This window comes from Pseudonocardia cypriaca (assembly GCF_006717045.1).
Taxonomy (GTDB): Bacteria; Actinomycetota; Actinomycetes; order Mycobacteriales; family Pseudonocardiaceae; genus Pseudonocardia; species Pseudonocardia cypriaca.
This window is the reverse complement of record NZ_VFPH01000001.1, coordinates 966,930-1,082,272: the sequence shown is the minus strand read 5'-3', so window position 1 is coordinate 1,082,272 and position 115,343 is coordinate 966,930. Positions and strand designations below refer to the sequence as shown.

The 115,343-nt window shown below is 72.6% G+C and carries 102 protein-coding genes and 1 pseudogene (2 of these 103 cut by a window edge); 49 read left to right on the top strand and 54 right to left on the bottom strand.

Annotated elements, in window-relative coordinates:
* The 8 genes from FB388_RS05045 to FB388_RS05010 all read right to left on the bottom strand — a co-directional run.
* Window positions 1-874: the 5' portion of an NAD(P)-dependent oxidoreductase gene (locus FB388_RS05045; protein WP_142097533.1), read on the bottom strand. 29 nt of this gene lie to the left of the window's left edge; the window shows 874 of its 903 coding nt (coding positions 1-874); its start codon is at window positions 872-874; its stop codon lies beyond the left edge, outside the window.
* Window positions 871-1,707 (bottom strand): SDR family NAD(P)-dependent oxidoreductase, encoded by an 837-nt coding sequence (locus FB388_RS05040; RefSeq protein ID WP_142097530.1) that lies wholly within the window; start codon window positions 1,705-1,707, stop codon window positions 871-873. The genes FB388_RS05045 and FB388_RS05040 overlap by 4 nt, the downstream gene beginning before the upstream one ends.
* On the bottom strand, window positions 1,704-2,531 hold the full coding sequence (locus FB388_RS05035; protein ID WP_142097528.1) for an N-acyl homoserine lactonase family protein: 828 nt from the start codon (window positions 2,529-2,531) through the stop codon (window positions 1,704-1,706). Before FB388_RS05035 ends, FB388_RS05040 begins: the two co-directional genes overlap by 4 nt.
* Window positions 2,528-3,847 (bottom strand): MFS transporter, encoded by a 1,320-nt coding sequence (locus FB388_RS05030; RefSeq protein WP_142097525.1) that lies wholly within the window; start codon window positions 3,845-3,847, stop codon window positions 2,528-2,530. Before FB388_RS05030 ends, FB388_RS05035 begins: the two co-directional genes overlap by 4 nt.
* Before the next feature lie 134 nt (window positions 3,848-3,981).
* Window positions 3,982-6,240: a catalase/peroxidase HPI gene (gene katG, locus FB388_RS05025; RefSeq protein WP_142097523.1), complete on the bottom strand. Its 2,259-nt coding sequence runs from the start codon at window positions 6,238-6,240 to the stop codon at window positions 3,982-3,984.
* A 53-nt stretch (window positions 6,241-6,293) separates the two neighbouring features.
* Window positions 6,294-6,728: a Fur family transcriptional regulator gene (locus FB388_RS05020; RefSeq protein ID WP_281290378.1), complete on the bottom strand. Its 435-nt coding sequence runs from the start codon at window positions 6,726-6,728 to the stop codon at window positions 6,294-6,296.
* Window positions 6,729-6,817: 89 nt separating this feature from the next.
* Entirely contained in the window at window positions 6,818-8,269 is a 1,452-nt protein-coding gene (locus tag FB388_RS05015; protein WP_246121621.1) for an MFS transporter, read from the bottom strand.
* A 158-nt stretch (window positions 8,270-8,427) separates the two neighbouring features.
* A complete protein-coding gene (locus FB388_RS05010) occupies window positions 8,428-9,540 on the bottom strand; it encodes an FAD-dependent monooxygenase (RefSeq protein ID WP_142097520.1) in 1,113 nt (370 codons plus the stop codon).
* A 131-nt stretch (window positions 9,541-9,671) separates the two neighbouring features.
* Here FB388_RS05010 and FB388_RS05005 point away from each other — a divergent pair, with 131 nt between their 5' ends.
* Window positions 9,672-10,277 carry a TetR/AcrR family transcriptional regulator gene (locus FB388_RS05005; protein WP_142097517.1) on the top strand — a complete coding sequence of 202 codons (606 nt, stop codon included), beginning with the start codon at window positions 9,672-9,674 and terminating at the stop codon, window positions 10,275-10,277.
* Window positions 10,278-10,568: 291 nt separating this feature from the next.
* Here the strand turns inward: FB388_RS05005 and FB388_RS05000 are convergent, their stop codons facing one another.
* Entirely contained in the window at window positions 10,569-11,177 is a 609-nt protein-coding gene (locus tag FB388_RS05000; RefSeq protein WP_142097514.1) for a TetR/AcrR family transcriptional regulator, read from the bottom strand.
* A 92-nt stretch (window positions 11,178-11,269) separates the two neighbouring features.
* Between FB388_RS05000 and FB388_RS04995 the strand changes: the two genes are divergently transcribed.
* From FB388_RS04995 to FB388_RS04955, 9 genes are all read left to right on the top strand, one after another.
* On the top strand, window positions 11,270-12,007 hold the full coding sequence (locus tag FB388_RS04995) for an SDR family NAD(P)-dependent oxidoreductase (protein WP_142097512.1): 738 nt from the start codon (window positions 11,270-11,272) through the stop codon (window positions 12,005-12,007).
* Between the two features lie 58 nt (window positions 12,008-12,065).
* On the top strand, window positions 12,066-12,815 hold the full coding sequence (locus FB388_RS04990) for an SDR family NAD(P)-dependent oxidoreductase (RefSeq protein ID WP_142097509.1): 750 nt from the start codon (window positions 12,066-12,068) through the stop codon (window positions 12,813-12,815).
* A gap of 153 nt (window positions 12,816-12,968) precedes the next feature.
* Window positions 12,969-13,415, top strand: a complete 447-nt coding sequence (locus FB388_RS04985) for a VOC family protein (protein ID WP_142102589.1) — start codon at window positions 12,969-12,971, stop codon at window positions 13,413-13,415.
* Window positions 13,416-13,425: 10 nt separating this feature from the next.
* Window positions 13,426-13,614 (top strand): bleomycin resistance protein, encoded by a 189-nt coding sequence (locus FB388_RS04980; protein WP_142097506.1) that lies wholly within the window; start codon window positions 13,426-13,428, stop codon window positions 13,612-13,614.
* Window positions 13,611-14,987, top strand: coding sequence for a dihydrolipoyl dehydrogenase family protein (locus FB388_RS04975; RefSeq protein WP_142097504.1), 1,377 nt, complete (start codon window positions 13,611-13,613; stop codon window positions 14,985-14,987). Before FB388_RS04980 ends, FB388_RS04975 begins: the two co-directional genes overlap by 4 nt.
* Window positions 14,988-15,120: 133 nt before the next feature.
* Window positions 15,121-15,876 carry an SDR family oxidoreductase gene (locus tag FB388_RS04970; RefSeq protein ID WP_142097501.1) on the top strand — a complete coding sequence of 252 codons (756 nt, stop codon included), beginning with the start codon at window positions 15,121-15,123 and terminating at the stop codon, window positions 15,874-15,876.
* 55 nt (window positions 15,877-15,931) lie between these two features.
* Window positions 15,932-16,906 (top strand): enoyl-CoA hydratase/isomerase family protein, encoded by a 975-nt coding sequence (locus FB388_RS04965; RefSeq protein WP_142097499.1) that lies wholly within the window; start codon window positions 15,932-15,934, stop codon window positions 16,904-16,906.
* A 177-nt stretch (window positions 16,907-17,083) separates the two neighbouring features.
* Window positions 17,084-19,873, top strand: coding sequence for a helix-turn-helix transcriptional regulator (locus tag FB388_RS04960; protein ID WP_142097496.1), 2,790 nt, complete (start codon window positions 17,084-17,086; stop codon window positions 19,871-19,873).
* Between the two features lie 155 nt (window positions 19,874-20,028).
* On the top strand, window positions 20,029-20,691 hold the full coding sequence (locus tag FB388_RS04955; protein WP_142097493.1) for a DUF3159 domain-containing protein: 663 nt from the start codon (window positions 20,029-20,031) through the stop codon (window positions 20,689-20,691).
* 21 nt (window positions 20,692-20,712) lie between these two features.
* Here FB388_RS04955 and FB388_RS04950 read toward each other — a convergent pair whose 3' ends face one another.
* Window positions 20,713-21,723 carry an LLM class flavin-dependent oxidoreductase gene (locus FB388_RS04950; RefSeq protein ID WP_142097491.1) on the bottom strand — a complete coding sequence of 337 codons (1,011 nt, stop codon included), beginning with the start codon at window positions 21,721-21,723 and terminating at the stop codon, window positions 20,713-20,715.
* 51 nt (window positions 21,724-21,774) lie between these two features.
* Here FB388_RS04950 and FB388_RS04945 point away from each other — a divergent pair, with 51 nt between their 5' ends.
* The 6 genes from FB388_RS04945 (at window position 21,775) to FB388_RS04920 (ending at window position 29,820) form a co-directional block, all read left to right on the top strand.
* Window positions 21,775-22,467 (top strand): TetR/AcrR family transcriptional regulator, encoded by a 693-nt coding sequence (locus FB388_RS04945; RefSeq protein ID WP_142097486.1) that lies wholly within the window; start codon window positions 21,775-21,777, stop codon window positions 22,465-22,467.
* Window positions 22,468-22,591: 124 nt separating this feature from the next.
* The gene (locus FB388_RS04940; protein ID WP_142097483.1) at window positions 22,592-23,908 is read left to right on the top strand and encodes an MFS transporter; all 1,317 of its coding nucleotides are present in this window, start codon (window positions 22,592-22,594) and stop codon (window positions 23,906-23,908) included.
* Window positions 23,905-24,387 carry a (2Fe-2S)-binding protein gene (locus FB388_RS04935; RefSeq protein ID WP_142097480.1) on the top strand — a complete coding sequence of 161 codons (483 nt, stop codon included), beginning with the start codon at window positions 23,905-23,907 and terminating at the stop codon, window positions 24,385-24,387. The genes FB388_RS04940 and FB388_RS04935 overlap by 4 nt, the downstream gene beginning before the upstream one ends.
* Entirely contained in the window at window positions 24,384-27,869 is a 3,486-nt protein-coding gene (locus FB388_RS04930) for a molybdopterin cofactor-binding domain-containing protein (RefSeq protein WP_142097477.1), read from the top strand. The genes FB388_RS04935 and FB388_RS04930 overlap by 4 nt, the downstream gene beginning before the upstream one ends.
* On the top strand, window positions 27,866-29,008 hold the full coding sequence (locus FB388_RS04925) for an acyl-CoA dehydrogenase family protein (RefSeq protein WP_211361770.1): 1,143 nt from the start codon (window positions 27,866-27,868) through the stop codon (window positions 29,006-29,008). Before FB388_RS04930 ends, FB388_RS04925 begins: the two co-directional genes overlap by 4 nt.
* Window positions 29,005-29,820 (top strand): alpha/beta fold hydrolase, encoded by an 816-nt coding sequence (locus tag FB388_RS04920; protein WP_142097474.1) that lies wholly within the window; start codon window positions 29,005-29,007, stop codon window positions 29,818-29,820. The genes FB388_RS04925 and FB388_RS04920 overlap by 4 nt, the downstream gene beginning before the upstream one ends.
* Window positions 29,821-29,836: 16 nt before the next feature.
* Here the strand turns inward: FB388_RS04920 and FB388_RS04915 are convergent, their stop codons facing one another.
* The 7 genes from FB388_RS04915 to FB388_RS04885 all read right to left on the bottom strand — a co-directional run bounded on the left by FB388_RS04915 (window position 29,837) and on the right by FB388_RS04885 (window position 37,009).
* Complete coding sequence (locus FB388_RS04915; protein WP_142097472.1) at window positions 29,837-30,613, bottom strand: IclR family transcriptional regulator; 777 nt, start codon at window positions 30,611-30,613, stop codon at window positions 29,837-29,839.
* Window positions 30,614-30,677: 64 nt separating this feature from the next.
* On the bottom strand, window positions 30,678-31,625 hold the full coding sequence (locus FB388_RS04910) for an alcohol dehydrogenase catalytic domain-containing protein (protein WP_142097469.1): 948 nt from the start codon (window positions 31,623-31,625) through the stop codon (window positions 30,678-30,680).
* Window positions 31,625-32,479 carry an alpha/beta fold hydrolase gene (locus FB388_RS04905; protein WP_142097466.1) on the bottom strand — a complete coding sequence of 285 codons (855 nt, stop codon included), beginning with the start codon at window positions 32,477-32,479 and terminating at the stop codon, window positions 31,625-31,627. The genes FB388_RS04910 and FB388_RS04905 overlap by 1 nt, the downstream gene beginning before the upstream one ends.
* 116 nt (window positions 32,480-32,595) lie before the next feature.
* Window positions 32,596-33,489, bottom strand: coding sequence for an alpha/beta fold hydrolase (locus FB388_RS04900; protein WP_142097464.1), 894 nt, complete (start codon window positions 33,487-33,489; stop codon window positions 32,596-32,598).
* Window positions 33,489-34,817, bottom strand: a complete 1,329-nt coding sequence (locus FB388_RS04895) for a M20 family metallopeptidase (protein WP_142097461.1) — start codon at window positions 34,815-34,817, stop codon at window positions 33,489-33,491. The genes FB388_RS04900 and FB388_RS04895 overlap by 1 nt, the downstream gene beginning before the upstream one ends.
* Window positions 34,814-35,764 (bottom strand): DODA-type extradiol aromatic ring-opening family dioxygenase, encoded by a 951-nt coding sequence (locus FB388_RS04890; protein WP_142097458.1) that lies wholly within the window; start codon window positions 35,762-35,764, stop codon window positions 34,814-34,816. The genes FB388_RS04895 and FB388_RS04890 overlap by 4 nt, the downstream gene beginning before the upstream one ends.
* 6 nt (window positions 35,765-35,770) lie before the next feature.
* Window positions 35,771-37,009 (bottom strand): Rieske 2Fe-2S domain-containing protein, encoded by a 1,239-nt coding sequence (locus tag FB388_RS04885; RefSeq protein WP_142097455.1) that lies wholly within the window; start codon window positions 37,007-37,009, stop codon window positions 35,771-35,773.
* Between the two features lie 201 nt (window positions 37,010-37,210).
* Here FB388_RS04885 and FB388_RS04880 point away from each other — a divergent pair, with 201 nt between their 5' ends.
* The 5 genes from FB388_RS04880 to FB388_RS04860 all read left to right on the top strand — a co-directional run bounded on the left by FB388_RS04880 (window position 37,211) and on the right by FB388_RS04860 (window position 42,929).
* On the top strand, window positions 37,211-38,158 hold the full coding sequence (locus FB388_RS04880) for an NAD(P)/FAD-dependent oxidoreductase (RefSeq protein ID WP_342787878.1): 948 nt from the start codon (window positions 37,211-37,213) through the stop codon (window positions 38,156-38,158).
* A gap of 39 nt (window positions 38,159-38,197) precedes the next feature.
* A complete protein-coding gene (gene fdxA, locus FB388_RS04875; protein WP_142097452.1) occupies window positions 38,198-38,533 on the top strand; it encodes a ferredoxin in 336 nt (111 codons plus the stop codon).
* Between the two features lie 41 nt (window positions 38,534-38,574).
* Window positions 38,575-41,472 (top strand): ATP-binding protein, encoded by a 2,898-nt coding sequence (locus FB388_RS04870; RefSeq protein WP_142097449.1) that lies wholly within the window; start codon window positions 38,575-38,577, stop codon window positions 41,470-41,472.
* Between the two features lie 230 nt (window positions 41,473-41,702).
* Complete coding sequence (locus tag FB388_RS04865) at window positions 41,703-42,434, top strand: MBL fold metallo-hydrolase (RefSeq protein WP_170225470.1); 732 nt, start codon at window positions 41,703-41,705, stop codon at window positions 42,432-42,434.
* A 36-nt stretch (window positions 42,435-42,470) separates the two neighbouring features.
* On the top strand, window positions 42,471-42,929 hold the full coding sequence (locus FB388_RS04860) for a VOC family protein (RefSeq protein ID WP_142097444.1): 459 nt from the start codon (window positions 42,471-42,473) through the stop codon (window positions 42,927-42,929).
* A gap of 121 nt (window positions 42,930-43,050) precedes the next feature.
* Here FB388_RS04860 and FB388_RS04855 read toward each other — a convergent pair whose 3' ends face one another.
* The 3 genes from FB388_RS04855 to FB388_RS40200 all read right to left on the bottom strand — a co-directional run bounded on the left by FB388_RS04855 (window position 43,051) and on the right by FB388_RS40200 (window position 46,770).
* The gene (locus tag FB388_RS04855; RefSeq protein ID WP_142097441.1) at window positions 43,051-43,818 is read right to left on the bottom strand and encodes an enoyl-CoA hydratase/isomerase family protein; all 768 of its coding nucleotides are present in this window, start codon (window positions 43,816-43,818) and stop codon (window positions 43,051-43,053) included.
* Window positions 43,819-43,825: 7 nt separating this feature from the next.
* Entirely contained in the window at window positions 43,826-46,147 is a 2,322-nt protein-coding gene (locus tag FB388_RS04850; RefSeq protein ID WP_142097438.1) for a CaiB/BaiF CoA-transferase family protein, read from the bottom strand.
* A 74-nt stretch (window positions 46,148-46,221) separates the two neighbouring features.
* Window positions 46,222-46,770, bottom strand: a complete 549-nt coding sequence (locus FB388_RS40200) for an MBL fold metallo-hydrolase (protein WP_425468525.1) — start codon at window positions 46,768-46,770, stop codon at window positions 46,222-46,224.
* 134 nt (window positions 46,771-46,904) lie between these two features.
* Between FB388_RS40200 and FB388_RS40195 the strand changes: the two genes are divergently transcribed.
* Window positions 46,905-48,464 carry a carboxylesterase/lipase family protein gene (locus tag FB388_RS40195; RefSeq protein ID WP_142097432.1) on the top strand — a complete coding sequence of 520 codons (1,560 nt, stop codon included), beginning with the start codon at window positions 46,905-46,907 and terminating at the stop codon, window positions 48,462-48,464.
* A 79-nt stretch (window positions 48,465-48,543) separates the two neighbouring features.
* Window positions 48,544-49,791: a cytochrome P450 gene (locus FB388_RS04835; RefSeq protein WP_246121619.1), complete on the top strand. Its 1,248-nt coding sequence runs from the start codon at window positions 48,544-48,546 to the stop codon at window positions 49,789-49,791.
* Here FB388_RS04835 and FB388_RS04830 read toward each other — a convergent pair.
* The gene (locus FB388_RS04830) at window positions 49,788-50,570 is read right to left on the bottom strand and encodes an SDR family NAD(P)-dependent oxidoreductase (RefSeq protein ID WP_142097426.1); all 783 of its coding nucleotides are present in this window, start codon (window positions 50,568-50,570) and stop codon (window positions 49,788-49,790) included. The two genes, FB388_RS04835 and FB388_RS04830, sit on opposite strands and share 4 nt — an antisense overlap.
* Window positions 50,571-50,678: 108 nt before the next feature.
* Here FB388_RS04830 and FB388_RS04825 point away from each other — a divergent pair, with 108 nt between their 5' ends.
* From FB388_RS04825 to FB388_RS04815, 3 genes are all read left to right on the top strand, one after another.
* Window positions 50,679-51,269 carry a TetR/AcrR family transcriptional regulator gene (locus tag FB388_RS04825; protein ID WP_142097424.1) on the top strand — a complete coding sequence of 197 codons (591 nt, stop codon included), beginning with the start codon at window positions 50,679-50,681 and terminating at the stop codon, window positions 51,267-51,269.
* A gap of 226 nt (window positions 51,270-51,495) precedes the next feature.
* Window positions 51,496-52,263, top strand: coding sequence for an oxidoreductase (locus FB388_RS04820; protein WP_142097421.1), 768 nt, complete (start codon window positions 51,496-51,498; stop codon window positions 52,261-52,263).
* Window positions 52,264-52,270: 7 nt separating this feature from the next.
* The gene (locus FB388_RS04815; RefSeq protein WP_142097419.1) at window positions 52,271-53,011 is read left to right on the top strand and encodes an SDR family oxidoreductase; all 741 of its coding nucleotides are present in this window, start codon (window positions 52,271-52,273) and stop codon (window positions 53,009-53,011) included.
* A gap of 15 nt (window positions 53,012-53,026) precedes the next feature.
* On the opposite strand, the gene FB388_RS04810 is transcribed toward FB388_RS04815, so the two are convergent.
* On the bottom strand, window positions 53,027-53,923 hold the full coding sequence (locus FB388_RS04810; protein ID WP_142097416.1) for a LysR family transcriptional regulator: 897 nt from the start codon (window positions 53,921-53,923) through the stop codon (window positions 53,027-53,029).
* 76 nt (window positions 53,924-53,999) lie between these two features.
* Between FB388_RS04810 and FB388_RS04805 the strand changes: the two genes are divergently transcribed.
* Complete coding sequence (locus FB388_RS04805; protein ID WP_246121617.1) at window positions 54,000-54,773, top strand: phosphotransferase; 774 nt, start codon at window positions 54,000-54,002, stop codon at window positions 54,771-54,773.
* A 46-nt stretch (window positions 54,774-54,819) separates the two neighbouring features.
* Here FB388_RS04805 and FB388_RS04800 read toward each other — a convergent pair whose 3' ends face one another.
* The 7 genes from FB388_RS04800 to FB388_RS04770 all read right to left on the bottom strand — a co-directional run bounded on the left by FB388_RS04800 (window position 54,820) and on the right by FB388_RS04770 (window position 63,092).
* A complete protein-coding gene (locus tag FB388_RS04800) occupies window positions 54,820-55,662 on the bottom strand; it encodes a TIGR03621 family F420-dependent LLM class oxidoreductase (protein ID WP_142097413.1) in 843 nt (280 codons plus the stop codon).
* A gap of 81 nt (window positions 55,663-55,743) precedes the next feature.
* Window positions 55,744-58,428 carry an AAA family ATPase gene (locus tag FB388_RS04795; protein ID WP_142097410.1) on the bottom strand — a complete coding sequence of 895 codons (2,685 nt, stop codon included), beginning with the start codon at window positions 58,426-58,428 and terminating at the stop codon, window positions 55,744-55,746.
* Window positions 58,429-58,452: 24 nt separating this feature from the next.
* Window positions 58,453-60,270 carry a multicopper oxidase family protein gene (locus tag FB388_RS04790; protein WP_142097408.1) on the bottom strand — a complete coding sequence of 606 codons (1,818 nt, stop codon included), beginning with the start codon at window positions 60,268-60,270 and terminating at the stop codon, window positions 58,453-58,455.
* A 99-nt stretch (window positions 60,271-60,369) separates the two neighbouring features.
* The gene (locus tag FB388_RS04785; protein ID WP_142097405.1) at window positions 60,370-60,651 is read right to left on the bottom strand and encodes an Atu4866 domain-containing protein; all 282 of its coding nucleotides are present in this window, start codon (window positions 60,649-60,651) and stop codon (window positions 60,370-60,372) included.
* 120 nt (window positions 60,652-60,771) lie between these two features.
* Window positions 60,772-61,389 (bottom strand): ABC transporter permease, encoded by a 618-nt coding sequence (locus FB388_RS04780; protein WP_142097401.1) that lies wholly within the window; start codon window positions 61,387-61,389, stop codon window positions 60,772-60,774.
* Between the two features lie 36 nt (window positions 61,390-61,425).
* Window positions 61,426-62,046 carry a TetR/AcrR family transcriptional regulator gene (locus FB388_RS04775; RefSeq protein ID WP_211361768.1) on the bottom strand — a complete coding sequence of 207 codons (621 nt, stop codon included), beginning with the start codon at window positions 62,044-62,046 and terminating at the stop codon, window positions 61,426-61,428.
* The gene (locus FB388_RS04770) at window positions 62,043-63,092 is read right to left on the bottom strand and encodes a medium chain dehydrogenase/reductase family protein (protein ID WP_142097398.1); all 1,050 of its coding nucleotides are present in this window, start codon (window positions 63,090-63,092) and stop codon (window positions 62,043-62,045) included. The genes FB388_RS04775 and FB388_RS04770 overlap by 4 nt, the downstream gene beginning before the upstream one ends.
* 553 nt (window positions 63,093-63,645) lie before the next feature.
* Between FB388_RS04770 and FB388_RS40190 the strand changes: the two genes are divergently transcribed.
* Together FB388_RS40190 and FB388_RS40185 are read left to right on the top strand one after the other, a co-directional pair.
* Complete coding sequence (locus FB388_RS40190) at window positions 63,646-64,041, top strand: alpha/beta hydrolase family protein (RefSeq protein ID WP_246121615.1); 396 nt, start codon at window positions 63,646-63,648, stop codon at window positions 64,039-64,041.
* Window positions 63,996-64,658, top strand: coding sequence for an alpha/beta hydrolase family protein (locus FB388_RS40185; protein WP_246121613.1), 663 nt, complete (start codon window positions 63,996-63,998; stop codon window positions 64,656-64,658). Before FB388_RS40190 ends, FB388_RS40185 begins: the two co-directional genes overlap by 46 nt.
* A 74-nt stretch (window positions 64,659-64,732) precedes the next feature.
* Here FB388_RS40185 and dmpG read toward each other — a convergent pair whose 3' ends face one another.
* From dmpG to FB388_RS04750, 3 genes are read right to left on the bottom strand one after another with little or no spacing between them, the layout of a single operon-like run.
* Entirely contained in the window at window positions 64,733-65,764 is a 1,032-nt protein-coding gene (dmpG, locus tag FB388_RS04760) for a 4-hydroxy-2-oxovalerate aldolase (protein WP_246121611.1), read from the bottom strand.
* Window positions 65,761-66,702, bottom strand: coding sequence for an acetaldehyde dehydrogenase (acetylating) (locus FB388_RS04755; protein ID WP_170225469.1), 942 nt, complete (start codon window positions 66,700-66,702; stop codon window positions 65,761-65,763). Before FB388_RS04755 ends, dmpG begins: the two co-directional genes overlap by 4 nt.
* Window positions 66,699-67,496 (bottom strand): 2-keto-4-pentenoate hydratase, encoded by a 798-nt coding sequence (locus tag FB388_RS04750; protein WP_142097395.1) that lies wholly within the window; start codon window positions 67,494-67,496, stop codon window positions 66,699-66,701. Before FB388_RS04750 ends, FB388_RS04755 begins: the two co-directional genes overlap by 4 nt.
* A 75-nt stretch (window positions 67,497-67,571) precedes the next feature.
* Here FB388_RS04750 and FB388_RS04745 point away from each other — a divergent pair, with 75 nt between their 5' ends.
* The gene (locus FB388_RS04745) at window positions 67,572-68,306 is read left to right on the top strand and encodes an IclR family transcriptional regulator (RefSeq protein WP_142102583.1); all 735 of its coding nucleotides are present in this window, start codon (window positions 67,572-67,574) and stop codon (window positions 68,304-68,306) included.
* A gap of 26 nt (window positions 68,307-68,332) precedes the next feature.
* Here the strand turns inward: FB388_RS04745 and FB388_RS04740 are convergent, their stop codons facing one another.
* From FB388_RS04740 to FB388_RS04730, 3 genes are all read right to left on the bottom strand, one after another.
* A complete protein-coding gene (locus tag FB388_RS04740) occupies window positions 68,333-69,478 on the bottom strand; it encodes an RNA polymerase sigma factor (RefSeq protein ID WP_142102582.1) in 1,146 nt (381 codons plus the stop codon).
* 8 nt (window positions 69,479-69,486) lie between these two features.
* Window positions 69,487-69,894 (bottom strand): YciI family protein, encoded by a 408-nt coding sequence (locus tag FB388_RS04735; protein ID WP_142097392.1) that lies wholly within the window; start codon window positions 69,892-69,894, stop codon window positions 69,487-69,489.
* Between the two features lie 89 nt (window positions 69,895-69,983).
* On the bottom strand, window positions 69,984-70,604 hold the full coding sequence (locus FB388_RS04730; RefSeq protein WP_142097390.1) for a TetR/AcrR family transcriptional regulator: 621 nt from the start codon (window positions 70,602-70,604) through the stop codon (window positions 69,984-69,986).
* 95 nt (window positions 70,605-70,699) lie between these two features.
* Here FB388_RS04730 and FB388_RS04725 point away from each other — a divergent pair, with 95 nt between their 5' ends.
* The 3 genes from FB388_RS04725 (at window position 70,700) to FB388_RS04715 (ending at window position 74,554) form a co-directional block, all read left to right on the top strand.
* On the top strand, window positions 70,700-72,847 hold the full coding sequence (locus FB388_RS04725) for a 2Fe-2S iron-sulfur cluster-binding protein (protein ID WP_211361767.1): 2,148 nt from the start codon (window positions 70,700-70,702) through the stop codon (window positions 72,845-72,847).
* Between the two features lie 68 nt (window positions 72,848-72,915).
* Window positions 72,916-73,740, top strand: coding sequence for a helix-turn-helix domain-containing protein (locus tag FB388_RS04720; protein WP_142097387.1), 825 nt, complete (start codon window positions 72,916-72,918; stop codon window positions 73,738-73,740).
* A 91-nt stretch (window positions 73,741-73,831) separates the two neighbouring features.
* On the top strand, window positions 73,832-74,554 hold the full coding sequence (locus FB388_RS04715; protein WP_142097384.1) for an SDR family oxidoreductase: 723 nt from the start codon (window positions 73,832-73,834) through the stop codon (window positions 74,552-74,554).
* Window positions 74,555-74,589: 35 nt separating this feature from the next.
* Here the strand turns inward: FB388_RS04715 and FB388_RS04710 are convergent, their stop codons facing one another.
* Window positions 74,590-75,297 carry a TetR/AcrR family transcriptional regulator gene (locus tag FB388_RS04710; RefSeq protein WP_142102580.1) on the bottom strand — a complete coding sequence of 236 codons (708 nt, stop codon included), beginning with the start codon at window positions 75,295-75,297 and terminating at the stop codon, window positions 74,590-74,592.
* Window positions 75,298-75,409: 112 nt separating this feature from the next.
* On the opposite strand from FB388_RS04710, the gene FB388_RS04705 reads away from it, so the two are divergent.
* Both FB388_RS04705 and FB388_RS04700 read left to right on the top strand, forming a co-directional pair.
* On the top strand, window positions 75,410-76,411 hold the full coding sequence (locus FB388_RS04705; protein ID WP_142097381.1) for an aldo/keto reductase: 1,002 nt from the start codon (window positions 75,410-75,412) through the stop codon (window positions 76,409-76,411).
* Between the two features lie 4 nt (window positions 76,412-76,415).
* Window positions 76,416-77,624 carry a PQQ-dependent sugar dehydrogenase gene (locus FB388_RS04700; RefSeq protein WP_142097379.1) on the top strand — a complete coding sequence of 403 codons (1,209 nt, stop codon included), beginning with the start codon at window positions 76,416-76,418 and terminating at the stop codon, window positions 77,622-77,624.
* A gap of 21 nt (window positions 77,625-77,645) precedes the next feature.
* Here FB388_RS04700 and FB388_RS04695 read toward each other — a convergent pair whose 3' ends face one another.
* Window positions 77,646-78,218, bottom strand: a complete 573-nt coding sequence (locus FB388_RS04695; RefSeq protein ID WP_142097376.1) for a TetR/AcrR family transcriptional regulator — start codon at window positions 78,216-78,218, stop codon at window positions 77,646-77,648.
* Window positions 78,219-78,316: 98 nt separating this feature from the next.
* On the opposite strand from FB388_RS04695, the gene FB388_RS04690 reads away from it, so the two are divergent.
* A complete protein-coding gene (locus FB388_RS04690; RefSeq protein ID WP_142097373.1) occupies window positions 78,317-79,552 on the top strand; it encodes an MFS transporter in 1,236 nt (411 codons plus the stop codon).
* Entirely contained in the window at window positions 79,549-80,388 is an 840-nt protein-coding gene (locus FB388_RS04685; protein WP_142097371.1) for an alpha/beta fold hydrolase, read from the top strand. Before FB388_RS04690 ends, FB388_RS04685 begins: the two co-directional genes overlap by 4 nt.
* 4 nt (window positions 80,389-80,392) lie before the next feature.
* Here the strand turns inward: FB388_RS04685 and FB388_RS04680 are convergent, their stop codons facing one another.
* From FB388_RS04680 to FB388_RS04670, 3 genes are read right to left on the bottom strand one after another with little or no spacing between them, the layout of a single operon-like run.
* Complete coding sequence (locus tag FB388_RS04680; protein WP_170225468.1) at window positions 80,393-82,036, bottom strand: extracellular solute-binding protein; 1,644 nt, start codon at window positions 82,034-82,036, stop codon at window positions 80,393-80,395.
* A 53-nt stretch (window positions 82,037-82,089) separates the two neighbouring features.
* Complete coding sequence (locus tag FB388_RS04675; RefSeq protein WP_142097365.1) at window positions 82,090-83,061, bottom strand: carbohydrate ABC transporter permease; 972 nt, start codon at window positions 83,059-83,061, stop codon at window positions 82,090-82,092.
* Window positions 83,062-83,083: 22 nt separating this feature from the next.
* The gene (locus FB388_RS04670; RefSeq protein WP_142097363.1) at window positions 83,084-84,073 is read right to left on the bottom strand and encodes an ABC transporter permease; all 990 of its coding nucleotides are present in this window, start codon (window positions 84,071-84,073) and stop codon (window positions 83,084-83,086) included.
* Between the two features lie 297 nt (window positions 84,074-84,370).
* On the opposite strand from FB388_RS04670, the gene FB388_RS04665 reads away from it, so the two are divergent.
* Both FB388_RS04665 and FB388_RS04660 read left to right on the top strand, forming a co-directional pair.
* Window positions 84,371-85,051: a FadR/GntR family transcriptional regulator gene (locus FB388_RS04665; protein ID WP_142097360.1), complete on the top strand. Its 681-nt coding sequence runs from the start codon at window positions 84,371-84,373 to the stop codon at window positions 85,049-85,051.
* A 142-nt stretch (window positions 85,052-85,193) separates the two neighbouring features.
* Window positions 85,194-86,636 (top strand): alpha-L-fucosidase, encoded by a 1,443-nt coding sequence (locus FB388_RS04660; RefSeq protein ID WP_142097357.1) that lies wholly within the window; start codon window positions 85,194-85,196, stop codon window positions 86,634-86,636.
* A 1,202-nt stretch (window positions 86,637-87,838) separates the two neighbouring features.
* Here the strand turns inward: FB388_RS04660 and FB388_RS04655 are convergent.
* The 6 genes and pseudogenes from FB388_RS04655 to FB388_RS41135 all read right to left on the bottom strand — a co-directional run.
* Window positions 87,839-88,738 (bottom strand): sugar phosphate isomerase/epimerase family protein, encoded by a 900-nt coding sequence (locus tag FB388_RS04655; RefSeq protein WP_142097354.1) that lies wholly within the window; start codon window positions 88,736-88,738, stop codon window positions 87,839-87,841.
* Window positions 88,735-89,928 (bottom strand): substrate-binding domain-containing protein, encoded by a 1,194-nt coding sequence (locus tag FB388_RS04650; protein WP_142097352.1) that lies wholly within the window; start codon window positions 89,926-89,928, stop codon window positions 88,735-88,737. The genes FB388_RS04655 and FB388_RS04650 overlap by 4 nt, the downstream gene beginning before the upstream one ends.
* Window positions 89,929-89,943: 15 nt before the next feature.
* Window positions 89,944-90,936: an ABC transporter permease gene (locus tag FB388_RS04645; protein ID WP_142097349.1), complete on the bottom strand. Its 993-nt coding sequence runs from the start codon at window positions 90,934-90,936 to the stop codon at window positions 89,944-89,946.
* The gene (locus tag FB388_RS04640) at window positions 90,933-91,943 is read right to left on the bottom strand and encodes an ABC transporter permease (protein ID WP_425468524.1); all 1,011 of its coding nucleotides are present in this window, start codon (window positions 91,941-91,943) and stop codon (window positions 90,933-90,935) included. Before FB388_RS04640 ends, FB388_RS04645 begins: the two co-directional genes overlap by 4 nt.
* Complete coding sequence (locus FB388_RS04635; protein WP_425468553.1) at window positions 91,940-92,938, bottom strand: sugar ABC transporter ATP-binding protein; 999 nt, start codon at window positions 92,936-92,938, stop codon at window positions 91,940-91,942. Before FB388_RS04635 ends, FB388_RS04640 begins: the two co-directional genes overlap by 4 nt.
* 42 nt (window positions 92,939-92,980) lie before the next feature.
* Window positions 92,981-93,358 (bottom strand): annotated as a pseudogene (locus FB388_RS41135) (ATP-binding cassette domain-containing protein); the annotation flags it as partial.
* Window positions 93,359-93,555: 197 nt separating this feature from the next.
* Here FB388_RS41135 and FB388_RS04630 point away from each other — a divergent pair.
* Both FB388_RS04630 and FB388_RS04625 read left to right on the top strand, forming a co-directional pair.
* A complete protein-coding gene (locus tag FB388_RS04630) occupies window positions 93,556-94,755 on the top strand; it encodes an ROK family transcriptional regulator (protein WP_142097346.1) in 1,200 nt (399 codons plus the stop codon).
* 124 nt (window positions 94,756-94,879) lie between these two features.
* Window positions 94,880-96,076: a hypothetical protein gene (locus tag FB388_RS04625; protein ID WP_142097343.1), complete on the top strand. Its 1,197-nt coding sequence runs from the start codon at window positions 94,880-94,882 to the stop codon at window positions 96,074-96,076.
* A gap of 111 nt (window positions 96,077-96,187) precedes the next feature.
* On the opposite strand, the gene FB388_RS04620 is transcribed toward FB388_RS04625, so the two are convergent.
* The gene (locus FB388_RS04620; protein ID WP_142097340.1) at window positions 96,188-97,216 is read right to left on the bottom strand and encodes a LacI family DNA-binding transcriptional regulator; all 1,029 of its coding nucleotides are present in this window, start codon (window positions 97,214-97,216) and stop codon (window positions 96,188-96,190) included.
* A gap of 78 nt (window positions 97,217-97,294) precedes the next feature.
* On the opposite strand from FB388_RS04620, the gene FB388_RS04615 reads away from it, so the two are divergent.
* From FB388_RS04615 to FB388_RS04580, 8 genes are all read left to right on the top strand, one after another.
* On the top strand, window positions 97,295-98,296 hold the full coding sequence (locus tag FB388_RS04615; protein WP_142097332.1) for a Gfo/Idh/MocA family oxidoreductase: 1,002 nt from the start codon (window positions 97,295-97,297) through the stop codon (window positions 98,294-98,296).
* Window positions 98,293-99,108 carry a TIM barrel protein gene (locus FB388_RS04610; RefSeq protein WP_142097329.1) on the top strand — a complete coding sequence of 272 codons (816 nt, stop codon included), beginning with the start codon at window positions 98,293-98,295 and terminating at the stop codon, window positions 99,106-99,108. Before FB388_RS04615 ends, FB388_RS04610 begins: the two co-directional genes overlap by 4 nt.
* 219 nt (window positions 99,109-99,327) lie before the next feature.
* A complete protein-coding gene (locus FB388_RS04605) occupies window positions 99,328-103,185 on the top strand; it encodes a Pls/PosA family non-ribosomal peptide synthetase (RefSeq protein ID WP_246121607.1) in 3,858 nt (1,285 codons plus the stop codon).
* Window positions 103,176-104,507 carry a M1 family metallopeptidase gene (locus FB388_RS04600; RefSeq protein WP_142097326.1) on the top strand — a complete coding sequence of 444 codons (1,332 nt, stop codon included), beginning with the start codon at window positions 103,176-103,178 and terminating at the stop codon, window positions 104,505-104,507. Before FB388_RS04605 ends, FB388_RS04600 begins: the two co-directional genes overlap by 10 nt.
* A 109-nt stretch (window positions 104,508-104,616) precedes the next feature.
* On the top strand, window positions 104,617-104,976 hold the full coding sequence (locus tag FB388_RS04595; RefSeq protein WP_142097323.1) for a PadR family transcriptional regulator: 360 nt from the start codon (window positions 104,617-104,619) through the stop codon (window positions 104,974-104,976).
* Between the two features lie 3 nt (window positions 104,977-104,979).
* Entirely contained in the window at window positions 104,980-106,320 is a 1,341-nt protein-coding gene (locus FB388_RS04590) for a permease prefix domain 1-containing protein (RefSeq protein WP_142097321.1), read from the top strand.
* Between the two features lie 260 nt (window positions 106,321-106,580).
* On the top strand, window positions 106,581-106,808 hold the full coding sequence (locus tag FB388_RS04585; protein ID WP_425468523.1) for a DUF397 domain-containing protein: 228 nt from the start codon (window positions 106,581-106,583) through the stop codon (window positions 106,806-106,808).
* A 199-nt stretch (window positions 106,809-107,007) separates the two neighbouring features.
* Window positions 107,008-107,907, top strand: coding sequence for a helix-turn-helix domain-containing protein (locus FB388_RS04580; RefSeq protein WP_211361996.1), 900 nt, complete (start codon window positions 107,008-107,010; stop codon window positions 107,905-107,907).
* Between the two features lie 159 nt (window positions 107,908-108,066).
* Here FB388_RS04580 and FB388_RS04575 read toward each other — a convergent pair whose 3' ends face one another.
* From FB388_RS04575 to FB388_RS04545, 7 genes are all read right to left on the bottom strand, one after another.
* The gene (locus FB388_RS04575; protein ID WP_142097315.1) at window positions 108,067-108,870 is read right to left on the bottom strand and encodes an SAM-dependent methyltransferase; all 804 of its coding nucleotides are present in this window, start codon (window positions 108,868-108,870) and stop codon (window positions 108,067-108,069) included.
* Window positions 108,871-109,336: 466 nt separating this feature from the next.
* Window positions 109,337-109,795 (bottom strand): hypothetical protein, encoded by a 459-nt coding sequence (locus FB388_RS04570; RefSeq protein WP_142102569.1) that lies wholly within the window; start codon window positions 109,793-109,795, stop codon window positions 109,337-109,339.
* 104 nt (window positions 109,796-109,899) lie between these two features.
* On the bottom strand, window positions 109,900-111,243 hold the full coding sequence (locus tag FB388_RS04565) for an APC family permease (RefSeq protein ID WP_246121605.1): 1,344 nt from the start codon (window positions 111,241-111,243) through the stop codon (window positions 109,900-109,902).
* A 358-nt stretch (window positions 111,244-111,601) separates the two neighbouring features.
* Entirely contained in the window at window positions 111,602-112,558 is a 957-nt protein-coding gene (locus tag FB388_RS04560; protein ID WP_246121603.1) for a helix-turn-helix domain-containing protein, read from the bottom strand.
* A gap of 34 nt (window positions 112,559-112,592) precedes the next feature.
* The gene (locus tag FB388_RS04555; protein ID WP_142097310.1) at window positions 112,593-113,318 is read right to left on the bottom strand and encodes an SDR family NAD(P)-dependent oxidoreductase; all 726 of its coding nucleotides are present in this window, start codon (window positions 113,316-113,318) and stop codon (window positions 112,593-112,595) included.
* Window positions 113,315-114,379 (bottom strand): alcohol dehydrogenase catalytic domain-containing protein, encoded by a 1,065-nt coding sequence (locus FB388_RS04550; RefSeq protein ID WP_246121601.1) that lies wholly within the window; start codon window positions 114,377-114,379, stop codon window positions 113,315-113,317. The genes FB388_RS04555 and FB388_RS04550 overlap by 4 nt, the downstream gene beginning before the upstream one ends.
* Window positions 114,376-115,343 carry the 3' portion of an MFS transporter gene (locus FB388_RS04545; protein WP_142097306.1) on the bottom strand. 301 nt of this gene lie beyond the right edge of the window, so the window shows 968 of its 1,269 coding nt (coding positions 302-1,269); its start codon lies beyond the right edge, outside the window — the gene reads right to left on this strand; the stop codon is at window positions 114,376-114,378. Before FB388_RS04545 ends, FB388_RS04550 begins: the two co-directional genes overlap by 4 nt.

The window sequence follows — 115,343 nt, the reverse complement described above, 5'->3', positions numbered from 1 at the left end:
CGCCGCCGGCCACGTCGCCGAACGCGTCGACCACGCGGTTGCTGATCTGGTCGCCGTAGCCGAGGTTCTCGGCGAGCCCGAAGCTCGCCAGCGGTCCCGCCGCGTTGAGGCTCGGCACCCCGAGCCGCCCGACGAGCTCGACGTAGAGCGCCACGTCCTTGGTCATGAGCCGGCCGGTGAGCCCGCCCTCCAGGTAGTCCCCGCGGACGATGTGCGGGAACCGGCTGCGGGTCGCGAAGCTCGCGCCGCTGCTGGAGTTGAGGACGTCGAGCAGCTGCGGCAGGTCGAGCCCGGCCAACCGGGCGGCCACCATCACCTCGGCGGTGGCCGCGAGGGTCACCGCGTTGAGGAAGTTGTTGAGCAGCTTCGCGGTGTGGCCCGCCCCGGGTCCGCCCATGTGGTGCACGTGCGCCGCGATCGGCGCGAACACCCAGTCGAGCTCGGCGAGCGCGTCCGCGTCGCCGCCCGCCATGATCGTCAGGCTGCCCTGCTCGGCGGCTGCCGCCCCGCCGGAGATCCCGGCGTCGAGGTAGCGGACGCCGGCGGCGGCCGCCTCGGCGTGCAGCGCCGTGGTCGACGCCGGTGAGGCGGTGGAGAGGTCGACGATCGTCGCACCCGGTCGCGCCGCGGCCAGCAGCCCGTCCGGGCCGCGGACCACCGGCTCGACCACGTGGCTGTCCGGTAGGGACATCAGCACCACCGGCGCCGCCGCGGCGACCTCCGCCGGTGAGCCGGCCGCCCGCGCGCCGACCGCCTCGGCCGCGTCCGGTCGCGGGTCGAACCCGACCACCTCGATCCCGGCGCCCACCAACCGCCGCGTCATCCGCCCGCCCATGTTCCCGAGGCCGACGAAGCCCACCGTCCGCCCGGTCACGCGAACCACCCCGGGTGCATCCGCTCGTCGCCGGGCCGTGGGTCCCACGCGCCCGCGCCGCCGGAGGGCCGCACGGTGCTCACCGCCGCCGCCCCACCGTCGACGGACACCACTTCACCGGTCATGTACGCCGCCCCGTCGCCCAGCAGGAACGCGACCACGGAGGCGATCTCCTCGCCGGTGCCCGCCCGCCGCAGCGGGGTGGTCGACGCGCGCCGCACCATGTCGTCCCCGCCGCCGGGCCCGTTGCCAGCCGCCGCGAACAGCGCGGTGGGCACGATGCCCGGCGCCACCGCGTTGACGCGCACGCCGATCGGCCCCCCGTAGAGCGCAGCCCCCTTGAGCACCCCGAGCACGCCGTGCTTGGAGGCCTGGTAGGCGAGCAGGTCGTCGCTGCCGCGAAGGGATGCGATGGACGCGGTGAGCACGATCGCCCCGCCGCTGCGCTGCTCCTCGTACCGGCGGAACGCCGCCCGCACCCCGAGGAACACCCCGCGCAGGTTGATCCCGACGACCCGGTCCCAGTCGGCGACCGACAGCTCGGTCAGCCGGGTCAACGGGCCCGGCACCCCGGCGTTGAGGTGGTGCAGGTCGATGCGGCCGAACGCCGCGAGGCCCGCCGCCACCGCCGCGTCGACGTCGGCCTCCTGCGACACGTCCCCGGTGCACACCACGGTCTCGACCGGCAGGTCGGCGGCCAGTGCCTTCAGCCGGTCGCCGTCGACGTCCTGCAGGACGAGCCGCACCCCCTCCGCCGCGAGCCGCCGCGCGCTCGCCGAGCCGATGCCGCCCGCGGCCCCGGTGACGAGGCAGACCTTCCCGTCCAGGCTCACGCCGCTCCCTCCGTCGTTCCCGCCACCCGGACGACCAGCTCGCCGAGCCCGGAGGGCAGCCCGCCCACCCGCTCGGGGAAGCGCCGGCCGACATCGGCATCGTGCCCGGCCACGAGCAGCCGCCCGCTGTCCTCGCACATCTCGCGCAGCACGTCGAAGCCCCGGTACATGTCCGCCAGGTCGGCCACGACGAAGAACGGGCGGTCGCGCTCCAGCTCCTCGTAGAAGTGCAGGGCGTCGGCGGCCAGCACCACCGCCTCCCGCTCCCCGGTCGCGACCTGCGCCACGAGCTGGCCGGGCGTGTGCCCGCCGACCACCACCAGCTGGATGCCGGGCGCGAGGTCGCAGGTGCCCTCGACGAGCCGCAGCCTGCCCTGCTCCCCCGCCGCGGCGAGGTGCGCCAGCTCGTCGGGCTCCGTCGAGTGGGCGAACTGCATGCGCCGCGCGTAGGGACCGGTCCAGAACTCGTACTCGCGCCGGGCCAGCACGATCTCCGCGTTGGGGAACCGGTGCAGGTTGCCGATGTGGTCGTAGTGCGCGTGGCTGACCACGAGCCGGTCGACCGCCGCCGCGTCCACGCCGAGCGCGGCCAGCGCCTCGACGGGGTCGGCCAGCAGGCTGCGCCGCCTGCGCGCCCCCGCCTCCGCGCCGAACCCGCAGTCGACCACCACCGTGCGGCCGGCGTTGCGCACGACCCAGAAGAAGTAGTCCATGGCGATCTCGGCATCGGGCTCGCCGTAGAGGTGGTAGTTGAGGTAGCTCTGCGCCTTGGTGGCGGTGCGGGTGCCGTAGCGGACGGCGAGGACCTCGTAGGCGGCTGTCACGGACGCACCTCGGCCGGCGCCACCGCGGCCGCACCGTCGATGCGGCGCCCGCGCACCTCGGGCAGCCACCGGGCGAGCGCGAGCGTGGCGATCGCGGCCACCACCACCATGTACAGGGCCGGCAGCGTGCTGCTGCCCGTGCTGCTCGCGATGGCAGCGGCGATCAGCGGACCGGGTCCGCCGATGAGGGCGAGGCCCAGGTTGAAGCCGATCGCGCTGGACGTCGAGCGCGTCTCGGCCGGGAACAGCTCCACGAGCATGCACACCGTCGTCACGCTCACCATCGACTGGAACACCGCGAACAGCACCATCCCGCCGACGACCCCGGCCGCGGTGCCCGTTCCCATCAGCACGAACGCGGGGATGCTGACGACCGCGAGCCCGAACCCGCCGACGAGGTTGACCCGGCGCCTGCCGAACCGGTCGGAGACCGCGCCCGCGATCGGGCACAGCAGCGCGTAGCAGACGAGGCCGGTGGCGACGAGCACCAGTGCGCGCGGCCGGGACAGCTCCACGGTCGCGGTCAGGTAGGTGACGACGTACGTGGCGAGGTAGTAGAAGCCGAGCCCCTGGACGCTGGAGAACGCGAACGTCAGCGCGATCGCCCGGACGTCACGGCCCGACTGGCGCAGCGGCGCCTCCGCACGGGCCCCGGCCTCGACGAGCCGCTGGAACACCGGCGTCTCGTCGATCCGCAGCCGCACCCAGGTTCCGACGGCGGTCAGCGGCACGGCGACGAGGAACGGGATGCGCCAGCCCCACGCCGACATCTGCTCCGTCGTGAGCGAGAGCTCGAGGGTGAGCACGAGCAGGCCGCCTGCGCACGTCGCGAGCGCGGCGGTCGCCGAGATCACGCTCGCGAACCGCCCACGCCGCTCCACCGGCGTGTGCTCGATCAGGAACGCGGCCGAACCGGTCCACTCCGCTCCGGCCGAGAAGCCCTGCACGCAGCGCAGCAGCACCAGCAGCACCGGGGCGAGCAGCCCGGCGCTCTCGAACGTGGGCAGCACCCCGATCAGCGTGGTCGCGAGCCCCATGAGGCCGATCGAGAGCGTCAGCAGGGCCCGGCGTCCCAACCGGTCCCCGACCGCCCCGAGCACGAACCCGCCCAGCGGGCGCATGAAGAACGCGACCCCGAACACCGCCAGCGACGCCAGCAGCGACGCGGCCGGGCTCGCCCCGGGGAAGAACAGCCGTCCCAGCGTGGCCGCCAGGAAGCCGTAGATCGCGAAGTCGAACCACTCCGTGAAGTTGCCGACCGCCGTCGCCAGTGCAGCCACCCGCCGGGCCGCACCGTCCTCTGCACCGTGCTTCATCGCACTCCCTCGTCGACGAGTTGGACGGACTGTCAGGCTGTCAGACAATCCTGCGTCGCGGAAGGTGTTCCGGGTCACACGAAGACGCCCCGGCCCGCCGCGGATGCGGCGGACCGGGGCGTCGGATCGAACGGTTACCGCAGGTCGAACCGGTCCAGGTTCATGACCTTGTCCCAGGCCTTGACGAAGTCGCGCACGAACTTCTCCTTCGCGTCGTCGGCCGAGTACACCTCGACGATGCCGCGCAGGATCGAGTTCGAGCCGAAGACCAGGTCCACCGCGGTGGCGGTGCGCACCACGGCGCCCTGGGCGTCACGGGCCTCGTAGACGCCCTCCTCGTCCTTCGACGTGCTCCACTCGACCCCGAGGTCGAGCAGGTTGCGGAAGAAGTCCTGCGACAGGATCCCCGGCCGGTCGGTGAAGACGCCGTGCGCCGTGCCGCCGGTGTTCGCGCCCAGCACGCGCAGGCCGCCGACCAGCAGGGTCAGCTCCTTCGCCGTGAGCTCGAGCATGTAGGCGCGGTCGACGAGCAGCGTCTCCGGAGACAGCTTCAGGTCCGGGGCGATCCAGTTGCGGAAACCGTCGGCGCGGGGCTCCAGGTACTGGAACGTGTCGACGTCGGTCTGCTCCTGCGAGGCGTCGGTGCGCCCGGGCGCGAACGGCACGGTGACCTCCACACCTGCGTCGGCGGCGGCCTTCTCCACGGCGGCGGCACCGGCCAGCACGATCGTGTCGGCGAGCGAGACGGGCTTGCCGAACGCCTGGCGGACCTCGTCGAGCTTGGCGATGACCTCCTGCGTGCCGGCGTTGACCGGCCAGCTCGCCTGCGGCTCGAGGCGGATGCGGGCGCCGTTCGCGCCGCCGCGCTTGTCGGTGCCGCGGTAGGACGCGGCCGACGACCAGGCGGTGTGCACGAGCTGCGAGACCGTGAGGCCGGAGGCGAGGATCTGCTTCTTGAGGTCGGCGGCGTCGGACTCCGACAGCAGCTCGTGCTCGACCGGCGGGAGCGGGTCCTGCCAGAGCTGGACCTCCTGCGGCACCCACGGGCCGACGTAGCGCGAGACCGGGCCCATGTCGCGGTGCAGCAGCTTGAACCAGGCCCGCCGGTAGGCGTCGGCGAAGTACTCGGGGTCGTCGCGGAACCGCTCGGCGATCTTGCGGTACTCCGGGTCGGTGATCAGCGCGAGGTCGCTCGTCAGCATCATGGGCGGGTTCTTCTTGCCCTCGATGTGCGCGTCGGCCACGAGCTCCTGGCCCTCGGGCTGCTTCGGCTTCCACTGCTTGGCGCCTGCCGGGCTCTCGGTGAGCTCCCACTCGAAGCCGAGCAGCGTCTCCCAGTAGCTGTTGTCCCACTGGGTGGGCGTCGGGGTCCAGGCGCCCTCGAGGCCGCTGGTGATCGTGTCGGCGCCCTTGCCGGTGCCGAACTGGTTCTTCCAGCCGAGCCCGCCGGAGTGCACCGGGCAGCCCTCCGGCTCCGGGCCGACGAGGTTCGGGTCGCCGGCGCCGTGCGCCTTCCCGAACGTGTGCCCACCGCCGATGAGGGCGACGGTCTCCTCGTCGTTCATCGCCATCCGGCCGAACGTCACGCGGATGTCGTGGGCCGACGCGAGCGGGTCCGGCTGACCCTTCGGGCCCTCCGGGTTGACGTAGATCAGACCCATGGTGACGGCGCCGAGGGCACCCTCGAGCTCGAGCGGAGCGTCGCCGCTGTAGCGCTCGTCGCCGAGCCAGGTGTCCTCCGGCCCCCAGAAGACCTCCTCCGGCTGCCACACGTCCTCGCGGCCGAAGGCGAAGCCGAGGGTCTCGAAGCCCATGTCCTCGTGGGCCACGTTGCCGGCGAGCACGAGCAGGTCGGCCCAGGACAGGCTGCGGCCGTACTTCTGCTTGACCGGCAGCAGCAGGCGGCGGGCCTTGTCGAGGCTGGCGTTGTCCGGCCAGCTGTTGAGCGGGGCGAAGCGCTGGGCGCCGTCACCGGCACCGCCGCGGCCGTCGACCTGGCGGTAGGTGCCCGCGGAGTGCCACGACATGCGGATGAACAGCGGGCCGTAGTGGCCCCAGTCGGCGGGCCACCAGTCCTGCGACGTGCGCATGACCTGGACGATGTCGGCCTTGACCGCGTCGAAGTCCAGCTGGGAGACGGCCTGCTTGTAGTCGAAGTCCTCGCCGAGCGGGTCGGAGTCGCGCGAGGGCTTGTTGAGGACGGTCAGGTCGACCTGGTTCGGCCACCAGTCGCGGTTGGACCGCGGGCGGGCGTCCTGGTGGAAGGTGGGACCGGGGATGGCCGGGTTCTCGCTCTCGCTCCGGCTCGCGGTGTCGTCGGTACCCTGCGGGCTCGCGGACTCGTCACGGGGCTTCGGGTCGGTCACGGCGGGGTTCTCGCTCTCGGGGGGCACGAAGGTCCTTTCAGGGGCCTGTGGTGGGTGCGTCTGGTCGGGCGGGCGCGCGGTCAACGGCCCGCGGGTGCGGACTGGCAGGCGGGGCAGAGGCCCCAGTACACGACCTCGGCCTCGTCGATCACGAAGCCGCCGTCGTCGGCCGCGGTCAGGCAGGGAGGCTCCCCGACCGCGCAGTCGACGTCGCGCACGGTCCCGCACGAGCGGCACACGAGGTGGTGGTGGTTGTCGCCCACGCGGGCCTCGTAGCGGGCGACCGAGCCGGCCGGCTGGATGCGGCGGACCAGACCGGCGTCGGTCAGGGCACGCAGGACGTCGTACACGGCCTGGTGCGACACCGACCCGAGCCGCGCCCGGGTCGCCGCGAGCAGCGTCTCGGTGTCGGCGTGCGGGTGCTCCTGCACCGCCATCAGCACCGCCTTGCGTGGCGCGGTGACCCGCAACGCGGCGTCTCGAAGGAGACGCTCGGCCTGCTGGGGGTTCTCCACAACACCGATCTCAACACAAAGAACGGACTGGATCAAGTCCAGAAGAGGCCGTGTCGGAACTCCCACCACATCCGCTCAGAGGAGTTCGCTCACCCCGTCACCCGGGCATGACGCCCCCGACTCCCCGGCGCCCGCCCCGCGGCGAACCGCTTCCGCACCAGCACCCACGCGGTCACCGTGGCGAGGGCGAACAGCACCCCCGCGATGAGGACGTAGAGGTACACGCCGGTCGCCGAGTTCTGCGGGGCGCCGTCCACCACGGTGGCGGTGGCGTTGAGCACCGCCGTCGAGGCGACGGTGACGACGACACCTCCGAGGGAGAGCATGACCGACACCAGACCGGAGACCACGCCGTGCCGCTCGGGCGGCGCGAGGGCGGTCGCCAGGTTGAACCCGGAGGTGCCGACCGCGCCTGCGGCCATCCCGAGCAGCCCGACCGAGGCGATCGCGATCGGGAACGACGACACCCCCGCCAGCATCCCGAAGGTTGCGACCGTCCCGATCGCGATACCGCCGAGGAGGGTCCGTGCGGGGCCGATCCGGCCGGCGAGCCACCCGGCGAACGTGCCACCGAGCACGATGCCCGGTGCCGGTGCCGCGAACAGCAGCGCGACCGGACCGGCGTCGCCCAGCCCGTACCCGAGCCCCAGTCGTGGCGACACCTCGGCGATGAGGCCCGTCAGCTGCAGCACGCTCTGGAACGAGCCCGCGGCGAGCACCACGGCCAGCAGGGTCAGCACGAGCGGCCTGCTCAGCGCCCGGAGGTCGACGATGGGCTCCTCGACCCGCAGGGCCAGGACCACCCAAGCGGCGAGGGCGGCGACACCGGCCACGAGCAGGACGATCATGCCCCCGGTCAGCCACCCGAGCTCCTGCCCGAGGCTGATGTAGCCGAGCACCGCCGCGAGGCCACCCCCGAGCAGCAGCGCCCCGACCACGTCGACGCTGCCGCTGCTGCGGATCGGCGACTCCGGGACGAACAGGCGAACGCACAGCCCGGCAGCCGCGGCCAGGGCGACCGACACGACGAACACGCTCTGGAAGCCGAACCGATCGATGAGCGGGGTCATCAGGAACGGCTCGACGATCCCGATGACCGCGGAGGCGGACGTCACGATCCCGATGGCGGTCATCGCCACCCGCGGGGCGCTGATCTGGCGCGTGAGCGCCACCGTGAGGAACACCACGGCCATCGCAGAACCCTGGAGGAGCCGCCCCACCAGGAAGACCCCGAGGTCGGTCGCGACGAGGCAGATCACCGAGCCCGCGCCCGAGACGAATATCGTCGCCAGTAGCACCCGGCGCTTGCCGAAGATGTCGGCGCTCTTCGCGAGCAACGGTGACCAGATGGCTCCCGCCAGCAGCGCGCTCGCGTTCAGCCACGCGGCCTGGTCCGTCTCGAAGTGCTCGAGCATCTGCGGCAGGACCATCAAGGGAGTGGTGACGGCCGTGTCGGCCATGCGGTTGGCGAGGGTGAGAACGGCCAGCCAGCAGATGAGGCGCCCGCTCCACCGGCGCTCCTCGACCACCCGAGGCAGCACGACCGTCGCGTCATCCGCCGACGGGTTCTCCCCTGCTGCGGGGCGGGTGGAGGTGGTCCGTGCGGGCGGCGTGTTCCATTCACGGCGAGCGTCGCGTGCGCCGCGGCCCGCAGCCTGCGTTCCGCCGGGGAACAGGTGCCTGCCGCGCTGCGGGTGGCTCACCGTGCTGCGGCGTTCGACGCTCGAAGGCGCTCGTTGCGCGCGGCGATGGCCTCCCAGGTGAGCGGCGTCTGGCGCTCGCGGCCCTGCTCGACCCGCTCCTGGGCCGCGGTGACGTACGGACGCTGCCGGGCCTCGTACCGTTCGAACGCGGCGGCGTGGTCCGCTCCGCACCGTTCCAGCTCCTCGGCGAGGAACCAGGCGCCGGTGAGCGCGAGCGAGGTGCCCCGGCCGGAGAGGAAGGCCGCGCAGTGCCCGGCGTCCCCGACGAGGGCGACGCGGCCGTGGTGCCAGGACGGCATGTGGATCTGGCTCGCGGAGTCGAAGAAGAGCTCGGGGTCGGCGCGGGCCGCGTCGAGCAGCTGGGGGATCTTCCACGACGTGTGGCCCGCGAAGGCGTCGACGAGGATCTTCTTCTGGGCGTCCAGGTCGCGGTGGTCGAAGTCGAGCCACTCAGAGCGGAAGGTGAACGACGCCAGCGCCATGCCCTTGAACCGGGCGATGCCCACCATCCGGCCGGGGACGTTGTACAGGGTGACGCCGTCCGGCCCGGTCTCGCCGGGGAGGTTGGCGAGTGCGATGTAGACACCGAGGTGGCGCAGGTAGTCCTGCTCGGGCCCGAACACCAGCCCGCGTACCGCGGAGTGCTGGCCGTCGGCACCGAGCACCAGGTCGTACCGTTCGGCGCGACCGGACCTGAAATGCACGTCGACGCCGTCGCCGTCGTCGGTCAGCGCCTCCATCGAGTCGCCGAAGCGGATCGTCGCCGTGTCCGGGAGCGCGTCGGCGAGGATGTGCACCAGGTCCCCGCGGGCGATCTCGATGTCGTCGTCGGAGTCGCTCACCACCGCCATCGGGATGCTGGCCACCGGCCGACCGTCGGCGTCGACGAACTGGTTGGCCTCGCTCATCCGGATCCGCTGTTCTCGGACCTTCGCGAGCAGGCCCATCCGGTCGACGATCTCGATGGCGTCGCCCCGGATGTCGATGGGTGTGCCCTTCACCCGCAGCCTGCGGGCGTACTCGACGACGGTGACGTCGTGGCCGCGGGCGCCGAGGTCGAGTGCGCCGGCGAGCCCGGCGACGCCGGCTCCGGACACGAGGATCTTCACGGTAGGGCCTCCGTCGGCTACTAAAACAACAATCTGTTGCTTTAACCGACCGTACGCGCCACCCTCGTACACCCGCAACGCGGGCTCGACGACAATCAGCGCCCGAGCCGACGGCAGGAGGTGAGCCACTGATGGCCAGCACCGTGGACCGGCCGTCAGCGCGTCGTCCCGGTGGTCGCACCGCGCGGGTGCGAGCGCAGATCCTCGCCGCGACCGCCGAGCTCGTCGCGCGCGACGGCATCGCGGGCTTCCGCTACGAGGAGGTCGCCGAGCTCGCCGGCGTGCACAAGACCAGCGTGTACCGCAACTGGCCCGACCGCGAGGAGCTGGTCGTCGAGGCCCTGCTGGCGTACGCCGACGACCTCGGGTCGGTCGCCGACACCGGCGATCTCCGCAGGGACCTGGTCGACTTCCTGATGGCACTCGCGGAGAGCCTGGGCAGGCCGACCGCTCGGGCGCTCCTGCTGGCCACCCAGGCCACCCACGAGAGCCCGGCCGTCCGCCGGGCGGCGACCAGGATCCTCGAAGTGCGCGCCGCGGGCATGGGGCGCCGGGTGGACCTGGCCGTCGACCGCGGCGAGCTGCCGCCGGTCGACCGCTCCCTGTTCGGCGAGATGCTCTCCGGGCCGGTGCACCTCATCGTGAACCGCGGCATACGCCCGTTCACCCGCGCGGACGCGGAGCGCATCGTCGACGTGGTGCTCGCAGGCATCCGGGCCACGACACCCCACACCTGAACGCCCACCTGCGCCCCACCGCGGGATATGTGGCTGTGGCATGGCGCGATGCCCTGGGGGTCTTGGCCCGTTCGCCGCAGTTCGGATCTTCTGGAGGAGGTCGCGGTAGCGGGCCAGACGATCCGCAACGCGCTGTTCGAGAGGCCGATCACCGGCACGACGCTGATCCCGGCGATCAGCGGCTCCGGCAGGTGCGGGCGGGCGAGGAAGCCGATGCCCTGACCCGCCGACCGCGGGGAGCTATCCGCCACGTGGCGGGTGGGACCGGGCGAGGCCGGAGCGGAGCTCCCGTCAGGCGGGCGGCCAGTTCACCAGGGCAGCGTCGGCGACCCGGCGCAGCTCGTCGCGGCCTACGCCGCTCGCGGCCTGGACGGCGATCCCGCCCGACACGGTCATGACGAACCGGGCGAGCAGTCGCGGGTCGGACGTCGGCGGCAGGTCCCCCTCGTCCCGGGCTCGCCGGAACCTGTCCTCCAGGCGCGAGCACCCGTCGTTGCGCCAGTCGGCCAGGAAGTCCCGGACGGCCCGGTCCGCGGGCGCGGCGGCCAGCGCCCCCTGGACGGTGAGGCACCCGGCCGGCAGGCCGGGGCCGGTGGTGGTGTCGACCGTGCCGTACAGGAACGCGGTGGCCACCGCCCTTGCGGTCGGCTCCTCGAGCGCGCGCGTCGCGTAGACGGCCGGCCCTGCCGAGTAGCGCTGCAGCGCCTTGCGGAACAGGTCCTCCTTGTTGCCGAAGGCCGCGTACATGCTCGTGCGGGTGATGCCCATCGCCGCGGTCAGGTCGGTGAGGCTGGCCCCCTCGTAGCCCTGCTCCCAGAACACCCGCATCGCGCGCTCGAGGGCCTCGTCCACGTCGAACTCCCGCGGCCGGCCGATCGTCGCCCTCCGGGCACCCGTCATGACGCCGAGCATAGTCCCGGCAGCGTCGGACCTCCGCCGTGCTACGTTCCTTCTGTACCGATCGGTGCTTAAATTTTGGGAGGTCACAGGCCATGGGTCAGTTCGAGGGCAAGACAGCGGTTGTGACCGGTGGCAGCAGCGGGATCGGCCTGGCGACCGCGGAGCGACTCGCGGCGGAGGGCGCGCACGTGTTCGTCACCGGGCGGCGCGAGACCGAGCTGCAGAAGGCCGTCGCCGCGATCGGCAACGCCACCGCGGTGGCAGGGGACGTCAGCGTCGCGGCCGACGTCGACCGCCTGTACGAGCGCGTGCGCGAGCGCGGGAACGGCCTGGACGTGCTGTTCGCCAACGCGGGTATCAACCACCTCGCGAGGTTGGACGAGCTCACCGAGGAGGACCACGACCGGATCTTCGACATCAACGTCAAGGGCACCTTCCTCACCGTGCAGAAGGCACTCCCCCTGCTCAACGACGGCGCATCGGTGATCCTCACCGCCTCCACCAGCGCCGAGAGCGGCACAGAGCGCTTCGGCGCCTACGGGGCGTCGAAGGCGGCCGTGCGGGCCTACGGGCGCACCTGGGCCAACGAGCTCGTCGGTCGAGGCATCCGGATCAACGTGATCTCACCGGGCCCGGCCGACACCCCGCTGTTCGATCTCTTCGGCGAGCGCGCCGAGGAGATGAAGGCGGCGATCGGGGCCGCACTGCCCGCCAAGCGGATCGCCGACCCGGGCGAGATCGCCGCCGCGGTGCTCTTCCTCGCCTCGCAGGAGAGCAGCTTCGTCTACGGCGCCAACCTCTACGTCGACGGCGGGATGAACCAGATCTGACCCGGACCGTCCGTCCCCAACCTCGCAGCACACGCCGAACATCGGAACCGAGGAACGAATGAGTGAGCAACTGGCGGGCAAGGTAGCCGTGATCACCGGCGGCACGAGCGGGATCGGGCTGGCCATCGCCCGTCGCTTCGTAGCGGAGGGCGCGCAGGTGTTCGTCACAGGGCGCCGTCGGAGGCAGCTCGACACGACTGCAGCCGAGCTCGGATCGCAGGCCGTCGCCGTGCAGTGCGACGTGGGTGACCTGGCCGACCTCGACCGGCTCTACGACGTCGTGAAGGAGCGGGCGGGCCGGATCGACGTCCTGGTGGCCAATGCCGCCGGCGCCACCACCGCCGCTCTCGGCGACATCACGGAGGAGCAGTTCGACGCCATGTTCGCCACCAACGTGAAGGGGGCCGTCTTCGGCGTGCAGAAGGCGATGCCGCTGTTGTCGCCGGGAGCATCCGTGGTCCTGATCGGATCGACCACGTCCGTGCGTCCGGATCCGGGTCTGGAGGTCTACGGCGCCACCAAGGCAGCGCTGCGCAACTTCGCGCGCAGCTGGACGCTCAACACGAAGGCGAACGGCTTCCGGGTGAACGTGCTGAGCCCGGGGCCGACCAGGACACCCGCGCTGCTCGGTCTCGTGCCCGAGGACGAGCAGACCGCGTTCGTGGACCGGTTCGCCGACGCAGTGCCGCTCGGGCGCATCGGTGATCCAGACGAGATCGCCGAGGCCGCGACACTCCTGGCGTCGGACGCCGCCACCTACGTCAACGGCGCCGAGTGGTTCATCGACGGTGGGTACGCACAGGTCTGAGTCCCCGACACCTCACTCCGACGCCCTTGCCTGGTAGCGGGCGGTCCAGGGAGTTTCCCTGGGTCGGAGTAGCCCGGGCCGCGGCAGTGTGAGCGGGGCAGGCACGGACTCCCGTGCCGGTGCTCACGAAGACGAGGAGCTCTGGCTGTGGACATGAAACTCGAGGTCGTCGTCGTGCCCGTCTCGGACGTCGACCGGGCCAAGCAGTTCTACAAGGCGCTGGGCTGGCGGGAGGACGCCGACTTCGTCGCCGACGAGGACTTCCGCATCGTGCAGCTGACGCCGCCGGGTTCGGCGGGTTCGATCCAGTTCGGCGTCGGCGTCACCTCCGCGCAGCCCGGCTCCCTACGAGGCATGTACCTCGTGGTCGACGACATCGAGGCGGCCAGGGCCGAGCTCGCGGAGCGCGGCGCCCGGGTCAGCGAGGTCTTCCACGAAGCGGGGCTGGGGGCGCGGTTCCGGCCCGCGGGGGCGGCCGGGCGGGTACCGGGACCGAGCCCGGAGCGACAGACCTACGGGTCGTTCGTGACGTTCGACGACCCGGACGGCAACGGCTGGATCGTGCAGGAGATCACCACCCGCCTGCCGGGCCGGGACTGAGGACGCCGCGATGGACGTGACGAGCCTGGCCGAGCTCCTGCGCGAGGCCGAGGAGCAGCACGGGCGCTACGAACCGTCGGCTCCGAAGCACCACTGGGCCGACTGGTACGCGGCCTTCATCGTGGCCCGCCGGCGGGGCCGAGCTCCGGACGAGGCGTACGCCGACGCGTCCGCGGTCCTGGAGGCGGCGCGCCGATGAGCGACTACGACGTGATCGTCCTCGGTGGTGGAGCGCCCGGGGAGCACTGTGCCGCGGCACTGGCCGCTGGCGGCCTGCGCGTCGCCGTCGTCGAGCGCGAGCTGCTCGGCGGCGAGTGCTCCTACTGGGGCTGCATCCCGTCCAAGACCCTGCTGCGCCCGGGCGAGGTGCTCGCGGCGGCGCGCACCGCGCCGGGCGCCCGGGAAGCGATCACCGGGGCCATTGACGTCCCGGCGGCTTTGGCCTGGCGCGACTTCATGGTGTCGAACTACGACGACGCCGGACAGGTCGCGTGGGCGCGCGGCGCCGGGATCGACGTCGTGCGCGGGCACGGCCGCCTCGACGGCCCGGGCACGGTCGTCGTCGACGGCACGACCCACACCGCCGAGCACGTCGTCGTCGCCACCGGCTCCGACGCGGCGATCCCGCCCGTGCCCGGCCTCCGCGAGCTGCCGGGTGTGTGGACCGACCGCGAAGTCACCGGGCTGACCGAGGTGCCACCCCGGCTCCTCGTGCTCGGAGGCGGACCCATCGGCGTCGAGATGGCACAAGCGATCTCTCGGCTGGGTGCGTCGGTCACGCTCGTCGAGCGCGGTGATCACCTGCTGCCGCGGGAACCGCGACGTCTCGGGGAGGGCGTCGCCGAGGCACTCCGGGGCGACGGCGTCGAGCTCCGGTTCGGCCGCGCGCCGACGGCGGCCCGCCGGGACGGCACGGAGTACGTCCTGGAGTTCGCGGACGGGTCAGAGGCCCGCGGCGACCGCCTCCTCGTCGCGACCGGGCGGCGTCCCCGGGTCGTGGACATCGGTCTCGAGACGGTCGGCATCGCGGCCGACCCACGCGGGATCGCCGTGGACGCCCGGATGGCTGCCGGACCGCGGCTGTGGGCGATCGGTGACGTCACCGGGCTGTGGCAGCTGACCCACGTCGGCGAGTACCAGGGGCGCGTGGCGGCCTCGAACATCCTCGGCCGACCCCGCGAGGCGCACTACGAGGCGGTCCCCCGCGTGATCTTCTGCGATCCCCAGGCCGCGTCGGTGGGCGAGGCCGACGGACCGTTCGTGGTGACCGTCGCGCTCGCGGGGATCCCCCGGACGTCGACCTACACGCGGGCCTACGACACGCAGCCCGGCTTCCTGACCCTGGTCTCGGACGGCGCCCGGCTCACCGGCGCCCACGCACTGGGTCCGGAGGCGGGCGAATGGCTCCAGCAGGTGACCCTGGCCATCCGCGCCCGTACCCCGCTGCCGGTCCTGCTCGACGTCATCCAGCCGTTCCCGACGTTCTCCGAGGCGGTCTTCCAGGCGCTGCGCGAGCTCGACGCCCTGGTCGACCGCGCCGGGAGCGCGGTCGGCGCCGCATCGGCCGGTTGAGAAGACGGAGGCGGCCGTGGAGTGGCTCTACCCGTGCTACTGGTCCGCCCCCGTCGATCCGGCGGCCTGGTGGGGCGCCCGCCACCGGACGCTGGATCCGAAGACCTCGACGTCCCCGACATCGGAAGGCACCATGACCACTCTCACCGGTAGTGCGACCGCCGTGCGAAAGCCGAGCCTGCTCGGGCAGACCGTCGTCGTCATCGGCGGTAGCTCCGGGATCGGGCTCGAGACGGCCCGGTCCGCCCGCGCCGAAGGCGCCCAGATCGTCCTCACGGGCCGGGACCCGGAACGCCTCCGACACGCCGCAGCCGATCTCGGCGCGCAGCGGCACGCGGCGTTCGACGCCCACGACCCCGACCACCTCGACGCCTTCTTCCGGTCCCTTCCGGCGCCCGTCGACCACGTCCTGGTCACCGCGGGCGGCCCGTACTACGCGCCGCTGGCCGACATGGACGTGGCGGACGCCACCCGCTACGTCGCCGACCACGTCCGGCTCACCCTCGAGGTCGCCCGGCACGCGGCCCGGACGGTGCGGCCCGGCGGCGCGCTCCTGCTCATGAGCGGAACCGGTGGCAGGCGGCCGGCTGTCGGGATCAGCCTCACCGCACTCCTCACCGCGGGGCTGCCGGCGCTCACGGCCAACCTGGCGCTCGAGCTCGCGCCGGTCCGCGTCAACCTCGTCGCAGCCGGCTTCGTGGACACGCCCCTCTCGGCGTCCTTGCTCGGCGATGACCTCGACGAGCGCCGCGCGCACCTCCGCGCCACCCTTCCGATCCGCCGCGTCGTCGTGCCGGAGGACGTCGCCGCGCTCGCCGTGCACATCATGGCCAACACGGCCCTGACCGGCGCGACCTTCGACGTGGACGGCGGCCAGCAGGTCATCTGAGCCGGCGACGCGGAAACACCCCTCCTCCACCACCGCACTTGCAGGGAAGGCCCGCATGAGCACCATGCCGATCAGTGGCGTGCCGATCAGTGGCGTGCCGATCAGTGGCCCGACGCCGACCGCCACCTCCGGAGCGTGGTCACGCTCCTGGAGCCACCTGCGCGTCACCCGCCGGAGCCCGGGCTACTGGCACGTCACCTTCGACCACCCTCCGATCAACACGATCACCGCGACCACGGTCGCCGAGCTCGCCGAGCTCGTCGGCCTGATCGAGCGGGATCCCGACCTCAAGGTCGTCGTCTTCACCAGCGCCGACGCCGAGTTCTTCCTCGCCCACTACGACGTGGAGAACGACCCCGGTAGAACCGCGGCGCTGGGAGTCGGGCCGACCGGGCTGCCAGCGTGGTCGGATCTCCTCCTCCGCCTGTCCCGCGCCCCGGTGGTCAGCATCGCCGCGATCCGGGGGCGCGCCCGCGGTGCGGGGAGCGAGTTCGTGCTGGCCGCCGACCTGCGGTTCGCCTCCCGCGAGAACACGGTGCTCGGCCAGTTCGAGGTCGCGATCGGCGTGGTCCCCGGGGGCGCCCCGATGGCCCGGCTCGCCCGCCTCGTGGGTCGCGGCCGTGCACTCGAGATCCTGCTCGTCGCCGACGACGTCGACGGACCGCGCGCCGAGCAGTACGGGTACGTCAACCGCGCGATCGACGACGACCGGCTCGACGCCGAGGTCGACGCGATGGCTTCCCGGCTGGCTCGCTTCGACCACGAAGCGATCGCGCGTACCAAGTCCTACGTCGACCGGGTGACCCTGCCCGCCGAGAGCGAGCTGGCAGGTCCCGTGGCCGACTTCCGCGAGCTGTTCGGGCGCCCCGCACAACAGGCGCAGTGGGCGCGGCTGCAGGCTCTCGGGCTCAACTCCGACAGCGACGTCGAACGATCTCTCGGCCGGCGCGTGGTCGACTCGATCCCGACGGATCGGCCGGTCGTCACCGATGGCTCGAGCCATCGCGTTCCCGGAGACGGCCCCGCATAGGACGTCGCGCTCCCGCTCGGCCCCCGATGCTCGCCCCTCGAAGCGGTCTTTCGGATCGCACTCCGTAGGCACCCCGCCCGCTCGCCCCTAGGCTGGCAGTCCCCCCGCGCGACCTGCGGCCCGACCGGGTCGGCGGATCGCCCGGGGGATGTCACCGCTTGCGGCAGAAGGCGGAGGATGGGGCAGCAACGGGGGAAGGGCTTCCGGGGAGACGGCACCGGGCTGCTCGGGCGACGGGCGGAGACCGCCGCCCTCGACCAGATGATCGCGGCCGTGCGGGACGGCGAGAGCCGCGTGCTCGTGGTGCGCGGCGACGCCGGTGTCGGGAAGTCCGCGCTCCTCGACCACGTGGCGAGCTCGACGACGAACGTTCGCGTCCTGCGCGCCGCCGGCGTGGAGTCCGAGATGGAGTTGGCGTTCGCCACCTTGCACCAGTTGTGCATGCCGCTGCTCGATCGCCTGTCGCACCTCCCGGATCCGCAGCGCGAGGCGCTCCAGACGGTGTTCGGGGTCCGAGCGGGAACCCCACCGGATCGCTTCCTGGTGGGCCTGGCCGTGTTGAGCCTGATGTCGGACGTCTCGGAGGACCGCCCGCTGCTGTGCGTGATCGACGACGCCCAGTGGCTGGATCGGGCATCGGCGCAGGTGCTCGGCTTCGTCGCACGCCGGCTGCTGGCGGAGTCGATCGCCCTCGTGTTCGGCACCCGGCAGCCCGGCCCCGAGCTGCGCGGTCTGCCGGAGCTCGAGGTCACCGGGCTACCCGTCGCCGACGCTCGTGCGCTGTTGGAATCCGCCACCCCCTCCAGGCTCGACCAGCACATACGGGACCGGATCGTGGCCGAGAGCCGGGGCAACCCACTCGCCTTGCTCGAGCTGCCGCGCGGGCTGACCGTGACCCAGATGGCGGGCGGGTTCGGCCTGCTGCAGGCCGGCACGCTGCCCGGGCACATCGAGCAGAGCTTCCTGACGCGGATCGAGGCACTGCCGGCGGACTCCCGGCTGTTGCTGCTGGTCGCGGCAGCCGAGCCGGTCGGCGACCCCGCCCTGGTGTGGCGCGCGGCGGAGCGGCTCGGGGTGACGCCGGCCGAGGCCGTGGCGGGCGGGACCGACGGCCTGCTGTCGGTGGATGCACGGATGAGCTTCCGCCACCCGCTCGTGCGGTCGGCCGTGTACCGGGCTGCGGACTCGGCGGATCGGCGAGCAGTGCACTCGGCGCTGGCAGCGGTGACCGACGCACGGGCGGATCCCGATCGTCGCGCGTGGCACCTCGCCGCGGCCGCGGTGGAACCCGACGATGCGGTCGCGGCGGAGCTCGAGCAGTCCGCCGACCGGGCCGAGGCACGTGGCGGGCTCGCAGCCGCGGCCGCATTCCTGCAGCGCTCGGCCGAGCTGACGCCCGACCCGGCGCAGCGCACCGATCGTGCCCTGTCCGCGGCCCAAGCCGGTCTGGCGGCCGGTTCGTTCGGGACCGCGCTCGAACTGCTCGACAGAGCAGAGGCCGGTGCGCTCGACGAGTTCGGGCGGGCGCGCATCGACCTGCTGCGTGCGGGAGCCGCGTTCGCGCAGCGGCGCGGCAGCGACGCACCGCCGCTGCTGTTGCGCGCTGCGCAGACCTTGGAGCCGCTAGACGCCAGGCTCGCCCGGGACACCTACCTCGACGCGTGGAGCGCAGCGCTGTTCGCGGGGCGGTTGGCCACGACGGGCGACATGCGAGAGGTGTCCCGAGCGGCCAGGGCCGCACCGCGGCCGGCGGGCTCGACACGTGCCTCCGACCTGCTGCTCGACGGTTTCGCGGTGCTGTTCACCGAAGGGCGCGGCAGGGGGGTTCCGTTGCTGAAGCAGGCCGCGAGCACGTTCGCCGGCGACGACGTCTCGATCGCGGAGGTGCTCCGCTGGGGCTGGCTCGCGACGGCGGCGGCCGCTGCCGCATGGGACTTCGATACCTGCATGGCAACCGCCACCCGCCAGGTCGAGGTGGCCCGCGACGCAGGCGCACTCGCGGTTCTCGCCGTCGGCGTCAACGTGTTCGGCCAGGTTGCGGCGCTGGCCGGTGACTTCGCCCGAGCGTCGTCGCTCAAGGCGGAGGCCGATGCGGTCCGGGATGCCACCGGCACGCAGGTCGCGCACTACGGCGCGTTGGTGCTGGCCGCGCTGCGCGGTCGGGCGAGCGAGGCGTTCCCGCTCGTCGACGCCACGGTCGCGAACGCGACGGCGGAGGGCCAGGGCACCGCCGTCCAGTACGCGCACTGGGCCAGATCGGTCGTCCTGAACGCCGTCGGCCGCTACGACGAGGCTTTCGTGGCGGCCGAACTCGCCGCCGACGACACCCCGGAGCTGTTCGTGTCGGCGTGGGCGCTGACCGAGCAGGTCGAAGCGGCTGCCAGGAGCGGCAACGACCGTGGCGCGGCCGAGGCGCTGGAGCGGCTGCAGGACAGCACCCGCGGTACGGACGAGCTGTGGGGCCTCGGCATCGAGGCGCGCTCCCGGGGCCTGGTGAGCGATGGCGCGGGTGCCGAGGCCGCTTTCGTCGAGGCCGTCGAGCACCTGAGCCGTACCCGGCTGCGGCCGGACCTCGCTCGCACCCACCTCCTGTACGGCGAGTGGCTGCGCCGCCAGGTCCGCCGATCCGATGCCCGGACCCAGTTGCGCACCGCATACGACATGTTCGTCTCCACCGGGATGGAGGCGTTCGCGGAACGTGCCCGCCGTGAGTTGCGCGCGGCCGGGGAGACGGTCCGCAAGCGCTCCGAGTCCGCGGCGAGCGACGAGCTGACCGCGCAGGAGCGGCAGATCGCGCTGATGGTGCGGGACGGCATGACGAACCCGGAGATCGGCGCCCGGCTGTTCCTCAGCCCGCGCACCGTCGAGTGGCACCTGCGCAGGGTCTTCACCAAGCTCTCGATCAGCTCACGACGACAGCTCCGCGATGTGCTGCCGACCAATGGGATGGAGACGGCTTCCGCCTAGCGCTCGTGCTCCACGCGACCGATCGCGTGGCACAGCGTCGGTCCCCCATCGGCGCTCCGGTGGCTCGCCCATCCACGGATCGGGAGGTCGTGGATGTCCCTCCGGCGACGCGGAACCGTGGGCGGCACACGCACCACCCGACGGAGGAGCACCACATGACGAACGAAGCGGCCACCTCGGACTCGCGCGAGCTCCCGGTCGAGAACGAGCCGGTGAGCCTCGCGGTGGCCGTCCGCCAGGCCGTGGTGCGCTCGGGCGGCTGGACCGGGATCGCCGTCGCCGCCGCTCCCACCGCTGCGTTCGTCATCGCCAACGCCGTCGGCGGGATGACCTGGGCGTTCATCGCCCTGGCGGTGTCCGCTCCGGTGGCGTTCGGGGTGCGCCTCGTGCGCCGGGAGTCCCCGAGAGCGGCGCTGGTCGGCCTCGTCATCGCAGCCGTGTGCGCGCTGGTCGCCGCCCTCACCGGGGAAGCCAGGGGCTTCTTCCTCGTCCCCACGCTGCTCCCAGCAGCCACGGGGCTGCTCTTCCTCGGCTCGGTGCTCATCGGCCGGCCAGTGACGGGGCTCGCGCTCAACCGACTGGCCGGTGGGCCCCGCGACTGGCGCCGGCACGCCCCGCTGCGGCGCGTCTACGCCGCCACCTCCTGGGTCGGGGCCGGCATCTGCTTCGCCAACTTCGTCGTCCGCACGGTGCTCTACGTCACCGACCAGCTGGCGGCACTGGCCGCCGTCGAGATCGGCACCGTGCCGGTGCCCTTCGCCATGGCCGCCTTCACCGTCGCCGCCGCCCGCCGCGCGATCCGCGCGACGGCGGTTTGATCCGCGGCGCCTTCCGAGGGGTCACCGGGAGACGCGAAGCAGCGGGAGCACGTTCTCGGAGACCTCCGTCAGCAGAGCACGCGGCAGATCGTAGGACCCGACGTGCTGCAGGAACACCGCGTCGACCCCGGCCGCGCGCACGCTCGCGAGCCGGTCGACGATCTCGGCCGGTGTGCCGTAGAGGCAGAACTCCCGGGCGAAGGCGGTGGCAGCTGCGTCCGGGACGTACGGGTCGCACACCCGCACCGCTGCCTCCCAGTCCTCGGCGTGCACCAGGTCGGGGTAGACGCCGGGCAGGTGCTCCGGCACGTCCACGTGGACGCCTGCCAGCGCGAGGAAGGGCGCCCCGCCGTTCTGGGCGATCCGCGCGCAGATCGGCTTGAGCTCCCGGGCGACGCGCGGCACGTCGTCCGTCACCCGGCAGAACGCGGACACCGTCATCGGCACCCCCCATCGCCCGGCGGCGTGCGCTCCGTCCTGGACGCGGGCGGTGGCGGCGGCCAGCGGGCCGGCGGCCACCCCGGAGAGCAGGATCGCGCCGTCGGCGATCTCGCCCGCGAGCCGCAGGTTGCGCGGCCCGCTGGCCGCGAGGTGGATCGGCACGTCAACGGGGTCGCGTAGCCGAGCCGATGCCCCACCGAAGTCGACAGCGGCGCCCGCGAGCAGGCTCCGCACGATCGCGAGCCGCTCGCGCAGCTCGGCGCCGGTGGACGCCCGCAGTCCCACCGGAGCGACGGCGCTGTCCCCGACTCCGACCCCGAGCACGAACCGGCCGGGGGCGAGCTCGCCGACGGTGCGCGCCGCCGATGCGAGGACCGCGGGGTGCCGGGTGACGACGTTCGTGACCGCCGTGCCGAGCCTGATCCGCGAGGTCGCGGCCGCCGCGGCGGCGGCGACGGCGAACACGTCGCGCCACAGCAGCTGCGAGTCGGGGAACCAGACCTCGTCGAACCCCGCCCGCTCCGCGTCCAGCGCGAGCGCGGCGATCTCCGGCACCGGGGCGCAGGGCGGGATGCGCAGGCCGACCCTCATGTCAGCACCTCCTCGTACGACGTACGGTACGGTTTAGCACAAGGGGGTTCGATGGTGAGGGAGTCGAAGCGATCGGGGCGCGAGACCGCGCTCTCGGCCGACCGGATCATCGAAGCCGCGCTGCGCATCTCCGATGCGGAGGGCGACATCGATCGGCTCACGGTGCGCCGGCTCGCGGCCGACCTGGGCGTCGGCACGATGTCGCTCTACAGCTACTTTCGCAGCAAGGACGAGATCCTCGACGGGATGGCCGACCACGTCCTCGGCCGGATGCAGCTGCCACCCGAGCCGGACGCCGGGCCCGCCGGCGCGCTGCGGACCGTCGGTCACGCCTTCCTGGCGCTGATGCGCGAGCACCCGTCCGTCATGCGGCTCTTCGCGACCCGCGTCACCAGCAGCCGCGTTGCACTGCGCGGAGCGATGGAAGCCGCTCTGGCGCGCCTCGTCGACGCCGGGATCCCGGGCCAGCAGGCGGCGCGGTGCTACGGCTTCCTCCTGACGTACGCGATCGGCTTCGCCAGCTACCAAAAGCCCCGCCCGTGGGGCCGCGGCGACCGGGCGGCGAGCGCCGAGGAACGCCGCCAGCGCACGCACTTCTACGCGTCCCTGCCCATCGACGAGTTCCCGCACGTCGTCGAGCTCGCCGGGGACATCGCCGGCCTGCCGTCCGACGAGCAGTTCGACGCGGGCCTCGAGGCCTACATCGACGCCACCCTCCGGACCCTGCAGCACGCCCGGGCCTGAGGTCGTTCCGGCCACCGGACCGGACTCCTTGACCCCGTGCGGCGGACCGTACACGGTACGGCAACTCTCCCGATGCCGGGTGAACACCCGTCGTCGGTCTCGGACCGCGGTTCCGGAGGAACCAATGACCACCACGCCCCCGCAACGCACCCCCGTCAAGGCAGTGCTGGCCAGCTGGCTCGGCACGGTCATCGAGTTCTACGACTTCTTCATCTACGGGCTGGCATCGTCACTGATCTTCGCCCGGCTCTTCTTCCCCTCCTTCGACCCGCTGGTCGGCACCCTCATCTCGCTCTCGACGTTCGGCGTCGGCTACGTCGCCCGCCCGCTCGGAGCGATCGTCTTCGGGCACTTCGGCGACCGGCTCGGCCGCAAGTCGATGCTGGTCGTGACGCTCACGATGATGGGCGCCTCGACGTTCGCGATCGGCCTGCTTCCCACCTACGCGACCGTCGGGGTGCTCGCGCCCGTCCTGCTGGTCACCCTGCGGATCGTGCAAGGCCTCTCGCTCGGCGGCGAGTACGGCGGGGCCGTGCTGATGACCGTGGAGCACACCCCGGAGCGGCGCCGCGGTCTCGTCGGCTCGTTGCTCAACACCGGCGCAGGCGTCGGCACGCTGACCTCGAACCTCGCGTTCCTCGCGGTGCTGCAGCTGCCCGAGGAGGCGCTGCTGAGCTGGGGCTGGCGGATCCCGTTCCTGATCAGCGCGGTGCTGGTCGTCGTCGGCGTCGCCGCGCGAGTCACGCTCGCCGAGAGCCCGGCGTTCGTCGCCGTGCAGGACAGCGGCGAGGTGCGCCGCCTGCCGATCCTCGACGTGCTCCGCTCGGACTGGCAGCGGGTGATCCTGGTGGCGCTCGGCACGGTCGGCGCGGGTGTCGTCGTCACGATGACGACCGTCTTCTCGCTGGCCTACGGCCGGGAGGCGCTGGGGCTGACCAACAGCGCCATGCTCGGGGTGCTGCTCCCCGCGGTCGTGGCGACCCTCGTGTTCCCGCCGCTCTTCGGGCCGATCGCCGACCGGATCGGGGTCCGCACGGTGTTCCTCGCCGGCGCGGCCGGCATGGTGGTCCTCCCCTTCGCGTGGTTCGCGCTGCTCGACACCCGCCAGTACGGGCTCATGCTGCTCGGCTTCGTGCTGCTGTTCCTGCCGTACTCGGCCAACTACGCCATGTTCCCGGCCTACTTCTCGCAGGTCTTCCCGCCCGCCCTGCGGTACAGCGGCATGTCACTCGGGTTCACGATCGGCACGATCGCCGGCAACGCCTTCGCCCCCGCGATCGCCACCTCGATCCTGGGCCGCACGGGTAGCTGGGTGGGCATCGCCTGGTACATGGCCGGGATGGCGGCCGTGTCGTTCATCGCGGCCGTCCTCATGCCCATCCGGGACACCGCGGGTGAACCCGCCCAGCCGACCACGGCGCTCGGCACGGCGACCGCGTGACCCACCGGCTCGAGGTCAACGGTGCGCCGTTCGACGTTCGGGCGTCCGGGCTCGAGCCGCTCTCGCGGGTTCTGCGCGAGCAGCTCGGGCTGACCGGCACGAAGGTCGCGTGCGGCCGCGGCGAGTGCGGTGCCTGCACCGTGCTCGTCGGCGGCCGCCCGCGGCTGTCGTGCACCGTGCCCGCGGTGCTCGTCCGCGAGCCGGTGCGCACGGTCGAGGACCTCGCCGACGAGACGGCGCAGCTGCGCGCGGAGTTCGCCGACCGCGGCGCCTTCCAGTGCGGGTTCTGCACGCCCGGCCAGGTGGTGACCGCTTGGGCCGTGCTGCGGGACGAGGCCGACCGGCCGGCCGACGGGCGGCGGGAACGCGTCGCACACGCCATGTCCGGCGTCCTCTGCCGGTGCACCGGGTACCAGGCGATCACCGCCGCGATCTGTCACGTGGCGGAGACGCCGGACGAGCCCACGGGCTCGCCATGAGGCACGTCGAGCGAGCTTGCGAGCTCACCACGAGGCGGGGCATCGGCGACCGCGTCCGGCCCATCGACTGGGACGTCCGCAGCACGGGGCGGGTGCCCTACACGGCGGACCTCGTGGCTTCCGCGACCGCAACCGGCCGGCCCCCGCTGCACGGCGCCGTCCTGCGCTCCCCGCACCCCTTCGCCGAGATCCGCGGCATCGACACCGCTGCCGCTCGCGCGCTCCCCGGGGTGCACGCCGTCCTCACCATGGCCGACTTCGCCCCCGGTATCCGCTACGTCCACCGCGGCGGGCCGCTGTCGGACCGGCCGCCGCTCGCGGACGGGGTGGTCCGGCACGTCGGTCAGGAGGTCGCGGCCGTCGCGGCCGAGACCCCGGAGATCGCGCGTGCCGCGCTGCGCGCGATCCGGGTGCGCTACCGACCCCGTCGGGCGCCGCTCACGGTGCAGGCCTCCCGCCTGCCGAGCGCCCGCCGGCTCCACCCGCGAACATCCCCGGAGCCGAACGTGTCGATGCTCCTCGAAGGGCGCTGGGGCGATCCGGGAGCAGCAGACGCGGCGGTGACCGTCACCGGCCGCTTCACCTACCCGAGCGTCGCGCACGCGTGCATGGAGCCGAACACGACGTTGGCGTCCTGGGACGCCGAGCGCGAGGTCGTCGAGCTGTGGACGTCGACGCAGGCGCCGTGGTTCATCGCCAAGGAGGTCGCGCACCTCATGGGCCTGCGCCATGATCAGGTCGTGTGCCGGGAGGTCGCCGTCGGCGGCGGGTTCGGGTCGAAGTCGAAGGCGTCCGAGCACGAGGTGCTCGCGGCGGCGCTCGCCCGCGCCGCCGGGCGACCGGTGCTGGTCGAGCTGGACCGGGCCGAGGAGTTCGGGGCGAACAAGCCGCGCCACCGCTTCGAGACCGTGCTGCGCACCTCGGCCGACGCCGACGGGGTGCTGCGGGAGTTCGACGCGGACGTCCTGGTGGACAACGGCTCCTACAACCACATGGGCACCTCCGTCCTGCGGGTCGGTCTGATCACCCTCGGCTCGATGTACCGGCCGGACGGGGTCCGCTTCACCGCACGGCTCGTCGACACCGCCACCCAGCCGGGCGGGCAGTTCCGCGGCTACGGCACGCCGCAGGTGTCGCTCGCGATGGAGAGCCAGGTCGACGAGATCGCCGAGCGGCTCGGGATCGACCCCGTCGAGCTGCGCCTGCGCAACCTCCCGCCCGAACACGCGACGACGCTCTGCGGGTACCGGGTCACCACCAACCGACTCGGCGACTGCCTGGTCGCGGTCCGCGACGCGCTCGACTGGGATCGCGCGCGGGCCGGACGGCGCGCCGATCGCGGCTGGGGCGTCGCCGCGGGCGCCCACGGGTCCGGCGCCTACGCCTACGAGATGGCGAACCGCAGCGACGCGGCGGTCGACCTCTTCGCCGACGGCCGGGTCCGCGTGCGCCACGGCAGCGCCGACGCCGGCACCGGGCAGAACACCATCCTCGCCCAGATCGCGGCGTTCGAGCTCGGCGTCGACCTCGCCGACGTCTCGGTGCTGTCGACCGACGGCGAGCAGACGCCGTTCGAGCTGGGCGCCTGGTCGTCGCGGGGCACGCACATGACCGGCTCGTCCGTCGGGCAGGCGGCCCGGGAGCTCGCCGACCGGCTGCGCGGGCTCGCGGCGGCGAAGCTCGGCACCGACGACGTCCGGCTGCGCGGCGGCTCGGCCGTGGCACCCGACGGCACGTCGGTGGCGCTCGGCGACCTCGTCCCGCTGGCCGAGGACAGCAGGCCCGACCCGGACGGCGCGCTCGTGCTCCCCCACGAGACGTCCTACCGGCTCGAGGGCACCGAGATGCTCTCTCCCGAGAAGAGCACGGCGAACCTCTCCCCCACCTACGCCTTCGCCGCCCACGGCGCCGTCGTCGACGTCGACCGGCTGACCGGGCAGATCCGGGTGGTCGACTACGTCGCCGCGCATGACGTCGGCACCGCGATCAACCCGACGGCCGTCGAGGGCCAGATCGTCGGTGGCGCGGCGATGGGAATCGGGGCGGCGCTGGGCGAGGAGCTCGTCCGCGAGGGCGGGCGGGTGGTGAACGCCGGCTTCCTGCACTACGCGCTGCCGCGCAACGCCGACCTGCCCTCGATCCGGCCGATCATCGTCCCGGGCCACGACGAGGCCGGCCCGTACGGGGCCAAGAGCGTCGGCGAGATGTCGATCATCCCGCCGGGCGCGGCGATCGCCAACGCGGTGCACGATGCGGTCGGCGTGCGGCTGCGGGAGCTGCCGCTGACGCCCGACAAGGTGCTTTGCGCCCTGCGCCGGCACGAGGGATGGCCGGCGCGCAGGCACCGGATCTGGCGCCGCCCCGCCCGCTGGTGGATCGCGGCGATCCGGGCTGCCTACCCGCTGGGCCTGCACCGGCTGCTGCACGCGCTGGGCAGCCGGTTCGGTCCGGCGGCCCGCGCCCGTCGCCGCATCGCGGACCCGCCCGAGCCGGAGATCCACGTGCCGAAGACCCTGGCCGAGGCAACCGCGCTGCTGGCGGCCCCGGGCGCCGCTCCGCTCGGCGGGGCGACCGACGCCCTCGTCGAACGCAGGGCCGAACCCCGTCCGGCGCCCGTGCTCGTCTCCGTCGCGTCGGTGACCGAGATGCGGCGCATCACCCGCGACGACGCCGGCCTGCGCATCGGCGCGGCCGTCCCGCTCGCCGACCTGGCCGCCCACCCGGACGTCCCGCCGGTCGTGGCCGAGGCGATCGCCACCATCGCGTCCCCACAGGTGCGCAACGCCGCGACGGTGGGCGGGAACCTCGTGCAGGCCAAGCGCTGCTGGTTCTTCCGCAACGGCTTCGACTGCTACAAGCGGAACGGACCGCTGAGCCCCTGCTACGCGGTCACCGGCGACCACCGGTTCCAGCACGCCGTGGTCGACGGGCACCGCTGCCAGGCGGTGACCCCGTCGGACCTCTCGACCGTGTTCCTCGCGCTCGATGCCGCGGTGGAAATCGACTCTGGGGAGATCGACTCTGGGGAGACCGACCGCGGCCGGACCGTGCCGGTCTCCGCGTTCTACACGGGGCCCGGAGAGACCGTCCTTCGCCGCGGAGAACTGGTCACCGCGGTCACGGTTCCCACCTCCGCGCTCGTGCGAGCGTCGGCCTTCACGAAGCTCGCCCTGTACACGGGTGACTTCGCCACCGCGTCCGCGGCGCTGTCGGTCGACCGGGCACCCGGCGGCACGTGGCGCGACGTCCGCCTCGTCCTCGGCGCGATCGCACCCGTCCCGTGGCGGCTCACCGCCGTCGAGGACGCACTGCGCGGCACCGCACCGGACGCGGCGAGCGTGCGCCGCCACGTCGACGCCGTCCTCGACGCGCACGCCCACCCGCTCGCGCACAACGCGTGGAAGCTCGATGCCGCCACCGGCCTGGTCGTGCGCGCCGTTGAGGCGCTCGCGGCCCAGCAACGGATGAAGGAGCAGCGATGACACGGACGCAGGACGGGATCGGCTCGGTCACGCTCGACGAGGTCCTCGCCGAGCTGGCCGAGCGCCGGGACGAGTTCCGCGAGCAGCGCTACGTCTCCCCGGACTTCGTCGCGCGGCTCAAACAGCTCGGCATCTACCGCTCCGCGACGCCGCAGCGGTTCGGCGGGGAGACGATGCCACCGGCGCGGTTCCTGGACCTGATCGAGCGGATCTCGGCCGTCGACGGCTCCACCGGCTGGGTCGCGAGCTTCGGCTCGCAGCTGGTCTACCTCGGATCCCTGCCACTCGAAGCGCAGGCGGAGCTGTACGCCGACGGTCCCGACGTCGTCTTCGCGGGCGCGCTGTTCCCGGTCCACCACGCCACCCCCACCGACCGCGGGTTCCTCGTCAACGGCCGCTGGAAGTTCGCCAGCGGCTGCATGGCGGCGGACATCGTCTGCGTCGGCATCCAGGGTGACGACACGACCTCCGGCAAGCCGCGCGGAGCGCTGGTGCGCCCGGATCGTCTGGAGATCGTGCAGGACTGGGACGTCATCGGCATGCAGGGCACCGGCTCCTTCGACCTCGTCGCCGTGGACGTCGAGGTCGACCGGGAGTGGACGTTCATCCGGGGTGGGGAGCCGGTGATCGACGAGCCGCTCTACCGGTATCCCGCGATCACGTACGCCGCGCAGGTGCTCTCCGTGGTCTCCGCCGGGGTCGCCAGGGCCGCGCTCGACTTCGCGGAGGAGGTCGGCAGCGGCCGGGCGAGCATCACCGGCGCCCCGAAGCTCGCCGACCGCGCCTACTACCGCGCCGGTATCGCCGAGGCCGAGGCCACGCTGCGGTCGGCGCGGGCCTACTTCTACGAGGTCACCGGCGAGGCCTGGCAGGCGCTCGTCGACGGCGGCGAGGTGAGCGACGTGCAGAACGCCCACCTGCGGCTCTCCGCGGCCCACCTCGCCCGGACGGCCGCGCAGGTGGTCCACCAGGTCGTCTCGCTCTCCGGCACGGCCGCCATCCGCCGGGACCACCTGTTGCCCGCCCTGCTGAACGACGCTCTCGTCCCGCAGGAGCACGCGTTCCTCAGCCCGGCGATCTACGACGCCGCGGGCGCCGTTCTCATGGGCCAGGCGCCCACCGTCCCGGCCTTCAGGTGAGCAGCCTCGTGCGGCACGGGTTCGCCGACACCCGGCACGGCCAGGTCCACTACGTCGAGCACGGCACCGGTGATCCGGTGGTGCTGCTGCACCAGACGCCGCGGTCGTGGGACGAGTACCGCGACGTCCTGCCGCTGCTCGGGGCGAACCACCGGGCGATCGCGATGGACACCCTCGGCTTCGGCGCGTCCGCCCGGCCGGCCGACCCGTGGACGATCGAGCTGTTCGCCGCTGGGGTCCTCGACCTGTGCGACGCGGTGGGCCTCGACCGCGTCTCCGTCGTGGGGCACCACACCGGCGGCGTGATCGCGGTCGAGGTCGCCGCCGCGGCGCCGGAGCGGGTGCACGGCCTCGTGCTCTCCGCGACCCCGTTCGTCGACGCAGCACGCCGGCACCGGGTCGCCACGTCCCGGCCGCCGATCGACCACGTGGTGCCCGCAGCGGACGGCTCGCACCTCGGGCAGCTGTGGGCCAACCGCGCCGGCTTCTACCCGCCCGACCGGCCCGACCTGCTCGACCGCCTCGTGCGCGACGCCCTCGCCGTGCTCGACCGGGCCGAGGAGGGCCACGTCGCGGTGAACCGCTACCGCATGGAGGACCGCATCGGCCTCGTGCGGGCCCCGACGCTCGCGATCTGCGGCGAGCTCGACACCTTCTCCCTGCCCGACCTGCCCCGGATCGCGGCGGCGATTCCCGGCGCCCGCACCGCGGTGCTGCCGGGCACCGGGGTGCCGGCGGTGGACCATCGGCCGGAACAGTTCGCCGCCGTCGTCGGCGAGTTCCTCGCTTCGCTACAGCTGACCGAGGGGTGATCCAAGCTCCGGATCCCTACCCCTGGCTCAGCGCCGCCACCGACTTCATGATCCGTCGCCCGACCATGTTCAGCAGCCCCGCGAACTTCTGGACGTCGGCGCGGTGCACCGGCGCCGTCACGGACAGGGCCCCGGTGACCGCCCCGGTCGTGCCGATCAGCGGGATCGCGACGCTCACGAAGCCGGCCCGCGTCTGCTCGTTCTCCACTGCGTAGCCGAGCTCGCGGGCCTTGACCAGCTCCTGCAGGAGAAGCCCTGGCACCGCGACTGTGTACGGGGTGAGCCGCCGCAGCGGGCTCGCCAGCACCTCGTCGACGAGCCGCCGCGGCCCGAAGGCGAGCAGCACCTTGCCGGTGGCGGTGCAGTGCAGCGGCATCCTGCCCGCGACGCGGGACGGCACCCGCCCGTGTCCGGAGACCTTCTCGAGGTACAGCACCTCGAGCCCGTCGAGCACGGCGAGGTGGACGGTCTCGTTGGTGGCGTGGTGGAGGTCCTCCATGTACGGGCGGGCGGCGTCGGAGAGGATCCGCTGGCGCGGCACCCGCTGGCCGATCTCGAACAGGCGCATGCCGAGCCAGTAGCTGGAACCGCGCCGTTCGAGCAGGCCCCACTGCAGGAGCTCCTGCGCGAGCCGGTGGACCGACGCCTTCGCGAGCCCCGTCCGGCGGGCGATCTCGGTCAGGCTGAGGTGCTCGTCGTCCGGCCCGAACGCCTCGAGGATGCGCTGCACCTTCGCCAGGACGCTGTTCGCAGCTTCGGGCTGGTCCGGGCGGGTTGCAGACATCGTCGTCATCGGACAAGGGTCGCTCAGCCGGGCGGCCCGGGGAACGGGCACGTTCCACTCAGCGGACTGCAACTCAGGGGAGCACGACGGCGCGGCCCGCCACCCGGCCGGCCCGCAGGTCCTCGACCGCCGCCGCCGCGTCGGCGAGGTCGTAGGGCTGGACCGCGACGCCCAGCTCCCCGGCCGCCAGCCGGCGCACCAGCTCGTCGGACACCTCACGGGCGCGGCGCTCCTGCCGGATCATGTTGACGGGCAGCAGGGCGACGTCGTCGAGGAGCCACGAGGGCAGGTCGATCGTCACGCTGGTGCCGGTGACGTAGCCGATGACGACGGCGCGCCCGCCTCGGCGCACCCACCGGCTGCGCCCGACCAGGCCCTGCCCTCCCAGCGTGTCGACGAGCAGCGTCGCCGTGCGCGACTCGGCGAGCCGCGCGACCGACTCGTCCGAGGAACCGTCGACCGCTTCGACGCCGTCGGGGACCAGGTCCAGCTGGTCGCTGCGCCCGACCACCCCGATCACGGTCGCCCCGGCGGCGAGGGCCTGCTGCACCACCATCGCCCCGACCGCGCCGGCAGCGCCGACGACGACGACCTCCTCCCCCGGTTGCAGCCGCGCGACGTCGTGGAGGGCCACGTAGGCGGTGGTGGCGGGGACGAAGAAGGTCGCGGCGACCTCGGGGGGAAGCGGCCGGGCGAGCGGGGTCGCCGCCTTCGCGGGCACGCTCACCTGCTCGGTCCACGTCCCGTCGCGCAGCATGCCGAGCCCACCGCCGCGGAGCATGACCTGCGTACCCGGTTCCAGACCGGCGGCGGCTTCCGCGACGACCCCGGCCCCCTCGACGCCGCCCACGTAGGGCAGCCGGGGCCTCATCCCGAAGTCCCCGCCCGCGATGGTCAGGTCGAGGTGGGCGACGGCGGCGGCCTCGACCGTCACCAGTACCTCGCCGTCGGCGCGGGTCGGGCGCGGAACCTCGTCGAGGACCGGCGCCGCGCCCCACGCGTGGAAGCGCGCGGCCCGCATCAACCGGCTGCCTTGCGCAGGAACTCCAGGCTGATCGGGTTGTAGAGCTCGGCCTGCTCGTGCTGCGGCCAGTGCCCGCACCGCTCGAACAGCTCCAGCTGCGAGCCGGGGATGTTCTCGTGCATCGCGGACGCCTCCGGCACCTCGCCGAACGGGTTCTCCCGACCCCAGACGATCAGCGTCGGCTGGGTGATCCGGCCGAGCTCCTCCGGGGTGAGCAGGTTGCGCGTGCGGCGCTCCATGTCCTGCAGCGACAGCAGGTTGTCGACATTGGCCACGAAGTCCGGGGCGTGGTAGATCGCGTGCCGGACCTCGACCAGCTCCTCGGTGGCGTCCGCCGGGTCGGCCATCAGCAGCCGCAGCCGCTTGCGGGTCAGCTCGACATCATCGGTGGTGACGGCGTCGCGGGTGCTGGTCTTGATCCGCTCCATGACGGCCGGGTTGGCCACGGTCCCGCCCGCGCACAGCAGCTGCAGGCTCTGCACGCGCTCCGGGTGCGTGGTGGCGGTCCGGGCGCCGACCCAGCCGCCGAGCGACTCGCCGACGATGTGCGCCCTGCTGATCCCGACGGCGTCGAAGTAGTCGAGCAGGTGCCGGACGTAGTCCGCGATCTCGTACGGGCGGTCCGGCTTGCCGGTGTAGCCGTGGCCGAGCATGTCGATCGCGTGGACGTCGTACTCCGCGTGCGCGACGACGTTGCGCGCGAAGGCCTCCAGGTGCCCGCTCGTGCCGTGCAGGAACACCACCGGCTCCGCATCGGGGTTGCCGGCGCGCAGGGTCCGGGTGGGGACGCCGGCCGCGTCGACGTACTCGACGCGGAAGGCGATGGGGCTCAGTTCGGTCCAGATGCTCATGGGAGTCCCTTACTTCTGGTTGATGCGGTGGACCTGGGTGTTGCTCCGCGCGGCGAGCTTGCGGACCGCGAGCACGGCGCCCGCCAGGGCCAGCAGGAACAGGGGCTTGCGAAGCTTCACCGGACACCGACCTCTGCGAGCGAGCCCGACGGCACCCCTGCGGACGGGAGCGAGTCCAGGAAGCCGGAGACCACCGAGTGGTAGGCCTGCGGGCGCTCCTCCTGCAGGTGGTGCGAGGCGTGGTCCATCACGTACAGGTTTCCGCGCGGGACCATCCGGGCCAGCATGAGCGGGTAGTCGGGCGTCAGGAACGCGTCCTGCATGCCCCAGATGAACAGGACCGGGGCCTCGATCCGTCCGAGCTCGGCGGTCAGGTCCTGCCACTCCCCGCGCGGCGAGTCGGACATCGCGGCCAGCGCGCGCTCACCCGGGTCGAGGCTCTGCTCGTAGCGCAGGTCCAGGGTCTCCTCGGGCAGCGCGTCCGCGTCGTACCACTCCAGGCGCGTGATCAGCGCGCGCATCTTCTCCCGGGTGGGGCCCTCGCCGCCGTAGTAGGCGTCGCGGGCGTTGCGGCCGCGGCGACCGCCCTCGGGCAGCGGGGCGAGCGGGCCGTAGAAGACCGGCATGCTCCCCGTGACGACGAGCGAGCGCGCGCGGTCCGGGTACTTCGCCGCCAGGTTGAGGGCGATCGTTCCGCCCCAGGAGTTGCAGACGAAGTCCGCCCGCTCCACGCCGAGGGTGTCCATCAGGGCGACGGTCTTGGCGGCGTGGTGGTCCCACATCGGGCCGCTGATCCTGGACTTCTCGGACCTGCCGTACTGGTGGATGTCCACCAGCAGGCAGCGGCGGTCGGCCGCGAAGAGCGGGGCGACGGGCCCGAAGTCGCTCCACGCGGTGCAGCCCGGTCCACCGCCGTGCAGGAACACGGTGTCGGGGCCACTGCCGAGATCGTGGTAGTGGTAGCGGACGCCGCCGCCGTCCGCGTAGCGGCTCTCCGGTGGGGGCGCCATCAGGAGTCCTTCCGTGTGGTGGTGGCGATCGTCGTGCGGGCCAGCACTTCGCAGAGGCGCCTCATCGCCCGGACGTCGACGGTGTTCATCCCGCGGGAGAAGTCGACGGCCGGATCGACGTCGAGGTCCTCCGAGCTGACCTTCGGCATCCCGACCCGGGCGGTCGGGATGCCCCTGGCGCGCAGGATGTTCGCGTCGGTCGCGCCGCTCATGTCCGGGACGGGCTCGTGCGGACGGCCGGTGGTCCGTTCCCACGCCGCCACGGTCCGCCGCACGATCGGCGCGTCGGGCGAGGTGTGCGTCGCCGGGACGGCGAGCACCATCTCGACGCCGAGATCGACGTCCAGGTCCCGGCCCAGCTCCTCGACGAAGCAGCGGAGCTCGCGCTTGACCTGCAGCGGTGTCGTCCCGGGCGCGATGCGGATGTCCAGCCGCAGCCGGCAGAGTGCCGGTGTCACCGCGAGCATCCGCTCCCAGCCGCCCGCGATCGACCCGATCACACCCTGGGGGGCGGCCGTGGCCGTGCGGTGCCGGACCGGGTAGTCGGCCAGCCAGCGCTCGAGCCGGGTGACGACCTCCGCGGCCGTGACGATCGGGTTGCGGTAGGGCATCCGGTGCCGGCTGCCGACGTAGGTGTGGACGCCGGGCACGGTCACCTCGAACCAGGCCAGCCCGACCTCCTCGTGCGCCACGAGATCGCCGGGCTTCGCGATCACGGCGTGGTCGGTGTACCAGCCCCGCTCCAGCAGGAACGAGCAGCCGACGCCCTGGCCCGTGTTGGCCCGCTGCGGGTAGCCGGGGGCGTCGACGGCGTTGGTCGGCATCCCGCCGGCCCCGAACGCGACGACGACGTCGCCCGCGAGCTCCGGCCGGACCTCGCCGAGCGCCTCCGCGAGCACCAGGATGCAGGCCGCGTGCCCCTTCGGGTTGCTCGCGCCGAGCCCGGAGACGAACGGGCCCTCGTCGCGCGCGATCGGCAGCATGTCGGGACGGAGGCGCTCCCCGATCCACGGCACGTCGATCGCCTCCTCACCGGTGGTGAGGGTGTCGATCGGCGCGTAGAGCATCAGGTCCTCGCCGCCACCGCTGCCGCGCAGCCTGCCAACGGCGTTGGCCTGGAACTCGTCGATGTGCTGCGCGGTCGCCGCGAACCCGGCCGCGGCGAGCCGGTCGGCCAGGAAGCGCGCGAGTGGCGCCTCACGTCCGGTGGGGCTCGGGATCCCGGTGACGGCGCGGGCCGCGGCGCGCAGCCGGTCCTCGGTGATCGCGGCGAGCAGCCGGTCGACGACGGCGTCCTCGGCGACGGCCGTGGCGGTCGGCGCGATCACGGCTCGCGCTCCGCAGCGGGTTCGATCAACCCGACGCCCATGCCGGTCAGCCACTCCGGCATCGCCGCGTACGCCAGGCGGCGCCCGGGCGCGAAGCCCATGGCCGCGGCCATGGTCAGCCAGGTCCGCAGCTCCTGGCCGCCGTTGCCGGCGAGCCCCTCGATGTCGTCGGAGGAGTAGGTCGCGTAGCGCTCCAGCTTTCCCGCTTCGAGATCGGCCAGGAACGCCTCGTCGAAGTCCTCGAAGATCGTCGGCCGGGCCGCGGTGATGATCTCCCGGCGGCGCTCGTCGTAACGCTCCCACTCGCCGCGGCCGTTCAGCCAGGCCTCGACGAGGAACTCCTCGTCCGTGTTCTGCGGGTCCCGCCAGTCGGCGGGCCACGGCAGCTGGTGCGACAGCCCGCCCGACGCGATCACGACCACCCGGAGGTCATCCGGGATCGCCTCGACGGCCTCGGCGAGGTTGCGGCCCAGCTGCACGCACCGGTCGACCCGGGGCAGCGGGGCGGCGAACACGTTGATCACCAGCGGGACGACGGGAACGTCGAGCTCGCGCAGGAGGTACTGGATCGCGTGGGTCTGCCCGTGGTCGATCTGCAGCCGGGCCGAGATGGCCACCTCGGTGCCGCGCTCGACCAGCTCACCCGCGAGCGCCTGTGCGAAGGCGGGGGCGCTGCGTTGCGGACCTTTCGGGGTGCCCGCCTCACCCGCCCCGATCACCTCGCCGACGCCGAGCGTGTACGCCGGGATCATGTCCAGCCAGAACCCGCGGAAGTGGTTGGAGCCGACGATGATCGCGACGTCCGGCCGGGCAGCGGCCACGGCGTCGCGGGCTTCGGCCAGCGCGTCCCGGAACCGCTCGGCGCGGTCGGTGTGCACGACCTGGTCCCAGTGCGTGTTCATCAGGGTGGAGTGGGAGGCACCCGCTCCGAGCACGATGCGCGCCATGTGTCCTCAGCTCTCGACGGGCGGGCCGGCGGGCTCGAACCCGTCGGCCTTGAGCCGTTCGGTCCGTTCCTCGGTGACGTCCTCGGCGAGCTTGCGCCACTTGAGCAGCGACTCGTCCGGCCGGTACAGCCGCTCCGGCGGGGCGTCGGTCACCTCGACCATCCACTTGTCCTGCGCGGAGAACTGGCCGTGGAACAGCCACCGGACGAACCCGAGGTACTTCAGGTAGAAGGGCAGGGTCCGCCACCCCTTCCGGAAGTCCGCCATCACACCCACGTACAGGTGGTTCTCGGCGTCCACCGGGACGTAGAACTCGTAGTGGATGAACGTCGGGTACGCGATCCGCAGAACCCCCGGCATGCTCACCGACGCGAACCCGGGGAACTCCTGGGCCGCGATCACCGGGTTGACCTCGCGGTGGCTGCCGGTGTTGCCGATGTTGCTGGTCTGCTTCGGCGGCTTGAGCTTGAACCAGGACTGGTTGTCCCACTTGCCGAGGCCGGGGAAGTCGGCGGTCCAGTACTGCTTGTCCTGCACGCGGTAGATCCAGCGCCCGCGCTGCACGATGCGGGTCTCGTTCCACACCGGCATGGCCTTGAACAGCCGCCAGAGCGACGTGCGGTGCAGGTACTTGGCGTGGCCCTCGTCGTAGCCGTTCTCGCAGGCGAAGCGCCAGTTCCCGATGCGGGGCTGGATCCGCGAGCCGACCACCGCGGCGTTTCCGACCAGCTCCTCCGGCAGCTGCTCGTCGATGGGCGGCGCATCCTCGCCGTCGCCGACGAAGACCCACACCATGCCCAGCCGCTCCGCGACCTCGTAGGTGGGCTGGGTGACCTTCCCGCAGATCGGGCTCTCGGGGCCGTCGGTGATGACCGCCTTCAGCTCGCCCGTCGCGAGGTCGAACGTCCAGCCGTGGTACGGGCACGAGATCGTGCCGGGGAACTGCTGGTTGCCCTCGCTCAACGGCACCCCGCGATGCGGGCACCGGTCCTTCAACGCATACGCCGTGCCGTCGTCGCGGATCAGCACGATCTTCTCACCGAGCAGCGTGATCTGCTTCGGCTTCCCGGTGAGCTGTGACGAGTAGCAGACCGGGTACCAGTAGCCGCGGAAACCCGCGGCCGCGGCCTGGTAATGGGGCCAGCTCGACCAGTCCTGGCGTCCGGGGAGCTTGCCGGCGCGCCGCGGCCGGCGGCGTGGGGCGCCCGCTGCCTTCGTGACGGTAGCTCCGCCATTCGCATCCATGGAAGGCAGTCCAGCACCGGGCGGCGGGCCGTCCAAGGTCACGGTTCCGCTGACCGAACCGCGCACGGGAATCCGGGCCCGGTTTCGCTGAGCGGTCCGGCGGGCGGGACACACCCCGCAGGCGCACTTACCGTCCGGAAACGCCCCCGGCGCCGGGGAGCTCGTCTTCTTCCCTTCCCAACCATCCACAGGAGGTCGCCCGTGCCCGCGAGCATGAACACGGACATCCTGATCGTCGGCGCCGGCCCCACCGGTCTCTACGGCGCCTACTGCGCGGGGTTCCGCGGCCTGCGCACCGTGGTCGTCGACGCCCTGCCGCAGGCGGGCGGGCAGATCGCCGCGCTCTACCCGGAGAAGGAGATCCGGGACATCGCCGGCATCCCCGGGTCGCGCGGCCGGGACGTCGTCGCCGCGCTGAAGGAGCAGGCCGACGCGTTCGGTCCGCAGTACCTGCTGGGCCGCCAGGCCACCGCGCTCGCGCACTCCCCCGACGGTCGCCCGCAGGTGTCGCTGGCGGACGGCACCGTCGTCGACGCGGGCGCGGTCGTCCTGACCGCGGGCATCGGCACCTTCACGCCGCGCCAGCTCCCCGCGGGCGAGGAGTTCCTCGGGCGAGGCCTGTCCTACTTCGTGCCGGACCCGTCCGCCCACGACGACCGGGACGTGCTCGTGGTTGGCGGCGGCGACAGCGCCGTCGACTGGGCGCTCGCCCTGCACCCGATCGCCCGCTCGGTCACCCTCGTGCACCGCCGCGGCGGCTTCCGCGCGCACGCGGCGAGCGTCCGGGCCGTTCACGAGTGCGGCGCCACCGTCATCACCGACGCCGAGGTCGAGGCACTGCTCGGCGACGAGCTGCTCCGCGAGGCGCACGTCCGCGTGCGCGGCGAGGCCGAGCACCGCGTGCTGAAGGTCGACAGCGTGGTGGCGGCGCTCGGCTTCGTCAGCAACCTCGGACCGCTGGCGGAGTGGGGCCTGGAGCTGCACCGCCGCTCAATCGTCGTCGACACCCGGATGCGCACGACGGTGGACCGGGTCTTCGCCGCGGGCGACGTCACCGACTACCCGGGAAAGGTCCGGCTGATGTCCGTCGGGTTCGGCGAGGTCGCGACCGCCTCAACAACGCCGCAGTGGAGCTGGACCCGGAGCTGACGCTCTTCCCCGGCCACTCCACGGAGAGGAGCTGACACCATGGCCTACGTCATCGGGGCCAACTGCATCGACGTCACCGACCGCGCCTGCCTCGACGTCTGCCCCGTCGACTGCATCTACGTCGGCGAGCGCAAGAGCTACATCAACGCCAACGAGTGCATCGACTGCGGAGCCTGCGAACCGGAGTGCCCGGTCGACGCGATCTTCGTCGACCGCGCCGGACGCAAGGACGAGGAGAAGGCGGTCTTCATCGCCGACTCGATCGACTTCTTCGCCGCGCCGCTGCCGGGGCGGGACGCGCCGCTCGGCGATCCGGGTGGAGCGGCGTCCGTCGGCGACCTGGGCGTCGACACGCCGCTGGTCACCGCACTCTGATCCGTCGCGATGCGCTCTACACCTGGTGGCATGCTGGTCTGATGCGGGAGCTGCTGTGCCCCGTACTCGTCGGCCGCGACCAGGAGTGGCAGGAGCTACGACGCGCCCTCGATCGCCTGGCCGACGGACTCGGCGCGACACGGGTGGTCGCGGGCGAGGCCGGGGTCGGGAAGTCGCGGCTGTTGCGGGAGGTTGCCGAGGAGGCCGGTCGCCGGGGAGCGCGCGTGCTGACCGGCCGGGCTGTCGAGCGCGACAGCCCGCTCCCGTTCCGGCCCGTCGCGGAGGCGTTGTTCTCGCACCTTCGCAGGTCCGGGCCGCCACGGGTTCGGGAGCTCGCACCGTTCCTGCCCATCCTCGGCCGACTCGTCCCGGAATGGCGTCTCCCCGGCGAGTCAGCCGGGGAGGAGTCGCTCGTGGTGCTGGGCGAAGCGGTGCTCAGGCTGCTCGCCGCTCTGGGCCGAGATGGTGGCTGCGTGCTCGTGCTCGAGGATCTCCACTGGGCGGACGCCGAGACCGTCGAGGTCGTCGAGTACCTCGCCGACAACATCGCGGGGGAGCCGGTCCTCTGCGTGGTCTCGCTCCGCAGCGATGAACCCAGTAGGGCTCGGTCGCGCGTCCACGACCTCGCTTCCCGGCGATCCGCGACCGTGGTGGAGCTCCGGAGCCTCACCGACGATGAGGTCGTGTCGGTGGCTGCGGGCTGCCTGCATGCTCCGGTCGTCCCCCGCGAGGTTGCCGAGGTGGTGGTGGCGCGGGCCGATGGGCTGCCGTTCCTCGTCGAGGAGCTGTTGGCGGCGATGGTCCAGGCCCACGAGTTGTACGAGACGGCCGACGGCTGGGTCCTCGACCGCTCACCAGGGCTGGCCATCCCTGCCACGTTCGCCGAGACCGTGCGGCGACGTCTCGGAGCATCGCTGGACACACGGGACCTTCTCGTGGCGGCGGCGCTGCTCGGCCGGAGCTTCGACTGGCGCCTGCTGGCGGGCATGAGCGGGCAGGACGAAGCCGCGGTGGTCGACCGCCTCCACCGGGCTGTCGACGCCCAGCTGCTGTCCGTGGAGGCCGCCGATCCCGGGCACCGCTTCCGGTTCCGCCATGCGCTGACCCGCGACGCCATCCTCGCGGAGCTCCTTCCGCCGGAGCGGGCAACCATCGCCGCGCGCGGTCTTCGTGCTGTCGAGGCCGCTCATCCGGGCCTGCCCGGGGAGTGGTGCGAGCTGGCGGCCGAGCTCGCCGACCAGGCCGAGGAACCGTCCCGGGCGGCCGGGTTGCACCTCGAGTCCGGGCGGCGGGCGTTCGGGCGCGGAGCGCTGGCCAGCGCCGAGGCGAACCTGGAGCGGGCCCGGCGGCTGGTCGGCGACAACCGGCAACTGGCCGTCGAGATCGACGAGGCGCTCTGCGAGGTGCTCGTCAAGGCCGGCAACGCCGAGCGGGTGGGCGAGGTCGGCCAGTGCCTGCTTTCCCGGCTGGCCGCACTGGCGGCCCCGCCGGCGCGCCGGGCGCAGGTGCACCTGTGGCTGGCTCGCACGGCCATCGTGTCGGCCGATTGGGCACGTGCTCTCGATCGGCTCCACCACGCCCGGGAGCTCGCGGTAAGCGGTGACGTCGGCGCCGGCGAGTTCGAGGTCCTGGCCGCTCAGGTGGCGCTCGGCGAGGGCCGCCTCGACGATGCCGTGGCCCTCGCCGAGAGGGCGTTGACCACGTCCGAGTCCGGTCGGCGCCACGAGCTGGCCTGCGAGGCCCTTGCGGTCCTCGGCCAACGGGAACGCCTGCGTGACCTCACCTCAGCAGCCCGGGCATTCTCGGCTGCCTTGGCACTGGCCGAGCAGCACGGCCTGACGCTGTGGCGCGTCCGGGCCCTCCACGAGCTGGGCACCATCGACCTGCTCGGCGGCGGCCCGCTCGATCGGCTCGCCGAAGCTCGCAAGGCAGCGCTCGACGTGGGTGCTCTGGCCACCGCGGCCACGCTCAGCCTCCAGATGGCCGCGTGGTTCACCAACCATGCCGATCCGGAGAGGGCCCTTGACGCCGGGCGGTCCTGTGCCGTGGAGGCAGGGCGACTGCGGCTTCCCGTCGTCGAGGGAGTGGGGTTCGTACTGCAAGCGGTGGCTCACGCCCTGCTGGATCAGCGGGCCGAGATGGAGGCGGCCATCGACCGGGCCGTCGCCGCCTCGGGCGGCCACCCCGAGGTCCGAGGGGTGGCTCGGCTCATGGCCCGGGCGCTGCTGTGGCTCGTCCGCGAGGACCGCGCCCGGGCGCTGGGCGAGCTGGACGCCGGCATGGAGCTGTTGCGGGGCACGCCGGTCACCGCGCCGAACCGGGGTCTGTGGGCCCTCGTCCACGCCCTGGATGCCCGCGACGGGGAGGCGGCGGTGGCCGAGGTCGAGGGGTCGGGGCTGACGACGTACTGGCTAACCCGGGGCTGGGTGGGACATGCCCGGGCCGTCACCCTCGGCCGACGGGGTCAGACGGCCGAGGCCGAGGACGCCTTCATCGGGGCGGACGCCGACCTCGCCCCGTGCGACTGGTACCGCCACCACGCCCGCCGATTGGTGGCCGAGGCGGCCATCGCCGACGGCTGGGGAGACCCGACGCGATGGCTGGCCGAGGCGCTGGCCTTCTTCGATCCGTCCGGGCCGCCCGCGGTGGCCTCGGCGTGCCGATCGCTGCTCCGCCAGGCCGGTGCGCCAGTGCCGCGGCGCCGCCGGCCGGCCCCGGACCTGCCGGCGACGATGGCGACCGTGGGGGTGACCCCGAGGGAGGCGGAGGTGCTGGCATTCCTCGCCGAGGGCCGCTCCACCAGAGAAATCGCGGCTCGCCTCTATCTCTCTCCGAAGACCGTCGAGCGCCACATCGCCAACCTGGCCGCAAAGGTGGGCGTCGGGGGCCGATCCGAGTTGGTCGCCTACGCGGCCCGCCACCACGTGGGGACGGGATGACCTAAATATGGGGGTCTGCCCGATGCCGGGGCGCGGGCACCACTCCGATCATGGCTCACAGCGCCAAGCACCACGGGGTTCGAGATCTCGTCCGCCATCCAGGACGACCGGCCTACGACGACCGACGCGAGGCGCCGGTAGTGCCGTACGAGGAGGGAACGGACATGGACCCTGTCTACCGGGCCACCGACGACGTCTACGTCCTGCCGACGACCCTGCCGCTCCCGGGCGTGGGTGAGCTCGTCGTCAACGCGTACCTCATCTTGGCCGCCCAACCGGTCCTCGTGGACACCGGTCTCGCCATCGACGCCGAGGAGTTCGAGCACGCGGTGCGGTCGATCATCGACCCGGCCGAGATCCGATGGATCTGGTTGACGCATGACGACGCCGACCACACGGGCAACCTCGAGCGGGTCATGTCGCTGGCGCCGGCGGCACGACTGGCAACGCATGGTCTCGGTGCCCTGCGCATGGCCACCTGGTGGCCGGTGCCGTTGGACCGGGTGACCGCGCTCCGACCCGGCGACCGGATCGATGTGGGTGACAGGCACCTTCGTGCTCTGCGGCCACCGCTGTACGACAATCCCATGTCGACCGGCCTGCTCGACGACAGAACCGGTGCGCTGTTCACGGTCGACGCCTTCGGCGCGATCTTGCCGGCCGTCCCGCAGGACTGCGCAGACGTGCCCGAGGCGGATCTCGTCGGCGGAATGGCCGGCTGGGCGGCATTCGATTCGCCGTGGACCCACCTCGTCGACCAGGAGCGCTTCCAGGTGGCGGTCGAGGATGTTGCGCGGCTCCGACCCACAACCGTTTTCAGCTCCCACCTGCCGGCCGCATCGGGCCGGTCGATCGAACAGTTCGTGAAGGTCATCGGGTCGGTTCCCGCCGGCGCGCCGTTCGACCCGCCCAACCAGGCAGCGTTCGACGCGATCGTCGCCGGGGTCGGCCCAGCCGCATGAGAAGTCCCGACGGTACGAGTCCCGAGGAGGATCGACATGACGACCGCCGAAGCGAGGCCGACCAATGATTCAGCAGTGCAACCGGCACTCGCCGCGATTCACCACGTCGGCATCACGGTCACCGACCTGGAGACGAGCGCCGTCTGGTACGAGCGAGTATTCGGCTTCCGACGCCAGTTCCAGGTACGGCACTTCGGAAGCGACGCGGGCGGCTACACGATCGTGCTCGGCCCGCCCGACTCGTCGTTCACCCTCGGCCTCGATCACCATCCCGCGAATCCCGGAGACGGGTTCGACGCGACCCGGACGGGGCTCGACCACCTGTCCTTCGCGGTCGCATCGGTGGACGCACTGCATGCGTGGGTGGCACATCTGCACAGCCAGGACGTCCCCAACTCCGGCGTGTACGACATGGACGGATTTCCGGTGTCGCTGGTGACGTTCTGCGACCCGGACGGCGTGCAGCTCGAACTCATCGCAAGCCACGGCTGTTGACCAGCGGCTGCGCCGGTACGACCCGCGGATCCTGGAACGACCGGCCCAGGATCCACCCCGCCCCGCCACCACCGCCGAGACCGGAGTCGCCACCGGATGCCGCCGGCGACGCGCGGGCTCCTCAGCGACCGATGAAACGGGCCTCGCGTCTGTCGAGGAATGCCTGCAGCCCCTCTGCCGCATCGGCGGTGCGGGTGAGCGCCTGCACGCCCTTCTCCTCGCGGAGCAGCGCGTCCCCGATCGGGAGCCCCCACCCCTCGTCGACGACCCGCTTGAGCAGGCCGATCGCGGCCGTCGGCTTCGCGGCGAGGCGGTGCGCCTCGGCGGCGAGCACTGAGTCGAACTCGGCTGCGTCGACCACCCGGTCGACGAGGCCGAGGTCGAGGGCCTGCCGGGGCGCGAGCCGCTCCCCCTCGATCATCAGGCGCTTCGCAAGGTAGGGCCCGACGAGCCGGGGAAGCCGCTGGCTGCCGCCCGCACCGGGGAAGAGGCCCAGGTTGATCTCCGGGAAGCCGAAGCTCGCGGCGCTCGACAGGATCCGCAGGTCGCAGGCGAGCGACAGCTCCGCGCCGCCGCCCAGCGCGTGCCCGTTCATGCCGGCGATCACCGGCTTGGGCGCGAGCTCGATCGCCCGCTGCACGTCGATCCACCGGCGCATCGCGGCCTGGTTCTCCTCGGACAGGTCGCGCATCACGGCGATGTCCGCGCCCGCCACGAAGAACCGGCCGGACCCGGTGACCACGATGCAGCGCACCTCCGGGTCGGCGGCCAGCGGCGGCAGCACGACGAGGAACTCCTCGATCATCGCGGGATCCACGGCGTTGGCCGGGGGCCGGTCGATCCGGACCGTGGCCACGCTCCCGTCACGGGTGACCCGAAGTACCGTCATCGCTTCCTCACTCGGTCACGCCGGCGGCGGCGAGCGCGGCCAGCTCGGTCTCGTCGAGCCCCAACACTTCGGTCAGCACGGCCGCGGTGTCCTGGCCGAGCAGCGGCGCGGGGCAGGTGAGCGCGCCGGGCGTCGCACCCAGCCGCGCGACGATCCCCTCGTGCCGCACCGGGCCGGCGATCGGGTGCTCGAGCACCGGGTAGAAGCCGCGCGCCGCGAGGTGCTCGTCCCGGTCCACCAGGTCCTGGCCGGTGGCGACCAGCGCGGCCGGCACGCCGGCGGCCTGCAGGGCAGCGGCCGCCTCGACGGGGTCGCGCTGCGCGGTCCACCCGGCGAGCGCGGCGTCGATCGTGTCCTCCGCGGCGCGGCGGGCGGCCAGGTCCGCGCCTGCCGGGACACCGAGTCCGCCGGTGACCCCGACGAGCGCACGCCACTGGGCGTCGTCCAGGACGGCAACCGCGACCCAACGGTCCTCGCCCGCGGTCGGGTACACCCCGTGCGGCACGGCCCGTACCGAGCGGTTCGGGTGCTCCGGCGTGCGGTGGTCCTCCCCGGCGGGCGGGAAGGCCGCCTCGGCGACGGCGGGCCCGATCGACGCGGCCATGGCCTCCAGCTGCGAGAGGTCGACGTGCCCCCCGCGCTGCTCGGCGAGCAGGGTCAGGGTCGCGAGGACGGCGGCGTTCGCCGCCACCATGTCGCCGAGCCCGAACGTGAGGCCCTGCGGCGGCCCGCCGGGGTCGCGCGTCTCGCTGGAGAGCCCGGACATCGCCGCGAGCGTGTCCGCGAACGTCACGGCGTGCCGCCACGGCCCGGTCTGCCCGACGCCCGCCATCGACACGAGGACGACGTCCGGGTTGAGCTCCCGCAGGGACGCGTGGTCCATCCCCCACTTCGCCAGGACCCCCGGGCTGAAGTTCTCGACCACCACGTCGCAGTGCGGCACGAGCTCGCGCAGCAGCCGCACGCCCTCGTCCGTCCGCAGGTTCAATGCCACGCTCCGCTTGCCGCGGTTGAAGTTGAGGAAGTACGCGCTGTCGTCGGGGCCCGCGCCATCCCGCAGCCGCATCGACGGCGCGAACCGCGTCGGGTCCTGCCGGTGCCTCGACTCGATCTTGACGATCTCCGCCCCGTGCTCCGCGAGCTGCTTGGTCACGTACGGGCCGGCCAGCACCCAGGTCAGGTCCAGCACTCGGACGCCGTCGAGGGCGCGAGCACCGGACGAGCGCGGTTGTCGCCCACGCGGCTCGGGATGCGTCCAGGCCCGGTCGGCGGGCGTCTCGTGCAGCGCGGGCAAGCGCACCGGACGCGGCAACCGCGGCGCCTCCCAGGGGAACCCGGCGTCTTCGACGACACCGGGCAGGTCGTCACCCACGACAGAGACGAAGAACTGCCGGTCGCGCAGCTGCGGGTTCTCCGTGAGCTGCGCCGGTGGAACGACCTCGGCCCACGGCAAGGCGCGCGACCGGCCCTCCTCGGCGACGGCCCGCGCGCCCCGCTTCGCGACGAACCGGGCGACGACCTCGTCGACGTGCGGGCGACCCTGCCAGCGCACGACCGGGTCGCCCCACTTCTCGTCGACCAGGTCAGCGGCCTCACCCTCCTCGACCATCCAGGCCAGGAGGTCGGTCCACATCCGGTTGCTGCCGGAGTAGCCGCCTGCCACGAACCCGTCCGACGCGGCGAAGATCCGGTGCGCGACGTGCTCGTAGACGCCGCCGCTGCGGACCGGGAACCGGCCGGCGTGGATCCAGGCGATCGCGGCCGTCTCGAGGGTGGCGGCCACGGCCTCCTGACCGGAGATGTCGATGAGCTGGCCCGCTCCGGTCCGATCGCGAGCGAGCAGGCCGAGCAGCGCGGCGATGGCCGCGTGCGCCCCTGCGACCTGGACCGCCTGCTCGCGCGGCGGCGGCTTCGGCGGGCCGTCGGCGCGGCCGCCGAGCCACGTCATCCCCCCGGCGGAGGCGAGGACGAGGTCGTCGGCCAGCCGGTCGCGGTGCGGTCCGGTCAGCCCGAACGGGGTGACGACGACGTGCACGGCATGGGGCCAGCGCGACGTGCCGTCGGAGCGCAGGCCCCGCAGCGCTGAGAACGGGCCGCTCTCCAGCACGACGTCGGCACCTGCCGCGAGGTCGTCGAGCACGCGCTCGCCCGTCGGCCGCACCCGCCGCTTGCCGGCGTGCCAGTGGATGCGGGCTGCGGCGTCGAGGCCCTCGCTCGGGTCGACCCGCACGACATCGGCTCCGATGCCGACCAGCAGGCGCGCTCCCTGGAAGGCGAGTCCGTCGGTGAGGTCGAGAACCCGCGGTGGCGGCGTGGTGGGTCCGGACACGCTCCGACGCTAGGTCCTGGACCGGCCGCGCCCGAGGTCTTCGGTCCGCTGAGCAGAACCACCCCTTCGACCGCTCATCGCGGATTTCCGTCCTCGACGGGGCGGAAGCCCGCCCAGCGCCTGATCTCGTACCCGTGGCCGCGGGCCCGGACCTCGGCGGCCCCGTGGCCCGGGAGGTGCGCCGGCACGACCAGCGTCCGCTCCTCGGTGGCCTCGGCGAGGATCCGCCGCCTGGTGGCGCGGGCGGCGCCGGCGTCCTCGCAGAAGCAGCTGTTGGCGTCGGGCTCGGCGATCTGCACGGGGCTGTGCAGGATGTCGCCGACGAACACGGCCCGCTCGTCCTTCGACCGCAACCACAGCACCGACGAGCCGGGCGTGTGGCCGGGCGCGGGCTCCAGCGACAGGTGGACGAGCACCGCTGCCGGGTGACGGCCGGTTCCTGGTCCTGGTCCTGGACGGGCCTCGCGGCATCGCTGGCTCGCTTCGACGCCGACATCGAGGTCGTGGGGCCGCGGGAGCTCCGCACCGCGTTCGCCGATCTGGCTGCCCGCGCCGCTCGGACTGCCGGATAGGGCCCGCGCCCCGGCAGGAGCGGGGGGCGCAGCTGCCGTCCGGGAAGGCACTGCGGAACGCCATAGGCGACAGCAACTGGTCCGGGCGGCCGGTTGACAATCGCGCTTGTCGCCTGCCAGCCTCCATCAGGCTTCCTGATAAGAGGCAGGCCACAGCCGAGGGGTTGCCACTGGAGGCCGGCACCATGACGATCGCCGACACGACACAGGGCAAGATCGAGGGCACGGCCGAGCACGGCGTACACCGCTTCCTGGGGATCCCGTACGCCGCCCCGGTGAGCGGCTCGGGCAGGTTCCTGCCGCCGAAGCCTGCGACGCCGTGGACCGGCGTCCGGCAGGCGGTCGCTCCCGGTCCGATCGCGCCGCAGTTCGCCGTGCCGGGCCGCAAGCCACTCGCCGAGCCCGCCGAGGACTGCCTGTTCCTCAACGTGTGGACGCCGGGGATCACCGGCGAGCGCCCCGTGCTGGTGTGGATCCACGGCGGAGGGTTCTTCACGGGCACCGGCTACGCAGCGCACACCGCCGGGGCGGCCCTGGCCGGCAGCGAGGACGTGGTCGTGGTGTCGCTGAACCACCGGCTGGGCCTGCTGGGCTTCCTCCACCTCACCGAGCTGGGCGGAGCGGACTGGGGGTTCGAGGCCAACCCCAGCATCCTCGACCTCGTGGCCGCCCTGGAGTGGGTGCGCGACAACATCGCGGGGTTCGGCGGCGACCCGTCCCGCGTGACGATCTTCGGCCACTCCGGTGGGGGCGGCAAGGTCACCTCGTTGCTGACGTCACCGGCCGCGCGCGGCCTGTTCAGCCGTGCCGGCGTCCTCGGCGGGCCGCCGTTCGGCCTGAAGGACGCAGGCCGCGCCACGCTCATCGCCGAGCGGGCACTGCGCATGCTCGACCTGGACCGCGCCGATCCCACGGCGCTGCAGAACCTGCCGCTCGACCGGCTGCTCGACGTGCAGGCCCGCCTGGGCGTCGGTCGGGAGCCGACCGAGCACAGCATGCGGTTCGCGCCCGTCGTGGGCACCCCCTCGGTGCCCGCCTACCCCGACGAGGCGCTAGCCGTCGGCGTCGCCGCCGACGTCCCGCTGCTGACCGGCACCACGCTCGACGAGGCGCGCTTCATGCTCGCCACTCATCCGCGGTGGCTGGATCCCGGCGTCGACATCGACGACGCCGCCGTGGTCGGTCTCGTCGCGGCGGGCGTCGACGACACCTCGGCCGCCGATGGCATCGTCGCCGGTTACCGGGCCCGGCGCGCCCACGGCGGCGGCCGCAACGTCGACCTGGTGATGGACGTGCTCAGCGACCAGTTCACCGTGCGCACCGCGCGGCTCGCCGACGCCCACCGCGCCGGCGGCGGTCCGGTCCACAGCTACCTGTGCGACCTCAACCGCGCCGAGCCGCTCGGGGCGTTCCACGGGATCGAGATCCCCGTCTTCTTCCGCAACGTCGGCCTCGGTCCGATCCCCGCCGCCGGGCCCGCCTTCGACCGCGCCGCGGCCGCAATGGGCGGCGCACTGGCCGCGTTCGCCTGCACGGGCGACCCGAACGAGGGCCTCGCCGCCGCAGGGGTCGACTGGCCTGCGTACGAGCCCACCGCCCGCACCCAGCTGCGGTTCGGCGATGACGGTTTCGAGGCGACCAGCCGGATCGTCGACGACCGGGTCGGTTGGTGGCGCGGGGTGTCGACCTCCGGGCGAACCGATCCGTGGGGGCGGGCGTTCGCGGCGACAGCCGCCGCCGGATGACGAGGCAGCCGGACGTCGTGGCGGTGCCGGGCCTGGACCGATCCCCGCGACGGAGGACCACTGCGAGCCGGAGGGCGCGGTGACCGTCCCCGCACGGCGCATCCCCGAGGACTTCGACCCGGCCTCGACCGACGACCCCGACGAGGTGCACGCGCTCTACCGAGATCTCCGGGCCCGCTGCCCTGTCGCGCACACCGACTCCCACGGCGGCTTCTGGGCGCTGGCGACCTATCCGGAGGTCAAGGCGGCCGCCCTGGACGACTCCCGGTTCATCTCCTCGGTGAAGGCGGTCGTGCCGAGCGACCCGCGCGGCCTGCGCCGCCCGCCGCTGAACTTCGACGCCCCCCACCACACGCCCTACCGCAAGGCGCTGGACGCCACGCTCTCCCGGCGCAGGCTCGCCGACCTGGAGCCCGTGCTGCGCGAGCACGCGGTCCGCGTGCTCACCCCGATGCTGCAGCGGGGCTCCGGTGACATCGCCCAGGAGTTCGGCGCCCTCTTCCCGGCCTGGGTCACCACGGAGTGGCTGAACCTGGATCCCGAGCTCGCCCCCGACCTCGCCGAGACCGCGGCCCGCTGGGTGCGCGCCTGGCGGCTGCAGGACCGGGAGGTGGTCAACGCGATGAGCGAGCGCATGTACGCGATGGCCCGCGCGCTCGTCGCGGACCGCCGCGACCACCCGCGCCCGGTAGAGGAGGACCCCGCCAGCTCGCTGCTCGCCGAACCGGTCGACGGCGAACCGCTCGAAGCGGAGCAGATCGTCGGGGCGCTGCGCCAGTCGCTCGTGGTCGGCATGGTCGCGCCCCCGATCGTCATCGGCTCGATCGCGACCCACCTCGGGACGGACCCGCAGCTGCAGGAGCGGCTGCGCGCCGAACCGGACCTCATCACCGCGGCGCTCGAGGAGTTCCTGCGGCTCTACGCGCCCTATCGCGGCTTCGCCCGCACCGTCACCCGGCCGACCGTCGTGCTCGGCCGGGAGATCCTGCCGGGCGAGCCGGTCACCCTCACCTACGCGTCCGCCAACCGGGACGCGGCCGTGTTCGACGATCCGGACGAGTTCCGGCTCGGCCGGCCCAACATCGCCGACCACCTCGCCTTCGGGCGCGGCCGCCACCGGTGTCCCGGCGCTCCGATGGCGCGGCTGATGCTGCGGATCGCGCTGGAGGAGCTGCTCGCCCGCACCGCATCCTTCACCGCGGTCGGCTCCCGGGAAGGGGCGCGCATGCCCGAGCTCGGCATCGTCTCCTCCCACCTCCGCTTCGTCCTGCCCCGAGATGCGGACGCCGAGCGGGCCGCCGCGGCCCCGGCTCGGAGGTGGATCTAGGCGCTCTTCACCAGTCCGCCGTCGATCAGGTAGTCGGCGCCCGTGACGCTGCCCGCGCGCGGCGAGCAGAGCTGCACGACCAGGTCGGCGACCTCACCGGCCTCGATGAGCCGCCCCGTCAGCATCCCCGCCTGCGCCGGCAGAGCGGCCAGCAGCTGGTCGTGCGGTACGCCGAGCTTGGCCGCGAGCTGGCCGCCGTACGAGTCCGGGTGCTCCCAGAGCGCCGTGCGCACCGGCCCCGGGGACACGGTGTTGACGCGCACGCCCTGCGGTCCGAACTCCTCGGCCAGCGCCTTGCCCAGAGCGGTCAGCGCGGCCTTCGCCGTCGTGTAGGCGACCGGCCCGCCCGACGGGATCCGCGCACCGCTCGACGAGATGTTGACGACGACGCCGCGCCGGTCGATCAGGCTCGGCAACGCCGCCCGGGTCGTCTTCACGGTCGCGAAGAAGTTCAGGTCGAAGGCGTGGTGCCACAACTGGTCGTCCACATCGAGGAACCCGGCCGTCGCATCGCCCTCACCACCGCCGACGTTGTTCACCAGCAGGTCCAGCTCCCCGAGCTCCTGCCGGGCCGCCGCGACCAGCCGCACCGGCCCGTCCGGATCCGTCAGGTCGACGGGTACGACGTGCGCGCCGGTGCGCCGCATGTCGGGCGTCTCGGTCCGGGCGGCCGCGACTACCCGCACGCCTTCCTCGACGAGCCGCTCGACCACGGCCAGGCCGATCCCCCGGCTGGCACCGGTGACCAGTGCGGTCTTGTCCTTCAACTGGAGATCCACGGCGAAGCCCTCTCGGAGTCGCATCATGAGTGACCGCTTCAACGTACAAGCTGCGTCACTGATGTTGCAACTACGGCTGGATCAGCGTCAACGGAGTAGACTCCCGCTGTGAGCGATGGCAGCACCCGGCCCCTGCGGGCGGACGCCGAGCGGACCGTGCGGACGATCCTGGAGGCGGCCGAGCGCGTTCTCGCCCGCGATCCGGCGGCCACGATGGAGGAGATCGCGGCCGCGGCAGGTGTCGCGCGCACGACGGTGCACCGCCGGTTCAGCACCCGCGAAGCGCTGATCGCCGCACTCGGGGGATGGGCCAGCCGGCAGCTCGAGGCCGCCGTCGACCAGGCGCGCCCGGACACCGCACCACCCATGGTCGCGCTCTACCAGGCCACTGCGAACGTGCTCCGGGTGAAGATGTCCTGGAGCTTCTCGATGGACACCGCTCTCGCAAAGGGCGACGAGGTCGAGGAGATCCAGTGCCGGATGCTCGACACGTGTGACCGGCTGTTCCGCCGCCTGCGGGACAGCGGCTCACTGCGTCCCGACGTCGACCCGGTCTGGGCCCGCAGGGTGTACTACGCCCTGATCCACGAGGCCTGCCAGGAGGTCGGCGCCGAGGCCGAGCCCGACACCGACGCCCTCGCGACCCAGCTGATCGACACCCTGCTCCGCGGCGTCGGCACCCCGTCCGCACCGCTCTGACCGCCGCCGACACGGCGAACCAGCGTTGCGCGGATCCCCCGGACGGATCCGCCGAGCCGCGCGCCATAGGAGACCCCTATGGCGCCTGCTGACATTTCGTCTTTGCGTCCCGTTCTTTTCCGGACGTACCGTGAAAGAGCTCGACGAGGTGCGCGCACCGCGACCTATCCGAACATCAATCCCTTTTCCGTCGAGCGAACGGGACACAATCGAAAGGACTTGCGGCATGACCACGGTCGAGAACCGATCGGGAACGCGAGAGCTCGCGGGAAAACGAGCCCTGGTCACGGGTGGTTCTCGCGGAATCGGGGCGGCCGTCGTGCGGCGGCTCCTGGACGCGGGCGCCGAGGTGCTCACGACCGCCAGGTCGGCGACGAGCACGGTGCCGGAGGGGGCCACCTTCGTGCAGGCCGACGTGCGGACCCGGGCCGGCGCGGAGGCGCTCGCCGCGGCCGCGCAGGAGGCGCTCGGCGGGGTGGACGTCCTCGTCCACAACGTGGGTGGAGCGCGACCGCACAAGGCCGCTCTGGCCATTCCCGACGAGGAGTGGCAGGACGCGCTGGACCTGAACTTCCTGTCGTCGGTGCGGCTGAACTCGCTGCTGGCACCGGGGATGCGGGAACGGCGTTCGGGGGCGATCGTGCACATCTCCACGGCCGCGGTCGTCCCCCCGGCACCGCCGTTCCTGCACTACCAGGCGGCGAAGGTGGCGCTGGAGAACTACAGCCGGGGACTGGCCGCCGAGCTGGCCCCGTTCGGGGTCCGGGTCAACACCGTGAGCCCCGGCAGGACCGCCACCCCCGGCGGCGAGGCGACGCGGGAGTACTGGGCGAGCCTGGACCTCGGGCCGGGCGCGGTCGCAACCCCTCCGCTGGGGCGCGACGGTCAGCCAGACGACATCGCCCACGCGGTGCTGTTCCTCGTGTCCGACCGGGCGAGCTGGCTCACCGGGCAGGTTCTCGGCGTCGACGGCGGCGAGTTCCCGAGGGGTTGACAGGAAGATGGGTGTGTACAGCGACAAGAACGCAGTGATCACCGGCGGCGGCGCCGGTATGGGGTTCGCATTGGCGAAGCTGCTGGTGGACGGCGGAGCCCGAGTGGTGATCACCGGGCGTTCACAGGGCACGGTCGACGCCGCGCGGGACCTCGGCAAGAACGCGGTGGCCGTCCGGGGGGACGTGGCCTCACTGTCCGACCTGGATGCTCTGGCCCACCGGGTGCAGGAGGAGCTCGGCACGATCGATGCCCTGTTCGTCAACGCGGGCATCGCAGGCGCCACGCCCCTCGAGACCGTCACGGAGGAGGTGTACGACGAGATGTTCGCGATCAACGTCAAGGGCGCCTTCTTCACGGTGCAGAAGCTCGCCCCGCTGCTGAGCGCGGGCGCAGGCGTCGTGCTCACCACCTCGGTCGCGAACGCCATCGGCATGCTGGACACCAGTGTCTACGCGGCCGGCAAAGCAGCGGTGCGCTCGATGGCCCGCAGCTTCTCCCGCGAGCTGCTCCCACGCGGAGTCCGGGTCAACGCGATCAGCCCCGGTCCCATCGACACGGGGATCCTCGAGAAGACGATGACCGAGGAGGCCGCCGAGCAGTTCAAGGCGCAGGTGGTCGCGGACAATCCCATGCAGCGTTTCGGCACCGTCGAGGAGTTCGCCAGGGCGGCCGCATTCCTCGCCTTCGATGCCACCTACACCACCGGTGCGGAGTTCACCGTCGACGGCGGACGCACGCAGCTGTGAGAGGCCCGTCGGCCGTCAGGACACCAGTGAGATGGGAGCGGCGTCGTACCAGGTCTCCTGGCGCAGGAGTTCGCGCAGGGCCGTCTCCGCCGGGCCCGCGTGCTGCCGGACCACGGCGATGACGGGCTGGGACACGACCGGGAACACCGGGCGCACGAGGTGCTCGTAACCCTGGGGCACCGCGGAGGCGGGGACGAGCGTCACCCCCAGCCCGTGGGCGGCCCAGCGCACGGCCGTGGCCGTCTGCGACACGCGGGCGGCCGTGGTCGGGGGCAGCTCGTTGTCCCGCAGCACGTTCAGCAGCACGCCGTCGAGCGCACTGTCGCGGTCGAACCGCACCCACGGCTCGCCCTCCAGTTCGCGCAGCTCGACCCGGTCCGCGGCGAGCAGCCGGTGCCCGGTGCCCAGCACCACCACGAACTCCTCGTCGCCGATGTGGTGAGCGTCGGCGGGGCTCCGCTCGCACTTGGCCATCAGGGCGAGGTCCAGCACGCCCCGGCGGCACAGCCGGTCCAGCTCGGCGGAGCTGGGCTCCTCGAAGACGGTGACCTCCACCCGCGGGAAGCGGCGGCGCAGCGCGCTCAGCGCGCCCGGCAGCTGGCGCGTGCCGAAACCCATCTGCGCCGCGACCACCAGCTCGCCCACCAGGTCGTCGGCACCGGCGCGTGCCGTCGCCCTCGCCCGCCGCGCCGCGGTCACCGCGATCTCCGCCTCCCGCAGGAACGCGCGGCCGGCCACCGTGGGCACCAGTCCGCTCGGCGTGCGGGCGAACAGCTGCACGCCGAGCTCCCGCTCCAGGTTGCGGATCTGCTGGGACATCGACGGTTGGGCGACGTGCAGCCGCTCGGCCGCCGCCGTCACCGAGCCCTCCTCGGCAACGGCCAGGGCGTACTCGAACTGACGAAGGCTCATCGGTTCCCGTCCCTCCCTGCGGCGGACCGCGGTCCACCCCCGCCGCAACGCTGTAATCGTAGGTGTGGAAAACCCGATGACGTCGGCGGCCATCCCCGCGACCATGGCCGGCGTGGAGGAGGTCGAGGTCGTCGTCGCCCACCGCGAGCGCGCAACCCTTCGCGTCGGTGACGTGTTCCTGAAGATCGACGCCGACCAGGAGCTCACCGACGTCGAGGTCGAGGCGATGGCCATGGCGCCGATCCCGACGCCGCAGGTCCTGTGGCGGAAGCCGCCCGTGCTCGCGCTCGCCGCCCTTCCGGGCAAAGCGCTCGGCCGCCTCGGCGAGCCGTCGACCGCGTCGCCGGCGGCATGGGCGGCGGCGGGTGCGGCCGCACGGGTGCTGCACGACGCGCCGCTGCCGCCATGGCCCGGTCGGAGCGTCGACGAGTTGGCATCGCACCTCGACGGCGAATGCGAGTGGCTCGTCACCAACGGCGTCCTTCCGGCCGACGTGGTCGCGCGCAACCGCCGGATCGCCGAGGCTGCGCTCCGGCCGTGGACACCGGTGTTCACGCACGGCGACCTGCAGATCACCCACGTGTTCGTCGACGGGGACGAGATCGCCGGCGTGATCGACTGGTCCGAGGCGGCCCAGGGCGATGCCCTGTTCGACCTCGCCACCTTGACGCTCGGGCACGAGGAGCACCTCGGCGACGTCCTCGCCGGATACGGCACGGACGTCGACCTCGACGTGATCCGCGGATGGTGGTCGTGGCGGAGCCTGACGGCGGCCCGCTGGCTGGTCGAGCACGGCTTCGACCCGGCCTCGCCTGGCTGCGAGTTCGACGTGCTGAGGTCCCGGATGTGAGGCTCGCCCGGGCGCAGGCGTTCGCCGGCACTCCTCAGCCGGGGGCCTACCGGAGCGCCGCCAGTAGCTTCTCGAGGCTCTCCCACCTGACGGTCGGGCTGAGGCTGAACGTGAAGTAGGTGATGCCGAGCGCCTCGTGGAGCGACCGGATCCGGGCGGCCGCCGCGTCGACCGGACCGGGCAGGTAGGACACGGCTCTGCGCAGCTCGTCGTCGGGGACGCCCGGAGCGATGGCCCGGAGGATCGACAGGTCGTCGGGATCGTCGAGGCCGACCTGGAAGAAGCTGAACGCCAGTTCGACGTCGGCCGAGCGGTCGCCGGCCTTGTCCTGGAAGAACGCGACCCGCTCCGCGAGTTGATCGCGCGTGCCCGCGGTGGGGAAGGCGACGATGTCGGCGTGCCGGGCGGCCGCGGTCAGCATCCGGTCCCCCGTGCCGGCGATCATGATCGGCGGCGGGGTCTGGACGGGCGCGGGGATGTAGTCGGGGCCGGACAGCAGGCGCCGGATCTCGACCGCGTGCTCGATCACGAGGTCGACGCGCGCCCCGGCTCTCGGGAACGGCAGTCCTGCAGCTCGGAACTCCTCCTCGACGTAGCCGGTGCCGAGGCCGATCTCGAGCCGGCCGTCGGTGGCCGCGTCGACGGTGGCGAGGTCGCGGGCGAGCAACGCGGGGCGGTAGAACGACGCGTTGATGACCATGTTGCCGACCCGCAGCGACGGGGCGGCCTCCGCGATCGGGATCAGTGGTGGCAGCGGCGCGGTCATCCCCAGGTGGTCGGGCAGCAGGACCACGTCGAAGCCGATCTGTTCTGCGCGGCGGGCTGCCTCCTTCATCTGAGAGACCGGGCCGGTCACCGACAGACCGAAACGCAATGGGCGGGAAGTCACGTGATGACGATGCCCGCGAGCCGTCGGTGTTCGCGTCGGTGACAACCACCTACCCGGCTCGCGTCAGAGGTGCGGCGTCGGTCAGCTGCCGATGTCGGGGTGGTCCCTGAGCTGCCGGCGGGAGGTGAGGCCCAGCTTGCGGAAGATGTTGCGCAGATGGGCGTCGACGGTCCGTGGGCTGAGGAACAGCCTGGCGGCGACCTCGGCCGACGTCGCGCCGGTGGCGACCAGCCGGGCGATGGAAATCTCCTGCATCGTGAGCTGGTCGTAGGTGCGCCCGGACCGGCTGCGGGCCTTCTCGCCGCTGGCCCGCAGCTCGTCGGCGGCGCGCCGGGCGAAGGCCTCGAGCCCGGCCTCCGAGAGCAGGTCGTGGGCGGTGCGCAGGTGCCGGCGGCAGTCGCGCCTGCGGCCTTCGCGGCGCAGCCATTCCCCGTACAGGAGATGGGCCCTGGCCCGGTAGGGCAGCAGCGGGGTGTCCTGGAGGCGCTCGACGGCCTCCCGGTAGTGCTCCTCGACCCCGGTCGCCAGCCCGCGCGCGTACGCCGCGATACCGAGGCCCGATGCTGTTCCGCTGGCCTCGGTGCGCTCGGTCAGGGCCTCCAGCGCGGCGGCAGCGGTGCCCGGCTCGCCGCAGCGAACGGCCGCCTCCACCAGTTCGGGCAGGCTCAACCCGGCGGGCCCGAGGTCTTCGTGCGCCGTGGCCTGCCGGGCCGCAGCGAGCGCGGCCGGGTAGTCGGCCAGACCGTTGTGCAGCACGGCCGCCGCCCAGTGCACGTTGACGATCAGCTGCCCTCCACCGTGCGCGGTGGCCGCCGCGGTGGCCGTCCGGAACAGCTCGACCCCCTCCTTGCGCCGGCCCCGCATCGCGGCCAGGTACAGCCGCGGGTACAGCAGCGGGGGCAGCCCCGCCGCGTCGGCGATCGCCTCCTCCTCCGCGATCGCGGCCATCGCCTGCCCGAGGTCGCCGCTCAGCGCGGCGTGGGAGGTCGTCAGGGCGAGGCCGAGGCGCAGCACGAGTGGCGACCCCGAGTCGCGACCGGTCTTGACCAGCCACTCGATGACCGCCGCGTGGACGTCGGGATCCCACAGCTCCATGGCCAGCATCGAGGCGAGCGCGGGCCGGCGGGTCCACAGCGGACCGTCGTCGCCGTCGAGGACGGTCCGCAGCACCGGCGCCGCGGCCCGGTGCCCGGCGGTGGCCAGCAGGTCCAGCGCGTCCAGGACGTCCGGGGAGCGCGCCGGCTCCGCCGACCGCGCCGCCTCCAGGACCATCTCCAGCACGCCGGTGGCCCGGCCGACGACGAGGGCCATCTCGAGCGCGTCCAGGAGGTAGGCGCGGGACCGCTCCGGGTCCGGCCCCGCCAGTCGCCGCGCGGCGCGCAGGACGAACGCCGGGCCGTCGCGGTCGTGGTGCCGGACGAAGGCGATCTGGCCCCGCAGCCGGTCGAGGTGTGCGTGCTGGAGCTCGTCCAGGGCCGCGTTGTCGACCGTCGTGATCAGATCCGCGGCCCGGTCGGTGGCGCCGGCATCGAGGTCGGCCTGAGCGGCGGCGAGCGTCCGTTCGATCCGCGCGGCGCCGTCCAGCGACAGCGCCACCGCGCGCTCGAGGAACGCCGCGGCGGCCGCCACTCCCCCGCGCGACCGGGCGCGGGACGCGGATCGCTCCAGCTCCGCGGCGACGTCGTCGTCCGGGCCTGCGCTGGCCTGGGCGCGGTGCCAGGCACGCCGGTCCGGATCCAGGACCGGGTCGGTGACCTCGGCCAGCACGCGATGAGCCGTGCGGCGCTGATCCGCCGCCGCGGCCAGGTACACGGCCGACCGGGCCAGTGGGTGGCAGAAGCGGATGCGGTTGGAGAACTCGACGAGCCCGGTCGCGATCGCGGCCGCGCTGGTGGACTGCACGTCGATACCCAGGCGCTGCGCGGCCGGCCACAGCAGCGCGGGGTCGCCGGTCGGGTCGGCGCTCGCGACCGTCAGCAGCAGCCGCGCCGCCGCGGGCAGGTCGGCCAGCCTCGCCCGGAAGCTGTGCTCGATCCGGGTCGGTACCGAGGACGTCTCCGGCGGCGCGAACCCGCCCGCCCTGGGCAGCTCGCGCAGGGCCAACGGATTCCCGCGGGCCTCCGCCAGCAACCGGTCGCGCACCTGCTCGTCGAGCATCACGAGGCTTTCTGCAGCCAGGAACGCCCGCGCATCGGCATCGCTCAACCCGTCGACGACCAGACCCGGCAGCTCGTCCAGCTCACCGCCCGGGCCGGGCAGCCGGACCGCGAACAGCATGGCGACGGGCTCGGCACCGAGGCGCCGGGCGACGAAGGCCAACGCCCTCGACGACGCCGCATCCAGCCAATGGGCGTCGTCGACCACGCACAGCAGCGGACGGTCCCGGGCCGCGGACGCCAGCAGCTCCAGGGTGGCAAGGCCGATGCGGAACAGGTCCGGGGTGGCCAGGACCAGGCCGAACGCGACCTCGAGGGCCTCGCGGTGCGATGCGGGCAGGTCGGCGAGATGCCCGAGCACCGGCGCACACAGCTGGTGCAGGCCCGCGAACGGCAGCTCCGACTCGAACTCCGATCCGGCCGCTGAGACCACCCGGAGCCCTGAGCCCTTGGCGTGGTGCAGCAGCGCGCTCTTGCCGATGCCCGCCTCGCCGCGCAGGACGAGCGCACCGCCCTGCCCCGCCTGCGCGGCGCCCGTCAGCTCGTCGATGCGCCGGAGCTCGTCCTGCCTGCCGACGAGCGATCCGGCGGAGCGTGTCGAGGTCCGCACACCGCCGAAGGTAGTACCCCTCGATCACTCGGGCGCGTGGTCGGCCGAGTACGGCGTGGTCACGCCTTCATAGGCGAGATGCAAGATCATGCCGTTGGCACCGTGCTCGAAGTTGTGGCAGTGGTCCATCCAGATCCCGGGGTTGTCCGCGGTGAACGCGATCTCGAACACCTCACCGGGCGCCACGTTGAGCGTGTCGGTCCACCACGCGCCGCCCGCGGCCGGCACGCCGTTGCGCGACAGCACCCGGACCCGGTGCCCGTGCAGGTGCATGGGGTGGTCGACGATGCTGCGGTTGGCGATGCGCACCTTCACCCGCTCCCCCTCGACGACCTCGAGCGTGGGCACCGCCGGGTACAGGCGGCCGTTGATCGAGCTGCTGACGTAGCCGAACCCGCCCGGGCCGAAGCCGAACCCGTCGTCGAGCCGGAGGTCGAACGTTCGGTCGTGGTCGTCCGGGGCGGGCGCGGCGCCGGAGCCGTAGGTGAACGGGTCGAACAGCGCGCCGGTGGCCGGGGCGGCGGGGACGGCGGTACCACCGGGGCTGAGGGCGAGCGCGGCCGACGCGTCGATGGCCAGGGTCACCGGGCCGTCGGGCATCGTGAAGGTGAGGTCGTAGCGTCCGCCCGCGGCCAGCAGCAGGTCGGTGCCCGGGCCGACCGGAGCGGCGCCCTCGATCGGGTTGCCGTCGATGGCGGCGACGGTGAACGGGGTGCCGCCGACGTGGACCCGGTTCGGCTCCGCGGAGCTGTTGATCAACCTCAGGCGCACCTCACGGCCGGCCTCGACGGCCTGGCGGGTCGGCTGGTCGGCCCGGTCGAAGGCGGTGATCGCGGCGGCGGCAGCGGGCCACCGATGTGTGAAGAGGGTGCGCTCGAACCCCGCTGCTCCCCGCCCCGCGTCCTCGACGACCAGCGCTCCGAACAACCCCCGCTCGACGCTGCGCAGCGCATCCCGGTGCGTGTGGTACCAGAACGTGCCCGACCGGTTCGGGACGAACCGGTACACGTGCCGCCCTCCCGGCCGGACCGCGTTCTGCGTCACGCCGGGCACGCCGTCCTCCGCGTTGGGCACGTCGACGCCGTGCCAGTGCAGGCTCACGCCTTCCTCGACATCACTGTTGACCAGCGTCACCTCGACCAGCTGCCCCACCTCCGCGCGGATCTCGGGGCCGGGGGCGGTGCCGTTGAACAGGAGCGCGTCGGCCGCGTGGCCGGAGGCGAGGCGCACCTCCCCCCTGGCCGCGGTCAGCGTCACCCGGACATCCGGCTCCCGGTCGCGCGGGCCGGTGAGCTGATCCACGCTGATGCCACCGGCCGCGGAGTGGTGGTGCCCGGCCGCTGCCGCGTTCGCCTGGCCGGCCAGCGCCAACCCGACCGCGGGCACCAGCAGGAGCGCCACGGCGGGCCACGGCATGCGGGAGGCCCGGGAACCCGACCGACGCCACCGGCCCAGCGCCGCGATCGCCACCAGCGCCGCCGTCGAACCGGCGAGCACGAACCACGTGTCCTGCGCCCCGAACGGCACGAACAGCCACCAGCCCGACAGCAGTACCCCGGCCGCAGCAACCTGCGCGGCCGTCCTGCTCGGCCGCCGGACCGCCCATGCGACCGGCAGGACCGCCAGCGGGACCTGCACGACCAGCCGCGACTCGGCCAGCACGGTGCCGCCGGTGAGGATCAGGAGGGCGACGACCAGGCGCGCAGCCACCAGCGCCGCCATGATCGACAGCCACCGGCGTAGCCGCGCTGTGGGACCGGCGGCCCGCCGGCCGACGACGAGTCCGGCGATCATCGCCAGCAGGGCGAGGACCATGTCGGTGATGGCGAGCGGCTCGAACACCAGGACACGGTGGCCCCGGGCCGCGACCGCTCGCGTCGGCGAGAACCGCCTAACCCACGGCGCGCGCCACGCACGAGCCCCTGTTCAGCGATCCGCTGGTCAACGTGCTGTACGCCGGGGGTCGTTCTCGCGGAACAGGACCAGGTGCTCGTGGTAGAGGATGCCGTCGCGCACGTCACCGGTCGCCGTGAAACCCGTGTCGTCGACGTAGTCGAGGTGCGATCCGGCCACCGCGTAGCGGCCCGTGTACGCGCTCTGCCGGCTGCCGCGGGCCTCGTCGTAGCGTCCGTTCGGGAGTAGCTCCTGCCGGATGAAGCCGTCCGCGGTGACCCACATCCCCACGACGTCGACGTGCGCGCTCGGCGAGCTTTGATCAGTCATGATCCCAGCGTCCGGCCTTGGGCAATGCCGTGCCAGGGTGCAGTGGGACCAGGAACTGCGCACACACGAGTGGCCTCCCACGCACGTCGGATCGCGTGAGAGGCCACTCGCCGGCATCGGTCAGGCGACGAGCTTCCCGCCGCCGTTGCGGGCGAGCCGGCGGCCCTCCAGGACAGCCGCTACGGCGAATCCGCCGCCGCCTGCGACGGCGAGGACCCAGAACAGGTTGGGGACGGCGAGGAAGAGGGAGGCCGTCGAGGTCAGGGCGAGCCACGTGCCGAGGCCGTAGTGCAGGAGGTTGCGGCGGGCGGCGCCTTCCCCGAGGTAGAGCACACCCACGAGGAAGCCGGCCCAGGTCGGCCACAGGATCGCCTGCAGGTGGGGCAGCTCCATCTGGGCGGTGAGACCGGTGATGGCGAGGAACAGCGCGGCGAAGGCGCTGATCCACGACAGGCCCAGCAGCTTCCCGGAGAGGCTGTCGTGCGGGCCTGCGCCCCGCTGGGCACGGGTGGCGGCGACGCTCGCGAAGACGGTGCCGGCGGCGAGTCCGGAGCCGAGGAGGGTCATCGGCAGCCAGGCGGGCAGTGCGATCAGCGGGTCGGGTCCCATCGAGACGGCGGCGGCGCCGTGTCCGAGGACGTAGGCGAGCGCGAAGCCGGTGTAGGCCCCGCGGCTGTCGACGTCGGCGCCGGTGGCGGCGCGGGCGGAGACCGGAACGGGCAGGGCTGCGGCGGTCATGATCTCTCCGATACGAGGTGGTGCGGGGCCTCGGCGTCAGATGACGACGAGGCGGGACAGGGGTGCGGTGATCCGGTGGACGATGTCCGTCGGCCAGGGGAACGACGTGGCGACGGCGTACTGGTGGGCGAGACCGTGCAGGCCGACCCAGAGCGAGATCGCGTCGGCGCCCGGGTCGGCGCTGGTCGACCGGCCGGCCGCGACGCAGTCGGTCAGGGTCACGGTGAGGAGCAGCACCGCCTCGGCGACGAGGGCGGCCGGATCCTCCGCGTCGTGGGCGCCCGTGAACATCGCGCGGTACCGCTCGGGATGGCTGCGTGCGAAGTCGATGTACGCGCGGCAGGCGGCGACCAGCCGGAGGTGGGGATCCTCGCCTGCTGTGTCGGCGGCCGCGTGGATCCGGTCGGCGAGCTCGACGAAACCCTGCCGGACGACGGCCAGCACGATCGCCGGCCGATCTGGGAAGTGCGGGTAGATCGAAGGGGCGGAGATCCCGACCCGGCGGGCAACGGCCCGGAGGGTCACCGCCCGTTCGTCACCGCTCGCGTCGAGCAGTTCGGCCGCGGCGGCCAGGATCTCGGTGCGCAGCAGCCGCCCTTCTCCCCGGCGGCTCCTCGGCCGGACGCGGGCGCGGCGGGTGGCTGCCACGACGGTCACGCGTCCGGGACGATGACGACCTTGCCGGTGACGGTGCGCGACTCGGCCAGCGCGAGGGCGGACGCGGCCTGCGACAGCGGGAACCGTGCGGCGACCTGCGCGGTGAGGACGCCGTCGGCCAGTAGCTGCAGCACGTTGGTGAGGTCCTCACGCAGTCGGGCCCGGAAGGCGTCCACGCGCCGCCGGCGGCCGGCCCAGAAGTTGTAGAAGCTCGCGGACCGGCCGTTGGGCAGCAGGTTCCACACCATCAGCCGCGCGAACAGCTTCAGGACGGGGAGCTGGGAGTTGCCGTCCTCGTCCTTGGTGGCCGCGGTGCCGTAGGACACCAGCGTCCCGCCGCGGCGCAGCAGCCGCCACGACTCGACGATCCCGGCGCCGCCGACGTGGTCGAACACCGCATCCACCCCGTCCGGGGCGAGCTCCCGGATCCGCTGGTACATCTGCGGGTCGCGGTAGTCGACCGGGATCGCGCCCAGCTCACGCACCGCCGCGTGGTGACGGCTCGACGCGGTGCCGATCACGGTGATCCCGGCGTGGCGGGCCAGCTGCACCAGCGTGCTCCCGACGCCACCGTTGGCACCGAGCACCACGATGGTCGCCCCGGTGCGGACCCGGGCGGTCCGGTGCAGCATCTGCCAGGCGGTGATCCCGTTGACCACCACGGTCTCGGCGTCGGCGGAGTCCACGCCGTCGGGCACGGGCACCAGGTCGGCGGCGTCGAGCAGCTGGTGGGACGCCCAGCCCCCGATCTTGGTCGTCGCCGCGAACCGGTGCCCGACCAGGGTCGGGTCCACCCCGGGACCGGTGGCGGTCACGGTGCCGACGACGTCGTATCCGGGCACGAACGGGAACGCGGGCTGGTCGTAGTACTTGCCGCGGCGCATCTGCTGCTCGGCGAACGAGACCCCGGTGGCGTCCATCCGCAGGACGACCTGGCCCGCTGCCGGAGCGGGCAGGTCGCGGCGGCGCACCTGCAGGCCGCTCGGCTCGACCTTCCCCGGCAGGACGATCTCGGTGGTGTGCGTGGTGACGGTGGTGTGGTCCACGGCTGGCCCCGTTCCGGTCGCTGTGCTTACAGACGTAAGGTTACGCGCGTTTCCTTCCCGAGCGCAAGGCTAATCCGCATAAGTTTTCACGTGTAAGCTGACGGCGACCCCTGATCGGAGCCTGGATGACCGCAGTACCGAGTCGAGGACCGCTCCCCCGCTCGATCGACGTCGAGGAGCTCTTCGCCGACCCGGAGTTCGCCGTCCCGTCGATCTCGCCGGACGGGACGAGGATCGCCTACCTGGCACCGGAGTACGGGCGGCGCAACGTGTGGGTGCGCGGGATCGAGCAGGGGCACGAGGACGCGGTGTGCGTCACGCACGACGCCCGGCGCGGTATCACGACCTACTACTGGACCGACGACCCGCGCTGGCTGCTGTACCTGCAGGACACCGACGGCAACGAGGACTGGCACCTCCACCGGGTGGACCTGGACGCGCCGGACGCGCCGGCGGTCGACCTGACGCCGATGCCGCCGGGCGCACGCGTGTTCGGCGCCGACCCGCTGGCGTCGGCGCCCGGGAGCGTGCTGGGGACCGGCCTCGCATCGAGGTGCTGGACCCGCACTTCGCCGAGGTCTACGCCGAACTGTCGAAGCTCTCCGACGGCGTGCTGGGCACGCTGTCGTCGGACGAGTCGGAGCGGCGGCGGGTCGCGACGTTCATCCACGACCGCGACCCGGCGGTGACCTGGTTCTACGACCACGACACGGGAGAGCGCCGGCTGCTGTTCCGCGCGTACCCACGCCTGGACCCGGCGGACCTGGCCCCGATGACGGCGGTCCACTTCCCGGCCCGCGACGGGCTGCCGCTGCACGCGTTCCTCACGCTGCCCGTCGACGTCGAGCCGCGGGACCTGCCCATGGTGCTGCTGGTGCACGGCGGACCGTGGACCCACGACACGTGGGGCTACAGCCCGCAGGCGCAGTTCCTGGCCAACCGCGGCTAGCGGTCCTGCAGGTCAACTTCCGCGGCTCGACGGGCTACGGGAGACGGCACACCACCGCCGCGATCGGCGAGTTCGCCGGGAAGATGCACGACGACCTGCTCGACGCCGCCGACTGGGCGGTGGCGCAGGGCTACGCCGACGCGGGCCGCATCGGCATCTTCGGTGGCTCATACGGCGGTTACGCCGCGCTCGTCGGCGTCACGGTCACCCCGGACCGCTTCGCCGCCGCGGTGGACTACGTGGGCATCTCGAACCTGGCGAACTTCGTGCGCACCCTGCCGGCGCTCACCAGGCCCTACAACACCAACAGCTGGTACCGCTACGTCGGCGACCCGGAGGACCCCGCCCAGGAGGCGGACATGATGGCCCGCTCACCCATCACCATGGCCGGCCGGATCCGCACCCCGCTGCTGGTCGCGCAGGGCGCCAACGACGTCCGCGTGGTGCAGGCCGAGTCCGACGACATCGTCGAGTCCCTCCGGGACCGCGGCGTACCGGTCGAGTACATCGTCGCGGAGGACGAGGGCCACGGCTTCGACAACCCCGAGAACCAGTTCCGCCTGTACCGCGCGATCGAGCAGCACTTCGCCGAGCACCTCGGCGGCCGGGCGAAGTGATCCGTGACGATCCTGCGCGTCGGCGAGCCCGCGGCCGGCTTCGGCCATCACGGGCTGCGCCGCCGACCGCAGCGCTACCCGGCGGACGAGTTGGCCATGTCGAGGGCGACGTCGACGATCATGTCTTCCTGGCCGCCGACCAGGCGGCGCCTCCCGACCTCGAGCAGGACGTCGCGGGCGTCGAGGCCGTGGTCGGCGGCGGCGCGTTCGGCGTGGCGCAGGAAGCTGGAGTAAGCGCCGGCGTAGCCGAGGGTGAGGGTCTCGCGGTCGACCCGGACGGGGCGGTCCTGCAGCGGGCGGACGAGGTCGTCGGCGGCGTCCTGCAGGGCGAACAGGTCGCAGCCGTGCTCCCAGCCGTGCAGGTTCGCGACCGCGACGAAGGCCTCGATCGGGCAGTTGCCTGCGCCTGCGCCCTGCCCGGCGAGCGATGCGTCGACGCGGGTGACGCCCTCCTCGACGGCCACGACGGAGTTCGCCACCGACAGCGACAGGTTCTCGTGGGCGTGGATGCCGATCTGGGTGCCTGCGTCGAGCACGTCGCGGTAGGCGCGGACGCGGTCGCGCACGTCGGTCATGGTCAGCCGGCCACCGGAGTCGGTGACGTACACGCAGTGCGCCCCGGCCTCCTCCATCAGCTTGGCCTGCTTCGCCAGCTCGGCGGGCGGGGCCATGTGGGACAGCATGAGGAACCCGGCCACGTCCATGTCCAGCTCGCGGGCGGTGGCGATGTGCTGGGCGGCGATGTCCGCCTCGGTGCAGTGGGTCGCGATCCGCACCGAACGCACCCCGAGCTCGTGGGCCCCGCGCAGGTCGGCGACCGCGCCGATGCCCGGCAGCAGCAGCGTGGTCAGGCGCGCCTTCTGCACCACGTCGGCGGCCGCGGCGATCCACTCGCCGTCGGTGTTGCTGCCCGGCCCGTACGTCAGGCTCGCGCCGGCGAGGCCGTCGCCGTGGGAGACCTCGATCGCGTCCACCCCGGCCGCGTCCAGCGCCGCGGCGATCCTGCGGACCTGGTCGGGGTGCAGGCGGTGGCGGATGGCGTGCATCCCGTCCCGCAGGGTCACGTCCTGGACGTAGAGCGCGGTGGTGGTCGTCGGGGTGCTCACAGCGCGGCTCCCACGGGTCGGGCGGCGAGCAGCTCGCCGGTGCGCAGCGCGGCCGACGTCATGATGTCCAGGTTCCCGGCGTAGGCCGGCAGGTAGTGGGCGGCGCCCTCGACCTCGAGGAACACCGTCACCTGCCACACCGGCCGCGGTCCGCCCCGCCCGATCAGGGTGTCGAGCGGCTCGTCCGCCGGGACCGGGGTGACCTGCACGGCCTGCTTGAGCCGGTAGCCGGGCACGTACCGGGCCACCTCGGCGACCATGCCCACGACACTCGCCCGGATCGCGTCCGGCTCGCCACCGTCGACCAGGCACAGCACCGTGTCCCGCATGATCATCGGCGGCTCGGCCGGGTTCAGCACGATGATCGCCTTGCCGCGGTCCGCTCCCCCGACCACCTCGATGGCCCGCGCGGTGGTCTCGGTGAACTCGTCGATGTTCGCCCGGGTCCCCGGACCGGCGGACCTCGATGCGATCGAGGCGACGATCTCGGCGTAGCGCACGCGTGCAACCCGCGACACCGCCGCCACCACGGGGATCGTGGCCTGCCCGCCGCAGGTCACCATGTTGACGTTGCGCGCGCCGGCGTGCTCGTCCAGGTTGACCGCCGGCACCACGAACGGGCCGATCGCCGCCGGGGTGAGGTCCACCAGGACCTTCCCGTGCGGCTCGAGCCTCGCCGCGTTGGCGACGTGGGCCTTCGCCGAGGTCGCGTCGAACACGATCCCGATCTCGTCGAACCCGGGCATCGCGACCAGCCCGTCCACGCCGTCGGCGGTGGCCGGGATGCCCAGCCGGCGCGCCCGCGCCAGCCCGTCGGAGCCGGGGTCGATCCCGACCATCGCGCCCATCTCCAGGGTCTGCGACAGCCGGAGCACCTTCAGCATCAGGTCGGAGCCGATGTTGCCCGACCCGATGATCGCCACCTTGGTCCGGCTCACGTGAAGCTCGCCCGTACCGTGCCCAGGCCGGACAGCTCCGCGGCGAACGCGTCACCCGGCCCGACCGGCACCATCGGGCCGAGCGCGCCGGACAGCACGACGTCACCCGCGCGCAGCGGCGCACCCAGCGCGGCCGCGGTGCGGGCCAGCCACACCAGCGCGTTGACCGGATCCCCCAGGCAGGCCGCGCCCGAGCCGGTGCTCGCCATGCTCCCGTCCGCCCGGGTCATGGTCATCTCGACCGTGGTCAGGTCCCGATCGCCCAGCGGCCCGGTGCTGTCCCCGAGGACGTAGAGCCCGCTGGAGGCGTTGTCCGCGACCGTGTCGACGAACGTGATGTCCCAGCCCGCTATCCGGCTGTCGACGATCTCCAACGCCGGCACCACCTCGCCCACCGCCGCCCGCGCTGCAGCCACGTCCACGTCACCGTCGAGATCGGCGGCGAGCACGAACGCGATCTCGGCCTCGATCCGCGGCTGCAGCAGGCGACCGCGGTCGATGGGCCGGTCCTGCGAGCAGGCCATGTCCTCGAAGAGCACCCCGAAGTCGGGTTGGTCCACCCCCAACTGGGCCTGCACCGCAGGCGACGTGAGCCCGATCTTGCGACCGGCGACCCGCCCGCCGTCCAGCACCCGGGCACGCGTCAGCAGCTCCTGCACGGCGTACGCGGTGGCCACCGACGTGTCCGGCAGGAGGTCGCGCACCGGCGGGCAGGGCACCCGCGTGCGCTGCGCGTCGCGCAACCGCTCCGCCGCCGCGCGCACCCCGGCGTCGATCGTGCTCGCTGAAGTCATGCCTGGACTCTCGCACCGCGACCCCGCCACGATGGAGCCGTGCATTCCGTGGAGCGGAACGGTCCGGTGCTGTCGATGGTGGGGCGGGCGTTCACCCTGCTCACCGCGTTCCGCCCCGGCGACGGCGAGCTCGGCCTGGCCGAACTGTGCCGCCGCACCGCGATCGCCAAACCCACCGCCCACCGCCTCCTCGGCGAGCTCGCCGGTTGGGGCGTCGTCGAGCGCACCGACACCGGCACCTGGCGGCTCGGTCTGCGCCTGTTCGAGCTCGGCCAGCTCGTGCCCCGCCAGCGCGACCTCCTGGACGTCGCCGCACCGTTCCTCGCCGACCTGTTCGAGGCCACCCGCGAGACCGTCCACCTCGCCGTCCTCGACGGCACCGACGTCGTCTACGTCCAGAAACTCACCGTCAGCGGCAGCCCCGAGATCCCGTCCCGCCTCGGCGGACGCATGCCCGCCCACTGCACCGGCGTCGGGAAAGCGCTGCTCGCCTTCGGCCCACCCGAGCGCCTGGCGACCGTCATCGCCGCCGGTCTGCAGCGCCGCACCCCCCGCACCGTGATCGCCCCCGGCCTCCTGCGCGCCGAGCTCGAAACGATCCGCCGCACCGGCATCGCCGAGGAACACGAGGAGTCCGCACGGGGGATCGCCTGCGTCGCAGCCCCCGTACTCGACACCGGCGGCCACGCCGTCGCCGCCCTGTCGATCACCGGATGGGCCAACCGGCTCCACCCCCACCGCCTGGCCCCCGCGGTACGCACCGCCGCGCTGGGGATCTCCCGCGCACTCCGCCCCACCACCTACCCCTGAGTCCGGCGCCGACCTGCCGCTGCCGCTCAGCGACGCAGGCGGGCGTTGAGCCGAGCGGCCTGGCGCGTCAGGTGGGCGCGCTCGGCGAGGTTGGGCGCCTTCTCGGCCGCCTCGACGTACAGCCGCGCCGCCCTCTCCAGATCGCCGTCGCGCTCGTGGAGGTACGCCGCCACCGCGGTGTGGCGGGGCAGCGAGTCGTCCAGCGCCGCGAGTGCCGCCAGCCCGGCGCGCGGTCCCTCGGCCTCGCCGACCGCCACCGCGCGGTTGAGCCGCACGACCGGGCTGTCGGTCAGGCGCGCGAGCTCGTCGTACCACTCGACGATCTGCACCCAGTCGGTCTCCTCGGCGGTGGGCGCGTCGGCGTGGAGGGCCGCGATGGCGGCCTGGGCCTGGAACTCGCCCAACCGGTCGCGGGCGAGGGCCGCCTGCAGGATCTCGACGCCCTCGGCGATCGACGCGGTGTCCCAGCGGCTGCGGTCCTGCTCGGCGAGCGGCACGAGGCTGCCGTCGGGAGCGGTCCGGCTGGCGCGCCGGGCGTTGTGGAGCAGCATGAGGGCGAGCAGCCCCGCCACCTCGGGGTGGTCGATCGCGGCGGCGAGCTGCCGGGTGAGCCGGATGGCCTCTGCGGCGAGGTCGACGTCGCCGGAGTAGCCCTCGTTGAAGACCAGGTACAGGACGCGCAGGACGGTGGCGACGTCGCCGGGCTGGTCGAACCGCACGCTCGCGACGGTGCGCTTGGCCCGGCTGATGCGCTGCGCCATCGTCGCCTCGGGCACCAGGTAGGCCTGGGCGATCTGGCGGGTGGTCAGCCCGCCGACGGCGCGCAGCGTGAGCGCGACCGCGGACGACGGCGTCAGCGACGGGTGGGCGCACAGGAAGTACAGCTGGAGCGTGTCGTCCACCGCGGTGGCGGGCCCGGGCGCAGGCTCCTCGTCGACGAGGTCCTCACGCCTGCGGCGGGCGGCTTCGGTCCGGGTCGCGTCGAGGAACTTCCGCCAGGCCACGGTGACCAGCCAGGCCTTCGGGTCCCGTGGCGGGTCGGCCGGCCAGACGCGGATCGCCTCGACCAGCGCGTCCTGCACCGCGTCCTCGGCCGCCGCGAAGTCGGCTCCGCGTCGGACGAGGATGCCGAGCACGCTCGGCGTGAGGCTCCGCAGCAGGACTTCGTCCACCCGAGAGGTCACTCCGTGATGGTGAACGGCGCCGGGTAGAACGGGCGAACCTCGAGCCACTCGTGGATCGGCTTCCCGCCCGCCCCCGGGGCCGCCGACAGCTCCCCGGCCAGCTCGAGGGCGCGCTCGTAGCTGTCGACGTCGATCACCGTCCACCCGGCGATGAGGTCCTTGGTCTCGGCGAACGGGCCGTCGGTGACCGGCGGTCGCCCCTCGCCGTCGTACCGGACGAACGTACCCCCGGGGGTGAGCGCCTGGTGTTCGACGAACTCGCCGCTCTCCTGGAGCCGGGCCGCGAAGTCGTCCATGTACCGCACGTGCGCGGTGATCTCCTCCGGCGTCCACTGGTCCATGGGCACGTCGTTCACGGCCGCCGGAGCGCCGCGGTAGTGCTTGAGAAGCAGGTACTTGGCCATCGGGTTCCTCCTCGCTGCTGGGTGCGATCCAACTCGGTCCCGGTCGCGGCGTGCCGTCCACCCCGGTGGAGGTCGGCCGGCCGCGGTGCTCACCGATCCCCGCGCAGGTAGCGGGTCACCATGGCGACCAGCTCGTTCTCGAACGTCTCGACGGGAATGGTCCGCGGGGCGGCCATGAACTTGTGGGTGTTCACCTCCACGGTGAACAGGATGAGCTCCGCGGCGACGTCGGGGTCGCCCACGCGGATGTCGGGGTGCCGGACGATGACGTCGCGGACCTGGGCCGTGCGCAGCTTCCCGTGCCGGTCGATCGTGTCGAGCAGCTCCTGGGAGACCGGCGCCTCCTCGATCATCACCCGGAGCAGCTGGGGGTCATCGCGGTGGTTGTCGATCGCGTCGCGGACGAGCGCGCGGACCGTCGCCTCCAGCGTCCCGGGCGACAGGTCGAGCTCGTCGGCGGCGGTCCAGGTGCCGCGGTCGATGTGCTGGATCAGGAGCTCGGCGAGGATGGCGTCCTTGTTCGGGAAGTACTGGTACAGCGAGCCGATGGAGATGCGGGCGCGCGCGGCGATGCGGTTGGTGGTGCCGCCCGCGTAGCCGTGCTCGGCGAAAACGTGAGCAGCCGCGGTGAGGATGCGCTCACGCGTGAGCTCGGCGCGGACCTGCCGCGGCCTCCGACGTGGCTCCAAGCGGCGGTTCGCCGACGGCATCCTGGTCCTCCTCCGGGGCGGCAAAAGCGAGTAGCAAATACCTGAGCTAATGCTCACAATAGTCGCATGAGCTGCGGAAACAATACGGTCTCCTGATGGTGCGTTCGAGCGCACTCCACCGCATGACGACGGTCGACGAGGTCGAGGCGGCACTCGGCCGCCCGCCGTCGATGATCATGCTCAAGCAGGTCGCCGCCCTCGACGAGGGCTGCCGGACCGTACTGGCGCACTGCCCGCTCGCGGGTTTCGGCTACCGCGATGCCGATGGGGTCAGCCGCACCACGTTCGTCGGCGGCAGGCCGGGATTCGTGCGCGTCCACTCGCCGACGTCGATGTCGTTCACCCTGCCCGATGGCGAGGCGCACGGCCCGGTGTCGTTCGTCTTCCTCCTGCCGGGCGTCGGGGAGACGTTGCGCGTCAACGGTTCCGTGGCCAGGCGGAAGGGTGCCGAGACGTTCGTCGACGTCGAGGAGGCGTACGTGCACTGCGCGCAGGCCGTCATCCGCTCGCGCCTGTGGCAGCCACCCGCTCCCTCCGAGCCCGCGCCCGAGGTGAAGGGCGAGGGCCCGCTGCGCGGACCCGGCGTCGCCGAGTTCCTCGCCGCCGCCCCGTTCCTCGCCCTGTCCACCTGGGACGGCACGGGTGGCAGCGACACCAGTCCGCGCGGGGACCGGCCGACCGTCGCGCGGATCCTCGACGGCCGGACGCTCGCCATCCCGGACCGCAAGGGCAACAAGCGCGCGGACAGCCTCCGCAACCTCCTCGAGGACGACCGGCTCTCGTTCGCCGCCCTCGTCCCGGGGCGGACCGGTGTGCTCCACGTCAGGGGCCGGGGCTCGATCACCGACGATCCGGCGTTGCTGGAGACGATGGCGTTGCGCGGGACGTCCCCGCACGCGGCGCTGCTCATCGACGTCGAACACGCCGAGGTCACCGCCAGCGACGCCGTGACGCGGTCGCGGGTGTGGAGCGCGGACGCGCACCTCGGTACCGGCAGCGCGCCGGACCTGATCGCGCTGGCCGGCGACCACCTTGCCGCGAACACGGCCGAAGCCGGGAACGGCCTGCTCGGTCGCGTGCTCGAGGTCGTCGCGCGGATTCCCGGGATCGCCCGGCTGCTGCGGCTGGTGACCGATCGCGCCTACCGGTCCGGGCTGCGGAAGGAGGGCTACGAGGACGTCGAGGTCGGCTCGCGGCGCGGTGGGCGGCTGAAGGGGCCCGCGGCGGAGAACCCGCTGCGGGAGGTGCGGATCGCCGAGGTGCGCCGGGAGACGCCCGGCGCGGTCACCCTCGTGCTGGAGGACGCCGAGGGCCCGGGCTCCTTCGACTTCCGGGCCGGGCAGTTCTTCACGCTGGTCGCGGACATCGACGGCCGACCCGTGCGGCGCGCCTACTCCGCGTCGTCGGCGCCCGGGGCGTCACGGCTGGAGGTCACGGTCAAGCACGTCGAAGGCGGCCGGTTCTCGGCCCACGTCCACCGGAACCTGCGCGCGGGTGACCGGCTGTCGCTGCGCGGTCCGTCCGGGGCGTTCCACGTCGACCCGGTGGCGGCGCACGAGGTCGTCCTGGTCGCCGCGGGCAGCGGTGTCACACCGATGATGAGCATGATCCGCACCCTCCTGGCGGCAGCTCCGACGACTGCGCGGATCGCGCTGCTCTACAGCAACCGCAGCGCGGAGGAGGTCATATTCGCCGACGAGCTCCTCCGGCTCGAGAACGAGAACCCGGAGCGGTTGTCGGTCACGCACGTCCTGACGCAGGAGCGCGGACGGCTCGACGCCGCGGGCGTGCGCGGCTGGCTCACCGAGCTGCGGCCGGCCGGGGACGCCCGGTACTACCTGTGCGGACCCGAGGCGCTGATGGACACGGTCAAGGGCGTCCTGACCGAGCTCGGTGTGCCGGACGACCGCGTGCACCACGAGCGCTACACCAGCGGGGCGGACCCGACGGCCACGGCCACCGGGCCGCAGGAGATGGTCGTCGAGGACGGGGCGCGCGAGGTCGGCTCGGTGGTGGTCGAGCCGGGCCAGACGCTTCTCGAGGCCGGGCTCGCGGCGGGGCTGCCGATGCCCTACTCGTGCACGGTCGGCAACTGCGGGGACTGCATGGTGAAGCTCCGTGGCGGGGAGGTCGCGACGACCGGGCCGAACTGCCTGACGCCGCAGCAGAAGGCCGACGGGTACGTCCTTACGTGCGTTGGCTGCCCGCTGTCGAAGGTCACCCTGGACATCGCCGAGCCGTGACGCCACGGCGCCCACCTCGTGCCCGCGAGTGAGCTTCGTGCGGAGTCCCGGCGGGCTACCGTGAGACGGTGACTTCGGAGCTGGGTGAGTTCCTCCGCAGCAGGCGGGGCGAGGTGCGGCCGGACGACGTGGGCCTGCCCGCCGGTCGGGCGCGCCGGGTGCCCGGACTGCGCCGCGAGGAGGTCGCACTGCTGGGCGGGGTGAGCGTCGACTACTACGTCCGGCTGGAGCAGGGCCGCGAACGCAACCCGTCGGCGCAGGTCCTCGACGCCCTGGCCGAAGCGCTGCGGCTCGACGACGACGCCCGCCAGCACGCCTTCCGGCTGGCCGGGCTAGCGCCCCGCCCGGTCTCGGCCCGCCCCGAGCAGGCGTCCCCGCACCTGCGGCAGCTCATGGACGGCTGGCCGGACACCCCAGCCGTCGTGCTCAGCCGCTGCTACGACGTGCTGGCCCGCAACCGCCTGGCCACCGCGCTGTACGACGTGTTCACCTACTCGGACAACCTGCTGCTCAACATCTTCCGCGACCCGGCCGCGCGGGCGTTCTACGCCGACTGGCAGCACGCCGCCGCCAACACCGTGGCCGGGTTCCGCCTGTCCACCGGCTCGATGCCCGACGACCCGCGGACGGCCGCGATCGTCGAGGAGCTGCACACCTCCAGCCCCGAGTTCCGCCGGCTGTGGGCCCGCAACCAGGCCCGCGGCAAGAGCGCCGAGGTCAAGACGTTCGCCCACCGCGACGTCGGCGCGATCACCGTGCACATGCAAACCTTCGACATCCGGGAGGCACCCGGCCAGCAGCTCGTCGTCTACCACGCCGAGCCCGGATCGCCGGATGCACAGGCCCTGAGACTGCTGGGCAGCATCGCCGCCACCCGGCAGTCGTTCGCGTAAGCCTGGGTGCGCCGCACCCAGGAGGTGCGCGGCCTCCTCAACCGGCCCGGTCCCCGCCAACCTGGAGACCGAACCGGAGGAGGAACGAGAGATGAGCAAAGTTGTTGCGGTGACCGGCGCGAGCAGCGGCATCGGCGAGGCCGCCGCGCTGCGGCTGGCCGCCGACGGACACCACGTCGTGCTCGGCGCGCGCCGCGAGGACCGGCTCACGTCCGTCGCGGAGAAGATCCGCGCCGCTGGCGGCAGCGCCGACGTGCGGCGGCTCGACGTCACCGACCGGCACGACACGGCGGCGTTCGTCGACGCGGCCGTGAACGCGCACGGCCGGATCGACGTCGTGGTCAACAACGCGGGCGTGATGCCGCTGTCGCCGCTGAGCGCACTGCTGGTCGACGATTGGGACCGGATGATCGACGTCAACGTCCGCGGCCTGCTGCACGGCATCGCCGCGGCGCTACCGCACTTCCAGCGGCAGGGCAGTGGCCACTTCGTGACGGTCGCCTCCATCGCCGCCCACGCCGTGTCGCCGACCGCCGCTGTCTACAGCGCCACCAAGCACGCGGCGTGGGCGATCTCGGAGGGACTGCGCCAGGAGGCCGACCCCAGCATCCGGGTCACCACCATCTCGCCCGGTGTGGTCGAGTCCGAGCTCGCCGAGACGATCACCGACCCCGCCACCCAGGCCCGGATCGCAACCTACCGGGCCAACACCATCCCCGCAGGCGCGATCGCCGACGCCATCGCCTACGCGATCGCGCAACCCGCCGACGTCGACGTCAACGAGATCGTCATCCGCCCCGCCCGGCAACGATGACACCGAGCACCTCGAACGGGCCGCGGTAGCGGGCGTCAGGAGGCGCGGGGCGCAGCCCCGCCCCCGACGGCGACCCGGTCGAGCCACTCCCGCAGGAGCCCGCGCTCGGCGTCGGTGAGCACCGTCAGCTCCGGCAGGAGGGCCCGCAGCGTGACGGCCGTGGCGACGGGCCCGGTACCGGCCTCGGTGCGGCCGGGCCCGTCGGTCGTGATGGTGGTGATCACCGACTCCCGGGCGAACTCGGACAGGGCGGGATCGCGCTGCTCGGGAGCCATGCCGATCAGCGTGAGCGTGATGCCGCGCCCGGTCGAGTGCACCAGGTGCGCGGCCCGCTCCTCGCTCACCCGTAGGCGCCCGGCCTCGGCGACGCGCCGGATGATGCCGGCGAGCACGGCGGCGGACTGGCGCTCGGCCGGGGACTCGGCGCCCGGCCGCGGCTCCCCGAAGACGAGCGCGTAGAGCGCGGGGTGCGCCAGCCCGAAGCCGACGTGCAGGTCCCAGCCCCGCCGCAGGTCAGCCACCGGGTCCGGGTCCGGGTCGTGAACGGTCTTGCTGTGCAGGTACTCGGCGATGCCGTTGCCTGCGACGGCGTCGAGCAGACCCTGCTTGTCGCCGAAGAGGCGGTAGATCGTCGGCGCCTGCACGCCCGCCGCGGCGCTCACCGCCCGCGTCGACACCGCCTCGCGCCCGCCCGTGGCCAGCAGCTCGGCCGCCGCCTCGACGATGCGCTCCCGGGTCGCCATCGCGTCCATGCTTCCGACGATAACAGATCTTTGTTATCGCTGGTTGCGTTATCGGCGGAAACGTGCTTCGGTTAGCAGCGGAAACAGACCGCTCGACGGGAGGACGAGGACGATGGACACGCGCAAGCTGGGCACGGACGGCCCCGAGGTCTCCGCACTGGGACTCGGCGCCCTGGGTATGTCCGACCTCTACGGCCCTGCCGACGAGGCCGAGAGCATCGCCACGATCCACGCGGCGATCGACGCCGGGATCAACCTGATCGACACCGGGGACTTCTACGGCTCCGGCCACAACGAGATGCTGATCCGCGACGCGCTCAGGCAGCGCGACCGCGACGACGTGGTGATCAGCGTCAAGTTCGGCAGCAGGCGCAGCCCCGACGGGGCCTTCCAGCCCGCCCCGCCCGACACCGACCCCGTCGCCGTCAAGGACCGCCTCGCGTACACCCTGCGCAGGCTCGGCACCGACCACGTCGACGTCTACCGCCCGACCAGGCTCAACCCGAACGTCCCGATCGAGGACACCGTGGGCGCCATCGCCGAGATGGTCCGGGCCGGCTACGTCCGCCACATCGGGCTCTCCGAGGTCGGCGCCGCAACGCTGCGCCGGGCCGCCGCCGTGCACCCGATCAGCGACCTGCAGATCGAGTACTCCCTGCTCACCCGCGGCATCGAGGCCGAGATCCTGCCCACCGCGCGCGAGCTCGGCATCGGCGTCACCGCCTACGGGGTGCTCTCCCGCGGCCTGCTGTCCGGCCACTGGACCCCCGACCGCGCCCTGACCGGCGGCGACTTCCGCGGCCACGTGCCCCGCTTCCGCGGTGAGAACCTGGCCGCCAACCTCGCCCTCGTCGACGCCCTGCGCACGGTGGCGGAGTCGATCGGGGCCACCGTCGCGCAGGTCGCGATCGCGTGGGTGGCCTCCCGCGGCACGGACGTCGTGCCGCTCGTCGGCGCCCGCCGACGCGACCGCCTGCAGGAGTCCCTCGCCGCCGCCGACCTCGTACTGGGCGACGACGTCCTCGGCGCGATCGAGGCGGCCGTGCCTGCCGGCGCTGCCGCCGGCGAGCGCTACCCCGAGCAGCAGATGGCCGTCCTCGACAGCGAGCGGTGACGAGATGCCCAGGACGTCTCGTTCGACCTTGCCTGCGCTGCTCGCCCTCGCGCTCGCGGCGGGGTGTGCGGCCACACCCGCCGGCGTCGGCTCGGCGCCCTCCGACAGCACCGGCGCCTCGAGCCGCAACTACCCCGACGACGACAGCGCTCCCGCGGTCAGCCCCGTGGTCCCACCGGTGACGGCCGCAGCACGAGAACCCGTCGCTCCCGTCGAGGTTCCGCGGCCGGGGGCGGTCACCGAGGTGGCCTCGGGACTGCGCATGCCCTGGGGGCTGACGTTCCTGCCCGACGGGTCGGCTCTGGTGTCGAGCCGCGACTCCGGCGACATCAGCCACGTCCCGCCGGGCGGCGGGCCGGTGTCGCGGGTCGGCACGGTCCCGGGGGTGAGCGAGAGCGCCGAGGGCGGCCTGCTGGGCCTCGCCGCCTCCCCGGACTTCGCCGTCGACCGCACCGTGTACGCCTACGCGTCCGCCAGCCCGACGAACCGGGTGGTCGCCGTGCAGATCGCCGAGGACCTGCGCTCCATGACCGTCGGACGGACCGTCCTGGACGGGATCGGAACGGCGGACCGCCACCACGGCGGCAAGCTGGTCTTCGACCGGGACGGCAACCTCTGGATCGGCACCGGCGACGCGTTCGAGGGCAGCCGCTCCCCCGACCCGGGCTCGCACAACGGGAAGGTGCTGCGGATCCGCCAGGACGGCTCGCCGGCAGCCGGCAACCCGCTCGGCACCGCCGTGTTCTCGCTGGGGCACCGCAACGTGCAGGGGATCGCCTTCGGGCCGGACGGCACGGTGTACGCGTCGGAGCTCGGCCACCGCACCTGGGACGAGGTCAACGTCCTACGGCCCGGCCTGGACTACGGGTGGCCCGAGACCGAGGGCGTCGAAGGGTCCACCGGCGAACCGCCGATCTTCGCCCTGCACCCGGACGAGGCGTCGCCGTCCGGAATCGCCTTCGCCGGCGACTCGCTGTGGATGGGAGCCCTGTCCGGGCAGCGGCTCTGGCAGCTCCCGGTCAGCGCGGGCCGGCCTGCCGGCGAGCCGATCTCGCACTTCATCGGCCGGTACGGACGGATCCGCGCGGTCGAGGTCGCACCGGACGGGGCGCTGTGGATCGTCACCTCCAACACCGACGAGGCGACCTGGGGAGGCACCGACCCCCGTCCCGACGACGACCGGATCCTCCGTGTCGAGCTGATCGCCCGGTGACCGGCCCGGGCTCCACCGGGTTCAGCCCGGCAGCAGGTGCGACACGAGACTGCGTGTCCATTCGGCGGTGAGGGGCAGGTCGGTGAATACGGCGCGGTAGTAGAGGGGAGCGAGCACGGCGTCCATCGTGCGTTCGAGGGTCGGCGCCGGATTGCCCCGCGCCCGTTCCCGTTCGAGCATGGCCTCGAGCTGGTGCTGGCGCTCTCCGAGACACGCTGCGGCGCCCTGCTCGCCGCCCGTGCCGATGGTCGCGCGAACCAGGGCGAGGGTGTCCGGGTCGCCGAGGTCCTTGGCGAGATCGGACGCGTAGCGCTCCAGGTCCCCGCGGAGGCTCCCGGTGTCCGGCACCACGATGCCGCCGGAGAAGCGGCTGGTCGTGACGTCGGCGAGCAGTTCGCCGATGGAGCCCCAACGGCGGTAGACCGTGGTGGCGTGCACGCCCGCGCGGGCGGCGACGACCGGGATCGTCAGCGCGTCGTTGGCGTCCTCGGCGACCAGCTCCTCGACGGCCCGGTGGACGGCCGCCCGGACTCGGGCGGACCGGCCGCCGGGGCGGCTACCGGCGTGGGGCGCGGAAGAGGTCGCAGCGGGCACATGACCAGTATCGCATTGATCGCTGCGTTTTTAGTGCAGTGATCACTGCGTTTGAGGTACGGTGACAGCCACTAACGCAACGATCACTGCGAGGTCGGATGTCCGTTCAACCCGCCGCCTCCACCGTCGGCGGTGCACACCGCGCGCCGTCGAAGAGCGCCTTCCCCTACGTCGCCGCCGTCTTCGTCCTCTTCATGGCCGCCTCCGGCGCACCGTCCCCGCTCTACGCCGTGTACCAGCAGCAATGGCAGTTCACGGCGTGGGTGCTGACCATCGTCTTCGCCCTCTACGTGGTGGGCCTGCTCGGCTCGCTGCTCGTCGTCGGGGCGCTGTCGGACCATCTCGGTCGCCGGCCGGTGCTCGCCGGGGCGATCGGACTGGAGCTGGTCGCCCTCGTCCTGTTCGCCCTCGCCGGCGACGTCGTCGTCCTCTCCGCGGCCAGGGTGCTGCAGGGCATCGCGACTGGGGCGGCGGCGACCACACTGAGCGCCGCTCTCGTCGATCTCGAACCGCCGCTCGCCCGCGTGGTCACCTCGGTGGCCCCGCTGACCGGGCTCGCCGTCGGCGCGCTCGGCTCGGGAGTGCTGGTGGAGTTCGGTCCCGCCCCCACCCGGCTGGTCTACGCAGTGCTGTTCGGCGGGATGGTGCTGGCGGCGGTGGTCGTCGCCCTCATGCCGGAGACGTCGCCGCGCCGACCGGGCGCCCTCGCCTCCCTGCGTCCACGGGTCGCGATGCCCGCGCACCTGCGCGGGGACATCGTCCCGGTGGTGCCGGCGATGATCGCAGGCTGGGCACTGGCCGGGATGTACCTCTCGCTCGGCCCGTCCCTCGCCGCCGAGTTGCTCGGCCAGGACAACCGCCTGGTCGGCGGCGCCGTCGTCACGCTGCTGACGGGCACCGGGGCGCTCGCGATCTTCCTGCTCCGTTCCCGGCCCGCGTCCTCGCTGCTGGCCCCCTCGTCCGCGCTGCTCGGGCTCGGCACCCTGGTATCGCTCGCCGGGGCGGCGGGGGGATCGGGCCCGCTCGCCGCCGTCGGCACCGTCGTCGCGGGTCTCGGCTTCGGCGCGTCGGTGCTGGCGACGTTCGGCACCTTCGCCCGGATCGCCGAGCCGCACGAGCGCAGCGCCGTCTTCGCCCTGGCCAACATCATCGGCTACCTGGGGAACAGCGTGCCCGCCGTGCTCGGCGGAGTCGCCGTCACCGCCCTGGGGCTCGAGACCGCCACGGAGATCTACGCGCTGGCGATCGTGGTGATCACCTTCACCGCGTTCGTCCTGCGCCTGAACCAGGTACGTGCGCAGCGCCGCGCCGTCACGAACGAGGAGACAGCATGACCACGGCAAGGCCCAAGGCGAACCTCGAGATCCGGCGATCGGGACACACGACGATCCGGTACACGGCCAGCGGTCCGGCCGGAGGCCCGACGCTGGTCCTCATCCACGGATGGGCGTGCAACCGCAGCGACTTCGACGCGGTGACCGACCACCTGCCCGAGGACCACCGCGTCCTCGCGGTCGACCTCGCCGAACACGGCGAGTCACGATCGACGCGGGACGTCTGGACCATTGAGGAGTTCGCTCGCGACGTGGCGGCGGTGCTGGAGGCCGAGTCGGTGGACACCGCCGTCGTGGCGGGGCACTCCCTCGGCGGGGCGGTCGCCGTCGAAGTCGGCCGGCTCCTCCCAGGCACGGTCTCGCACGTGGTCGCACTCGACTCGCTGACCTACCTCTCCCTGTTCCCGGCGCAGAGCGCAGAACAGACCGACGCGATGGTGCGCATGTTCCGCGGGGACTTCGCCGCAGCGGTGCGGGGCCTCGTCGAGGGAGGCTCACCCGCGGGGTTCGACCCAGCCCTGAAGGACGCGTACTTCGAGAAGATGGTCGCGGTGCGGCAGCCCGCGGGTCTGCGTTCCATCGAGGGGCTCGTGCACTGGGACATGGACGCGGCGCTGCGCGAGACGAAGCAGCCGATCACCGTGTTCGCGATCCGCGACCTGGCGGCGCGAGAAGCGATCGATCGCTACGGGGACCGCTTCGACATCGTGCTCGTGGACCTGGGCAGCCACCACTTCCCGGTGGAGGCACCGGAAGGCACGGCGAAGCTCCTGGCCGGCATCACCACCGGGTCGGGGCCGGGCACCGGCGCCACCGAGGGCGGGCGCCCGGCCTGACGGGTCACCCGGCGGCCTCGTAGCCGGTCTGTTGGATCTGCAGGTACCGGTCCAGTCCGAGGTTGCGCAGGCCGTCGAGGTAGGCGTTCCACGCGCTGTCGTCGTCGACGTCCAGCTGCCCGGTGACGAACTGCAGGCTCGACTGCGCGACGTGGTTCTCGATGTTCGTCTGGAGCGTGGCGAGCTCGCCTGCGACGTCGGGCTCGACCCAGACGTTCCAGTACGGGAACACCTGGTCCTGGGGCGTCTTGCCCTCGTACAGCTTGGTGGCCTCGTAGAGGCGCCGCTCGCCGCCTTCCGGGCTGTAGATGTCGGTGGACTGCACCTGGGCGTTGCGGAACTCCTCGGTCGAGTAGTAGCCGGCCGCGGCACCCCACGGCCCCTCCGGGTCCCGCGGGGCCTCGGGGTCGGTGGGCACCTGCTCGAACACCGGGGTCAGGTTCGGGTCGAGGGCGACGTCACCGGGGCCGGGTCGCAACCACCCCTCACCCTCGTCACCGAACTGGCCGATGATGTTCCCCTCTTGGGTGTGGAACCAGTCGAGGATCTTGATCGCCGCGATCTGCTCCTCCTCGGTGGCCTCGGCGGTGATCAGGAAGGTGGCCCCGGGGAGGGTGGAGAGGTTGTAGGAGGCGTAGCTCACGCCGGTGGGACCGGTCAGGGGTGGCACCGGGTCGTACAGCTTGTCGCGCCCGTCCGGGTGCCCGGTGGTGACCAGGAGCGCCGGGTGCTGGACGGTGGCGGCGCCGACGACGGGCGCGCCGTCGAGGTCACCCTTGGCCATCAGCGCGTCCCGGTTCTGCGAGAACGCGCCCGGGTCGATCAGCCCCTCCGCGTTGAGCGACGCCAGGTATCGCAGCCCTTCGCGCCACCCTGGCTGGGCGGCCTGCAGCTGGACCCGCCCGTTGTTCAGGGCGAGCGTCGAGGGGAAGGCGTTGCCCGACTGCGGGTCGTAGAGGAACGCGTTCATGAAGTACGGCAGGAGCGTGTCGGACGTGCTGCCCGACAGCGGGATCTCGTCGGGTTGCCCGTTGCCGTTCGGGTCCCGGGTCTTGAACGCCCGCAGGACCTCGCGCATCTCCTCCGTGGTGGTCGGCATCGGCAGACCGACCTTCCGCAACCAGTCGGAGTTCATCCACAGCTTCGCGCCGTACGAGCAGTGGAAGCAGTCGTTCCACTGCGGCATCCCGTAGATCTTGCCGTCGGGCGCGGTGGCGAGCCTGCGCAGTTCCGGGGTCTCCTCGAACGCCTTCTTGATGTTCGGCGCGTGCTGTTCGATCAGGTCGTTCAGCGGCACGGCGATGCCCTGCCGGCCCAGTCGCAGCAGCTCCACCTGGTTGAACTGGTCGACCCAGGGAATCAGCATGTACACGTCCGGCAGATCACCGCTCGCGAGCGAGATCTGCCGTTTCTCCTTCGCCGCCGAGGCGTCGTAGGTGGACGTCTCGAAACGCATCGTGACGCCGAACTTCTCCTGCAGGACCTTGGTGGTCGTGCTCTGGGACATGTCCACCCCCGCCAGCTGCGGGATGAAGACGGTGAGCGTCCCGTCATCGGCCTGACCTCCGGTGGAGCAGGCGGTCAAAGGCACGACGGCGATGGTCAGGGCAGCGAGCAGGGACGCCGGCCTGCGGAGTCTGGGCAGCACTGTGGACACCTCTTCGATGAGATGAATGCGGAGCGGAGAACGACGCGACGGCATCAGCCCTTGACGGCGCCGATCATGATTCCCTTCGTGAAATAGCGGGCGACGAACGGGTAGATGAGCAGGACCGGCACCGTTGACACCACGATCAGCGAGTACTTCAGGAGGTCGGCGAGCTGCTGGTGCTCGAGCGCCTGGGTGTCGCCGAGACCGCCGCCCTGCTGGTTGAGGATGAGGATGTTGCGCAGGATGAGCTGCAGCGGATAGAGGTCGTCGCTCTTGAGGTACAGCAGCGCGTCGAAGTAGGAGTTCCACTGCGTGATCGCGTACATGAGTGCGATGACCGCGAGCATCGGTTTCGCCAACGGGAGGACGATCGACCAGAGCACGCGCAGGTCGCTCGCCCCGTCCATTTCCGCGGCCTCGACCAGTTCCTGGGGAATCGAGTACCGGAAGTAGGTCCGCGCGATGATGACCTGCCACACCCCCACCGCCTGGGGCAGGAGCAGTGCCCAGCGGGTGTCGAGCATTCCGAGCGACTGCACCACGAGGTAGGTCGGGATGACCCCGCCCGCGAAGAGCATCGTGAAGACGACGAGCCGCGTGATCACGCTGCCGCCCGGGAAGTCGGTGCGCGAGAGCGGATAGGCGATCGCCACCGTGAGCGCGACGCTGATCAGCGTGCCCCCGACCGTGTAGAACAGGGAGTTCGCGAACCCGGTGAGGATCTGCGCGTCCCCGAGGACGACCTGGTAGCCGCGGAGGGTGAAGTCGACGGGCCAGAGCAGCACCCGGCCGGACGAGACCGCGGCCGGGTCGCTGAACGAGCTGGCGAGGATGTAGAGCAGCGGCACGAGCACCACGGCGAGGAACGTCAGCAGGAGCACGTAGACGATGGCCAGGAAGACGCGGTCGACACCGGTCTCGTGCATCCGGCGTCCGGGCCCCCGCCGGCGCGAGGCGACCGGACGCGGACCCCGCTCCTCGGTGCGGGCCCCGCCTCGGCCGGGGATCTGATCAGTCGTCATCGGCCTCGCCTCTCGTACCCGGTCACCACAGCCCGCTCCCGGTCACGCGCTTGGCGACGCGGTTGACGGCGACGAGCAGCACAAGGTTGATCGCCGAGTTGAACAGGCCGACCGCCGTCGCACGGCTGAAGTCGGCGTTGAGGAGTCCCGTCTTGTAGACGTACGTCGCGATGATCTCCGACTGGCCCAGGTTGAGCGGGTTCTGGAACAGGAACGCCTTCTCGAACCCGATGGCCATGATGTTGCCGACGCCGAGGATCAGCACGATGACCGCGGTGGGCATGATCCCCGGCAGGTCGACGTGGATGATCTTCTGCAGTCGGGAGGCACCGTCCACCCGCGCGGCTTCGTAGAGGGACGGGTCGATCCCGGCCAGTGCAGCCATGTAGACGACGGCCGAGTAGCCGGCGGTCTGCCAGATGTCGCTCCAGACGTAGATGTGGCGGAAGTAGTCCGGGTCGCCGAGGAAGTCGACCGAGCTGATCCCGAAAAATCCGATCGTCTCGTCCACCAGGCCGATGCGTGGGGACAGGATCAGGATCGTCATGGACACGACCACCACGGTCGAGATGAAGTACGGCGCATAGGTGACCAGCTGGACGGTGCGCCGGAACAACTCCTGCCGTATCTCGTTGAGCGCGAGCGCCAGGATGATCGGTATGGGGAAGCTCGCGATCAGGAAATACGCCGAGAGCAGGAAGGTGTTGCGCACCAGCGTCCAGAACACCGGGTTCTCGAAGAACGCCCGGAAGTGCTCGAGGCCGACCCACTCACTGCCCCAGACGCCGCGGACGACGCTGTACTCCTTGAACGCGATGACCGCGTTGACCATCGGCACGTACTTGAACACGGCGAAATACGCCAGCGGGGCGATCACCAGCAGGTAGAGCTGCCAGCGGCGGCGGATGGAACGGCGCGCCGCCGCCCACCCCGCGTTCTGCCGACGGATCGGCCGCGGCGGACCCTTCGCGCCTGCCGTCGGCCCCGGGACCAGTGGGACCCCTGACACCATCGCGGCACCTCCTTCGCTGCCGTCGCGGCCGTGGAACTCGCGAGCACCGCCGAGGTCACTCGGGAGCGCCCGATCGGCCTAACCAGAGCGCCCAGTCATGGGATGACTTTATAGACTGTGAGCTGGAACGCGTCCAGTGTCACCGCGCGGCATAGGCGTACACCTGCGATTACTCGCCATTCGCGTCGATGGGCGCCACACTCTCCCTGCGACCCGGGCCAGCACATGGGATGTCTCGCAGGCCGCGACCATGCTGCTGGGCACGGTGCACGCGCCCAGACCCGAAGGAGGGGGCCGATGTCGCTGACCGAGAAGGTCATCGCCGAGATCCGGGAGCTGATCCGTACCGGCGAGCTCCAACCCGGTTCGAAGCTTCCCCCCGAACAGCAGCTCGCCGCGCGGTTGGGCGTCGGACGCAACCTGCTCCGGGAGGCCGTCCAGGTCCTCGCGGCATCCCGCGTACTGGAGGTGCGGCGCGGCAGCGGCACCTACGTCACGACGCTCGAACCGAGGCTACTCCTCGAAGGCGTCGGCCACGCGGTGGAGCTGATCCGCGCCGACGACCTGCTGGAGCTCACGGAGGTCCGCCGCCTGTTCGAGCCGGTGGCGACGGCACTCGCGGCCGTCCGGATCACCCCTGACCAGCTGCTGCGGGTCCAGGCCCACCTCGAGGCGATGCACGAGGCGGCGAACGACGTGGAACAGCTCAACCGGCACGACGCGGCCTTCCACCGCGAGGTCATCGCCGCCACCGGGAACGAGACACTCAGCACCCTGCTCGAGGGCATCTCGAGCCGAACCATCCGTTCCCGCGTGTGGCGCGGCCTGGTCGACGCCGAATCCACGTGGCGCACGCTGGCCGACCACCAGGAGATCTACGCAGCGCTCGCGGTGGGAGACCCCGCCCTCGCCCAGGCCGCCGCCCTCATGCACGTGCACAACACCGAGCGATGGCTGCGCAACCACCTGCCGGACTGAGCACCACCCACCTGTCCCGCGCACGACGGTGATTACGGACCAGTAGTCGGCGCACCGGCACCACGCGGGGTCGCCCATTCCTTCGTAGGTTCAGAACCGGCCACATCGCACGGAGTGGCTCCGCGGGCGGAAGCGAGAAGACATGCACCGAGGCCCATACGAGGCGACGTTCGAATCGCTGCAGCAGTTCCGCTGCCCGGACTGGTTCCGCAACGCGAAGCTCGGCATCTGGTCGCACTGGGGTGCGCAGTCCGTGCCGCGGCAGGGCGATTGGTACGCCCGCAACATGTACATCCCGGGTACGCACGCCTACCGGCACCACTGGCGCAACTACGGGCATCCGTCGAAGTCCGGGTACAAGGACATCGTCACCCGGTGGAAGGCGGAACGTTTCGATCCGGACGCCCTGGCCGATCTGTACGCGCGAGCCGGCGCGCGCTATCTCGTGGCGCAGGCCGTCCACCACGACCACTTCCTCAACTACCCTTCCGCGATCCACCGGTGGAACGCCGGCGCGATGGGACCGCGAAAGGACATCGTCGGGCTCTGGCACGATGCCGCCCGAGCGCGCGGCCTCCGCTTCGGGATCACCGAGCACCTCGGCGCGACGTACACCTGGATGGCCAGGAGCAAGGGGGCCGACGCCACGGGGCCGTACGCCGGGTTGCCGTACGACGGGAACGACCCCGAGTTCGAGGACCTGTACCTCCCGGGTCCGGTCGGGCGCGATCGTTCGAGCGGCGCCGCTGTGCAGGAACCGTGGTACGCACCCGACCCGTGGTGGCACCGGAGGTGGCTGGACCTGGTCACCGAGATGGTCGACCGCTACCGGCCCGACCTGCTCTACTCCGACGGCCCGCTGCCGTTCGGCGCCGGCGCGTTCGAGCCGGGTCTCCAGGCCGTCTCCCACCTCTACAACACGAGCGCAGCCGGTCACGACGGGGAGAACCAGGCCGTCTACAACCAGAAGGGGCGTGGCCCGGACCTGGAGGCGATCGGGGTGCTCGACATCGAGCGCAGCCAGGAGCCGGACGCCAGGCCGTTCGTCTGGCAGACCGACACCTGCGTGGGCCAGTGGTTCTACGACGACCGCGCGGAGTACAAGACCCCCGGCCACGTCATCGAGCTCCTGATCGACATCGTCGCCAAGAACGGGAACCTGCTGCTCAACATCCCCCAGCTGCCGGACGGCTCGATCGACGAGGAATGCACGTTCCTGCTCGAGGAGCTCGCGGGGTGGATCGCCGCGTGCGGCGAGGGGATCCACGGCACGAGGCCGTTCCGGACGTGCGGTGAAGGGCCCAGCCAGGTCGCGATCGAGGGATTCCGCGAGGACGCGGTCGACTGGACCGCGGAGGACTTCCGGTTCACGCAGCGGGATCAGACGCTGTACGCGTTCCAGATGCGGTGGCCGGCCGACGGACGAGCGGTGATCAAGAGCCTGGGTCCGGACGAACGGGTCTCCGCGGTCCGGCTGCTCGGCGCCGGTGAGCTCGCGTTCGAGCAGAACACCGAGCAGGTGACGATCACGCTGCCCGCGAAGCCGCCCACGCGCTACCCGCACTGCCTCGCGTTGCAGCTCTGAATCGAGGTGGACGCCCGCGTAGAAGGGGTCGAGTCACCGGTTGGCCATGAGATGGCTCTGGGCGTCGTCCGCAGGCGGGCACCAGTTGCTACGAGACAACGGGTGGCCAGCGCTCTTGCCCGGCCCCGTCCAGTGGCGGTCGCGGGCATGATCCGGTGTAGCGGTTCGCTACTGCTGTGGCGGCAGCCATGGGCAACCGATACACGCGATCTTGGTGGGCATGATCCGCTGTAGCGGGCGTTCATGGTCGTGCCGGCAGCCATGGGCAACCGCCAGTTCGGATCATGGTCCCTGCGGCTCTGGTTGATTCCCGTCGGGTCGGCCTGGTCACAGAACCCGCCGGTGGGCGCGCCGTTCCCGGCTCGGGCCTCCCGGCGCCCGGCCCGTTGTCGGCCTCCCGGGTGTTCCCCCGGTTCCCGTCGACCCCTTCGGCGGTGGAGGTGGCTGGGTTGGGTCAACTACCGAATTCCGTGGTCGCGTGGACAGCCGTCCCCGACGCGGGGGCACGGCGGTCGGGGACGAGACCGCCGCAGTTGGGTGCCACGCAACCTGCTGTGGTCCCGACCCTCACACTCCAGCCCATCCGCGCACGGTCAGGCCGGACCAGCCCAGGGACGAGGCGTCCGCTGATCACGGACGGACCGTCAGGGGTGGTTGGGGTGGGAACGGGACCACAGCCGGTTGCGTGGCACCCAGGCCAGGTGTTCGTCGGGAACCGCCGTGCCCCCAAGTCGGGGACGGCCGCCAGAGCAACCACAGAATTCGGTAGTGAACCCAAGCCAGTCGCCGCGGTAGGTGCGGGGCGAGGCGAACCGGATCGACCCCACCAGCAGCCGTGGGCGGACAGGTGAGGCCGGGAGGCCCGAGCCGGGAACGGCGCGCCCACCGGAACGGTTCCCACCAGGACGGCACCACAACGGCACCGCGCCGCGTTCCGCGGAACGTCGCCGGCCACCGTGCACACCTTCCCGCCACGACACACACTGCCGGCCATGTGCACCGACACCACACGATGTGCACGCCCACCGGCTGCCTGCGAGATGGCCATCAGCGCCCCTGCGAGGGCGATCGCCTGCGCGATGTCCGCCCCGTGCCGCGCCACCATCGCTTCAGCGCCTGCTCGCGTTCGGAACTACTGGTGCAGTGCTGCTCGAGCCGACCTCGCCCGTCGCCCTCGACCGGCTCGAAGGCAACGACGTCCGCTACCGCTTCGTGCTCGGCATGTCCGACCTGTCCTGATCTCTCACGGCGCCAACGGCTCTCCTCAGGAAGGCGAGGCCGTCCGTGGCGAGCTCGTCCTGCGTGGGGGCCAAGGGGCGCCAGATCGAAGCGGCCGTCGCGATCGTGACGTTGTCCGAGGTGAACGACTCGATGCAGATCGGCCCGGCGTACACCGCGTCGTCGAGCGCGGCGAGGAAGCCGGGCCAGTCGATGTGGTCGGCGCCGGGCGTGCCGCGGTCGTTGCCGCACACCTGGACGTGCACGATCCGCCCGGCGGCCCGGCGGGTCGCGGCCGCCGGGTCGCGCTCCTCGATGTTGAGGTGGTAGGTGTCCAGCGCGAGCCCGATCTGCTCCGCCGGCAGCCCGTCGAGGGCCTCGAGGGTCTGGTCGACGGTGTTGAGCAGGCTGGTCTCGTACCGGTTGAGCGGCTCCACCCCGATCCGCACACCCACCTGCGCCGCGTGCTCGACCACGGGCGCCAGGTTCTCCCGCAGCTGCGAGTAGGCCGCAGAGCGCTCGGTGGGCGACATCCGCCACGTGCGGCCCACGGAGGCGTAGGCGGGCCCGGCGATCGCGGAGGCACCGACCGTCGCGGCGGCGTCGAGCACCCCGCGCAGGTAGTCCTGCGTGGCACGAACGGTGGCCGCGTCGGCGTCCACCAGCTCCCGCCCCGGCGGCATGACCAGGCAGACGCTCGCGCCCAGCCCGAGATCGCCGAGCACCGTCGCGGTGCGGACGGGGTCCCAGTCGCCGAGCTGCTCCACGGGCAGCTCGAGCACGTCGAAACCCCATGCCGCCACGCGCGGGGCGAGCGCGGCCACCACCGCGTCGTCGCAGGGCGACGCCCATACCCAGGTGCTGACGCCGATGCGCACGCTCACGCGCCCCAGCGAGCCGGGAAGTCGGGCATCTGCTGACAGCCGCAGAGCGCGTAGTGCAGCGGCGGGAGCCCCGGCTGCAGGTACTGGGAGAGGTTCTCGCCGTTGATGGTCGGCTGCGGCAGGATCCACTCGCTCGGCACCTGCTCGCCCCGCAGGACCTGCAGAGCCGCGACGACCGCGGTGCGCCACTGGAACGTCGGGTACGTCGGCGCCTGCGCCGTCAGGCCCTCGGCCTGCCACTTCTCCAGGAACTGCTGCTGGTCCTCACCACTGATCGCGGGGAGCGGCTGCCCGGCGTCCTCGAACGCCTCCAGCGCGGCGACGCCCGCGGTGCCGTCGTCCATCCAGATCCCGTTGATCTGGCCCTCGCGCTGCAGGTAGTCCGACACGATGCTCTTGGCGGTCGCCGTGTCGTTCTCGGTGAACTCCACGCCGACGACGTTCACGCCACGCGCGGCGAAGATCCGCTCGGCCGCAGCCCAGCGGTGCTCCAGCACGTCGACGCCGGGCAGCACGCGCAGCGCGAGCACCTTCCCGCCCTGGCCGACCTCGCCGGCCAGGAACTCGGCCGCGGTGGCGCCGAACGCGTAGCCGCCGACGGGGTGGATGAAGGTGACCGGGCAGTCCGTGTCGACGCCCCGGTCGAACACGATCACCGGCACCTGGCCGCACGCCGCCTCGACGGCGGGGGTCAGCGTGGCGGTGGTGTTCGGGGAGACGATGAGCGCGTCGCAGTCGCCGCCCACGAGCTGCTGGATGTCGGAGATCTGCTTGTCGTCGCTCGCGCCCGCGTCGAGCGCGGTGAAGTTCGCGATCTCGTCGCGGTGCAGGTCGACCTCCGCCTGCATGGTGGTCCATCCGACCTGCCGCCACGGGTTGTCGACCGAGGCGTTGGAGAAGCAGACGTGGTGCGGCCCCTGTGTGGCGTACCGCGCGGTGTCCCGCATCTCGGGCTCGAGCATCTGCATCCACGGCTGGTCGGCCGGACCCTGCGCGGTCTGGTCGCGCAGGGCCAGCTGTCTGTCGTGCTCGGCCTGGTCGAAGAACTCGCTCCCGGCCGCGGGCGCCGACGTCGCGGGAGCCCCCGTCGGCGCCGCCGCGCCACCCGGTGGGACGTCACTGGTACAGGCCGCGGCGAGCAGGAGCACCGCTCCTGCCGCTGCCGTCGCGAGCATCCTCGATCGCTTCATGGGACGGACCCTTCGTCAGGCGGGTTGAGGGGACGGATCGGGAACTGCAGGCGGGCGGCGCGTGCGCCCCACCCGCCGCGCCGCGTACGCGACGGCGGCGATGATGATCACGCCCTGCACCGTGGACTCCAGCGCACCGGAGACCCCGAGCAGGTTGAGCAGGGTGAAGAGCGCTTCGAGCACGAGCGCGCCGGCCAGCGCCGCGAGCACGCTGCCGCGGCCGCCGCCGAGCACGACCCCGCCGAGCACGACAGCGGTGATCGCGGAGAACTCGAGGCCCTCGCCGACCTGGGCGGAGACGCCTGCGAAACCGCCGAGCAGGATCGCCGCGAGCGTCGCCGCCAGCGCGGACAGCACGAACGCCGTGGTGCGCACCCGGGCGACGGGTACGCCGGCGAGGGCGGTCGCCCGGTCGTTGTCGCCGGTGGCGACCAGCGTGTGCCCCCACGCCGAGCGCATGAGCGCGACGGCTCCGGCCGCCACGGCGACCAGGATCAGCGCCGACCACGGCACCTGGCCGAACCCGGGGATCTCGATGCCCTGCCGGCCGGGCACGCGGAATGCCGCGGAGAGCGACCCGCGCGGGGCGCCGCCCGTCCACAGGAACACCGCGCCGGAGAGCACGAGCAGCATGCCGAGCGTGGTGACGAACGACGGCACGTACAGCCGGGTGGTGATCAGGCCGTTGAGGAGCCCGATCAGCAGGCCCAGCGCCACGAGCAGTGCGATCACCGGCAGCGTCGCCGACTCGTCGCCGTCGATGAGCCGGGCCGCGACGACCACCTGCACGGTGACCAGCGAGCCGACCGACAGGTCGAACTCGCCGGAGACGATCACGAAGTACTGCCCGACGGCGAGGATCGCGAGCGGGGCGGCACGCTTGAGGTAGGCGAGCAGCGACGCGGGTTCGATGAAGTTCGGGTTGACGACCGCGATCGCCACGAGCAGGACCAGCAACACGGCGAACACCGGCGCCACCGCGCCCCCGCGGCTCAGGAGCGCTCTCATCGCGGCACCCGCACGGCACGCTGCGCCCTGGCCCGCAGCTGTCGCCGCGCGTACACCGCAACGGCCAGGATGATCACGGCCCCGCGCACGACGTCCTTGAAGAAGGCATCGAGGACGAGCTGGTCGAACAGGTTGTCGAGCACCGCGAGCAGCAGCACACCGGCGACCGTGCCGCCCACCCCGCCGCGCCCGCCTGCGAGCACCGTGCCGCCGAGCACCACCGCGGCGATCGACTCCAGGTCGTAGCCGCCATCGGTGCCGACGTACGGCGCGCCCGCACCGAGCCGGCTTGCCAGGTACAGCCCGGCCAGCCCGGCGCACAGCGAGCAGAGCACGTGCGCGAGCACGGTGGTGCGGGAGGTCGGCACCCCCGAGACCCGGGCGACCTCGACGTTCCCGCCGACGGCGTACACGTGGTGTCCGAGGCGCGTGCGCTGCAGGAACAGTGCGGCCGCCCCCGCCACCGCGAGCATCAGGAGCACGGAGACCGGGATCGGGCCGATCCGGTCGTAACCGAGCCGCTGGAACAGCACCGGGACGGACCCGGCCGGTCCTTGGTAGCGGCTCTCCAGGATCCCCTTGATCACGAGCCCGACGCCGAGGGTCGCGATGAACGCGTTGACGTGCAGCTTGGTGATCACCAGCCCGTTCACGAGCCCGACCAGCGCGGACGCGGCCAGCACCGCGAGCACGCCCGGCACGATCATCGCCGGGTCGCCCGCCATGACCTCGGCGGCGATCAGCGAGGACAGCCCGATCAGGTAGGCCACCGACAGGTCCAGCGACCCGGCGAGGATCGCGATCGTCTGCCCGACGGCGACGATCCCCAGCGCGCTGGAGCGGGAGAGCATGTTCAGCACGTTGGCCTGGGTGAGGTAGTCGCCGCCGCGTGCGCTGACGATCGCGGCCGCGAGCAGCACCACCAACCCGAGCGCCACCCAGGTCCCCGCCGCGGGCCCGGCCGCGATCCGCGGCAACCACCGCGCCCGCCCCACGAGCGCCGTCACCGGGGCACCTCGGCGCGCACGGGTCCGCCGGTGGCCAAGGCCATCACGTCCTCCTCCGATGCACCGGCCGGCAGCTCACCGGCGAGCCTGCCCTCGTGCAGCACGCATATCCGGTCGCTCATCCCGATCAGCTCCGGCAGCTCCGAGCAGACCAGGAGCACCGCCATCCCGGCCGCGGCCTGTTCCCGCACGAGCTCGTGCACGGCGGCCTTCGCGCCGACGTCGATGCCGCGGGTCGGCTCGTCCAGCAGCAGCACCCGCGGGTCGACGGCGAGCCACTTCGCGAGCACGACCTTCTGCTGGTTGCCACCGGACAGGAACCGCACTTCCTGGTCCTCGCCCGCAGACCGCAGCCCGACGGCCGCGAGCACGTCCCGGGTGCGCACCGCGCCGGCGCGGGCGCGGCGCGGGAAGACCGCCCGCAGCACGAGCAGCGCGTTCTCCTGCACCGAGCGGGCCAGCGCCAGCCCTTCGGCCTTGCGGTCCTCCGTGACCATGGCGACGCCCGCGGTGATCGCGCGGCGGGGCGAGGTCAGGCGCACCGGTTCGCCGTCGAGCCGTACCTCGCCCGCCGTGAACGGGTCGGCCCCGAAGATCGCGCGCAGCAACTCGGTGCGGCCAGAGCCCTGCAGGCCTGCCACGCCGACCACCTCGCCGGCGCGCACCGCCAGGTCGATCCCCCTGAGCGCGGGCGCCGTCCCGCCGCGCACCTCCAGCCGGACGTCGCCGAAATCCCCGCCGCGAGGTGGGTAGTAGGCGTCGAGCGGCCGGCCGACCATGAGCCGCACCAGCGTGGGCGGGTCGAGCTCGGCGGTGGGCACGGTCGTGACCCGCGCTCCGTCCTTGAGCACGGTGACCCGGTCGGCGAGCGCGAAGATCTCGGGCATCCGGTGCGACACGTACAGCACGGCGATCCCGCGCGCGGTTAGCCGCCGCACGAGGTCGAAGAGCAACCCGACCTCGTGGTCGGCGAGCGCGGCCGTCGGCTCGTCCATCGCGACGATCCGGGCGTCGGTGGCCAGCGCCTTGACGATCTCGACCACCTGCTGCTGGGCCACCGACAGCCGGCTCACGACCGCGTCCGGCCCGAACCCGGTCTCGCCGATCTCGGCGAGCAGCGCGGCGGTGGCACGCCCCATGGCGGCGGTGTCGACCAGGCCGCGCCGCACCGGCTCGCGGCCGAGGAACACGTTCTGGGCGACGGTGCGCTCGGGCAGGAGGGTGAACTCCTGGTGGATGATCGCGATCCCGGCCTCATGGGCCTGGCGCGGGTTCGCGAACGTGCGTACCTCGCCATCGATCGCGATCGTGCCCGCATCCGGCGCGTGGACTCCGGAGAGCACCTTGAGCAGGGTCGACTTGCCCGCCCCGTTCTCCCCCACCAGCGCGTGCACCTCGCCGGGACGCAGGTCCAGGTCGACGCCCTGCAGCACGCCCACGCCGAGGAACGACTTGCTGATGCCCGCCATCTCCAGCGTTCCGCCGGCCCTCGCCGTGACGTGGCTCACTAGGCGAAAGCTAGCGCCACTTCTGTCGATGCACAATCAAAAGCTTCGACTCCGTCGACGATGTTGCGTCATCCGGCCGGAAGAAAGTGTGCTTGACTAAGCACATGGGAGAGCCCGCCGGGGCCGTCGCGGCTCCACCCACCGGGTCCGTCGCCGGTGCAGGCGAGCTGTTCCAGCTGCTTCGAGACGGGCGCGCCCGCACGCGCGCCGAGCTGGCTGCGAGCACCGGGCTGGCCCGGTCCACGATCGCCGCGCGGGTCGATGCGCTGCTGGCCAGCGGCCTGGTCGGGCACGCCGGGGAGGCCACGTCCACCGGCGGCAGGCCGCCGACGCGCTTCCGGTTCGACCCGGGGGTGCGCGTCGTGCTCGGCGCCGACCTCGGAGCCACCCACGCCAGGCTCGCCGTGACCGACCTCGCCGGGTCGGTGCTCGCCGAGGTGAACGAGGACCTCGACATCGCCCTCGGCCCGGACGTGGTGCTCGACCGCGTCGTCGCACGGGCCCGCGAACTGCTGGCGCCGTGGGAGCCGAAGCTCCTCGCGGGCATCGGCGTCGGGCTGCCCGGCCCGGTTGAGCACTCCACGGGCCGACCGGTCAACCCGCCGATCATGCCCGGCTGGGACGGCTTCGACGTGCCCGCCCGGCTCACCGCCGAGCTGGGCGCGCCGACCCTCGTCGACAACGACGTCAACGTCATGGCACTGGGCGAGCACTTCGCGCACTGGCCGGGCACGGCGCACCTCATGCTGGTCAAGGTCGCCACCGGCATCGGCAGCGGCATCATCAGCGACGGCGCGCTGCGTCGCGGTGCCCAGGGCGCCGCGGGCGACCTCGGGCACGTCGCCGTGCCCGGCGGAGGCGACGCGCCGTGCCGCTGCGGGAACACCGGGTGCCTCGAGGCCATCGCGTCGGGTGGCGCGCTGGCCGCTGCGCTGCGAGCCCGCGGTCACGACACGAGGTCCAGCCGCGACGTCGTCGCGCTGGCCAGATCCGGCTCCGTGGAGGCCGTGCAGCTGGTGCGGGCAGCCGGCCGCGACATCGGCGAGGTGCTGTCGACGGCCGTCAGCCTGCTCAACCCGTCGGTGATCGTGATCGGCGGCGCACTCGCCGCAGCGGGCGAGCACCTGCTGGCCGGCGTGCGCGAGGTCGTCTACCGCCGCTCCCTGCCGCTGGCCACCCAGCACCTGCGGATCGTGCCCAGCCGGTCCGGCGAACGGGCCGGGGTGATCGGGGCGGCGGTCATGGTCGTCGAGCGCGTGCTCTCCCCCGCCCAGGTGGACGACCTCGTCGCCGCTCGGCGCTGACACCGGCAGCGCTGCTGCCACCCGACCGGCGGGCAAGATACCCGGAGAGGTCCTGCGGAGGATCTCCACCGCGCTGCCGCCGCCCACGGGCAGCAGCGACAACTCGACGGGGCGAGACCACCTCATGCTGCTCACCGGATCCGATGCCCTGCTGGGCCAGACCGAGCGTTGGTTCGTCCGGCGCGGGATGCCCACGATGATCGAGGGCTACCGCTTCGTCCAGCACGTGCTGCCGCGGATGCTGCCGGCTCTGGCCTTCGTCGCGCTGGCCAGCCTGGCGTGGCTCGTTCCGCTCAGGACCGCGGGCTCGGGGCGCTGGCTCCTGCTCGTGCTCGTGCTGACGCTGTCGGTGTGGGCGACGATCTCGGTGTTCGTCCGGCGGTTGCCCCGCTTCTCGCCCGCCGCCACGGTCGTGATCCTCGCCGCGTACGCCGCGGCACCGATCGCGGTACCCCTGCTCCAGCTCGCCGTCGACGACGACATCACGCCGCCCCTCGGCAACGTCGTCGGCCCCATGGGGTTCGTCGTCTTCTTCGCCGCCGCCTTTGCAGCCACCTCCCTGGCCACCACCTACGGCTTCGGCACCTTGCTCCGCGACGCGATCCGGCATGCCCTCCACGACCTGCGCAACAGCGTGCACCTGCTGGGGCGGGCGCTGCCCGCCATGCTGTTCGTCACGCTCTTCCTCTTCTTCACCGGTGAGCTGTGGCAGGCGATGAACAGGCTGACGTGGTGGCGGCTCGCGCTGGTCGTGGGGTTGTTCGCCCTGGTCACGGTGCTAGCGGCCGCCGCACGCCTGCGCGATGAGATCGGCCGGGTCGAGCAGGACCTCAGCCCGCCCCTGCTGTCGGCGGCCTGCGAGGGGACGCCCCTGGCTCGCGTTCCGATCGACGAGCTGATGCGCGACCGCAGGCTCCGGGCGAAGCCGCTCGACGGGCGCCAGTCCCGCAATCTGCTCCTGATGCTCGCCACCCGTCAGCTCGTGCAGGCGGTGGTGGTCGGTCTGGCCCTGTTCGCGTTCTTCATCGTCCTGGGACTGATCGTGGTCACCCCGGAGACCGCTGAGCAGTGGATCGGCAGCCCGCCCGCGCCATCGGTCGTGCTGCCGACGATGCCTGTCGCGCTGTTGCGCAACGCCACGCTCTTCGCCGCGTTCGGCAGCATGTACTTCGCGATCACCTCGATGACCGATGCCGACCACCGCCAGCAGTTCTTGGCACCCGTCATCGACGACGTCGAGCGCACCCTTGCGGTGCGCGCCGTCTACCTGGCCGTGCGCGACGACTCGCAGACCTCGGCCCCGACCACACCGTCGGGCTGACGACCCGTTCCGGGGCCGTCCGGCTCCTCAGGACGCGATGACCTGGGGGGAGACTTCCTTCAGGTGCGCGTTGGCCCACCGCACGACCCGCAGCGTCTGCGGGTGGCAGGCCTACGACCCCGCGCCACGCCGGTCGGCCGTGCAGGGGGCGGTGGTGGCGCGGACGACCAGTCGGGGCGCGACGACCATCTCCCGTTCGGTGACCGGCGTCCCGTCCAGCCGGTCCACGGCGCGCGTGACGGCGAGCGTGGTGATCTGCTCGGTGTCCTGGGCGATCGTCGTCAGTTTGACGTGCGACAGGCGGGCGAGGCGGCTGTCGTCGTAGCCGACCACGCTGATGTCCCCGGGCACGGCCAGGCCTGCGCGCTGCAGCACGTCGAGCACGCCGAGGGCGCAGCGGTCGTTGAACACGGTCACGGCGGTGGGCCGCGGCTCGAGGTCGAGCAGGGCGCGGGCCGCCGCGGCACCGTCCTGCTCGGTGAGCCCGCCCGGCAGGAGCCGGATCTCGGCATCGAGGCCGTGGCGGCGCATGGCGTCGCGGTAACCACGGCGGCGCTCGGCCGCGCCCGGGGCCCGCCCGCCGTCGACGTGGGTGATCCGGCGGTGGCCGAGCGCGACGAGGTGGTCCACGGCCTGGTGCAGCCCCATGCCGTCGGCGGTGCGGACGACGTCGAGGGCGCGGTGGCGCGCCGCCCGGGCCACGACCACCACGGGCAGGCGGTCGGCGAGCTCGGCGAGCCGCGCAGTGGACGCGTGCGGGCCGAGCAGGACGAGCGCCTCGCAGCGGTCCTGCATCAGGCTCGCCACGGCGCGCCCCTCGTCGCGTTGCGGGGTGACGGCGCTCAGCGCGAGCTCGTAACCGGCGCGGTCGGCGGCGGTGTAGAGGCCGGTGACGAGGTCGCCGTGGAAGGCGTGGTGGACCCCGAACACGACGCCGAGCAGCCGGCTGCGGCTGCTGCGCAGCAACCGGGCCCGGGTGTCGGGGCGGTAGCCCAGCTCATCGGCGGCCTGCAGGACCCGTTGCCGGGACGCCGCGCTGGCACCCGGGGCGTCGCGGATCACGATCGAGACCAGCGCGACGGAGACCCCCGCCCGAGCGGCGACATCGGCGAGGGTGGGCCGCCGGGCGCGCTCTGTCACGTCCGCACCCTACCGATCTCCACCTAGAACGTTCTAGGCTCACCGCGTCTAGAACGTTCTAGGCTCGAGGAGGAGCGGATGGACGAGATCGGGGTGGCCCTGGTCGGGGCCGGTCGGATGGGGGCGTTCCACGGCAGTTCGCTGGCGCGTCGGATCCCGGGAGCGCGGCTCGTGGCCGTGGCGGACCCGGCGCCCGGGATCGCGGAGCGCCTCGGTGCGGACCGCGCCTACACCGACCCGGCGGAGGCGTTCGCGGACCCGGCCGTCGACGCGGTGGTGATCGCGGCGCCCGCCCGCTTCCACGCCGACCTGGTGGTGGCCGCAGCAAGGGCGGGCAAGGCCGTGTTCTGCGAGAAGCCGATGGCGCTCTCATTGGCCGACGCCGACCGGGCCATCGACGCCGCCCGCGCCGCAGGCGTCCTGCTGCAGATCGGGTTCAACCGGCGCTTCGCCCCGGACTGGCAGGCCGCCCGCGCGCTGCTCGACGACGGCCGGCTGGGCACCCCGCGCGTGCTGCGCTCGGTCACCCGCGACCCCGGCGGGTTCGACCCCTCCCGGGTGCCGCCGGACACGATCTTCAACGAGACCCTGATCCACGACTTCGACGCACTGCGGTTCCTCAACCCGGGCGCGGAGGCCGTCGAGGTGTACGCCACCGCGGACGCGCTGGTCGAGCCCGGGTGGCGTGAGCGCGGGCTCCTCGACACCGCCGTGGTCGTGGTGCGGTTCGCCAACGGCGCCACCGGTGTCGCCGAGGCGTGCTTCGAGGCCGCCTACGGCTACGACGTGCGCGGCGAGGTGTTCGGCTCCGGTGACATGGCCACCATGGGCGACGGCCGCCGCTCCGGGACGGTCTTCTCCGGCGCGGACGGCCGGATCGTGGAGACCGCACGCAGCGACCAGGAGCTCCTCGCCTCCGCCTACGTCGCGGAGCTCGCCGCGTTCGTCGCCGCCGTCCGCGACGGGACACCGGCGCCGGTGGGCGGGGAGGACGCCCGCGCGGCGCTGGCGATCGCGCTGGCCGCGGCCCAGTCGGTGCGCTCGGGGCGCCCGGTCCGGATCGAGGAGGTCGGGGGATGACGGGGTTCCGCCTCGCAGCGTCCGCCGAGATGCTGTTCCTCGACCTGCCGTTCGAGGAGCGCGTGCGCCGCATCGCCGACCTCGGGTTCGAGGTCGAGATCTGGGACTGGACGGCGAAGGACGTCGCCGCGCTCGCCGAGACGGGGGCGACGTTCTCCTCGATGACCGGGTACGTCCGGGGCACCCTCGCCGATCCTGACGGGGCCGAGGAGCTGCTGCGCACGGCGGAGGAGTCGCTCCGGGTCGCCGACGAGCTCGACTGCCCGCGCCTCAACGTGCACGGAACCGGCCTCGACGACCGCGGCCTGCCCGTGATGGCCTCGCAGGTCGTCACGCCGCAGATGTGGCTGACCGCCGCGCGGACGCTGACCAGCCTCGCCGAGCTCGGGGAGCGCGCCGGGCGCGTGTTCACCCTCGAGAACCTCAACACCGCGGTCGACCACCCCGGCGTGCCGTTCGCCAGTGCCGCCGACGCGCTCGCGCTCGTCGAGGCCGTCGACAGCCCGCACCTGCGGCTCAACCTCGACCTCTACCACGCCCAGATCGGCGAGGGGAACCTCGTCCAGCTCGTCGAGCGCGCGCTGCCGGTCGTCGGGGAGATCCAGGTCGCCGACGTCCCCGGCCGCTGCGAACCCGGCACCGGCGAGATCCACTACCCGGCGATCGCCGCAACCCTGCACCGCCTCGGCTACCCGGGGGTGGTCGGGCTCGAAGGTTGGGCGTCGGGCGACCCGGTCCGGGCTCTCGAACGGTTCCGCACCGCGTTCGCTCCCCCAGCAGGGACGTCGTCCACCTCCCTGCTCGAGGGGTGAACTCACGCACCTCTTCGGGACCGCGCGGCAACCTGCCGTTAACCTGAGCGCGAGATCGCTGTGCCCCGGGTGGTGCCGACCGTCCCGCACCCAGCCCCGACCCCGCTGACGACGACCGGTCGACGACACAGCACGTTCACCCGGAAGGTGAGACATGCGCTCGCGCGCTGCACGCTGCCGTCGCCACACCCGACCGACGCAGAACCCGGCCGGTGCCCGGTGACGCTCGCACTCGCGGGCGCCCGCGCCCTCTACCCCGCCGCACCCGCGCCGGCCCGCCGCACGCTGCTGGACGTGCTCGCCGAAACCGCCGCGAAGCACCCGGACGATGCCGCGGTCGACGCCGGCGGCACGGTGCTCACCTACCGCGCGCTGGCCGAGGAGGTGGACACCGTCCGGCGGCGCCTCGCCGATGCCGGCATCGGGGTCGGCGACCGCGTAGGCGTCCAGATCTCCTCCGGCACCGCCGAGCTGTACGTCGCGATCCTCGCGGTCCTCGCGGCGGGCGCGGCGTACGTCCCCGTCGACGCGGACGACCCCGACGAGCGGGCCGAGCTCGTGTTCGGCGAAGCAGGCGTGTGCGCCGTGCTCGGCGACAACGGATCGATGACGACCCACAGCCGGCCGATCGGCACCCCGGGCGCACCCGGGCCCGACGACGACGCGTGGATCATCTTCACCTCCGGCTCGACGGGCACCCCGAAGGGCGTCGCGGTCAGCCACGGCTCCGCAGCGGCCTTCGTCGACGCCGAGGCCCGCCTGTTCCTCGCCGAAGAGCCGATCGGGCCCGGTGACCGCGTGCTCGCGGGGCTGTCGGTCGCGTTCGACGCCTCCTGCGAGGAGATGTGGCTCGCTTGGCGGCACGGCGCGTGCCTGGTCCCGGCGCCGCGGGCGCTGGTGCGCACCGGGGTCGACCTCGGGCCGTGGCTGGAGGAGCAGCGGATCACGATCGTCTCCACCGTCCCGACGCTCGCCGCGCTGTGGCCGCCGGACGCGCTGGAGGACGTGCGGCTGCTGATCTTCGGCGGCGAGGCGTGCCCCCCGGAGCTGGCCGAGCGGGTCGCGGTCGAGGGCCGCGAGGTGTGGAACACCTACGGGCCGACCGAGGCCACCGTCGTCGCGTGCGCCGCGCAGCTCACCGGCGAGGGTCCGGTGCGGATCGGGCTGCCGCTCGACGGGTGGGCGCTCGCCGTCGTCGACGGCGCGGGTGAGCCGGTCGCGATGGGCGAGAGCGGCGAGCTGGTGATCGGCGGGGTCGGGCTCGCCCGCTACCTCGACACGGACAAGGACGCCGTGAAGTTCGCCCCGCTCCCCTCGCTGGGCTGGGAGCGCGCCTACCGCAGCGGCGACGTCGTGCGCGCCGAGGAGGCCGGGCTGCTGTTCCTCGGGCGCGCCGACGAGCAGGTCAAACTCGGTGGCCGGCGCATCGAGCTGGGCGAGGTCGACGCCGCGCTGCTCACGCTGCCCGGCGTGCGCGGCGCGGCGGCGGCCGTGCGCCGCACCCGGGCCGGCAACCAGGTGCTGGTGGGGTACGTGGTGCCGGAGGACGAGCTGGACACCGACGCCGCGGCGCTCCTGTTGCGCGAGCAGCTCCCCGCCGCGCTCGTGCCGCTCCTCGCGGTGGTCGACGACCTGCCGACGCGGACGTCGGGCAAGGTCGACCGGGACGCGCTGCCGTGGCCCCTGACATCGGAACTGGCGGCTGCGGGCGAGATCGACCCCGTCGCGGCGGGCCTGCTGACCTCGACGGAGGGCTGGCTGGCCGAGGGCTGGGCGGAGATCCTCGGCGTCCCGGTGACCGACCCGAAGGCCGACTTCTTCACCCACGGCGGCGGCAGCCTCACCGCGGCGCAGCTGGTGGCGCGGATCCGCACCCGGCACCCCCAGGTGTCGGTCAACGACATCTACCTGCACCCGAAGCTGGGCGCACTCGCGGGCCGGCTGGACGCACTGAGCTCGACCGCGACCAAGCGACGCGACGTCACGCCGACCCCGCGGCGCGCGGCTCTCGCACAGGCGTTGCTCATGGCGCCGATGGTGGCGCTGGTCGGCCTGCGCTGGGCCGCCCTCGCCGCGGCGATCTCGACGGTCGCCGCCGTCGCGGTTCCGTGGGCGCCGACCGTGCCCTGGTGGTCGCTCGCGGTCGCCTGGCTGGTGCTGTTCAGCCCGGCCGGGCGGATCGGGATCGCCGCGGGCGGTGCCCGGCTGCTCCTGCGCGGCGTGCGTCCCGGCAGCTACCCGCGCGGCGGCTCGGTGCACGTGCGGCTCTGGGCGGCCACCCGCCTCGCCGAGATGTCCGGTGCCACCGGCGTCTCCAGCGCGGCGTGGACCACCCGCTACGCCCGCGCGCTCGGAGCGCGGATCGGCAAGGACGTCGACCTGCACTCCGCCCCTCCCGTGACCGGGATGCTCAAGGTGGGGCGGGGCGCGGCCGTGGAACCGGAGGTCGACCTCGGCGGCTACTGGGTCGACGGCGACGTCGTGCACATCGGCAAGATCCGGATCGGCGCCGGGGCCACCATCGGTTCGCGCAGCACGCTGCTGCCGGGCGCGCGGATCGGGAAGGGCGCAGAGGTCGCGGCGGGGTCGACGGTGCGCGGCGCCGTCCCCGCCGGTCAGCGCTGGGCGGGCTCGCCCGCGGAACGGGCCGGCAAGAGCGGCGTGCGCTGGCCGTCGACCCGGCCGGCGCGCTCGCGCACCTGGACCTTCGCCTACGGCGTCACGTCGATGCTGCTCGGGCTGCTCCCCGCGGTTGCGGCGCTGCCGGCGCTCGCGATCCTCGCGACCGGTGTCGTCGGCTCCGCGACCCCCGCGGACGCGATCCGCGGGGCGCTGCTCGTGGTCGCCCCGGCGACGCTCGCGTACCTGACGACCTACGCGGCGTTCGTCGTGGCCGGGGTGCGCCTGCTCGGCATCGGCATGACCGAGGGGTTCCACCCGGTGCACAGCCGTGCCGGCTGGCAGGTGTGGACCACCGAGCGGCTGATGGGGATGGCACGCACGGCCCTGTTCCCGCTGTACTCGAGCCAGTTCACGGCGACGTGGCTGCGGCTGCTCGGCGCGAAGGTCGGCCGTGACGTGGAGGCGTCGACGGTGATCGCGCTGCCGAAGATGACCACGGTCGCGGACGGCGCGTTCCTGGCCGACGACACCATGGTCGGCACGTACGAGCTCTCCGGCGGCTGGATGCACGTGGCGCCCTCGCGCGTCGGCAAGCAGGCGTTCCTCGGCAACTCCGGGATGACCGCACCGGGCCGCTCGGTGCCCGACCGCGGGCTCGTCGGCGTGCTCTCGGCGGCACCGCGCAAGGCGAAGAAGGGCTCCTCGTGGCTCGGCCTGCCGCCGATGCCGCTGCGAAGGGCCGTCGAGCGGGGCGACACGAGCCGCACGTTCCACCCGCCGCACAGGCTCAGGATCGCCCGCGGGCTGATCGAGCTGTGCCGGCTGGTGCCGGTGATCTGCTCCGCCGCCCTCGCCGTGCTCGTCACCGGGCAGCTCGTGGCCATCCACGCCGCCGCCGGGTCGGTGGTCGCCGCGCTGCTCGCCGGGCCGCTGCTGCTCGCCGCCGGCATCACGGCCGCCGGCCTGACGACGGTGGCGAAGTGGCTGCTCGTGGGCCGGTTCCGGCCGGTGGAGCACCCGCTGTGGAGCTCGTTCGTGTGGCGCAACGAGCTGGCCGACACGTTCGTCGAGGTACTGGCGGTGCCGTGGCTCGTCGGGCCCGCGAGCGGCACCCCGGTCCTCACGGCGTGGCTGGAGACGATGGGCGCGAGCATCGGACGCGGCGTGTGGCTGGAGTCGTACTGGCTGCCCGAGTCCGACCTGGTGCGGCTCGGCGACGGGGCCACCGTCAACCGCGGCTGCGTGGTGCAGACCCACCTGTTCCATGATCGGATCATGACCATGGACGTGGTGCGCGTCGACGAGGGCGCGACGCTCGGGCCCAACGGGATCATCCTCCCCGGTGCGGGCATCGGCGCGGGGACGACCGTGGGGCCGGGCTCGCTGGTCACGCGCGGCGACACGGTCCCCGCCGCGACCCGCTGGCTGGGCAACCCGATCACGACGTGGAGCTGAGTCGCAAGCCGACGACCGGCGCAGCCCGGTCGGGCGACCCGTACCTGCCGGCGCACGGCAACGGTGGGTACCGGGTCGAGCACTACGAGCTGGACATCGACTACAAGCTCGCGGCCAACCGCCTCACCGGACGGGCCGTGCTCACCGTCGTGCCCGAGCGGCCGCTGAGCCGCTTCAGCCTCGACCTCGCGGCGTTCCGCGTGCCGCGGGTGCTCGTCGACGGCAAGCCGGCGAAGTACACCCAGCGTTCCGGGAAGCTGCACGTCACGCCCGCGCGCCCGGTCGCCGACCGGTTCACCGTCGAGGTGCGCTACGTCGGCAGCCCGGCACCGGTCTCCAGCCGGTGGGGCGACGTCGGCTGGGACGAGCTGACCGACGGCGCGCTCGTCGCGAGCCAGCCCATCGGTGCGCCGTCGTGGTTCCCGTGCAACGACCACCCGTCGGACAAGGCGACCTACCGCATCACCGTGACCACGGCGGCGCCCTACACCGTCGCGGCCACCGGTGTGCTCGTCGCGCGGCGCCGCTCGGCCGGCACGAGGACCTGGGTGTACGAGCGGGTCGAGCCGACGGCGTCCTACCTGGTCAGCGTGCAGATCGGGCGGTACGACGAGGTCGTGCTCGCCGCCGGTCCGGTGCCACAGGTCGCGCTGGTCCCGGCCAGGCTGCGCAAGGACGCCGAGCGCGACCTCGGCCGGCATCCCGCGATCATGACCGCGTTGGAGGGCTTCTTCGGGCCGTACCCGTTCGCGAACTACCAGCTCGTCGTCACCGATGACGAGCTGGAGGACCCGATCGAGGCCCAGGGCATGTCGATCTTCGGGGCGAACCACGTCGACGGGCGGCGCACCCACGAGCGGCTCGTCGCGCACGAGCTGGCGCACCAGTGGTTCGGCAACAGCCTCACGATCGCCGACTGGAGTCACATCTGGCTCAACGAAGGCTTCGCGACGTACGCGGAGTGGCTGTGGTCGGAGGCCTCCGGTGGCCGCGGTGCCGCCGTGCACGCCCGCGAGTGGCACGCGCGCATGGCGGCGAAGCCTGCCGACCTCGTCCTGGCCGACCCGGGGCCGGCCCGGATCTTCGACGAACGGGTCTACAAGCGCGGCGCGCTGGTGCTGCACGCGCTGCGCGGTCGGATCGGCGACGAGCGGTTCTTCGCCCTGCTCCGGGGCTGGGCGGGGCGGCACCGGCACGCGACGGTGACCACCGCCGAGTTCGTCGCGCTGGCCGGACGGCACGCCGCCACGGATCTCTCGGCGTTCTTCACCGAGTGGCTGCACAAACCCGCGCTCCCCGACATCGCCGTCAAGGGCCGCTGAACCCGCCACCTGTCCTGCTCCGCCGGCATCGCCCGGCCGCGTCGGCTTGCCGTGGTTCATACCTTGTGCTTCTATGCATAACGGTCCGAGCCATAGGAGGCCACCGCCCGTGCAGATCGACAAGGACCTCGTCGCAGCGTCGGCGACACCGCTCGTGCTGGCGATCCTCGCCGACGGCGAGAGCTACGGCTACGCGATCCTGAAGCAGGTGCGCGAGCTCTCGGGGGGTGAGCTCGAATGGACCGACGGGATGCTCTATCCCCTGCTCCACCGCCTCTGCCGGCTCGGGTACGTGACGACGGAGTGGCGGACGCCGCCCGAAGGACGTCGCCGCAGGTACTACGCGATCACCGACGACGGCCGAGCCGCGCTCGCCGAGCAGCGACGGCAGTGGGTGACGGTCACCCGAGCCCTGGACCACGTCTGGCGCGGCCCGGGTGGGTTGATGCCGGCACTCGGTGAGGCCTGAGCCATGGATCACGTGGAGGAGCAGATCGCCGAGTGGCGGGCCTACGTCGCGAAGGCCCCGGCGGTCGAGGACCGCGACGTCGACGAGCTGGAGGCGCATCTCCGCGACCAGATCGCCGAGCTCGACGCGGCCAACCTCACGGCCGACGAGGCGTTCCTCGTCGCCGTGAAGCGGATGGGCGACCTCGACAGCCTCTCCCGCGAGTTCGCCCGGGAGCACAGCGATCGACTGTGGAAGCAGCTCGTCCTGAGCGGTGACGACGAACCGGTGCGCTCCTCGGGCGGGTGGCTCGAGGCGCTCGTTCCCGCGGTGGGCGCGGCGGTCGCGGTGCAGGTCGCGCGACTCGCAGCCGGGTTCCCCGCCGAGGAACCGGGCTGGCTCCTGCGCAACGTCGGCCTGCTCGTGCTGCCGTTCCTCGCCGGATACTTCCTCCGGAGGCGGCGGCTCGACACCCGGGCATGGCTGCTCACGGCCGTGCCGTTCGTGGTCGCGGCACTCGTGGTCAACCTCTACCCCTACCCCCCGGGCTCGGCCACGGAGCTGCTCGTCGCGCTCCACCTGCCCGTCGTGCTCTGGTTCGCGGTCGCCTACCCGTACATGGGCGGCACGATCCGATCGCACGAGCGCCGCATGGACTTCGTCCGCTTCACCGGCGAGTGGGCCATCTACTACGTGCTCATCGCGCTCGGGGGCGGTGTGCTGCTCCTGCTCACCGGCGCGATCCTCGATCCGATCGGCCTCGACGTCGATCGGATCGCCGAATGGGTGGTGCCGTCCGGCGCGGCCGGTGCCGTGATCGTGGCGTCCTGGCTCGTCGAGTCCAAGCAGCACGTGGTGGAGAACATGGCGCCGGTGCTCACGGTGCTCTTCACCCCGCTGTTCGCCGTGATGCTGACCGTCGCCGCGGTCACCTACGTCGTGTCCGGCGTAGCCGCAGCGTTCGACCGCGAGCTGCTCTCGGTCTTCGACGCCCTCATGGTGGTGGTGCTGGGACTCGTCCTCTACGCGATGTCGGCGCGAGACCCGTCCCGGCCGGCCGGACTGATGGATCGCATCCAACTGCTCGCCGTCGGAAGCGCCCTCCTGCTCGACGCCATGGTGCTCGGCTCGATGGTCGCTCGGATCGGCGAGCTCGGACTGACCCCGAACCGGGTGGCCGCGCTCGGCCTCAACCTCGTTCTCCTCGTGAACCTTGCGGAGGCCGCGCGGCTCTCGATCCGGTTCCACACGGGGCGGACCCACTTCCACCGCGTCGAGCGGTGGCAGACCCGGTACCTGCCCGTTTTCGCCATCTGGGCAGCTGCGGTCGTCGCGGTCCTCCCTCCGCTCTTCGCGTTCGCGTGAGTCCCGGCGCAGACATCCCGTAGCGGTCGGCACCTCGCCCCCGAGCCGGGCCGGCGCCCGCCGAGGCGCGGCCAGGGCGGCCCGACGCCGATGCTCCCGCCAGGTCCTCCACCCTCGGGTTGCAGATGCAACTGCCGATGCAGTTTCATATGCAATTGCGGCCGGTCGCGGTCGCGGAGATCTGGCAGTGCACGCTCCGAGGGGGACTACACGGGATGCGGGACTTCGTTGAGCCGTCGGTCGAGTTGGCGAGCTCGTCCGTGGATAGCGCGTCGCTGCGGTGGCGCAAGAGCGGGCACAGCAACCCGAACGGCTCGTGCGTGGAGCTCGCGCCAGTGGTCGGCGGCCGGGTCGCGATGCGCAACTCGCGGTTCCCGGAGGGGGATGTGCTCGTCCACACCGCAGGAGAGTTCGCGGCGTTCCTGCTCGGCGCGAAGCACGGCGAGTTCGACGACCTGGCCGAGGGCGGGCGCGCCGGACTTCCGTGAATCGGCGGTCGACCCGCCTCAATCGGAAAGAGGCTATGCCGGCTCCACGCGAAGGGAGATGACGCCTTCCCAATCCCCCGCTGCGTAAATTCGCGCCTTCACCGCTCGACGTCGTAGGCTGTGGAGCCGTTCCCCGCTGGCACAAAGCCCGCGGTACCGTGTGGCCTGATGCGCGAGATCCGCAGTCTTCTCGGGGGTGATGATGGCCGATGGCCAGGAGGACGACCTGCCTGAGGGCGGGTTCGCCGAGGTTCGGGGCGGTCCTACGGTCTTGCGCATCCTCGTCGGCGCGCAGCTTCGCCGACTTCGCGAAGCGAGCGGCATCAGCCGAGAGGAAGCCGCGTACGCCATCCGCGGTTCCGAAGCGAAGATGAGTCGTATCGAGTCGGGCCGGGTCGGGTTCAAGCCGCGAGATGTCGCCGACCTCCTGACCATGTACGGGCTCACCGAGGGGTCGGCCCGGGACGTGGTGCTGAGCCTGGCCGAGCAGGCCAACGAGCCGAGCTGGTGGCACCGGTACAGCGACACGATGCCCGACTGGTTCTCCACCTACGTCGGGCTGGAGCAGGCCGCCACGATCATTCGTACCTACGAGGCGCAGTACGTACCGGGTCTGCTGCAGACCGAGGCCTACGCCCACGCGGTGGTCAACCTCGGCGAGGCCGTTCGATCCGATGAGGTGAGCAAGCGCGTCGAGCTGCGGATGCACCGCCAGCAGTTGCTCCACCTGCCGAAACCCCCCGAGTACTGGGCGGTGATCGACGAGGCGGTGCTGCGCCGGAACCTGGGTGGCAGGAAGGCCATGCGCGAGCAGCTCGACCACATCCTCGAGGCCAGCAGGCTGCCGCACATCACGGTGCAGGTCGTGCCCTTCGACCGCAGTGACGTCGCAGCAGTCGGCGGCCCGTTCACCCTGCTGCGCTTCGCGGAGCCCGATCTCCCCGACATCGTCTACCTCGAACAGCTCAACAGCGCCCTTTACCTGAACAAGGACGTCGACGTGATGAACTACCTCCAGATCATGAACCGGCTGGCCGCCGGGGCTTTGACCCCCCAGCTGTCCACCGATCTGATCGCATCCGTACGCGACGCGCTCTGACGCTTCGGCAACGGTGGCGGTTCCCGGGACCGGGATCTGGTGCAAACACACGTCTGAGGGAAGCGGCACATCGAGCCTGCCAGGCTCTCGTCCGCTTCCCTCGGCCGAATCAGGAGTCAGCGCGAGATCGTGCGACCTCGCTGACCGTTATGTGAACCGCTAGGGCTTGCGGCCCACGCCCGCGAGCGTGGGCAGCGCCTTGGGCTCGTCGCCGGGCTCGGGGCGCCACATCGGAATCGGCACCAGGCCGGGCTCCACCAACTCCAGACCGTCGAAGAAGCCGGCGAGCTCCTCCGGGGTCCACAGCTTGTACGGGACCGCGCCCGTGTCGTCATAGCCCTGCTGCGCCTGGTTGAACGCCTCGTCCTCGGTGGTGGAATCAGAGAATGCCAGGTAGCTACCCGACGGCAGCCTGTCCATGATTCCGTGCACGACCCCCAACGCCACCGCGTAGTCGTTGGTGTGTCCGAGGACGCCGTTGATGGTGACCGCGATCGGCTTGGTCACGTCCAGCGTCTTCCCGGCCTCGGCGAGCACCACGTCGGTGTCGGTCAGGTCGGTGTCGATGTACGCCGTGGCCCCTTCGGGGGTGCTGGTCAGCAGGGCACGGGCGTGCGCCAGCACGGTGGGGTCGTTGTCGACGTAGACGATGCGCGCGGCCGGGTTGACCTGCTGGGCGACCTGGTGCGTGTTGTCAGCGGTGGGCAGCCCGGTGCCTACGTCCAGGAACTGCGACACTCCGGCCTCGCCGGCCAGGTAGCGGACGCTACGACGCAGGAAGTAGCGCATGCTCCGCGCGATGTCGACGATTCCCGGGAAGACCGCGATGTACTGGTCACCGGCCTCTTTGTCAACGGCGTAGTAGTCCTTGCCGCCCTGCCAGTAGTTCCAGATGCGCGCCGAGTGGGGAACAGACTCGTCGACCGCCGGCCCGGCGCCTGAGCTAGAGAACTCGCTGCTCATGTCGTTGACGCACTCACTCTCTGTGTCAGTAGGCCTCCCCGAGAGTACATGATCACACCTCTCGATGACCAGGCGGGCGCCTTGCTCACGAAACGTTGGCCCGCCGGACCGAACGGCCCAGTCGAACGAGTGTCGGACGCCCGCATTCAACAGCCTCTCGTGCACTGCTGTTGATCGTGATCATATCTCGGGGCGGCGTCCGCAAAGGGCCCTCGCAACGACTGATACTCGTGACGGTGTCACCGTTTGCGCAGGTGAGCGGCGACTACGCCGTGACTGCGTGCAGGACCGACGACCTTTCCCGGCCCGGGTGTGGCCGGCGACCCGCACCGGTTGGGTCGCCGCTTCGGGTGGCGTTCCAGGCGGGTCGACCGAGTCGGCACCGGCGCGGTGGCGATCAGCGCCGTCGATCGCTCGGGGCTCCTGCCCCGCGGAACCCGGGGCATGATCGACCTCGTGGTTCGGTTCAGAGTTCCTCGTCGGTTCCGACGGCCATGGGGCTGCTTTCGTGGCCGGGCCGGCCCGCTGTGCGGCGACGCTGTTTCATCTCGGCCTCGAGCACGTGGCGACGGCCCGCCATCATCTCGTCCCGAACCACTCGCTCGAGGTTGGTGAAGGAGGCGTAATAGTCGTCGTCGAACTCCTCGACCACTTGGAATGTCCACCGGCCTGCAAGCACGTTCCGGCCGAGCAGCTCCTCGGCGACCCGCTTGGCCAGCTGCGCGTTGCCGGCCGCCTCCAAGTTCGCGGCGACGTCGTCGAGCAGGAGGTCGGCTTCCCCGATCAACCGGTGAAAGGAGTAGAGGTGACCACGCGCACGCTCGACGTATGCAAGCGCTTCGGTGAACCTGCCGCTCGCGAGCATCGCCTCATCGGTTGCCCCTTGTGGTCGCGAGTGCCCGGGATCGGTCGATTCACTGTCCATGTCGAGCACTTACCCGTGCGCGGTCCCGAGAAACGACCCCGGGGGCGAACCGGTCGTTATCTGCAGCAGGCACGGCGTCCGCTTCGTTCCGTTTCCGATTCGCGCTATGAGCGCCGGGCGAACCGCTCGCCCAGCCGGGTAGCACCGTAGAGCGCCACTCCGACCAGCAGCAGCAGCGCGGCGCGCAGCCACACGGTCGGCTCCTGCTGGGTGGCGAGCGCGACGCAGGAGGCCAGCCCCAGCCAGGGCAGCACTATCGGGACGCGGACGTGGTCGGGCTCCCCTTCGTTCGGGCGACGGCGCAGGACGATCACCGCGAGGTTCGTGCTCGCGAACGTGACGAGCAGCAGCAGGACGACGGTGTTGGCGAGATCGCCGAGGTCGCCCGTGAAGGTGAGAGCCGTCGAGACGGCGAGGCTGGCCAGGATGGCGACCCACGGGGTCCGGCGTCGCGGGAGGACCCGGGTGAGCACGGCCGGCAGGACCCCGTCCGCGGCCATCCCGTAGGCGAGCCGGCTGGAGTAGATGCCGGAAAGCAGCGCGGTGTTGGCGACCGCCACGAGGGCGACGACCGAGAACAGCCAGGCCGGCACCCCGACATCGGCCACGCGCACGACCTCGAGCAACGGTCCGCTGGAGCCGGCGAGCCGGTCGGCGGGCACCGTGAGCGTGACTGTCAGCCCGACCAGCACGTAGAGGGCCCCTGCCAGGAGCAGCCCACCGATCAGCGCGCGCGGGTAGTTGCGGGACACGTCGCGGGTCTCCTCGGCGACGTTGGCCGAGGTCTCGAACCCGACGAACGAGTAGAACGCGAGCGACGCCGCAGCGAGCACCCCGAGCGCCACGCCGGAGACACCGCCGGGCGGCAGGTCGGCGAGCCGGGCCGCATCGGCGCCGCCGCGGCCGGCCACCACCGCGCCGAGCACGACGACCAGGACCAGCCCGGCGGCCTCCAGCAGCGTCATGACGATGTTGGCGCCCATCGACTCGCTGATGCCGCGCGCGTTGAGCAGGCCGATCGCGGCGAGGAACACCAGCGCGACCGGCAGCGTCGGCAGCGGGACCAGCGCATCGAGGTACTCGCCCGCGAAGGCGAGCGCGAGGGCGCCCACGCTGGTGACACCGGCCGCCAGCCCGCAGAAGCCCACCAGGAACGAGACCGCGTCGCTGCGGAAGGCGCGGTGGGCGAAGACCGCGGCCCCGCCGGCGCGCGGGAAGCGGGTGACCAGCTCCACGTAGGAGGCCGCCGTCAGCAGCGCCAGCCCGAGCGCGACCAGCAGCGCGAGCCACAGGGCGCCGCGCGCCTGCACCGCGGCCTCCCCGACCAGGGTGTAGATGCCGGCACCGAGGACGTCCCCGACCACGAACAGCAGCAGCGCGGTCCGGGTGATGGCGCGCCGCAGCTGCGGCGCCTCGCTCGTTCTGGCGGCGACTTCCCCTTGGCTCACCCTTGCCGGATCACCGTCCTGGCCGCGGTCAAACAGCCCGGCGGGCAGAAGTCACTCCGTCGGCCTATCGATCCAGAGGTTGTTCAGGCCGATGACGGGTAGAGAGGTAGCAGGCGAAGGAGGTCTTGTGGCGGACCATGTCGACCCCGCGGGATACGACGTCGAAATGCGAGCGAGGCAGCCCCGCTACCGGGACATCCTCCGGGCGCGCCGACCCTCACCGATATTCTCGACCGATCCCGAGCACGACGGGGGATCCGATACCGACGGCCCGGACGATCAGGTCGCCGGGAGTGCAACGGTCACCGATATCGGTTCCCGGCGCAGCTCGCCTTGACGACAACAAGGCCGCCCGGGATCACGCGAACCCCACCGTCGTCCGCACCTGCGACGGGGAGCAGCCGAACCGGGCGCGGAACAGCCGGCTGAAGTGCGCCTGCGATGAGAAGCCCCACCGGAACGCGATGTCGGCGATCCGGAAGTGCGCCAGGTGGGCGGACGTGAGGTCGGCTCTCGCCCGGTCCAGGCGGCGGGCGACGATGTACTGCGCGACGGTCGTCTCCTCGGCGGCGAACGCGCGGTTCAGGTGCCGGGGTGTCACGCCGACCGCGCGGGCGACGACGTCGGCGCACAGCCGCGGGTCGCCGAGGTGGCCGGCGATGAAGGCCTTCGCGGACAGCAGGTGCGCGGTGCTGCTCGACGAGCCCCGGCCCGACCGCACGGTCTGCACCAGGTCGAGGACCTGCTCCCCCACCGCGTTCGAGGCGGCGACGGGGTCTGCGACCAGCTCGAGCAGCATGCGGCGCAGCGCACGGGCGCTCACTCCCGACACCCCGGGATCGTCGCCGGGCACCAGCACCGGTCCCTGGCTCGCCGGCACCTGCCCGCACCGCTCGGCGAACAGCTGCTGGGGGATGTCGACCAGCAGCTGCCGCATGGAGCTGCTGAACCCGAACAGGTACGGCTGGTCGGTGTCGTAGACGACGGTGTCGCCCGGACGCAGGGTCAGGCAGCCGCCCGAGTGGTAGAAGAACGCATCGCCCTCGACCATCATCGACACGAACGTCGCGTCCTTCGGCCGGGAGCGCACCATCCGCGGAGCCCGCTCGATCGCGTGCGGGTTGCCGGCGATGTCGGCCACCCGGAAGGCGTCCAGGCTCAGGTTGCGCTGGCGGGCCAGCAGCCCGTCGGGCTGGTAGGTGCTGCAGGTCAGCCCGACCAGCGCGTCCGCGTTGTAGTCCTCCCAGTACGCCAGCCGGTCGCCCATCGCGACCCCGGCGGTGGACACGGACGAGACCACGGTCGCAGCTGGCACACCGACCTCCTCGACGGGCGCAGGTCGCCCATTCTCACGTCGTGAGGTAGCCCCCGTCCACCGGCAGGACGACGCCGGTCACGTAGGACGCGGCGCCGGACGCGAGGAACACCACCACGTCGGCGACGTCGCGCGGCCGGCCCCACCGCCCGAACGGCATGCGGCGCAGGATCTCACCGCTCGCCACCGCGTCGGCCTGCAGGCCACGGGAGAGCGGCGTGTCGATCCAGCCGGGCGCGACCGCGTTGACCCGGATCCCGTCAGCGGCGTACTCGGCGGCCAGCGAGCGGGTCAGCTGCGCGATCCCGCCCTTGCTCGCCGCGTACGCCGGCCGGTCGGCCGCGCCGAAGAAGGAGTACATCGACGCCGTCGTGACGACGCTGCCACCGGACCGGGCCAGCAGCGGCCTGCCCAGCTCGGCGGCGTGCATCGTGGCGGTGAGGTTGACCTCCAGGACCGTCGCGAACACGTCCACCCCGTACTCGTCCCGATCACGGCTGATCCCCGCACAGCAGACGAGGACGTCGAGCGCCGGCAGGGCACCGAACGCCGCGGCCAGCCCGGCGGTGTCGGTCACGTCGACCTCCGCGACACCGATCCGTTCGTGCCGCGGTGCCTCGACTCCCCTCGCGTCGAGGCCCCAGGCGTGCACGGTGGCGCCGAGCTCGGCGAAGCGCAGCGCGGTGCCGGCGCCGATGCCCGACGTCCCGCCGGTGACGGCGACCGTCCGGCCGGCGAAGAGGTCAGCGGCGAACGTCACCGGTCCTCCCCGCACCGGACGAGCGTCTTGATCCCGGCCGGCGCACCGGCGGCCATGTCGAGCAGCACCGCCGGGGCGTCGGCGAGCGCCACCACGTCCGAGACCAGCGCGGCCAGGTCGAGCCGTCCGGCCGTGACCAGCCGGACCAGCTCCGGGTGGCAGTCGCGGTAGCCCACGCTGGTGGTGATCCGGAGCTCGGCGTTGACCATGTCGAACGCCGGGAGCACCAGCGTGTCGACCAGCCCGAGCAGCAACAGCTCACCGCCGCTGCGCAGGCTCGACAGCGCGACGTCCACCGCGGCCTGGGAGCCGACGACCTCGAACGCGACGTGCGCGCCGTTTCCCCCGGTGAGCTCCTCGACGGCGTCCGCGTCCGGGCCGAGGACGGCGTCGACACCGAACCGGCGGGCCAGCTCCCGGCGCGCCGGCACCGGGTCCAGCCCGATGATCCGCGCCGCCCCCGCCTCCCGCAGCAGCGCGCAGACGATCAGCCCCACCGGCCCGAGCCCGACGACCACCGCGGTCTGCCCGGCCGAGAACGTCGAGCGGCGGACCGCGTGCAGCGCGACCGCGGCCGGCTCGAGCACCGCGGCGACCGCGAGGTCGAAGCCGTCGGGCAGCCGGTGGACCATGTACGCCGGGACGAGCGCGTACTCGGCCATACCCCCGTCGCCCATGAGCCCGGCGAACCCGAACGCCGCGCAGACCTCGGTCCTCCCCTCCCGGCAGGCCGTGCACCGCCCGCACCGGTAGTTGGGCTCCAGGGCAACGGGCGCGCCCTCGGGAAGCCCTTCGACCCCCGGGCCGGTGGCGGCAACCACCCCGGAGAACTCGTGCCCGAGCGTCAGCGGCGCCACGGCACCGGACAACGGGTGGGGCCGGTCGACGGGGATCGCGTGCGGCCCGTCGGCGATCTCGTGCAGGTCGCTGCCGCACACCCCGCAGTAGGCGACCCGGACGAGCACCTCACCCGCGCCCGGAGCCGGCAGGTGCACCGTCTCCAGGCGCAGGTCCTTCGGTCCGTACCAGCGGACGGCGCGTCCGCTCACCGCAGTGCTCACCGGCGGACCCGGACGGGTGCGGTCTCGGTCAGGGCGAGGCTGAGCAGCGTCACGACCACCGCGGCGCCCGCGGAGACGAACATCGCGGCGCCGAGCCCGAACACGTCCGACAGCTGCCCGGCGAGCGCGGGAGCCACGAACCCGCCCACGACCTCGCCGACGCCCATGATCAGGCCCAGCGCCGTCGCCATGACCGCGCGCGGCACCGTCTCCGCCGGGATCGTCGCCATGAACAGGGTGAAGCAGCCGAGCCCGGTGTAGGTCAGCACGAGCGCGCCGAACAGCAGGCCGGGACTGTCGATCACCATGATCGCCAGCGGCGACACGGCCGCGACCGCCGAGAAGCCGATCATCGTCGGCTTCCGCCCGATCCGGTCGGAGATCCCGGGGACGAGCGCACCCCACAACACCCATGCGATCCCGATCCCGCTCAGGACGAACCCGACCTCGCCCGGCCCGAACCCCTTCACCTCGACGAGGTAGAGCGGGGTGAATGTCTGGGTCGTCAGGAACCAGGTCAGGAAGAACACGGCGATCGCCAGGCAGACCACGATGTTGCGGTGCCGCAGCACCGCTCCCCAGCCGCTCGCGGTGTCCTCGGGCCCGACCTCGTCGTCGACGGCCACCGTCGCGGGGTGCCGCACGCGCAGGTCCCGGACGAGCCAGAGCACCAGGGCCGCCATGACCAGTCCGGGGATCACGGTGGCGTAGAAGGCCGCGCGCCAGCCGAACGACTCGGCGATCCAGACCGTGACGATCGGGCCGAGGACGCCGCCGAGCAGACCCGCCGACGATCCCTGCACCAGCCCCATGTTGAGTCCGCGCCTGCGCGGGGTGGACGAGTGCAGCATCAGCGGCTGCGACAGCGGCAGCACGGCCCCCTCGGCCGCGCCCATGAGCGCCCGGAACAGCAGCAGGCTGGCGAGCCCGCCGACCAGCCCCGACAGCGCCGAGAACAGCGTGA

Coding starts and splice junctions, on each gene's coding strand:
- FB388_RS05030 (WP_142097525.1), bottom strand. CDS start 3,847: ATGAAGCACGGTGCAGAGGACGGTGCGGCCCGGCGGGTGGCTGCACTG.
- FB388_RS05005 (WP_142097517.1), top strand. CDS start 9,672: ATGGCCAGCACCGTGGACCGGCCGTCAGCGCGTCGTCCCGGTGGTCGC.
- FB388_RS05000 (WP_142097514.1), bottom strand. CDS start 11,177: ATGACGGGTGCCCGGAGGGCGACGATCGGCCGGCCGCGGGAGTTCGAC.
- FB388_RS04995 (WP_142097512.1), top strand. CDS start 11,270: ATGGGTCAGTTCGAGGGCAAGACAGCGGTTGTGACCGGTGGCAGCAGC.
- FB388_RS04990 (WP_142097509.1), top strand. CDS start 12,066: ATGAGTGAGCAACTGGCGGGCAAGGTAGCCGTGATCACCGGCGGCACG.
- FB388_RS04985 (WP_142102589.1), top strand. CDS start 12,969: ATGAAACTCGAGGTCGTCGTCGTGCCCGTCTCGGACGTCGACCGGGCC.
- FB388_RS04980 (WP_142097506.1), top strand. CDS start 13,426: ATGGACGTGACGAGCCTGGCCGAGCTCCTGCGCGAGGCCGAGGAGCAG.
- FB388_RS04975 (WP_142097504.1), top strand. CDS start 13,611: ATGAGCGACTACGACGTGATCGTCCTCGGTGGTGGAGCGCCCGGGGAG.
- FB388_RS04970 (WP_142097501.1), top strand. CDS start 15,121: ATGACCACTCTCACCGGTAGTGCGACCGCCGTGCGAAAGCCGAGCCTG.
- FB388_RS04965 (WP_142097499.1), top strand. CDS start 15,932: ATGAGCACCATGCCGATCAGTGGCGTGCCGATCAGTGGCGTGCCGATC.
- FB388_RS04960 (WP_142097496.1), top strand. CDS start 17,084: ATGGGGCAGCAACGGGGGAAGGGCTTCCGGGGAGACGGCACCGGGCTG.
- FB388_RS04955 (WP_142097493.1), top strand. CDS start 20,029: ATGACGAACGAAGCGGCCACCTCGGACTCGCGCGAGCTCCCGGTCGAG.
- FB388_RS04950 (WP_142097491.1), bottom strand. CDS start 21,723: ATGAGGGTCGGCCTGCGCATCCCGCCCTGCGCCCCGGTGCCGGAGATC.
- FB388_RS04945 (WP_142097486.1), top strand. CDS start 21,775: ATGGTGAGGGAGTCGAAGCGATCGGGGCGCGAGACCGCGCTCTCGGCC.
- FB388_RS04940 (WP_142097483.1), top strand. CDS start 22,592: ATGACCACCACGCCCCCGCAACGCACCCCCGTCAAGGCAGTGCTGGCC.
- FB388_RS04930 (WP_142097477.1), top strand. CDS start 24,384: ATGAGGCACGTCGAGCGAGCTTGCGAGCTCACCACGAGGCGGGGCATC.
- FB388_RS04925 (WP_211361770.1), top strand. CDS start 27,866: ATGACACGGACGCAGGACGGGATCGGCTCGGTCACGCTCGACGAGGTC.
- FB388_RS04915 (WP_142097472.1), bottom strand. CDS start 30,613: ATGACGACGATGTCTGCAACCCGCCCGGACCAGCCCGAAGCTGCGAAC.
- FB388_RS04910 (WP_142097469.1), bottom strand. CDS start 31,625: ATGCGGGCCGCGCGCTTCCACGCGTGGGGCGCGGCGCCGGTCCTCGAC.
- FB388_RS04905 (WP_142097466.1), bottom strand. CDS start 32,479: ATGAGCATCTGGACCGAACTGAGCCCCATCGCCTTCCGCGTCGAGTAC.
- FB388_RS04900 (WP_142097464.1), bottom strand. CDS start 33,489: ATGGCGCCCCCACCGGAGAGCCGCTACGCGGACGGCGGCGGCGTCCGC.
- FB388_RS04890 (WP_142097458.1), bottom strand. CDS start 35,764: ATGGCGCGCATCGTGCTCGGAGCGGGTGCCTCCCACTCCACCCTGATG.
- FB388_RS04885 (WP_142097455.1), bottom strand. CDS start 37,009: ATGGATGCGAATGGCGGAGCTACCGTCACGAAGGCAGCGGGCGCCCCA.
- fdxA (WP_142097452.1), top strand. CDS start 38,198: ATGGCCTACGTCATCGGGGCCAACTGCATCGACGTCACCGACCGCGCC.
- FB388_RS04870 (WP_142097449.1), top strand. CDS start 38,575: ATGCGGGAGCTGCTGTGCCCCGTACTCGTCGGCCGCGACCAGGAGTGG.
- FB388_RS04860 (WP_142097444.1), top strand. CDS start 42,471: ATGACGACCGCCGAAGCGAGGCCGACCAATGATTCAGCAGTGCAACCG.
- FB388_RS04855 (WP_142097441.1), bottom strand. CDS start 43,818: ATGACGGTACTTCGGGTCACCCGTGACGGGAGCGTGGCCACGGTCCGG.
- FB388_RS40195 (WP_142097432.1), top strand. CDS start 46,905: ATGACGATCGCCGACACGACACAGGGCAAGATCGAGGGCACGGCCGAG.
- FB388_RS04820 (WP_142097421.1), top strand. CDS start 51,496: ATGACCACGGTCGAGAACCGATCGGGAACGCGAGAGCTCGCGGGAAAA.
- FB388_RS04815 (WP_142097419.1), top strand. CDS start 52,271: ATGGGTGTGTACAGCGACAAGAACGCAGTGATCACCGGCGGCGGCGCC.
- FB388_RS04810 (WP_142097416.1), bottom strand. CDS start 53,923: ATGAGCCTTCGTCAGTTCGAGTACGCCCTGGCCGTTGCCGAGGAGGGC.
- FB388_RS04805 (WP_246121617.1), top strand. CDS start 54,000: ATGACGTCGGCGGCCATCCCCGCGACCATGGCCGGCGTGGAGGAGGTC.
- FB388_RS04785 (WP_142097405.1), bottom strand. CDS start 60,651: ATGACTGATCAAAGCTCGCCGAGCGCGCACGTCGACGTCGTGGGGATG.
- FB388_RS04780 (WP_142097401.1), bottom strand. CDS start 61,389: ATGACCGCCGCAGCCCTGCCCGTTCCGGTCTCCGCCCGCGCCGCCACC.
- FB388_RS04750 (WP_142097395.1), bottom strand. CDS start 67,496: ATGACTTCAGCGAGCACGATCGACGCCGGGGTGCGCGCGGCGGCGGAG.
- FB388_RS04745 (WP_142102583.1), top strand. CDS start 67,572: ATGGTGGGGCGGGCGTTCACCCTGCTCACCGCGTTCCGCCCCGGCGAC.
- FB388_RS04735 (WP_142097392.1), bottom strand. CDS start 69,894: ATGGCCAAGTACCTGCTTCTCAAGCACTACCGCGGCGCTCCGGCGGCC.
- FB388_RS04730 (WP_142097390.1), bottom strand. CDS start 70,604: ATGCCGTCGGCGAACCGCCGCTTGGAGCCACGTCGGAGGCCGCGGCAG.
- FB388_RS04725 (WP_211361767.1), top strand. CDS start 70,700: ATGGTGCGTTCGAGCGCACTCCACCGCATGACGACGGTCGACGAGGTC.
- FB388_RS04715 (WP_142097384.1), top strand. CDS start 73,832: ATGAGCAAAGTTGTTGCGGTGACCGGCGCGAGCAGCGGCATCGGCGAG.
- FB388_RS04710 (WP_142102580.1), bottom strand. CDS start 75,297: ATGGCGACCCGGGAGCGCATCGTCGAGGCGGCGGCCGAGCTGCTGGCC.
- FB388_RS04705 (WP_142097381.1), top strand. CDS start 75,410: ATGGACACGCGCAAGCTGGGCACGGACGGCCCCGAGGTCTCCGCACTG.
- FB388_RS04700 (WP_142097379.1), top strand. CDS start 76,416: ATGCCCAGGACGTCTCGTTCGACCTTGCCTGCGCTGCTCGCCCTCGCG.
- FB388_RS04690 (WP_142097373.1), top strand. CDS start 78,317: ATGTCCGTTCAACCCGCCGCCTCCACCGTCGGCGGTGCACACCGCGCG.
- FB388_RS04685 (WP_142097371.1), top strand. CDS start 79,549: ATGACCACGGCAAGGCCCAAGGCGAACCTCGAGATCCGGCGATCGGGA.
- FB388_RS04675 (WP_142097365.1), bottom strand. CDS start 83,061: ATGACGACTGATCAGATCCCCGGCCGAGGCGGGGCCCGCACCGAGGAG.
- FB388_RS04670 (WP_142097363.1), bottom strand. CDS start 84,073: ATGGTGTCAGGGGTCCCACTGGTCCCGGGGCCGACGGCAGGCGCGAAG.
- FB388_RS04665 (WP_142097360.1), top strand. CDS start 84,371: ATGTCGCTGACCGAGAAGGTCATCGCCGAGATCCGGGAGCTGATCCGT.
- FB388_RS04660 (WP_142097357.1), top strand. CDS start 85,194: ATGCACCGAGGCCCATACGAGGCGACGTTCGAATCGCTGCAGCAGTTC.
- FB388_RS04650 (WP_142097352.1), bottom strand. CDS start 89,928: ATGAAGCGATCGAGGATGCTCGCGACGGCAGCGGCAGGAGCGGTGCTC.
- FB388_RS04645 (WP_142097349.1), bottom strand. CDS start 90,936: ATGAGAGCGCTCCTGAGCCGCGGGGGCGCGGTGGCGCCGGTGTTCGCC.
- FB388_RS04635 (WP_425468553.1), bottom strand. CDS start 92,938: ATGGACGAGCCGACGGCCGCGCTCGCCGACCACGAGGTCGGGTTGCTC.
- FB388_RS04630 (WP_142097346.1), top strand. CDS start 93,556: ATGGGAGAGCCCGCCGGGGCCGTCGCGGCTCCACCCACCGGGTCCGTC.
- FB388_RS04625 (WP_142097343.1), top strand. CDS start 94,880: ATGCTGCTCACCGGATCCGATGCCCTGCTGGGCCAGACCGAGCGTTGG.
- FB388_RS04615 (WP_142097332.1), top strand. CDS start 97,295: ATGGACGAGATCGGGGTGGCCCTGGTCGGGGCCGGTCGGATGGGGGCG.
- FB388_RS04610 (WP_142097329.1), top strand. CDS start 98,293: ATGACGGGGTTCCGCCTCGCAGCGTCCGCCGAGATGCTGTTCCTCGAC.
- FB388_RS04590 (WP_142097321.1), top strand. CDS start 104,980: ATGGATCACGTGGAGGAGCAGATCGCCGAGTGGCGGGCCTACGTCGCG.
- FB388_RS04580 (WP_211361996.1), top strand. CDS start 107,008: ATGATGGCCGATGGCCAGGAGGACGACCTGCCTGAGGGCGGGTTCGCC.
- FB388_RS04575 (WP_142097315.1), bottom strand. CDS start 108,870: ATGAGCAGCGAGTTCTCTAGCTCAGGCGCCGGGCCGGCGGTCGACGAG.
- FB388_RS04570 (WP_142102569.1), bottom strand. CDS start 109,795: ATGGACAGTGAATCGACCGATCCCGGGCACTCGCGACCACAAGGGGCA.